Raw genomic sequence first — 115,343 nt, forward strand, 5'->3', positions numbered from 1 at the left:
TTCCACAAAAAAACGCCCCATCAATTCATGATCGCTTGAAAATATTTCAGAAGCGGTATTATTTTGAATTTTTGCTAGTTGTTCTTCTGAGGGTAAGCGTCCGAACAGTCCGAGGTATACGAATAAAACAAATATTGCTCCGACAGCAAAAGCCATTGCAGCTAATTTCAAACCCCAGATTATAATTTTCTTTTTACGGCTTGATTGTTTTGGTTTTCGGTTAGTACGCTTTGAAGGTGTCTTTTTCTTTGCCGGCATTGATTCTATTTTGAGTGCCGATAAAAATAGTAAAGAAATTGGGGATATAGAAAAATACCTATTGGAGTAGATACTAATTTATCGTTTTTTTCATCCTATCCTAGAACGATTCGCCTATCTCATTATAAAACTGCTTTAGAAACTCTAGCATGTACAGATGCCTTTGCTGAGCTAGTTCTTTACCTGTTTTAGTCTTCATCTGACTGTGTAACAGCAATAACTTTTCGTAAAAATGGTTGATGGTTGTACTTTTACTGTTCCTATACTCTTCGGCATTGCTATAATTCTGAGGTTTTACTTCCGGATTATAGAAATCCCTTCCTTTATATCCGCCATAACTAAAGGCTCTGGCTATTCCGATAGCTCCTATAGCATCTAAACGGTCAGCATCCTGCACAATTCTAAATTCGGGAGAGTCAAATTGCATATCCGACCAATTTTTGGAGAATGATAAATGTCGGATAATATCTAATACATGTTGAATGACAGAGTCTGGCAATTGTACATCAAGTAAAACCTGCTCAATCTCTATCATCATTTTTTCTTCATCAAAGAATTTTGGATCGGGCACATCGTGCAATAACACGGCCAATTCAATAACAGACCAATCACCGCCTTCTATCTCATGAATCTTTTTGGCATTAACCAATACACGTTTAATATGCCACCAATCATGTCCGGCATCAACTGCCTTCAGCTTTTCTTTTGCCCATTCCTCAATAACATCTCTCAAGTGCTCTTTCATATATACAAATATGGCACACCCAATAAAAAACTACTAACAATTAGACACAAAAAAAAACGGTGTTTCAAGAAATTTCTGAAACACCGCTTATTCGTTCTTTAAAAGTGATTACTTGGTCACTTTGGTCACATTCATCATTATTATTTGTTGAATTCATAGTAGTACTTTTGTTTTCCTGAAGTTAACATTACTTTATAACCACCTGCAGGTAGCTTACTAATATCGAACATTCCTGAGTATGATGTTTCGCGAGGTAAGCTTGAACTATAGATTTCATTACCTGAAATATCATCAATACTCATTGAGAAAGCAGATTTCGCGAAGTTAATGTGACTTACATACAAGTTATTTCCATCTTTTCTTACAAATGGCTTCACTGTATTTAAATCTGATTCACTTTTAGCTAATTTAGCCTTTGGTAAAACCAATTTACTGTTGCTCACATAAAAAACTTCTGAAACACGAGCATCATCACTTTCAAAAACTACTTTATATCTTCCATCAACAAAAGATTTCAAGTCAAATAATTTTTGGAAAGAAGAAGCATCTTTAACGTAAGGGCTGGTATATAATACATAACCTTCGTCGTCAAACACTTTAACTTTAAAACCATTGCTCATATCGCTCAACGCTGATACTACTGCATAATCTGTATCCAGATATTTGCTAATAACTAATTTGCCTTTTCCGAAGGCGCTGGTGGATAAAAACGCTATCGCTGCGATAGCAAAAACCCCTTTTAATACATTTACCTTTTTCATAGTAATAAATTTTTAAATAGTTAATAATTTTTAGGTGCCCCCTACTTTGAATAGGATCACGTTACAAAAGTAGAGGGTTTTTTAATACTGGCAAACACAAACAAGGGGGTTAAGTGTTAAAAAAACATTAAAGTTACTTTTCAGTGTTGTTTTTAGGGGGTGTCGTTAATAAATATTGTTTTTTAGATGGTTTTTGGTCATTTTTTAGGGGGTGAAGAATTTTTTTTTGATTTTTAGCCCCTTTAGAGAAGATAAATAAGACCTAAATGTCGTTTTAATAAAAAACAGTGTTTTGAAACCCTCATTTTAGATGTTAAAATACATTTAGAATGCAAAGCTTGTCTTAACAAATGTGAAGTTTTTCAAGAAATGTAAACTAATCTATAAGTAAATATTATCTGCGAAATGATAATTCGAAAGTCAAATTGTAAATACCAAAAGAAAAAACCAGAAGTTATTATTCCAGCATTTCTGAAATAGAATTTTCTATCCCTATTTTATCGAATCCACACAAACCATACAATTCTGTTTGTGTACCATGTTCAATAAACTCATCAGGCACTCCTAGGCGTTTCACCTTGGCCTGATAACCATTATCAACCATAAATTCAAGGATAGCACTACCCATTCCCCCCACAATAGTACCGTCTTCAATGGTTATAACTTTATTATGCTTCTCAAATACCTCATGCAATAATGTTTCATCCAATGGTTTTACAAATCGCATATCGTAATGAGCAATACTAACATTGTTCTTTTCAAACTTATCAATAACCTGACTCGCCTTTATTCCAACCGGCCCAATTGTTAATATCGCCAGATGATCACCATCTTTTAATTTACGTCCGGTACCAATTTTAATCTCCTCCATAGGTTGTTGCCAATCAATATTAGAACCAATACCACGAGGATATCTGATAGAAAACGGCCCCTGATTGGGCAATTGAGCAGTATACATTAAATTACGCAACTCAATTTCATCCATTGGCGACGACACTATTAAATTAGGAACTCCTCTGAAGAAAGATAAATCATAGACACCATGATGAGTTGCTCCATCAGCTCCTACCAGCCCTCCTCTATCAAGGCAAAATACGACATTAAGCTTTTGCAATGCAACATCATGAATTACCTGATCGAAAGATCTCTGCATAAAAGAAGAGTATATATTACAGAACGGAGTATAACCAGCTACAGCTAACCCGGCAGAGAAAGTAACAGCGTGTTGTTCAGCAATACCAACATCAAAAGCCCTGTCCGGCATCTTCTCCATCATAATATTTAAACTACAACCCGATGGCATAGCAGGTGTAATTCCAACAATCTTATCATTCTTTTCGGCAAGCTCAACAATAGTATTGCCAAATACATTCTGAAATTTTGGTGGCTTTGGCACAGATGAAGTAGCAGATTTCAACATCTCACCGGTAATCTTATCAAACTTATCGCCAACAGCATGCCAGGCTGTTTGATTTTCTTCTGCAAACCTAAAGCCTTTCCCTTTCTTAGTAATTACATGTAGTACTTTGGGGCCTTTGATATTTTTTAAATCACTCAGCACCTTTGTCAGATGCTGAACATCATGCCCATCAACCGGACCAAAGTACCTTATATTTAAACCTTCGAAAATATTGGTCTGCTTTGTCAATAAATTCTTGAGTGAATTATTGAGCTTTGTAATCATCTCTTTTGAACGTGGCCCGGCCAGCTTCATTTTTTCTAAAGCTTTAAAAGCCTCTGATCGTACTTTATTATAAGTATGAGAAGTGGCAATATCAACCAAATATTCGCTAAAGCCACCCACGTTGGGGTCGATAGCCATATTATTATCATTCAATATAACCGTCATATTCGATTTTAATGACGACATATTATTCAACCCTTCAAAAGCCATTCCGGCCGACATCGCACCATCTCCAATAACAGCCACCACCTGCTGATCATCATCTCCACGCAAAGCTGCTGCTGCGGCGATACCTAATCCTGCTGAAATAGAAGTTGAGGAATGACCAACCCCGAAAGCATCGTATTCACTTTCGAATATATTAGGAAAACCACTTATCCCTTTAAATTTTCTATTGGTATGAAATTGATCTCTGCGACCGGTAAGTATTTTATGACCATAGGCCTGATGCCCCACATCCCATATTAACTTATCGTTAGGAGTATTAAATACATAATGTAGAGCAACCGTTAGCTCAACCACACCTAAGCTAGCCCCAAAATGCCCGGGATTACACGAAAGAGCATCAATTATAAACTCTCTAAGTTCATCACAAACCTGAGGAAGAAGCTCTGGATCGATTTTCTTCAAATCATCGGGCGAATCAATTGTTTCCAGCAAACGGCTTGAGCCTTCGTTCATATTCTTATATCTATACTATAGTTGCGTTGACAAATGTCAAAAGTGCATTTTGCCCGACAAAGATAATTTATAATCTTTGAGTTGAAAAATTACATATTATGAAGAAGTGGATTTTAGCAGGTTTTATTGTAGTTGTTTATTCTACATCTTGTATTCCTTTGAAACAATATCAGGAAAGTACAGACAGAGCCAATCAATTAGAAGAAGAGGCAGCTATGCTTCGTTCGGAAAATGAAGAATTGAAAGTAGAACACAACGAACTTTCATCTGAAGTAGCTCGACTTAAAAAGCAAGTTGAACAGTTATTAAAAGACACTACCAGTTTAAGCAGACGCCTTCAGAAAGAGCAATATAAATACGCCGATTTAAACAAAAGCTATACGGACGCATTAAAGAAATTCAGAAATTCATCCGGCAACGACGTTGACAATAAAGAGTTATTATCTTTTTTACAAAAACTTCAGGAAGAGTTACAGGCCAGAGAAGATGCCTTACATCAGGCAGAAGACGAATTATTTAAGCAGCAAAAAGAATTGGCAGCATCTAAAGATAAAATGGATGCTCAGAATGCCAGACTACTGGAATTAGAAGAAGCATTGCAAAAAAAGGACAAAGCATTATTGGCTCTTCGCAAAAGCATCAATGACGCTCTTACAGGTTTTTCAAGTGATGAGTTAAGCGTACATATGAAAGACGGAAAAGTATATGTATCGCTTGAAGAAAAACTACTTTTTCGCTCTGGAAGTTATGAGGTCAATACCCAGGGTGCTGATGCACTAAAAAAGATAGCACGCGTATTAGAAGACAATAATAATATTGAAATAATTGTTGAAGGACATACTGATAAAATTCCTTTTAAAAGCGGAGTTTTACTAGATAATTGGGATCTGAGCGTCAAACGTGCCACTTCTGTAGTGCGTATAATGCTTGAGAATAGTCAAATTAATCCATCTTTAATATCTGCATCAGGCAGAAGCGACAATCTACCTTTAAAAGAAGGTTCAGATGCAGCTTCATTACAAGCAAACCGAAGAACCGAAATTATTTTGACTCCAAAAATAGATCAAATACTTAACTTACTCGAAAGCAACTAAAAATGCTTATGACCTTAACACTTGAGACATGGGCCATTCTGAGAGTTCTATCCTTTAATAGAATGGCCAATGCCTTTAAGGCTGTTTTCTTTTATACATTGTCGCGCATTTTAAAAAAAGCGATACTAAAACATCAACCATTTGCCATCTCCATTGAACCAACTAGTATATGCAACCTCAAATGTCCTGAATGCCCTACAGGAACAAATACATTAAAAAGGCCAAGAGGTAAAATTTCCTTGAGTGAATATCAAAACATTCTCAATCAGCTTCCAAAGGAACTTACCTATCTTAATTTATATATACAAGGCGAACCAACTATGCACCCCGACTTTCCGGAAATGATTAAATTGGCCAATCAAAAAAAGTTATATACATCCACCTCTACCAATGGGCACTTTATCACTCCTACTTTAGCACGTAAAATTGTGCAAGCAGGACTAACTCGAATTATTTTTTCCATTGATGGAACAACCCAGGATAGTTACGAAAAATATCGTTCCGGAGGTCAACTTTCAAAAGCCATTAGCGGACTCAAAAACATAACAGAAGCCAAGGCTGATTTACAAAATCATTATCCTATTGTAATTTTCCAATTTTTAGTTTTTAAACATAACGAACATCAAATAAAAGCGGCAAGAAAAATGGCCTCCGAACTGTCTGCTAACAAGATAGAATTTAAAACAGCCCAATTTAACAATTATACATACACAAACGTAGCAGCACCAACTTTAAACAAATACAAACGTTACGAAGACATTCATAAACTAAAGTTAAAAGGCAAACAACACAACGCTTGTTGGCGGCAATGGCATTCAACAGTTATTACATGGGACGGCAAAGTAGCTCCATGCTGTTTCGATAAAGATGCCGATTACGAATTAGGAAACATCCAATCAAAGACATTTTCTAAAATATGGAAATCAGATAACAACCAAAGATTTAAATCGACCATTTTCTCCCATAAAAAAACGATTGACATTTGCCAGAATTGCCCCGAAGGACGCAGATTTTGGTCATAATATTTAATGTAAAAACACAACATCATTTAACAATAACCTACACACCTAAATATGTTAATAAGTTGTTACCTACTTTTTCACTTTTAATTTTAGAATAACTATTAGAAATAACTATCTTTAGCAAAAGGTAAGATTAACTAACCAACTATGGTCACACACAAGTAAAGCCTTAATCAATTCATGGCAAAAACTAAAGGATCAAGGCTAGTAAGGGAAATTGATGTATTCATCCGTAGAAGATTAGGTCCGTCATCAGCACCAACTGGAGATGGTCTGCACTACTGGCGTGAGAGAATATTCCATTATTTCTCCATTGGCCTGCTATTTTTCGGTTTAGTTGTTTATCTGTATTTGGGACTTACCTTTATTCAGGAAGAAGCATACACCAATGCCATATTCACCACCTTTGTATTTTTATCAGCTGTTTTTGTGACCTCTGTTAGATCTTTACCTTTTAAATTCAGGGTTGGATGGATATTATTTTTGATTTACCTAATAGGCATTTACCAAGTATTGAAAGCCAATAATTCGGCTGTAGGATACATGTTTTTACTCTCCTACACCTTAATGTCTGGTATATTGGTGGGACAAAAAGGTGCCTGGTTTTCAATTTTGGTTTCTACTATTTCACTGGCTGCTTTATCAGCAATATTATACTTACCAACATTTTCAATTCCCTACACCCCAGCAATTCCATTTCTCGATTACCTGCAACTGTCCATTGTATTTACAATAGTTATTCTAATTACCTTATTACCTTTAAACAGTTTATTAAACGGAATGCTGTTCAGCTTAAAAAAAGAACAACGTTACCGCAGGTTATTACGTCGCGAGCATGAGAACCTGGTTCTGGCAAAGAGAAAAGCTGAGGAAAGTGATCGCCTCAAAACCTCTTTTCTTTCCAACATGTCTCATGAAATAAGAACCCCAATGAATGCCATATTGGGCTTCTCCAATCTTTTGTCACATCCAGAGATTGACACTTCTGAAAAAGAAGAGTTTGTTAACCTGATAAAAATAAATGGAAAGAACTTACTGACACTTGTGGAAGATATAATTGACATCTCTAAATTAGACAGCGGTCAGTTACAAGTCAAGAATGCTCCTTGTAAGCTTCACTCCATGATGTCTGAAATTTTTGATAGCTTTCACGAAGACATTAAACGAAGAGGTTTATTTAACCTGAAATTATATGTAAAAGAAGGTGTTAGTGACGAAAACATCTTAATTCTTACCGACGAGCACCGATTAAAACAAATTCTGGTTAACCTCATTGGAAACGCGGTTAAATTTACTGAACGTGGATTTATCGAATTTGGATATACCCAGATTGAAGATCAATTCTTGCAATTCTATGTAAAAGATACAGGTATAGGCCTACCTCATGGAAAAGAGAATGAAATTTTCGAACGATTCTCGAAATTTAATAATGACAAACAACGTCTTTATGGCGGAACCGGTATAGGCCTTTCAATTGCTAAACATTTGGTTAATCTTTTAGGTGGTGAAATATGGGTTGAATCAGAAGCCATGATTGGAACAACTTTCTTCTTCACCTTACCTTATCATCGCTTAATGAACCAAAAGCTTGATGAAGAAGCCAAAAGAGAATCTATTCAGGATTTCAATTGGGAAGGAAAAACATTCCTTGTTGCTGAAGACGAAGAAGACAACTTCCGATATATTGAAGTTGCACTTGCACTTTCCAATGCCAGCCTGATTTGGGCTAAAGATGGACAAGAAGCGGTTAACGTATTTCGCAAAGTAAATAATATTGATCTGGTTTTGATGGATATAAAAATGCCTTTAATGGATGGCTATACCGCCACCAGGGAAATTAAAACCATCAATAAAGACGTGCCTGTAATTGCACAAACAGCCTATGCTCTTTCTGAAGAAAAGGAAAAATCGAAAGAAGCAGGTTGCGACGACTACATAGCCAAACCCATCGGCTACGAAGATTTATTAACCACCATCAACAGATACGTTCCTGGTAACGGAAACTTAGTTAGTAAATTATGAACCTGATAAGACCTGACAAGATAATTGTCGGTATGATCCATGTTGATGCCCTACCAGGCACTCCAAACCACCAATTATCCGTATGTGAAATAGCCAGGAAAGCAGCTTTGGAAGCAAAACTTTATCATGACGAAGGCGTTGATGCCATCATGATTGAGAATATGCACGACACTCCCTATTTAAATAAAAATGCTGATCATGAAATAACAGCCGCCATGACTGTTATTGCCCATGAAGTGAAGAATGCCATTCGCCTTCCAGTAGGAATACAGATTTTGGCCGGTGCTAACAAACAAGCATTGGCTGTTGCTAATGCAGTCGACTTGGATTTTATAAGAGCTGAAGGATTTGTATTCTCACATATTGCTGACGAAGGAATGATGAACAGTTGCGCCGGAGAACTCTTACGTTATAGAAAAAACATAGGAGCAGACAAGGTTAAAATACTTACGGATATTAAGAAGAAACACTCTTCACACGCATTAACTGCAGATGTTTCTTTATTAGAGACTGCAAAAGCTGCGGAATTCTTTTTAAGTGATGGCGTTATAATTACAGGCAACAGTACTGGCGAAGCTGTTGAACCTTCAGATTTGGCAGGCTTAAAATCAGAAATTAAACTTCCTGTTATAATTGGGTCCGGTATAAGTAACGAGAATATTTATACGTACTGGAATCAAGCAGATGTTTTTGTTGTTGGTTCGCATTTTAAATTGGATGGACACTGGACTAAAGGGGTGGATCCAGGGAGAGTTCAAAAATTTATGCGAACAGTGCATTCATTACGGCAATAAAAAACCTCATTCAAAAGAATGAGGTTATACATATATAGTACAGTAAGATTTTACACAGTAAGAATATCTTTTTCTTTCACTTCAAACATATCATCAATCTTCTTAATGAATCCATCTGTCAGCTTCTGAACATCGGCTTCCGCATCCTTTTCAAGATCTTCTGACAAACCTTCTTTCTTCATTCTTTTCAACTCTTCATTGCTATCACGACGAGCATTACGCACACTCACCTTGGCATCTTCACATTCCTTTTTTGCTTGTTTAACCAAGTCACGACGACGCTCTTCCGTTAAAGGAGGAATATTGATACGAATAATTTCTCCGTTATTATCAGGATTCAATCCTAAGTTTGCTGTCAAAATAGCCTTTTCAATAGCTCCAATAATTTGCTTTTCCCATGGCTGGATAGCAATAGTTCGCGGATCAGGAGTACTCAAATTGGCAACCTGTGTTAATGGACTCATACTACCATAGTATTCAACTAATACCCCATCAAGCATTTTTGGATTAGCTTTTCCGGCACGTATTTTTCCTAATTCGTTATCAAGATGCTCCAAAGCTTTATCCATTCTTTCTTTAGCATCTTCCAGTATTAATTCAATTTCTTCTTGCATGGTCGTAAATGTATGATTGTTTTACTCAATGTAGCAAAAGTATAAAACTTTAACCTAATTTAAAAAGCATAAAATAAAAGCTCTACTAATCCAGTCAATAAGATCTATTTTTAAAACCCCCAATAACCATCATATTCATTACTGCTCTTAGGCCATATAAAAAACGTTATCATCTGACTTTCATTATTAAATCTACATTATTAGTCTGATATTTTTAAACTAATACTCAAGCAGCTCTCAGAACATTTTAGTAACTTTATTGCAACCTAATGAACTTGCCAAAACAATAAATTAAGCTTAAATATTTATTGCAAGTACCAATGGTAAATAAATGGTAATTTGTAATAATATTTGTTAATATTTAACCGGTTGGAAAGTGAAAAATAGAAGATTAATTAGAATTGTTATAAATAGAGAATTTTTTCTTTATTATTACTTGTCAAAAGACACTTTCACGGTTACATTTGCACACTTAATTTCAAAAATTATTTACACATAACAATAAATTTTAACTAGGATTCTTATGGGTACTTTTTTTGGTTCCTCGATTGGAAGAAAGTTCGTGATGGGTTTGTCAGGACTTTTCTTGATTATCTTCTTGATAGTCCATTTATCCGTCAACTTATGTTTGTTGGTCCCAGATGGAGGCGAAACATTTAACATTGCTGCTAACTTTATGGCTTTACCGCTAATCAAATTTGGGTTACAACCTGTTTTGGCATTAGGATTCATCATCCACATTGCCTTGGCTGCTCAGCTAACAGCTCAAAACAACAAGGCACGCGGTAACAACAAGTACGCTTCTGGTAACAACACTAAAGAAGTGATGTGGGCGTCAAAAAACATGGGCATTTTAGGGATTGTAGTCCTTGCCTTTTTGGTTGTACACGTTTATGATTATTTCGTGCCGCTGCAAATTACGCATAGTGCACAGGAAGTAACCATCAACGGAACTACCATGCATGATACTTACAGCTTGGTAAAAGCCAACTTGCAAAATCCTGTAAAAGCTATTTTGTACATTATCGGAGCTTTAGGATTGGCTTTACACTTAACTCATGGCTTTTGGTCAGCTTTCCAAACTGTTGGTTTAAACAACAGCATCTGGCGTAAGCGTTGGACTGTAATCGGTACTATTTTCGCTTGGGCTATTAGTCTCGGTTTCTGTGTTATTGTTGTTGCAATGTTGTTGTCATAATTTAATAAATTATTAAGATATGAAATTAGATTCTAAGATACCCGAAGGGCCATTGGCCGAAAAGTGGTCGAAATATAAAGCTAACCAGAAACTGGTTAACCCTGCCAACAAACGTAAATTAGATATTATTGTAGTCGGAACCGGATTAGCTGGTGCTTCAGCTGCAGCTTCGTTTGGTGAAATGGGATTCAATGTAAAGAACTTCACCATCCAGGATTCACCTCGTCGCGCGCACTCTATTGCTGCTCAGGGAGGTATCAATGCTGCTAAAAACTACCCTAACGATGGTGACTCAGTGCACCGTTTATTCTACGATACAGTAAAAGGTGGTGACTACCGTGCTCGCGAAGCTAACGTTCATCGTTTAGCTGAAGTAAGTAACGACATCATCGACCAATGTGTTGCTCAAGGTGTACCATTTGCACGTGAGTACGGAGGTTTACTTGACAACCGTTCATTCGGTGGAGCTCAGGTTAGCCGTACTTTTTATGCAAAAGGACAAACTGGTCAGCAGTTATTAATTGGTGCTTACCAGGCTTTAATGCGTCAGGTAAATGCTGGTACTGTTGATTTATATACCCGTACCGAAATTGTTGACATTGTAATGGTTGACGGTAAAGCTCGCGGTGTTATTGCACGAGACTTGGTAACCGGAGAATTCCAACGTCACTTCGGACACGCAGTTGTGTTAGCAACAGGTGGATACGGAAACACTTTCTTCCTTTCTACTAATGCAATGGGATCAAACGGTTCGGCTGCTATCAAAGCTTACCAAAAAGGTGCTGCTTTTGCCAACCCATGTTTCGCTCAGATTCACCCAACTTGTATTCCTGTTCACGGCGAGTTCCAGTCGAAACTAACTTTGATGTCAGAATCATTGCGTAACGATGGCCGTATCTGGGTTCCTAAAAAGAAAGAAGATGCTGAAGCAATCCGCGCTGGTAAATTAAAGCCAACACAAATTGCTGAAGAAAACAGAGATTACTATTTGGAGCGTCGTTACCCTGCTTTCGGTAACCTGGTGCCTCGCGACGTTGCTTCTCGTGCTGCTAAAGAGCGTTGTGACGCAGGTTTTGGTGTAGGTTCTACAGGTTTAGCTGTTTACCTTGACTTTAAATCAGCTATTGAGCGTTTAGGTGAAGATGCAATCCGTGCTCGCTACGGTAACTTATTCCAGATGTACGAAAAGATTGTTGATGACAATCCATATGATACACCAATGATGATCTATCCTGCTATCCACTACACAATGGGTGGTATTTGGGTTGATTACGAATTACAAACAACTGTACCAGGATTATTTGCAGCTGGTGAGGCTAACTTCTCAGACCACGGAGCTAACCGTTTAGGTGCTTCTGCTTTGATGCAAGGTTTGGCTGATGGTTATTTTGTACTTCCTTACACTATTCAAAACTATTTGGCTGATGATATTTCAACACCTCGTATGACAGGTGATGAAAAAGAATTTGTTGAAGCTGAAAAAGAAGCTAAAGATAAATTTGAGAAATTATTAGCTATTAAAGGAGAACGTTCTGTAGACAGTATCCACAAAGAACTAGGTTTAGTAATGTGGGATTTTGTTGGAATGGCTCGTACCAAAGAAGGATTAGAAGAGGCTATTGAGAAAATTGCTGCTATCAAAAAAGAATTCTGGTCAAATGTTCGTATTCCTGGTTCAGGAGAGGGCATGAACGTAGAATTAGAGAAAGCATCACGTTTAGCCGACTTTATTTCAATTGGCGATTTGATGGCTCGCGACGCGCTTAACCGTGAAGAGTCTTGTGGTGGTCACTTCCGTGAGGAGTACCAAACAGAAGAAGGTGAAGCATTACGTCAGGACGACAAATTTGCTTACGCAGCATGTTGGGAATACCAAGGAGACGATAAAGCTCCTGTAATGCACAAAGAAGACCTTACTTTTGATGTGGTTAAAGTTGCTCAACGTAATTATAAATAATCTCATAGGTCAATAGTTTCAATAGTTAAACAGAGAAAAATGGAAAATAATATAAGTTTGACTCTAAAGGTTTGGCGTCAGAACGGACCTACAGAGAAAGGTCGTTTTGAAACATACAAATTAGAGAAAGTATCAACTGACAGCTCATTCCTTGAAATGATGGATATTTTAAATGAGCAGTTAGTAAATAGTGGTCAGGAGCCAATTGCTTTCGATCACGACTGTCGCGAAGGTATTTGCGGTATGTGTTCACTTTACATCAATGGTCGTCCTCATGGACCAGACGATGATGTAACTACTTGTCAGTTGCACATGCGTAAATTTAAAGATGGTGAAACAATCACTATCGAACCATGGCGTTCAGCTGGTTTCCCTGTAATCAAAGATTTGATTGTAAACCGTAATGCTTTCGATCAGATTATTGCAGCAGGAGGATATACTTCTGTAAGTACAGGTGGTGTACCAGACGCAAACGCTTTACCTATTCCTAAGGATGATGCAGATGAAGCTATGGATGCTGCTTCTTGTATTGGTTGTGGTGCATGCGTTGCAGCTTGTAAAAATGGTTCAGCTATGTTATTCGTTTCAGCTAAAGTTAGCCATTTAGCATTGTTGCCTCAAGGTAAAGTTGAAGCTGCTCGTCGTGCTAAAAGCATGGTTGCCAAAATGGACGAATTGGGCTTTGGTAACTGTACCAACACAGGTGCCTGTGAGGTAGAATGTCCTAAGAGCGTTTCTATCTCAAACATTGCTCGTTTGAACCGCGAATTTTTAAAAGCTAAATTTCAAGACTAAAAAGACTTGAAGCTTTTTATACTCCTCCAACCACCTTTCGTTTGAAAGGTGGTTTTTTTTACGTCATTTTCAAGCAAACGTTATTTCCTTATTAATTAGTTTGTTAATCCATAGTATTTTTTTTACTTTAGGTGCGAATAGGTTTCATTTAAATAGTCTGTATGCCATATCGTCGTCTACCAAACACTGATCAAGCCAGATTAAGAGCCCTGAAAGCCATGCAAAGCAAGGGAATGTTAGTGAATCCATTTGAGCTTGCTTTCTCTCAAAAGCTGTTTCTAGAGCTGCAATCTTTTCTGCCCCACTACGAACAAGCCATCAATCAGTATAACTTTAGTAAGGAAAGACAAGCAAAGTATGGTAAACTTTTAAATGATCAATTTAAGTCGGCCAGATTATATATTTCACATTTTATTCAGGTATTTAATTTTTGCATTGCTCGTAAGGAAATAAAACCTGAAGCAAGAAAACTAATGGGCTTAAACGAAAACGACAAGTCTGTGCCAGAGATGGGCACCGAACAGCAATTACTGAATATAGGTCAGAACCTTATTAGAGGAGAAGAACAACGAATGTCGCAAGGTGCCGGAACACGAATTTACAATCCTTCCATCGCGGTGGTTAAAGTTCAGTTTGAGAAATTTAAAGATTACTACAACAACCATAAAAATTTGTTGGTTACCACTCAAAAAATGCACGAAAAGGTAGTTCTGTTGCGTGAAAATGCTGATAAATTAATTGTAGCTGCCTGGAATGAGATCGAAGCTAAATTTGATGATCTTGAACCACAGGAAAAAAGAAAAAAAGCATCGGATTACGGCATTGTTTATTTTCTGCGCAAACACGAAAAAGAGCAACAAACCGATTAATTATTCAACACTATTTCAATTTTCACACGACACAGTCCTTCATTAATAAAATCGAGATGTTTAGCAGCTTCTTGAGTCAAATCAATAACTCTGTTCTTTACAAATGGCCCTCTGTCATTTATTCGGACAATTACCACTTTTCCATTATCCAAATTAGTAATTTTTACACTGGTATCGAAAGGTAGATTAGGGTGAGCAGCAGTTAAGGAGTCGTTGGAAAATATCTCACCAGAAGCCGTTGTCTTTCCATCAAACACCGAAGAATAATAAGAGGCATATCCTTCCGCTTTAAATGTCTGAGCTAGCAGTTCTACGACAAAAGCAGCAATTAACAGGCTCTTCATATCAGCAAACTATCAGTGTACTTTTGTTACACCACCCGAAACAATAAACTTCATTACATCGGCCGAATTGGCATCCAGCAACTTAATATTCTCTGATGGCACTATATACAACTCCCCCAAAACACCATATGAACTAGGCAGATAAACAGCAATTTTATCTTTAATACCAATATCATTTAAGTCCGTTGCCGTTATAAATCCTAAGCGATGTAATATTCCTTCCTTATCTAAAGTAACAATTACCGGCTTTTCAAACTTCCTCTCTTTTCCAACAAAGGCTGATAACAAATCCTTAACCGAGCTATAAATCATCTTAATTAAAGGAGCTTTCTTTAGTAAAGCATCAAAAGCACTAGAGATGGGTGTTGTAATCAGCTTCTGCCCAATGAAACCAACCAGTGTTATGGTAAGAAGAATAATAACAAGACCGATTCCGGGGAAACTAAATTTGGAAAATATACCATGTTGGAAAATTTCAAGGTCAAGCAATAAACCATCCAACCATATAAATGCAACAATTAAAACATATAATGTAACACCAATGGGTGCTATATAAAGTATTCCTTGCAGAAAATAACCGATTAGTTTTTTCATTTCTGATGTATTGGGTGTAATTAATTGTGATTTGTACGTTTCATCTATCTATTTGGTTGCCTGACTTCTGAAAAAAGCTGAACTATCCGTTTAATTGATCTCGAACTTTTTTAGGCAAACCTTTAACAACCAAACTATAGGAATCGTTTATCCACTCGCAAAGTATTTCATCTTTTACCGAACCATCAACCCGCACCGTATTCCAGTGTTTTTTACTCATATGATAACCCGGTAAAACGCTGCTATATTGTTCCCTTAATTCTATAGCCTTTTCAGGATCGCATTTAAGATTGATATAGAAATCATCTTCAACATCAGTCAAGGCAAACATTTTACCGGCAACTTTAAACACCAAAGTTGTTTCATCAAAAGGAAACTCTTCTGTCACCATTGCTTTCTGCAGGCAAAATTCTCTAAATTCTTCAATATTCATACCAATCAACAATTATAATGTTGGATGAAAAGCTTCTTTTATATGCTCCACTTTCCATTCTCCATCAACCGGCATTACCGTTACCACATCAAAACGGACCTCGTTATTAATATCCTTTTCGATGACATACGCCTCGGTTGCTTCCACAATAAATCTAATTTTTGAGTTTGTAATAGCTTCTTTAGGGTGCTCCCATCCATCCGATGTTCGCGTTTTAACTTCTATCACAACCAAATTATCGTTATCAAAAGCGATTATATCCAGTTCCTTTTTATTGTAACGCCAATTACGATCAATTATTTGAAATCCATGCTTGGCCAGGTAATTCGAAGCAACCTCCTCTCCTTCTTTTCCTAATTCGTTATGATCAGCCATCAGAAAACAATTTTAGAATGGCAATTACAGGATGATATGGTAATTCTTTTTCCAAAAACCAAAGGCATATTAATATTACCGTGTCCAGCTGGAAAACCAAATATTACCGGATAATCGTATTCACTTACCGCTTCATTTATTATTTCGTAAGCCGACATTCCAAACTTCTCATTATTATCTTTCATTTCGGTGAATTGCCCTACAATCAAGCCACTTAATTGCTTCAAAAAGCCGCTCAGTTTCAAATTCTGCATCATTCTATCCAAACTATATAGGTACTCACCCACATCTTCTATAAATAATATTTTCCCATGTGGCTCAGCATCATAAGGCGTAGCTCTCAGAGTTTGAATCAATGAAAGATTGCCTCCTATCAGCAGGCCTTCTGCTTCCCCATTTCTATTGAGCAAATGCGGCTTAAACTTATAGGTAGGCAAATCACCATGTAACACTTTAAAAAGCTGCATCATATCTTCATCGTCTTTCGACTTATCCGGAAAATTCTTTGGCATCGGCCCGTGTATGGAAGCCACCTTCAATTCATTCTGTAAACGCGCATGCAGAACTGTAATATCACTGTAACCAATTATCCATTTCGGATCCTCCAGGAATTGACTAAAATCAAGCTTGTCAATAATACGAGCCGTACCATATCCACCCCGCGAGCAAAATATGGCTTCCACATCCTTACGATTTAACATTAATTGCAAATCGGATGTTCGATGCTCATCGTTTCCTGCAAACTGATGATAAGCATTGTCCGCATGTTGTCCAACCACAACCGAATATCCTAAACTCCTTAAGAGCTTTTCGGCAAAATGAATGGTTTCTGAATCAATTTTACCAGCAGGTGAGACAATTCCTACGGTTGATCCTTTCGATAAAGACTTTGGAAAAATCATAATTTAAGTACTTATTGATAGACTTGTATCATCAAAACGAATTATCAATTGATTACTGCCAGTTGATGCTACAATCTTATTACTAATTTTAAATACTTTGCATATCTTTGTGAAGTTAATAAAATGCCCCGAATGATGCGGGGTTTTGTTTTGATTTATATTACCCAACCATAAAACATATTCATACAGAATGAAGACGGGAAATTTTAAGAGGACACTGGTAACCACAGCATTGCCTTACGCCAATGGCCCTGTCCATATCGGACATTTGGCTGGTGTATACGTACCTGCTGATATTTATGTACGTTACCTGCGATTGAAGAAGGAAGATGTTATTTTGATAGGCGGATCGGATGAGCACGGTGTTCCCATCACGCTAAAAGCTAAAAACGAAGGTGTTACTCCTCAGGATATAGTTGATAAATTTCACGGAATCATCAAAGATTCATTTGAGAAGTTTGGCATTTCATTTGATATCTATTCCCGCACCACGTCAAAAACTCATTACGAAACAGCTTCTGAATTCTTTAAAACACTGTATGATAAAGGTGAATTTATTGAAAAAGAATCGGAACAATACTACGATGAAGAAGCTAAACAGTTTTTAGCTGACCGATACATAACCGGAACTTGTCCACAATGTAAAAGTGAAGGCGCTTATGGCGACCAATGCGAGAGCTGCGGAACATCGTTGAATGCAACTGACCTGATTAACCCACGTTCTGTTGTTTCGGGTAGCACTCCGGTTATCCGTACTACCAAACATTGGTATTTACCTTTAGATAAGCACGAACCATTTTTAAAGGAATGGATTTTAGAAGGCCATAAAGAATGGAAATCCAATGTGTATGGTCAATGTAAATCATGGATTGATTTAGGCTTACAGCCACGTGCGGTAAGTCGTGATTTAGATTGGGGAGTACCTGTTCCTGTGGAAGGAGCTGATGGGAAAGTGCTATATGTTTGGTTTGATGCTCCTATTGGATATATCTCTGCTACAAAAGACCTGACTCCTGAATGGGAAAAATACTGGAAAGATCCGGAATCACGCATGCTCCATTTCATTGGAAAAGACAATATTGTGTTTCACTGTATTGTGTTCCCTTCGATGTTAAAGGCTGAAGGAAGTTATGTTTTACCAGAGAATGTTCCAGCCAACGAGTTCCTAAATTTAGAAGGTGATAAAATTTCAACTTCACGTAACTGGGCCGTTTGGTTGCATGAATATCTGGTTGATTTCAAAGACAAGCAAGATGTATTAAGATACACGCTTACAGCTAATGCACCTGAAACAAAAGACAACGATTTTACCTGGAAAGATTTTCAAGCACGTAATAACAATGAGTTAGTTGCTATATTAGGTAACTTTGTAAACCGTGCTGTTGTTTTAACTCACAAATATTACAATGGATTAGTTCCGGCAGCTGGTGAAATGAATGATTTCGATAAAGAAACATTAAATGAAATACCAGCCATTGTTAAGAGAGTAGAAGAAGCGTTAGATAATTTCCGCTTCCGCGAAGCTGTTAAAGAAGCGATTAATCTAGCTCGTTTAGGAAACAAATATCTGGCTGACACTGAGCCTTGGAAATTGATCAAAACAGATGCTGAGCGTGTAAAAACCATCATGAATATAGCATTACAGATTACTGCAAACACAGCTATATTAATTGAGCCATTTTTACCTTTTACTGCCAAAAAGATGCAAAAGATGCTAAATCTTGAAAATCTTGATTGGTCGGCCTGTGGCAATCTAGAACTACTTGAGGTTGGTAAAGAGATTAACAAACCTGAGTTGTTGTTCGAAAAGATAGAAGACGAAACCATCCAGGCTCAACTTGACAAATTGCAGCAAACTAAAGTTGATAACGAAGCTGCCAATAAAACAGCCGCTCCTGCTAAAGCCAACATTGAGTTTGACGACTTTACCAAGATGGATATCCGTGTTGGAACTATAGTTGAAGCTGAAAAAGTTGCTAAAACAAAAAAGCTACTTCAACTGAAAGTTGATACCGGCATCGATCAAAGAACGGTTGTTTCAGGTATTGCTGAATTCTTTAAACCCGAAGAAATAATTGGTAAGCAAGTGAGTATATTAGTTAACCTGGCTCCTCGAAAAATAAGGGGTATTGAATCTCAAGGTATGATTCTAATGGCTGAAGATGCTACCGGTAAATTAGAATTTATCTCCCCGGCTAACGCTGTTAAACCAGGTTCTGAAATAAGATAAAATACAAAAGGTTATATACACAAAAAGGTCGGCATTGCCGACCTTTTTTGCTTCATGTGCTTCAATATTTCAAGCTAAAAACTTGACATGAACTATTGCTTTAAAACCCAAACAGTTTTAAAGTTTTCTTTTAAACGGTAGTTATTCATTGAATTTACTGCTTCTGGCTTATTTGCATATCCATCTAAAGCAATTCTATATCTATTATTCGGACTTTTCAAAACAAATGCCTGTTCCTCACCCGTATTATGAATTTGTTTTAAAAATGCATTTGCCTGACTTTCTTTCTTGAAACTACCTGCAATTATAAAGAAATGATTTTCTTCAACCACTTGTTCTTCCACTGTTAAATCTTCCTCATCAGCCGTTTGTGTAAACACCTCAGCATCTACTTTAATTGCATCCTGCTTTAATTGTGGAGTAGTAAACAAATCAATGGTACTAGCCGCATTGTTTTGCATACCAACATCATTCATTTTTGGTGAAATAGCGAACAGACCTATCATCAACGTAACTGCAGCTGCAATCTTTCTTTGAGATAAAGGTTTCAACAAGCGCTTAACCTGAATATTCTCATTAACTGGTTTAACATGAACATCAGGCGTAAAATGAAACGATGTCAACCCAAATGAATCAGGTAAATAATTTTCGGATGCAAATGATGTAAACTGCACATTACCCATTGCATCACGCTTTAATGTTCCAATCTTATCGAGTTTTATTTCATTACCCGATTCCAATTGATCAACAATTCTTATTCGCAACTGCTCAACCTCAATTTTTGCTAAACTATAGGTTATGCCTTTTACCTGAGCATAGGTACTAATTAATAAACCATCGTTATGCGATAAGCTTCTGTTAAAGCCAATTTCTTTTGATGGTGGCAATAATATATTTTTATCGGTATCAATGCGAGCACTTATCGTACTGGCAACAAAAGCACCAAAATCAGGAATAATTACACATTCATGTGTGTAAAGCAGATTTGAAATATGTTGTTCAATCGTTGTCATATTTGCAAATTTACAAAATTTAGTACTTAAAGCTTCATCTTTCTATCAACACCTGTTGGTAAGGTGTTAATAACCGCACTCAAAACACCTCTAACATCTATCTTACAGGTATTTACAAACTAAGTTACCAAATTAACAGGAAAAGTCAATAAATATTAAAAGTATTTATTACTTTTATCCCACATTTGAATACAAAATATCATTACAAAATACGATAAAAATACTTAAGCCATGCAAATTCTGGTTACCGGAGGAACAGGTTACATAGGTTCACACACTGTAGTTGAACTTCAAAACCAAGGTTATGAGGTTGTAATTGTTGATAACCTATCCAATTCCAACATTGAAGTTCTGGATAACATTGAAAAAATCACAGGCATACGTCCTGCTTTTGAGAAGTTTGATTTATCAGAAAGAGATAAGACAGATGCATTCTTTCAAAAGTACACCGATATATCCGCTATTATACACTTTGCGGCATTTAAAGCTGTTGGCGAATCAGTTCAAAAACCACTGGAGTATTACCGAAACAACTTAGTGTCGTTAATGAATTTACTGGAGTGCATGAATAAATATAAGGTACCACACATGGTATTTTCATCATCATGTACTGTATATGGACAACCAGATATATTACCGGTTACAGAGCAAACTCCTCGCAAAGAAGCTGAATCTCCATACGGTAATACAAAAGCCATTTGTGAAGATATCATGCGCGATTATTGCAAGACCAATGAAAGTATTAATTGTATAGCATTGCGTTATTTCAATCCAATTGGAGCACACGAAAGCGGATTAATTGGAGAATTACCTGTTGGTGTACCAAATAATCTTGTACCATTTATTACTCAAACAGCAGCTGGTCTGCGTGAAGAGCTAAGCATATTTGGTGATGATTACGATACCCCGGATGGAACTGCCATACGAGATTATATTAATGTTGTTGACTTAGCCAAAGCTCATGTTGTTGCTATCGATCGCATGTTAAAAGAAAAGCAAAAAGCAAACTACGAATATTTTAATGTGGGTACAGGAGAAGGATATTCTGTAATGCAGTTGGTAAAAGCTTTTATTGAAGTCAACAAGGTTGATTTAAAATATAAAGTGGTAGGAAGACGCTCCGGCGACATTGAAAAAATTTGGGCAGATACTTCCTACGGTAATAATGAATTAGGCTGGAAAGCCGAAAAATCATTGGAAGAAACACTAGCCTCTGCCTGGAAATGGGAAAAGAATGTAAGAGGTTTATAAACTAGTTTTTATAATAGAATTTAAAAGCTGACTTCATGTCGGCTTTTTTTGTTTTAAATATTTTGATTAATATTGATAACAATTATTACTAACTTAAATTCAAAACTATGAGTACTGCAACTCGTCCCTGGCAAGGAACCGTATTAGGAATCTTAAACGCAATTGGCGTATTTTTTGGTTTACTTGCTGCTTTAGGGTTTTTCTTTGCTGGTGCTGCTATTGCACCATACCTTGAACAATATGGATTGGCTATGTTAGCCGGCGCTGGCACAGCTGCAATTGGAGGTATTATCCTGGCCTTCGTGATTCTTGGTTTGTTTATAACTATAGGTATATTTAAAGGTCAAAAATGGACCATCATATTATCGCTAATTTTTATTGGCTTAAGCCTGCTTGGCAACATTTTTTCATTTAACATTATAGGATTAATAATTAATGGATTTATGTTTTACCTGGCTTTTATTTGTTTAAAAGACGCCTACTATAATTAGTATCTAAAATACAGACTAAAGTATAAAGGCTGCAGATTGCAGCCTTTTTTTTATGTAGTTATCTTTCTTATAAATTTATGTGAATTGCAATAATGGATAGAGTGTATTATTCAAGAACACATTAAAAATTTCTTCATTTAACCCATATATTTTCAGGTGTTCTTCTATGGCCGATGCCCATGCCGTTTTACTATTTCTATTCCTATTAAATTCGTCGAAAGCATTATAACCAATCCCAACAGTCGCTTCTCCAAACCAGTAAAACAATTGTTGATAAGCTACCGGATGTATATGAGTAATTTTGATTTCATCATAAAACTTATCTACTAAGTCTATAATATTCAACATGGGTTGATCAACCAGAGTATAAAAAGTTGGAAGATTAGCTTCCTCTAAATAATCTATGAGTTTATTCCAGTTCAGACCATACTCATTCGAGGATTCTTGTTCTTTTTCTGTGCAAAATATATTCAGTAACTCAGTAAAAGATATAGATGGCTGAATCCTGATCATAGCTAAAAACAAGGAAACAATATTCAAAGAATAATCCTCCCATTGAACATTGCCCTCTATGCCTTTTCTAAATGAATAATCACCACCCTTTAAAAGACTATTCCATTTAGATAATTTAAAATCATTGCTGACTCTTTTTTCTTTCTGAATAATATATGGAAAGGCATCAATTATCTTTTTGAGCAGGCGCCTGCGTATTGCATCTTCATTTTTTGAAGGCAGTTGTTCATCATCCTTTCTTAGCAGAATAAAGATTCTACTTTCTATTAATTCTCTAATTTCAGTCTCATTCATAACAAAAATTGAACTTATAAAAGTAATTCATGTTCATAAATTATTGCTATTTTCATCATCTATAATAACCAATTTATCATGAAAAAAACATTTTGGATAATTAATCTCCTCCTTATAATTTCAATTGCATTCACGTCTTGTGAAGATGATGGTCCATCAATTAGCAAAGAAACCCTGAAGACGAATAAATATGTGGTTGATGCAATGTCATCAGTTTATTATTGGAACAAAACATTACCAACCATTGATTACAAAAAAGAAGATGACACATATGAGCTTTTTGACTCGCTTTTATATGCAAGTTTCGATACAGAATTAAACCGTAATATAGACCAATGGTCTTTTATAACCGACGACTACCAGGGTTTACTTGATTATTTTTCGGGAGTACGAAAATCAATGGGCCACTCTATCCGCCTATTTAGGCTTGATGATACTCATTTAATCGGTTTTATAGAATATGTTGAACCCAATTCACCTGCTTCAGAGGCTGGTTTGGAACGTGGAGATATGTTTTATAAAATTAATAGTCAGGAACTAACTATTAGTAACTATTCATCCCTACTAAATCAGGATACGTATACTATGACTTTTGGTCAGCTCAATAACGACCTAAGTATAAGCCCCATTTCTCCTTCCGTAAGCCTCACTTCAACAGTATTGCAGACTAACCCTATACATCTAAGCAAGGTTATTGAGCATGAAGGCAAGAAAATTGGATATCTCATGTACAAATCATTCATTGATGATTACGACAATGAATTAGAAGCTGTATTTGCTGACTTTAAAAGTCAGGGAGTTACTGATTTAGTGTTAGATTTAAGATATAATGGAGGTGGAGCTGTTTCTACAGCCATATTATTAAGCAGTATGATTGCTCCAAGTAGCGCTATTGGGGATGTTTTTATAAATACGGTTTATAATGATGATTTAGATGCCTATTACAGATCGCAGTACCCAAATGAGGAAGATTTATTTACTTCTCGCTTACAAGAAAACAGTAATAATCTAAATCTTGACCGTTTAGTTGTATTAACCACCTACAAAACAGCATCGGCCAGTGAGATGATCATGTATGGTTTAAGCCCACATATGACTGTTTACCATATTGGTGAACAAACGCACGGTAAATATTATGCATCGGCAACTATTTCTGATGAAGATGAATTTGGCAATTGGGCCATGCAACCTATTATTGTTAGGGAGGAAAATAAAGATAATTCCATTGATTACCGTCAAGGTTTGCTACCTGACTATCCTCGTACTGATTTTGTTGAGGCTTCAGATTATTATGCTTTGGGAGATCCAAGAGAAGATTTTCTTGCATTGGCACTTGAATATTTAACTGGCGTTAAGCCAACCGGAGCATCATTAAAAACTAGCTCCAAGCCATTAATACCAACCAATACGGAAGCCAAATTCAATCATCCGTTGGAATTCGATATGTATATCAATTATAAATAATAAAAAGCTGCTCTAAGCAGCTTTTTATTTATGTACTTCTTTAATTTGTCTAAACATCTTTGAGGCAAAAATAAAATCTTCTAATTGCTTATTTTGCACATGAAATATATCATCTTTAGTTCCTTCCCAATATTTTTCACCTTGATAAATGAAGATAATTTTATCCCCAATCCCCATCACTGAATTCATATCATGTGTATTTACAATAGTAGTCATTCCGTACTCCTCAGTAATTTCATGAATTAATTCATCAATCACAATGGAGGTACGCGGATCCAATCCTGAATTGGGTTCGTCACAAAATAAATATTTTGGATTTAAAGCAATTGCTCTTGCAATAGCAACTCTTTTTTGCATTCCTCCACTAATCTCAGATGGTAACCTATTGTTCGCATTCTCAAGCCTTACCCTATCCAAACAAAAGTTAGCTCTATCCCGCTTTTCTTCTTCTGTCATATGGGTAAACATATCTAAGGGGAAGCGAACATTCTCCTCAACGGTCATAGAATCAAATAGAGCAGAACCTTGAAATAACATTCCTATTTCCTGTCTCAAAGCTTTCTTCTGCTTGGAGTTAAGTCCAACAAGGCTTCTTCCATCAAATAAAATTTCACCTTTCGTTACTTCATGCAATCCAACCAACGACTTTAACAGAACTGTCTTACCAGAACCACTTTGCCCAATAATTAAATTAGTTTGTCCTTTTTCAAAAACAGCTGAAATATCTTTTAATACTTCTTTGTCCTCAAATGATTTAAACACATTAACAGCTTCGATCATGCCAAGAGTAACTGAGTTAATAATAAATTAAATAATAAGATCTGCACACTACTTGTTACTACTGCTGTAGTACTTGCCTTACCAACTTCCAATGCTCCTCCTTCAGCATAATACCCCCAATATGCCGATACTGTTGTGATAACAAACGCAAAAACCACTCCTTTAATTAACGAATAGACTACATAAAAAGGAATAAAAGCATATTGAATGCCATAGATATAATCAGGTGCCGGAACCTCTCCACTTAATGACCCAGCCAGAAATCCACCGGTAATACCCACTCCCATACTTATAATAACCAAAAATGGAATTATAAAAATAAATGCCACTACTTTTGGTAAAACAAGATATCCTGCCGGATTAATACCCATAATCTCTAAAGCATCAATCTGTTCAGTTACACGCATCGTTCCAATTTCTGAAGCAATGTTGGACCCCACTTTACCTGCTAAAATCAAACCAACAATAGTAGAAGAAAATTCAAGTAACATTGAATCTCGCGCGGCCAAACCAATTGTATATCTAGGTATCAAAGGCGATTCGAGATTATATGCCGTTTGTAATGTAATAACAGCCCCCATAAAAATGGAGATAATAAAAACGATACCCAGTGAGTCTATTCCTAGTTTATCAATTTCTTTAATTACCTGTTTTACAAATATGCTATGCTTTTCAGGTCGTCCGAACACCTTTTTAACAAATAGCGTATAACGACCAATATGATAGAAAATTCTCATTCGCTTTTAAAAAAATAGTCCTAATTTTACAGATAAAAGTAATAATATTCCTCAACTTAGATGAGGAATTGAATAAATTACCAATATCCATGAGCTGATTATCGCAAAAGCCTTACTCCAATAATATTCAAATGCGATAACAAAGCTATTGAGAATAATAGAAAATGAAAAAGGATACTTTTTGTGTAATCATGGCAGGTGGTGTAGGAAGCCGCTTTTGGCCATTAAGCACTTCAGAAACGCCCAAACAGTTTTTAGACATATTTGGTACCGGCAAATCGCTTCTTCAGCAAACATTCGATCGTTTTGAGGCAATTTGCCCTCTAGAGAATTTTATTGTTGTTACCAGTTCATCTTATAAACAACTCGTACTAGAGCAACTACCAAAACTTCTTCCAGATCAGGTACTAGAAGAACCTCTACGAAGAAATACTGCTCCCTGCATTGCTTATGCCAATGCTGTAATAAAGTCAAAAAATCCGGAAGCTACAGTGATTGTAACACCTGCCGATCACCTTATTCTTGATAAAGAACGATTTGTTAAAAGTATTGATATGGGCATTGACTTCGTTGAAGAAAGAGAAGCACTCTTAACGCTAGCTATCAAACCTACGCATCCGGAAACCGGGTATGGATATTTACAAATAGGAGAAGAAGTTACCAATCAAAACCTCTTTAACAAAGTAAAAACCTTTACCGAAAAGCCTAATATTGAAATGGCTACTATATTATTTGAAAGTGGTGAATTCTATTGGAACTCAGGAATATTTCTGTGGACAATAAACAGTATTGAGAAAGCCTTCCAAAATAACCTGAAAGAAGTAGCCACACCATTTGAATACTATTTTAATCATATTGGTACTGAATTCGAAGAGAAATCTTTAAACGATGCTTATCTCGACTGTAAAAACATTTCTATTGATTACGGTATTATGGAGAAAGCCGATAATGTTTTTGCAAAAAAAGTCGATTTCGGATGGTCTGACCTGGGTACCTGGTCGTCGTTACATGAACATGCTAAAAAGAATGATAAAAACAATGCCATTATCAAAGGTGATGTAATCTTATACGACACAAAAAATAGTGTAGTTCATTTACCAGAAGGAAAAAAGGGAGTAATACAAGGTTTAGACGGCTATATTGTGGTCCAATCCGACAATGCTCTCTTAGTTTGTCCGCGCACCAACGAACAACAAATAAGGCAGTTTACGACCGACTTAAACACTGAATTTGGAGATAAATAAAAAAGGGGCTGATCAGCCCCTTTTTTATTTATCTATTTTATCTTAATCCTCTTTCTTAGAATTCCCACATATCATGTTCCATATTGAACATTTCTTCTTTAATACGCTCTGATTCCATCATTGCTTCCATACCAGCGGTATATTCCTCAATAGTACGGTTATTATAAACATTGGCTTCACGGTAAATATAACTTCCGAAATATCTCTTAATAAATACATCATCAAAAGATCTTCTTTGCGCATCATTTCGTGGGTTAAATACCTCGTGACTTGCTAACAATGGTCTTGCCTCAGGAAAATAAATCCAGAATGCCTGTGACCTTCTTACTTGAGCCTCTTCTCCAGCACCTTGTGGAACAAACTCTCTAATAGGACAAAGACCAACAATTCTTACATCCATTCTTGAGTAGTTTCTGTCGAAGAACCATATCTCTTTTAACATTACTTGCTTAAACTCTGTAGAGTTTACACTACCACCTAGAATTTTTTCCTCCACCTGACCGGTTTCTGGATTTGTTATATAGCTTGTATCAGCAATCGCTCCCATTTGACGCGCTACCTGTTCTTGTGTCAACGGCATTTCAAACTCATCTTCTGTAATAGTTGAATAAGCTGTTAAACCCTCATATGTAATTCCATAGTAAAGAAGATCGATCAAACTCATTCGATCATCCATCGGACGCGTTGGGTAGAACATAGGTAAATTGATTTTCTCTCTTAAATCAATTACTCTCCAAACTTTTTTAGCCCAAAGTACATCTGCTTCACGGATATGCGCATATGGGATAGGCTTGCGATTTGGCACATGATCTTTGGCGTATACTTCTTTACTAACTTGTTGTGCTCCGGCAAAATTCATTGAGCCCATTCCAACAAGAACAACGAGGATTAAGATAATTCGTTTCATATGCTAATAATTTATTTTCTTTTAATCTAACGTAAAATTAATAGATCCTAATTTACGAGGTCTACCGTCAGGACCAACTGCTCTGATATCTTCAATCAACACCTTACTACCTCTGCTTAAGCTTTCAATTAAAGCTATTTGTTCATCTGTAAATTTGTTGCTTTTTGATGTCAAACCACTGTAAAATCCTTTACGAGTTGCCCCCACTACAAACTGAGTAACTTTAAACTTTAAGTCAAAATCAAAATCTTCACCCATTTCAGCAACCACATAACCAGCAGCTAATAATAAGTTCTTTCTTATTTTGTCACCGTCTCCTAAGTTAGCTACCGTAGCTGTTGGATTAGGCACCTGTTTAATTCTAAATTCCTGACTACCCAATCTACGGGTTTGCCCATTTATCTCAGCAGAGACAGTAATGATAGATTTTTTACCAACACTACCAGGTTTTGGTGTAACAATATATTCTCCTCCTCGTGGTCTGTAATTGGCATTAGTCATTGATACTCTTAACTGACTACTGGCCACTCCAGGAACTGAAATTTCTACAGGATTTTCTAAAGCCTCATAGAATACATTCATCTTTGTTGGAGAAATCACCACGTTTGGTTGAATGACTTCGTATTCATGTGAAATAGGATAATACTTTTCAACTCCATTAGGATCTTTAAAAACAATATTTCCCTTCCATTTTTTATTTCCTAAAGAATTAGCCGGTATTCGTAAAACACCTCTACCATTCTCTAACACTTCTGCTGTATAACCCTCCAGAGAATAAGTTGGTGGTTGCAACGTATCAGTTGCTGCAATCAACATCTCTGCATAATATTCTCCACCTTTAATAACAACGTCCGATCGTGGAATAACAATTGGCTCTACCTTGTTAAATTTATATGAACCTTCATCTACTTTACTTAAAAGGTAACTAACTACATCTGCCTGAGTTGAGCGAACATTACTCTGAATACTACTTAACAAGGCAAATGAGGCAGACAATGGTAAATGCTCAAATAATTGACTTTCCCAAGGCTTTTTTGTTACCTCACCTTTTTTCTTTTCCTCAACATCATCAGTAGATAAACTATTACTTAACGTTCTTAACAGAACAGTATCTTTTGAATCTACAAAAGATAATAGTAGCTTCTCGTACTCTGTTATTTCTTCCTTCAACTTCTTACTTCGCTCTCCACCTTTCTCTGTAATCATGATCTGAGCTGCAATATCCTGATTTTCGATACCCTTGTAATTTTCAAGAGTAGCCTCCGGATTCTTATCAGCCGTATGCATCATTAATAACTTAAGCTCATGAATACGATTATATAAGCTATCTGCCGCAGTTTTTACCTGTTTAGCTTTTTCATGACTTTCCTTTACTTTAGCAGGATTAGCAAATTCTGCGGCTTCAAAGGCTGCATATAATTGATTATTTTTATTATCAACAGCCTTTGTTGATTGCTGAATACTTTCATCAACTAATTGAAATGCCTGAAGTAACTCACCCGATACGTTCAATGCTAGCATTGCCGTAAGGAACAAGTACATCATTCCAATCATTTTTTGTCTGGGCGTTTCGGGACAGTTTCCACCACTCATATCTGTGTAATTTTAGTAGTTAATACTGTTCCTTACTTATTTCCAACATTCATAGCACTTAGCATATTGCCATAAATGGTATTTAGTTCTGTAACGGTTTTACTAAGCTGAGCTACTTGATCTTTATAAATCTGAGCATCAGCTGCAGATTGTTCGAACTGAGCTTTTATCTCACCCATTCCTTTTGTCAAGGCCTGAGATGCTTCTGCCTGAGAATTTAATCCTTGCAACTGCAATTCATAAGCTGAATTTATAGCTGATAAATTTTTAGTAACATCACCTAATTTTTGGCTGTATTCTTTGTTATTGGCACTTAGTTGATCAAAGTGCTGTTGTATATTGCTACCTGAATTATTTATTGCCTTAGCACTGTTTTTATATGATTCTGATAATTGTCCTACAGATTCTTCTAAAGCATTTGCTGTTTTTGCCTGCACATTAGCCAACTGGCCAACTGATTCTCCAGCTTGCTTCATGTTTTGCAGATACGATTCTGTAGCTAAACTAGCTGTACTTAAATCTGATAGCTGCGATGAAGTCATTGAAAGTTTTTTAATTCCGTCAGAAAGCTTTTCTACAACTGCTGGTTCCAGGTGTCCACTCTCAACTAAAGCAGCTAAATCACTTCCTCCACTTCCTCCTTTAACAACACCTTTTGATGCTGAAGGTTCCAATCCAACCAACTCGGGATATACCAAGCTCCAATCTGGCATTTCATGAGGTGGCTCAAATGCAGATAAGGTAAAAATAATAATCTCAGTTCCCATACCTAATAAAAGCATAAGCTCAGCACCAGGATAGTGCATTATTTTGAAAAGTGCACCTGCAAGAACAACTGCTGCTCCAAGACCATATACTTTAGCCATTACCTTTTTATAGCCTGGGCTTTCAAGAAATTCCGTTAAACTCATAATAACCTTTTTTTCAATTTACCGTCCAAAGTAATAATGTGAGATTACTCACCAATATAATCGCGAACACATCTAAAACCAATATAAGATTTTGTAGAATCCTGATATTCATATGTGCGTGTTCCATTCTGTAAAAAGTAACCAACGTCTTTCCACGAACCACCTCTAATAACTTTACGTTTCATTACATGAGGATCATCAGGTAAGGCATTATACTTATAGGTTGGGTTAAAATCATGTGTGAAAGTATATGAAGATTCATCAAAAGCACTTGATGTCCATTCTGCAACATTACCTGCCATATCAAATAATCCATAATCGTTTGGAGAATAAGATCCAACAGTTATAGCTTGCATACCACCATCATCGCCATAGCGACCACGTAATGGCTTAAAGTTAGCTAAGAAACAACCTTTATCATTACGGGTATACATTCCGCCCCAAGGATAGATTGCATGTTCCAGACCACCTCGGGCTGCATACTCCCATTCAGCTTCAGTTGGAAGACGGTAATTCATTACAACAGGCTCACCTTTTTCAGCTAAATAGTTATTCAGCAACTGAGTTCTCCAGATACAGAAAGCTGTAGCTTGTTTCCAGTTTACTCCAACAATAGGATATTCGTCAAATCCAGGGTGCCAGAAATACTTTTCAGTCCAAGGCTCGTTGAAAGAATAGGTAAAATCAGATATCCAACAAAGTGTATCTGGATAGACATTTACAGCGTCCTTCATGATAAAGGCTGAACGATCATTAATTTCACGCTCTTTTCCTTCCTGATCATAAACAACTCCTTCGTAAGATTTGGTTTCGAAGTTGTATCGATTGCTTTTCTTTGCAGCTTGAAGAAGATCAACCCATTCATATTCGTAAGTTAATTTACGGGTATCAATTTCTTTTCTGCGGAAGAATCTTTCGTTTTCTGGTAAGAACATTTCATCCAGAATTTCAGCATATTCTTCATTATCCCATTCAACTGGTTCATCCCAGTTCAAATAAGGAGGATCGATTTCATTGCCTAAATAATCCTCTGCAATCAAGAATTCCTCAAACTGCTCGCCCAATAAACGACGTGCAATTGAATCCTTCACCCAGTATACAAACTGACGGTATTCAGTATTGGTAATCTCTGTCTCGTCCATCCAAAATGAACGAATTGAAACTGTCTTTGATTGAGTAGTCATCGTAAAAGCGACGTCCTGATCGTTAGGTCCCATGGTAAAACTTCCTTGAGGGATAAACAACATACCAAATGGATCTGGTTCGTAAAAGGAACCTCCTCGGGATACTCCTACCAATTCTCCATTTCCGGATTGTCCACATCCTGACAGGATGGTAATGACAATGACACTTAGGGCAAGTACTTTCTTCATAATAGCCTTATATATCTGAATTACTTTCTTATATTCTATAAATATCTAACACTTTTGTATTGCTTCTTTCTTTTTTCCAGGCTCATATCGAAACTATATCCAAACATAATCTCGTGTGAACCATTACGTGCTGAAGTCATTTGGGTTACATTTATATCGTAACTATAACCAATTCTTAACCCATTGTTAAGTTCAACTCCACCAAGTAATACGATAGCATCTTGAAAACGATACGTTAATCCTCCCCAATATTTATCTTTTAATACTCCGTTTACATTTAAATCTACCTGATAACTGGATGTATTTGATTTAATAAATATTGATGGTATTAATACAATTGGCCTACTTTTAAGAGGATACTTATAACCACCTGTAATAAAAATAGTAGGTAGTAAATACGATTCATAAGTATCTTTAAATTTAGGTACTGGTCTATTTAGATGTCTTACTGATAATCCTAAATAGTAAGCTTTATTCTCCAAATATGCCCCCAAACCTAAATCGAAAGCTGTCCCCTGATCGTCGGTAAGAGTTTCATCATCATGATAATCACCATTACCAAAATCATCTTCACCACTTCCCTGAGGTATTGTATTTAAGCCGCTTCCTTTTAACGATTGGTTAATCATACCTAATGATAAGCCAACTCCTAACTTACCAAAATCGGTTTGCCATCGTCTTGAATAAACTGCTGACATGTACAAATTTGTCCATTCACCAATTTCATCATTCATTATCGACAGCCCCAATCCGCTATCCCATCCCAAAATGTTTAAGTTTGCATCTGCTCCAAAAACCGTTGTTTTCGGGGCCATTCCGTCAAATCCACCCATCCATTGCTGCCTGTTTCCAAGAGCCAAATTAATCACTTCACTGTTTCCAGCAAAACCAGGATTGGTAGCCAGTTGATTAAACATATTCTGGCTAAACTGCGGAAATTGCTGTCCTAACGCATTTGTTGTGACGCAAAATAACAGAAAAATTACTATTCTCCTAGTTATGCCTTTAAAAAGCCGGCAATTAATAATCCGATTTGATTCGGATTGATTTATTTTCTCTTTAATATAGAGCAAGTCAAACTTATTAAATCCAGCTAACAAAATGCTGGGAATATATACTCTTAATTTCATTGAAAGGTTTCATTTTTGATATGATTATTCAAAAATACCCCCTTTACATTGTGTATTACAATACTTTTTTATTTATGAATCTATACCAACGTTCTGGTAATTCATTTTTAGATGCTTCTTCAAACTCATCTTTTGAACAAGCAACTATTTGCTTTCCTTCTGCCGATGGGACTTCAACCCACCATCTTCCATTGGTTGGATTGTTATAAAATCGGATATCAATCTCATAATCATCCAGATGAACAATATACTGAGAGTAACCATCTAAATCTTTAACAGGAAAATCGTTATATCTATTACAAAACCCTTCCAACACATGCCATACTCCCTGAGCTCCAAGCATAGAACCTTGGGAATTTACATCAGCATTAACATCTAGCTCAAAAAAACCAACTACTTTAAGCTGATCACTTACCCCTGCGTACCAACATAATTGACAAAACTCGTTACCTGAGAAACCATTTGGCATGGGCATTGAATGTGCAGGTTGATCTGGTTGTTTTACACTTTTTAGATCAAAACTAACAACATCAGCATCTCTAAGCCATGGTTCAGCAATAGGTAATCCTTTTTGCCTAATTTCCCCCAATCGCAAAAAATCAAATGAAGCTTTCTTCATTTTTTGTTCCTGATATCGGCTATACAAATATTTTTGCACTCCAATAACAGATAAATCATATGGTTTTCTGTTTTTATCTGAACTTAGTAATCCCAGATAACCATGGGATGAAAAATCTTTCTCGGGTATCACCCAATCAATCTTAGCATCCACAACTGATAAACGAAACGTATCTTTAATATTTTTTATTGCCCCTGATAAAGGAATTGTATAATCCTGACTTCCTCCGATTATAACAGGCAATACATTTTTTTGAGCCAAAATTGTGATAATATCTTCCAATGCCCGATACCTGTCATCAACAGTTTTTCCGAGCAAATTACCTAAATCTAAAATTTTAATTGATTTAACTAATGACCTAAGACCAAAAAGATAAGACCTGCAAACATTCGGATAATCAGCAACTCCTTTATTGGCAGAATACCTTCCGTCAGCCACACCAATTATGGCAACATCGAATTCTTCGAGTTGCAATTTTTCTATCTGATGTAAAAAAGATATCTGCGAAAGTATAAAGTCACTTTCTTCTCCTTCAAAGGAAAAATATGTTTTAGTTAAGCTTTGTTCAAAATAATGCTTCCAGTCTTCACTCACTTATTTGGGCGTTTGGTTCTATTTTTTTGTAGTTTTCTTTTTTGTTGCTGTTGCTTTTTTTGTTGTCGTCTTTTTAGCTGTTGTTTTTTTTGTTGTGGTCTTCTTTTTTGCGGTAGTTTTTTTACCTCCACCTTTATCCTGATCAGCTATCAACTGTTTACAATCATCATAAGATAATTCTTCAGCAACCTTATCTTTTGGTATTTTGTAGTTTTTCTTCTGGTACTTGATGTATGGTCCCCAACGACCATTCAGAACCTGCAAATCCGGCTCTTCATCAAATACTTTGATCATCTTTTTAGCATCCTCTTCTCTTTTTGTTTTAATTCGAAGAATGGCTGTATCCAAATCAATTTCCATCGGATCATCTTCGCCCTTTTTCAACGAAACAAACTTACCATCATGACGAATATATGGTCCGAAACGACCAATACCAATAACCACTACTTTATCCTCAAACTCACCTAAAGTCCTTGGTAATTTAAATAAATCAAGAGCTTCTTCCAGCGTTATGGTTTCAATATGCTGTCCTTTTCGAAGAGAGGCAAACTTTGGTTTTTCTTCTGACTCTTCCGATGACTCTCCTATTTGCGCCATTGGACCAAATCGCCCAATACGAACCAAAACAGGTTTACCAGTTGCCGGATCTTCACCCAGAATTCTCTCTCCTGTACTTTTTTCAGAAGTTTCTAATGTTTCCTCTACTTTATCGTGAAATGGTTTATAGAATTCGTCAATTGACTTATTCCAGGTAACATTACCCATTGCAATCTCATCAAATTCCTTTTCAACCTGAGCAGTAAAATCAAACGATACAATATTCTCGAAATATTTAACAAGAAAATCGTTCACCACCATACCAATGTCGGTCGGGAATAATTTTGCTCTTTCAGCACCGGTAATCTCTGTTTTATCACTAACTTCTACCTTAGCTCCCGATGTTACATGCAAATATTTATAAACCCTTTCTGTTCCTTCGCGATCTTCTTTTTCAACATACCCTCTGTTTTGAATCGTTGAAATAGTTGGTGCATATGTTGACGGACGACCGATTCCTAATTCTTCCAGTTTGCGAACAAGACTTGCCTCAGTAAAACGTGGTGGCTTCTGACTCCAGCGCTGACGTGCTTCTACATTAAGCATTCCAAGAATATCACCTTCGCTCATTGGTGGCAACAACACATCTTTATCGTCTTCTTGTTCTCCTTCGGTATCGGTTGATTCGATATAAACCTTCAGGAATCCATCAAACTTAATGATCTCTCCGGTGGCAACAAACTTCTCACCTGTTGATCCCGCATCAATCGATATAACCGTTTTTTCTAATTGCGCATCTGCCATCTGTGAGGCAATGGTACGCTTCCAGATCAATTCGTATAATTTTTTCTCTTGATTTGTTCCACTTACGGTTTCTTTATCAAGATAAGTTGGTCGAATGGCTTCGTGAGCCTCTTGAGCTCCTTTTGCCTTGGTTTTGTAATTTCGGATCTGCACATATTGGTCACCCATTTTATCACTAATCATGCTGGATGCCATATTTAATGCCAATTCTGAAAGATTCACCGAATCCGTTCTCATGTAGGTAATCTTACCCGCCTCGTATAACTTTTGAGCTACCGACATGGTTTGTGAAACAGAGAAACCTAATTTGCGAGATGCCTCTTGTTGCAAAGTAGATGTGGTAAACGGAGCAGCCGGAGACTTTTTGAGTGGTTTCTTTTCAACTTTGGAAACTTTAAACTGAGCATCCGCACATTCCTGCAAGAAAGCTTGTGTTTCTTCTAAAGTTTTGAATCTTTTATTTAACTCTGCCTTAAGCTGAGTAACCTTCCCTTTATCGTCTTTAACTTCAAATAAAGCAGTTACACGATATGATGAAACAGGTTTAAAGTTGAAAATTTCTCTTTCACGATCGACCAGTAAGCGCACGGCAACTGACTGCACACGCCCTGCAGATAAAGACGGCTTAACCTTTCTCCACAATACCGGAGATAATTCAAATCCAACCAGACGATCTAAAACCCTACGTGCCTGTTGCGCATTAACAAGATTAAAATCAATCCCTCGCGGATTTTTAACAGCTTTTTGAATGGCCTCTTTTGTAATCTCATGAAAAACAATCCGTTTAGTATTATCATCCTTTAGACCAAGAACCTCATATAAGTGCCATGCAATAGCCTCTCCTTCGCGGTCCTCATCGGAAGCGAGCCATACAGTCTCTGATTTAGCAGCCAGATCCTTTAATTCTTTAACAACCTCTTTTTTATCATTTGAGACAATATAATCTGGTTGATAATTATTTTTAAGATCTACCCCAAAATCACTCTTTGATAAATCACGAATATGTCCGTAACTGGACTTCACCACATAATCTTTACCCAAAAACTTTTCAATAGTTTTGGCCTTTGCTGGTGACTCCACAATTACCAAATTACCTTCTTTAACCGTCGTTTTTTTACCCATCTCCTTGTTCTTATCAATAACCGCTCGTTAGTTCGAATGGCCGCAAAAATAGAAAATCTAGCTGCAATGTTAAAAAATGAAAATGCTTTACGCAAACGAAATTACCCCTCATGTCAGTTAAAATTTACTATTTTTGCCACAAATATTCAAACAACCGTATGAATTCAAATACTTCGACATATAAAAAACTGCTTCGTTGGTTTTGGGGAATATTCTTTATTGGAATAGCATTTGTTTCATTATTATTTATCTTAATCTCTAGTGGATTAATGGGTTTTATGCCTTCATTTGAAGAACTAGAAAATCCAAAAACCAATTTAGCAACCGAAATTCTATCAAGCGATCAAGAGCTGTTAGGAACTTTTTACAAAGAAAACAGAAGCTTTGTTAATTACGAAGATCTTTCGCCTAATATTATCAATGCTCTGATTGCAACTGAAGATGTTCGCTTTAAAGATCACTCGGGAATTGATCCTCGTGGTTTAGCTCGTGTGGCCTTCAGAACGGTTTTATTGCAAGATCAAAGTTCCGGCGGAGGTAGTACCATTACACAACAGCTTGCTAAATTACTTTTTCACGATCCGGCACCTAATATTTTTGACCGAATCATGCAAAAACTTAAAGAATGGGTTATTGCCGTGAAACTGGAACGCAGTTATACAAAAGAAGAAATTCTTACCATGTATCTGAATAAAGCAGAATTTATTTATGATGCCTACGGAATTAAATCAGCTGCTAAAACATTCTTTAACGCTACTACCGATTCAATAAAAGTAGAACAAGCTGCCGTAATTATTGGAATGCTTCAGAATCCGTCGTATTACAACCCATTACGCCGTCCTGAATTAGTTCAGAAGAGGCGAAATGTGGTATTAAACCAAATGCGAAAAGCGAAATTTCTATCTCAAGAGCAATATGATTCCATATCTGTAATGCCCTTGGAACTCGACTTTAAGCGTGCAGACCATAAAGAAGGACCAGCTCCATATTTTCGTGAATATCTACGCATGACCATGTCTGCTTCCGAACCGAACAGAAAGAATTACGCTTCGTGGCAAAATCAAAAATTTATTGAAGATAGCATAGCCTGGCTTAATGATCCGTTATATGGTTGGATTAATAAAAACCTTCGACCTGATGGCACTAAGTATGATCTCTATCGCGACGGCATAAAAATTTATACTACTATTGATTCAAGGATGCAGACCTATGCTGAGAATGCTGTTAAAACGCATTTGAGTGAAGATCTTCAACCCAAATTTTTTAGAGAAAAGAAAGGCAGGACCCGAGCCCCTTTTACGAATAAAATAAGTCAGGATCAATACGAGAGCATCATTAATCGTGCTATGCGTAATTCAGACAGATACCGAAATCTACGCAGACAAGGCAAAAACCAGGATACGATTGATATTGTATTCAATACCAAATACCCAATGACTGTATTTTCATGGGAAGGTGATAGAGATACTTTAATGACTCCTTTGGACTCGATTAAGTATTACAAACACTTCTTGCGAGCAGGAATGTTATCAATTGATCCGCATACGGGTCATGTAAAAGCCTATGTTGGTGGACCTAATTATAAACACTTTATGTATGATATGGCGGGCATTGGTAAACGCCAAGTAGGGTCAACCATTAAACCATTTGTATACACACTTGCCATGCAGGAAGGTCATACTCCTTGTGATCTAGTTCCTAATATTGCACAAACTTTTTATTTACCAACAGGTAAAACATGGACTCCGCGAAATAGTGGAAGCAAAAGAGCTGGAGAAATGGTTTCCCTTAAATGGGGATTGGCCAATTCTAACAATAACATTACTGCCTGGGTGATGAAGCAATATAATCCTGAAGCGGTAGCCTCAACTATTCATGAAATTGGTATTAAAAGCCCGATGGATCCGGTTCCTGCATTGTGTTTGGGAACACCCGATTTCGGTTTGATGGAGATGGTCGGATCATATTCTACCTTTGCCAACAAAGGAGTTCATACAGAGCCAATAATTGTCACCCGCATAGAAGACAGATATGGTAATGTCATCAGCGATTTCCATCCTCAAAAACGGGAAGCAATTAGTGAAGCAACTGCATATCTGATGCTAAACTTACTACAAGGAGTTGTTAATCAAGGAACCGCGGTAAGACTAAGGTACAAATACCAGCTTTTTAATCAGATAGGTGGTAAAACCGGAACTTCGCAAAACCATTCTGATGGTTGGTTTATGGGAGTAACACCCAATTTGGTTACCGGAGTTTGGGTAGGCGGTGAAGACAGAGATATTCACTTTGATAATATCACACTAGGACAAGGAGCCAATATGGCACTACCTATATTTGCCCTATACATGTTGGATGTTTATGCCAATGAAGACCTGAACATAACTACCGAAGACGAATTTGAAAAACCTCTAAACTTCAATATAGATCTTAATTGTATTGATGAACATATTTCAGCAGACAGAAATACTGAAGGTTCTGAAGAGGAAGAAGAGTCAGTTGGTACGTCAAACGAATTTTTCTAAAACATAAAAAGAAAGGTTCAAAGAAATAGCAGATCTTGTTATTTCTTTGAACCTTTCTTTTCTCAGTTAAGAGATTTATTTCAGTCTATTAGGCAAACAAATTTTTGAAAGCCTCTTCAATTTTATTTGCCTTAATAATATTAATATCAAATTTCGAAAAATCCACTCCTTTAGCATAGGCTGGAATTATTATGGATTTAAAGCCCAGCTTAGCTGCCTCACTAATTCGTTGTTCTAAACGTGTCACTGGTCGAATTTCACCAGACAATCCCACTTCACCTGTCATGCAAATATCCGGAGAAATTACCATGTCCATATTGGATGATAAAACAGCCGTAATTACAGCTAAGTCAATGGCAGGATCATTAACCCTTAATCCTCCAGCTATATTTAGGAAGACATCTTTAGCCGCTAATTTAAACCCCGCTCGTTTCTCTAAAACAGCCAATAACATATTTAATCTACGTAGATCAAATCCGGTAACTGAACGTTGTGGGTTACCATAGGCCGCTGTACTTGCCAAGGCCTGCACCTCAATTAAAAAAGGCCGAACACCTTCCAATGCAGCAGAAATAGCAACGCCGCTCATTTGTTTGTGCTGAGCAGCTAACAATAATTCTGATGGATTACTAACTTCACGTAATCCGCTACCCAACATTTCAAAAATTCCAATCTCATTGGTTGATCCAAAACGATTCTTGATTGATCTCAGTATTCGATACATATGATGACGATCGCCCTCAAATTGTAATACCACATCAACCATATGCTCTAAAACTTTTGGTCCGGCAAGACTACCTTCTTTATTTATATGACCAATAAGAAAAACTGGTAAATTCTTTTCTTTACAAACACGCAAAATAGTAGCTGTGCATTCTCTGATTTGAGAAACACTTCCGGGTGCAGATTCAATGCGTTCGGTTTCTAATGTTTGAACACTATCAACCACCAGAACATCAGGTTGTGTATTTTCAATGTGATTTAAAATATGCTCTACCGACACCTCGCTAACTACATGGCAACTCTCCGCCGATGATGCTGACACCCGGTCGGCTCTTAGTTTTATCTGTTGAGGACTTTCTTCTCCTGATACATATAAAACCTTAACGTTTGGTAAATTTAAAGCTGTTTGCAGCACCAAAGTTGATTTTCCAATACCAGGTTCTCCTCCAATTAAAACCATGGCCCCAGGCACCATACCTCCACCCAACACACGGTTTAATTCTTCGTTTCCGGTATCTAATCGGGGCAATTCCTCAACTGATACTTCTGACACAGGCATTGGTTTGGTCCGCTCAGACAAGACAGTTCCCGGTCTGCTATTTTTTTTACTTGCTCCTGTAATTTTGGTCTCCTCAACAAAGGTATTCCATTCGTTACACGAATAGCATTTACCCACCCACTTCGGAGATTCGGAGCCACAATTCTGACAGACAAAAACCGATTTCGTTTTAGCCATTACATGGAAGTTTTAATTTTTTCAACAATTGTGGTCGTTGAGAATCCTTCAACAAAATCAATAGTCTCCACTTTCCCTCCTTTGGCAGTCACTACATCATACCCAACAATATCTTCAGCCTTATAATCGCTGCCTTTTACCAAAATATCAGGTTGTAAAGCTTTAATTAATTCATAGGGTGTATCTTCATCAAAAAACACTACTAAATCAATAAACTGAAGTGCTGCCAATAAAATAGCCCTTGAATACTCATCCACAACAGGTCGGCTTTCCCCTTTTAATCTGCGAACAGATGCATCTGTATTCAGCCCCAATACTAATTTTGTACCTAAATCTTTCGCTTTGGATAAATATTCAACATGGCCTCGATGTACAATATCGAAACACCCATTCGTAAAAGCTACTTTTTCGCCTTTATGAATCCATTTTTGAACAATACTTTTTGCTTCGTCCTGTTTCTTTATTTTATCCTCGATACGTTGAAGTTCGCTCATCTACAATATTAATTTTGATATAGTTTAAGGCAGCTTGCCAAAACCAAAGGTATAAAAATAGTAATACCCCGGTTATCACCGAGGTATTACAATATCTTAAAAAAGTATATTTCTATACAAGCATATTAGTTGCAGTATCGGGGAATATAAATGTAGGTTTGAAAGCCTTCGCTTCTTCAAGCTCCATACTGCAATAGGTAATAATAATTACCACATCGCCCACAGCAACTTTACGTGCTGCTGCTCCATTCAAGCAAATAACTCCTGAGCCTCTCTCACCCTTAATTACGTATGTTTCAATTCGCTCACCATTGTTATTATTAACTACCTGAACCTTCTCGTTTTCAATAATATTGGCTGCATCCATTAAATCTTCATCAATGGTAATGCTACCAACATAATTCAAGTTAGCCTCGGTAACTGAAACATTATGCAACTTAGATTTTACTAACTCAATATTCATGATCAGTATTTTTGTATGTCACGTTATCAATTAATCGAACTTCTCCCGCAAACACAGCAATACAACCTACAATGTAATCACTATCACTCCAATTGTCAATTGCCTGCAGGGTATTTCCATCCACTATTTCAAAGTATTCAACTTCCAGCTCATCTGATTGATTAATCTGGGTTACAACCTTTGATTTTAGTTCATTAATTCTTAATTCCGGTGCAAATTTACAAGATTCAAATAAAGTATGAGCAATCAGCGGTGCATTTTTTCGCTGATTAACATTTAATAAGGTATTGCGCGAACTCATTGCCAAACCATCCTCTTCCCTAATAATTTCACACGGAATGATTTCAACACTCAGGTTCAATTGCTTAACCATAGCCCTTATTATCGCCAGTTGCTGAAAATCTTTCAATCCAAAGAAGGCTTTTTGTGGCTTTACCATATCAAACAAACGGCTAACCACCTGTGCAACTCCATTAAAATGCCCAGGTCTGAAACGTCCCTCCATTACTGATTCTAAATCACCAAAATTAAATTGTCTTGTATCCTCTTCAGGATATACTTCTTTAACATCTGGCGAAAAAAGAAGTTCACAATTTGCAGATTGAAGCATCTCAGCATCTCTGTCTAAATTGCGAGGATAACTTTCCAGATCTTTGGAATTGTTGAATTGATTGGGATTAACAAATACACTTGCTACAACATAATCGGTTGCTTCAACCGCTTGTTTCACCAAAGAGAGATGTCCTTTGTGCAATGCTCCCATAGTCGGTACAAAACCAACCTGTTTTCCTGCTTGCTTTGCTGCCTCAACATGCTTTTGCAGGTCGGCAACGGTTCTAACTATCTTCATCGTATGTAATACTGCCCCTAAATGAGGTTTAAATTTTCGAGCGCAAAGTAACAAAATAAGAATCACTAATTTGAGAAACTTATCTCAAAAAAACATACTAATTCTCATACAACCCATCCAATTTTATCAATTGAAACAATGATTCAGAGTAATCTATAGTTTGTCTACTAGCATATTTTTAGTACTTTTGCATTTGCAAATTATACTTCTACCAATTATAAGAAATGGAAAAAGCCAAAGTCTTATTCATCTCACAGGAAATAACACCGTATCTGCCGGAAAGCGAAATGTCGAAAATTGGCAGATATTTACCTCAAGGCATTCAGGAATTAGGTAAGGAAATCAGAACATTCATGCCCCGTTTTGGATGCATCAATGAGCGCAGAAACCAATTACATGAAGTCATTCGTTTATCAGGTATGAACCTGATTATTGATGATACTGATCATCCATTGATCATTAAGGTAGCATCAATTCAGGCGGCACGTATGCAGGTTTACTTTATTGATAACGAAGATTATTTTCAAAGAAAAGCCACTCTCACAGACAAGAATGGTGAAGAATTTGAAGATAACGACGAAAGAACTATTTTCTTTGCCCGTGGCGCTTTAGAGACCACCAAGAAATTAAGATGGGCTCCGGACATTGTTCATTGTAACGGCTGGTTTACAGCTCTTGCTCCTTTGTATATTAAAAAGGCAATGAATGAAGACCCACACTTTGCAAACTCAAAAGTAGTTTACACTATTTATGATGATGAGTTTAAGAGTAACTGGGCTGATAACTTTAAAGAAAAGTTAAAAATTGAAGGTGTTGAAGACGCTGACTTGGAAGTACTCGAAAAAAGTGATTACATTCACCTCTCGAAATTAGCTATTGCAATGTCAGATGGCGTTATTCAGGGAAGCGAAAACATTAATCCTGAATTAGTTGACTTCATCAAACAAACAGGCAAACCATTTTTAGGTTATCATGATGAAGAAAGCTACACTGAAGCATACAATGGTTTTTATGATTCATTGTTAGATTAACATCACATTTTATGTACAAAAGATTTTTGAAAAATATATTTTCATTGAACCTGGGCCAATTATTTTTTATTGGCCTTCTTTCTTTAACCGCTTGTAAAGATGAGCCTGCTCGTTTATCAGGTGGCGTATTACCAGATGGTGAGGTAATTCGTGGTCTAAACGAATACATTGAATTAGGTTCCAGAAATGTTATGCGCGAAGCCGTCCGCACAAATGATGCAGATTACGGTTTACTTGGTATTTTTAACGACTCTGTATTTGGCCGTACCGAAGCTGACTTTGTTACTGACTTCTCAACTGGAGATCTTGCAAATTATTCGGTGATCATTGTAACCGGTGATTCAATACATGAAGTTGACACTGTTCAATTCTATAAATTCAATAATAACAAACCCGAATACGATGATATTTGGAAAGTTGATAGCGTTGTTTTAAAACTTCAATATCAGTTTAACGATTGGTATGGTGACATGTTAGAAAGACAACATTTAATGGTTTACGAATTAAATGCCCCATTGGGATCTAACTACACGCCTCGATACAGCAACGAAGAAGTTGATTATAATCCTAACTTCATTGGGGACAAAATTGTTTATCCTAACGATGATGTGCCCGACTCCATGAGGGTTGCATCCAAATGGACTCCAGGTGGATTGTGGGAATACCCTGATAGTTTATTGAATTATCCCCAATATTTATGGGACATGGATAAATATCAGGCAAGCCGGGACAGTAATTGGATTGATTCAGACTTTACGGATCATACTACTAAAACCAAATACTGGAATATAAAATTAAATGATGAAGTAGCTGATCGTATCTTCAATATTGACAGTGCTTCAATAATGAGCACAGCAGACTTTTTAAATATCTTCCCTGGTGTTTATGTAACAACAGATAAAACTATTCAGAGCGAAGGTAATTTAACCCGCATCAATTTATTGGGAACCAGTTCGTCGTTAGCTTCTCATTTAGCCATCCACTTCTCGCGGGAATATAAATACTTTAACCGTGATACAGTTTTAACTGACACCCTGGTTAATTACACTTACGAGTTCCCTGTTAATGTTGAGAATGTTAGATTTAACAGATTCAAACATGAAATAGATGACCGTATTGATACGGCTTCTACATCTCAAGGAAATATGTATGTTCAAGGTATGGCAGGGTTGTATTCTAAATTTATCATTCCTGATGAAATAAGTGCTTGGGCCGATTCATTAACATTAAATGAAGATTACAAGTTAGAAGGTGAACCATACAGAACAACTGCTAATATTGAATTCTTCCTTGAGGTTGACACAATCAGCAATGTGCCTTGGAATAGTGGTGGCATACAGCGATACCAATTACCAACGAGCCTTGAAATAATGATGAAGGATAAAGACGGTGAATTTGTGACACCAACCTATTCACTCGAGGTGAACAACACTACTGTTTCCGGATTTATCTTTGGAGTTACCGGCTCAACCGGATCACGCACAGGAAATGGTGAAAGGGTATCCAGACAAGTTGATGATGGCAATGGAGGTTATCGCACAGAGTACTTGTACCGCTTTATTATGAATGCCGATTACTTTAATTATCTAATGCGAGAATTAGACGAAAGACGGTTTGAAAATGATTGGGATTTAGATGATGAAGAATTCATTAATGAATTCCATAAATTATTCAACACGGAGTATTTCATTGGTCCTAATTCATCAACCTATAATTTCAGAAGAGTGAAATTATTCAGTGGTGCTCATTCTGAGAAACCTTTTAGAATGAACATTAAATATTATCATTACGTACCAAGATAAAACCAAACTGAATATATATTTTCAGGAAGGATGCCAGTAGGCATCCTTTTTTTGTATCCTTACAATCAAATTCTTTTCCAACCTTTCTTTTATACCGCAGCAACAACTATATCCTTGCAAAACTCTTTCTTTTTATTCTGAAGTTACATAATAGTCGCCAACTTTTATACTTTCGCTTTCGAACGAAAATGGAAGAAAAACCTACATGAAGGACTACCGCTTATTAAGCAAAGAAGAAATCATTGATTTAGAAGCCAAAAATTGCTTTTGCTCTGATTGGAGCAAGGTAGAAGTTCATAAAGACTTTTCTTCTCAAAGTATTCGAAATACAATCTTTTCTGGTGAAATCAAGCTAGGTTCATTTAATAAAGTGTTTACTTTCTCTGGTGGAGTTCAAAAAAAAGCAGGCATATCTAATGCCACCATTCATAATTGCACTATTGAGTCAGACACCTACATAAATCAGGTTAAAAACCACATTGCAAATTACCATATTCAGTCAGAAGTAATTATTGAAAATGTTGATTCCATTATTACGGAGAACGAATCTTGCTTCGGAAATGGAGTAAAAGTATCAGCACTGAATGAAGCAGGTGGTAGAGAAATATCTATCTACAACGAGCTTTCAGCGCATACAGGTTACATTTTAGCACTGTATCGTCATCGACCTGCACTCATTAAGAAGATTCAAAATTTAATAGATCAATACTGTGATAAAATTTGCAGCAATCGAGGCACCATATCTCATGGAGCCCGACTGATTAACTGTCGCACTATTATTGATACTAATATTGGCGAATACGCTTTAATAGAAGGTATTTACCGGCTGGAAAACGGAAGCATTAATAGCTCAATAGAGGCTCCTAGTTATTTTGGACCTGGTATAATTGCCGAAAACTTTATATCAGGATCAGGTTCTAAAGTTAGTGATGGTGCATTGGTAAGCAATTGCTTCATTGGCCAAGGATGTGAGTTAGGCAAGCAGTATTCAGCAGAGAATTCAGTTTTCTTCGCTAATAGTCAGGGATTTCATGGCGAGGCTTGCTCCATTTTTGCGGGCCCTTACACCGTAACTCATCATAAATCGACTTTGCTAATTGCAGGTTATTTCTCATTTATGAATGCTGGCAGTGGGTCTAACCAAAGCAACCACATGTACAAGTTGGGCCCGATCCATCAAGGTGTTTTAGAAAGAGGATCAAAAACCACCAGTGATTCATATATACTGTGGCCAGCCCGTATTGGTGCTTTTTCATTGGTTATGGGACGCCATTATCGCAATCCGGATACATCTAATCTTCCTTTCTCCTATTTAATCGAGAATCAGGATGAAAGTCTATTGGCACCGGGTGTAAATCTACGTAGTGTAGGCACCATTCGCGATGCCAGAAAATGGCCAAAAAGGGATAAACGTAAGGATTCTAAACTTTTAGACTTTATTAACTTTAATTTACTTAGCCCTTTTACCATCCAAAAAATGCTGAAAGGAAGGGACATTTTAAGAGAATTAAAATCATCAAGTGGCCCTACATCAGACTATTACATGTTTAATAGTGTAAAAATAACAAATACCTCATTAGAACGAGGTATTGATTTATATACCCTGGGCATCATCAAATTCTTAGGCAATGCACTGATAAAAAAGCTAGAAGACATTACCTTTGTTAATTCGGAAGAATTAAGGACAAGCCTGGCTCCCCAATCGTCATATGGAAACGGCGAATGGATTGACATGGCTGGTTTGCTCGTTCCGAACGAAAGGGTAATGACCCTGCTTGATGATCTTGAAAACGATGTCATATCTGATTTAGATGAATTAAATAGCAGATATGAATCGTTGCATATGAACTATTTTGATTATGCCTGGAATTGGTGTGTCAATATTTTCGAACAAGAGTTTGGTCTAAATCTACAAAAAGTAGAAATAGATCAATTACTTACGTTTATTGACCAATGGAAAAAAAGTGTAATCGACTTAGATAATATGCTTTATGCCGATGCCCGTAAGGAGTTTACTTTAAACACCCAAACGGGATTTGGTATTGACGGTAGCGAAGAAACACGCTCTCTTGATTTTGAACAAGTGAGGGGCGAGTTTGAGAGCCATCCGTCTGTTCAGGATATTCGTAATCATATTCGTGAAAAGAGCAGACTGGCTGAAGAGCTGAAGGAAAGGCTTATCCTTTGTAAGAAGAGATAAACCTTAAAATAGATTACAAATGAGATTAATTATTGAGCCGGATTATAAAGTACTGTCGAAATGGGCAGCCACTTATATAGCCCAGAGAATTAACAAACACAATGGAGAACGTCCATTTGTATTAGGACTTCCTACTGGTTCATCCCCATTAGGCACATACAAAGAGTTAATTCGATTACATAAAGAAGGGAAAGTTTCTTTTCAGAATGTAATCACTTTTAACATGGATGAGTATAGAGAAATTCCAAGAGAGCATCCGCAAAGCTATTACACGTTTATGTGGGAAAACTTTTTTGGACATATCGACATCAAGCCTGAGAATACCAATATTTTAAATGGTCAGGCAGAAGATCCGGAAGCGGAATGCGAACGATATGAAAATAAAATAAAAGAAGTTGGAGGTATTGATTTGTTTATGGGTGGAATTGGCCCCGATGGACATTTGGCTTTCAACGAACCGGGATCATCATTACAATCCCGTACCAGAGTTAAAACGTTAACTTACGACACCATTTTAGCGAATTCACGATTTTTTAATCACGATCCTGATCAGGTACCCAAAACAGCCTTAACCGTTGGAGTAGGAACTGTATTGGATTCAAAAGAAGTTTTGATTATCGTTAATGGTTTTAATAAAGCGAGAGCTTTGCAACATGCTGTGGAAGAAGGAATCAATCACATGTGGACTATCAGCGCATTACAAATGCATGCTAAAGGTATAATTGTTTGTGACGAAGCTGCCACTTATGAATTAAAGGTGGGAACGTACCGATATTTTAAAGATATCGAAAAAGACAATTTATCACCCAATAGTCAGTGGTAATCAAAAAAGGCTAACATTTTAGCCTTTAAAACATTATATTTCATAATGTAAAGAGGAATTCTTTCGCAAGGGTTCCTCTTTCGTTTTATTATGAAATAATTTTAATACAATACTAAAAGTAAAAATATATGTGCGGAATAGTAGCTTATGTTGGAGACCGAACCGCTTACCCAATTATAATAAAAGGTCTGCAACGACTAGAATACAGAGGGTACGACTCAGCGGGGTTAGCATTGGTTAACGATGGTGTACACGTTTACAAATGCAAAGGAAAGGTTAAGGATTTGGAAGAGCACGCGAAAGGAAAGTCTATATCCGGATCGATTGGAATTGGTCATACCAGATGGGCTACTCATGGTGAGCCTAGCGATAACAATGCGCACCCACATGTTTCCCAAAACGGAAAATTTATTGTGGTACACAATGGTATCATCGAAAACTATTCGCATTTAAAGAAAGAACTAATCAACAGAGGTTATAGTTTCAAAAGCGATACTGATACCGAAGTATTAGCCAATTTAATAGAAAACATCTATCTGGAAGAGAAAGTAGATGCTGAAATTGCCGTTCGCTATGCTTTAACCAAAGTGGTTGGAGCCTACGGCTTGGTTATTACATGTACAGATGAAGAAGACAAACTTATTGCTGCCCGTAAAGGAAGTCCATTAGTTATTGGTGTTGGCGAAAAAGAATATTTTCTGGCTTCTGATGCTACCCCAATTGTTGAATATACCGATCAGGTTATATACATGAATGACGAAGAAGTGGCGGTTATTAATAAAGATAACCTAACGCTTAAAAGCATTCAAAACGACTCTAAGAAACCTAAAATACAAAAAGTCAGTCTTAGTATTGATGAAATAGATAAAGGCCCATATGAGCACTTTATGTTGAAAGAAATTTATGAACAACCTCTTTCAATCGAAGATACTTTCCGAGGGCGTATATCCATGGATCATTCAAAAATATTTCTTGGAGGTATAATTGATGTACTTCCACAAATTACGCAAGCTAATCGCATTATTATTCTAGCTTGTGGAACATCATGGCATGCGGGTTTAGTAGGTGAATATCTTTTTGAAGAGTTTGCACGCATTCCGGTTGAAGTCGAGTACGCCAGTGAATTTCGCTACCGAAATCCGGTTATCAATAAAGATGATGTTATTATAGCCATATCGCAAAGTGGAGAAACTGCAGATACATTGGCTGCCATAAAAATGGCAAAAGAACAGGGTGCAACCATATTGGGTATTTGTAATGTAGCAGGTTCATCAATCCCTCGCGAAACTCATGCCGGGGTATATACACATGCGGGACCTGAAATCGGTGTTGCTTCAACCAAAGCATTTACTTCTCAGGTAACGGTTCTTACCATGATGTCAATGCTACTGGGTAAAACCAGAGGATTTTTATCAAAAGAAGAATACACTCATTTGGTAGGTGAATTAACTCAGATACCTGATAAAATTAGAACTATACTTCAGGCTGATGATGAAATCAAAAAGATTTCGGAAACCTATCAACATGCAACAAATGCCTTGTATTTAGGCAGAGGATATTTATTCCCGGTTGCCCTTGAGGGAGCTCTTAAGTTGAAAGAAATCTCCTATATCCATGCCGAAGGATATCCTGCTGCAGAAATGAAACACGGCCCTATTGCATTAATTGATGAAAACATGCCGGTTTTTGTTTTAGCAACCAAGGACAAATCGTATGAAAAAATTGTAAGCAACATACAAGAAGTAAAAGCACGTAATGGTAAAGTAATTGCTATCGTCACAAAAGGTGATGAAGTGATTAAGAAAATGGCTGATCATGTTATTGAAGTACCTGATTGCCACGAAGCTGTTGCGCCATTACTAACTGTTATTCCGTTGCAATTTATATCGTATCACATTGCGGTCATGCGTGGCTGTAATGTTGATCAACCGCGCAATCTGGCTAAGTCAGTAACGGTTGAATAAGCATTGATTCCTGCTTGGAATTAGTGTATGTAATACTTTTAAGGTTTATCTCTCAGTAAAAGCCCGATTGAAACGTCAACCGGGCTTTACTATTTTTTATTTCTACTCAAGTAGGATTATCTTTTCTCGTACTGGTCTTGATAGTATTTTTCGTAGTCACCTGAAAGAATGTTATTCAACCACTCCTCATTGTCCAAGTACCACTCAACTGTTTTTACAATCCCTTCTTCAAACTGAAGTGATGGTTTCCAATCTAATTCTTTCATTAATTTAGACGAATCAATGGCATATCGCATATCATGACTAGCTCTATCCTTAACGAAAGTGATTAACTTGGCTGACTCTCCTTTTTCTCTCCCTAATTTTTCATCCATCACCTCGCATAGTTTATGAATCAAATCAATATTGGTCCATTCATTGATACCACCAATATTATAAGTTTCGCCTAACCCTCCGTTGTGATAAATCACATCAATAGCACGGGCATGGTCAATCACATATAACCAGTCTCTTATATTCTCACCTTTCCCGTAAATTGGAATAGGCTTGCTGTTTTTTATATTATTGATTGAAAGTGGAATCAGCTTTTCTGGGAACTGGTTGGGGCCATAATTGTTTGAACAGTTTGAAATAACAATCGGCAAACCATAAGTATGATAATACGCGCGTGCTAAATGGTCGGAACTGGCTTTTGATGATGAATAAGGACTTCGAGGATCATAAGAAGTGGTTTCAGTAAATAACCCTTCTTTACCCAACGAGCCATACACTTCATCAGTTGAAATGTGATAGAAAAGCTTGCCATCCATATTATCTTTCCAGATGTCTTTAGCAGCGTTCAGCAAATTAACTGTGCCTAGTATATTGGTCTTGATAAATGCTACCGGATCGGAAATAGAACGATCAACATGAGATTCAGCAGCCAGGTGAATCACTCCATCAAATTGATATTCATTAAAAAACTGATTCATCAAATCAGCATCAGTAATATCACCTTTCAAGAATGTATAATTGCTCTTTTCTTCAATATCCTTTAGATTCTCCAGGTTACCTGCGTAGGTTAATACATCCAGATTATAGATATGATATTCGGGATAGGTATTTACAAATAAACGAACAACATGAGAGCCTATAAAACCGGCTCCTCCGGTGATTAGTATTTTTTTCATTTTACTATTAATTCAAAGGTCTTATTCAAATATAAAACACATTATCGACTAATGCTGACTATTTTTATATTATTACATATTTTCAAGGAATTCCTTTGTCAAAAAGTCTCTCTTGAGTATAAAAAAAGCCTTGATTAACAACCAAGGCTTTTTTTTCAATGTATATCTTTAATTTTGAAGCGACATAATTCGGCTAATATATTTTCCTAAAATATCGAACTCCAAATTAACCGTACTTCCTTCTTTTATTTGATGGAAGTTGGTGAATTCATAGGTATATGGAATAATAGCTACTGAAAAACGATCATCTTTGCTATTAACCACTGTTAAGCTAACACCATTTACTGTTACCGATCCTTTTTCAACGGTCATATAGCCTTGAGAAGCCTTTTCTTTATCTATTACATACTGAAAAGTAAAATACCAACTACCGTCAGCTTCTTTTACCTCCAAGCATTTTGCTGTTTGATCAACATGCCCTTGAACAATATGACCATCTAAACGACCGTTCATCAGCATACTTCTTTCCAGATTAACTTTATCACCAATTTGAAGCAATCCCAGATTTGATTTTTCCAAGGTTTCTTTAATGGCAGTAACCGTATATGATTTACCTTCTTTTTTTACCACCGTTAAACATACTCCGTTGTGAGCAATACTCTGATCAATTTTAAGTTCATCAGTAAATGAGCATTCTAATGTAAGATGAAGATTACCCTGGTCCTGCTCTAAACCAACTACTGTTGCAGCTTCTTCTACTATACCTGAAAACATATTAAAGTTCTTTACGTTATTATCAAAAATATATCGAACGGCTAAAATAGCCCAAAAAAAGCATTTAATAAATGACAAATCGTTTTTTTAGCCCTTGATATTATTTTGTAATTTTCGACAATCTAAAAAAAGCTGGTTATGACCACCATTAAAACAAAGTACTTAGGTGATTTAAGAACAGAAAACACTCACCTTCAATCAGGTTCAAAAATAATCACCGATGCACCAACAGATAATCGTGGTAAAGGAGAGGCTTTTTCTCCTACCGATATGTTGGCTACTGCCTTGGGTAATTGCATTATGACCATTATGGGTATTAAAGCCATGGATAATGGAATTGATTTAGTTGGAACAGAACTTGATATTACTAAAATAATGGCAAATGATCCACGACGAGTCGACGAAGTAATAATTGCATTTAATTTTCCACAAAAAGGATATACCGAAGAAGAAAAGAAGTTAATTGAAAGTGTTGCTGGAATAAGTCCGGTTCCATTAAGTGTACATCCCGATTTAAAACAAACCATTATTTTTAATTGGTAGATTATAATTCATGATTTTCATTACCGGAGGTACAGGTCTTGTTGGTTCACATCTTTTGTATAATCTCACCAAAGAGGGTAAAAAAGTAAGAGCTTTATGCCGAGACACCAGTTCAAAAGAATATGTGGAAAAAGTGTTTCGCTTTTACTCAGATGAGGCTACAAAATTATTCTCTAATATTGAATGGTTCGAAGGCGATCTACATGATTACTTTTCATTATTAGATGCTTTGAACGAAGTTGACCATGTTTATCATTGTGCAGCCATGGTATCTTTTAAACCAAGTGATGCCAAAGAAATGTTCAGCAATAATGTTGATGGCACTGCCAATCTGGTTAATGCATGCATAGAAAAGAAAGTCAACCGCTTTTGTTTTGTTAGCTCTATTGCCACTTTGGGTGGATCAATTAATGGCACACCTATTGACGAAACCACTTTTTGGCAAAATGATGATAACCATTCTGTTTATTCCCAAAGTAAGTTTCAATCCGAAATGGAAGTATGGAGAGGAACCAAAGAAGGGTTAAATGCAATTATTGTTAATCCATCTGTTATTATTGGCCCCGTTGAGCTGGATAGAAGTACCGGTCAGCTTTTTAAAACCATGATGAAAGGCACTCCCTTTTTCACTAACGGATCTACAGGCTTTGTTGATGTTAGGGATGTAGCCGCAGCAATGATAAATCTTTGCAATAGCAATATTGCAAATGAAAGGTTTATTATTAACGGAGAGAATTTGTTATACAAAGATTTCTTTACCCTAGGTGCGAAAGAATTTAAAGTTAAACCACCCCGATTCAGAGCCGGGAGGATCTTAACCGGAATAGCCTGGCGAATGGAAAGATTAAAATATTATCTTTTTAGAACCGAACCGCACTTTACCAAAGAAACAGCCCGTACATCTCAGCATAGGTCGGTTTATTCTGATGAAAAATATCAAAAGCTATTCCCTACATCACGCATTAGTATTGGAGAAGCAATATTAAATACTGCCAACTATTTAAGAAAATAAAAAAGGATCCGAAAGGATCCTTTTACCGTATTATTATATTTCCGAAACTAATTCTTTAATTACTTTAGTCATATGAGGTTCTGCAGCAGCAGCAACCTTTTGTACTTCTTCGTGAGAAACCTCTACTATCTCGCCCGGAACACCCGAATCTGTAATAATAGAAATTCCGAAGGTCGTCATATCCATATGTCGGGCAACAATAATCTCAGGAACAGTAGACATACCAACAGCATCGCCACCTAACACACGAAACATTTTATATTCAGCAGGGGTTTCAAAAGTTGGTCCTGTTGTACCGGCATATACTCCTTGCTTTAAGTCAATATTATTAGCCGCTCCTATTTCAAGTGCCTTAGCAATTAGATGCTTGCTGTAAGGCTCACTCATATCAGGAAATCGAGGTCCTAGTTCACTTTGATTTTTGCCAATCAGTGGATTATCTCCAAACATATTAATCTGATCAGTAATCACCATAATATCCCCCACTTTAAAAGCAGGATTTAAACCTCCACTAGCATTAGAAACAATCAATGTTTCAATTCCAATTGCTTTCATTACTCGCACCGGAAAAGTTACTTCCTTCATGCTATAACCTTCGTAGTAATGAAAACGGCCTTGCATGGCAAGCACTGGCACCCCATTAATAGTACCAAATATCAATCGTCCGCTATGACCTTCAACCGTTGACACAGGAAATTCAGGAATCTCCTCATAAGGTATAGACTTTTCAATTTCAATCTCCTCAACCAAACCACCCAAACCGGTTCCTAAAATAATTCCGATTTTAGGATTTAAACCACTCTGATGTGACAAAAAATCAGCTGTCTTTCTGATAGTCTCTAACATAGTTGCGTATAATTAATTCTAATGTTTTTTCTTCTTCAAATAAAATTTGTAGTTGAATAGGAACATAAACAAGTTTCTCATCAATTTCCTTATCCAATCCATACAAACGTGTACAATCCTTCTCTGTAGAAACAATAAATCCATCAGGAATTATTTTCCTTATATCTTCTTTAATCTTCTCAACATCCTTTGTTGTAAATGAATGATGATCGGGATAAATCAATTCCTTAGATATAGAATATCTCAATTTCAAGTAATTTAAAAAAGGCTCTGGCTTTGCAATTCCAGCCAAAGCTAAAACCGTTTTATCATCAATCTCAACCACCTGCCCCTCTTTATCAACAATTGAGCCATAAGTAATGGTCGAAAAGAAAACCTTTTGTTCTGTATGAACCTTTAACTTTTTTATCCACTTTTTTCTTTCTTCGTCACTTAGGGTAGCCGGGCATTTATTCACTAAAATAATATCTGCCCTTTTTTGCCCTCCCTTTGTTTCTCTTAGATTACCTGCCGGAAAAGGCAAATCATTCCATAACGGACGGTTATAATCAATTACCAAAACAGATAATCCTGGTTTCACATATCGATGCTGATAGGCATCATCCATTAAAACTACTTCCGTTGCTGTCTGATTCTTAATGATATCAATCCCTTCAAGTCGCTTCTCAGCAACAACAATCTCCACATCTGAAAATTTCTTTTTGATCTGAAAGGGCTCATCTCCTATATCACTCGCCGTACTTTTATTACTTGATAAAAAAGCACCCTTTGTTTGTCTTTTATATCCTCGACTTAGCAAAGCCAATTGATATTCTTTATGCAGAAGCCGAATTAAATATTCGGTAAATGGTGTTTTACCCGTTCCTCCAACAGTAATATTCCCAACCGAAATAATAGGAATATCAAAGCTCTCAGAAGATAAGATCCCCCAATCGAAAAATTTATTTCTTACAGATGTTACTGCTCCATAAAGTAGACTGAATGGATAAAGAACTCTTCTGATTTGCATTATTGTTATGAAAAGATAAACAGGCCGTAGTGCAACAGACCTGTTATTTTTATTTATCGAACTGTAATATGGTAAGGTAAACGGGCTTGTATTTGGGCACCACTTTTAAGGCTTTCCAATACTTCAAGATGCTTATATTCATCGCCCATTATTGATTTACCAATAAACATTTTAGCTTCTCCGCTTAAACCTTTAATAAAAGCTTGTACCGGATCTTCTATTTCTGGTAATTCCAAAATACGGTATTTCTCCAATCCTGCAGCTTCTTTAGCAGCTTCAATAGCTTTATTTAACCCTCCGAATTCATCAACCAGGTTAATTTCTTTTGCATTGGCACCACTCCAAACACGTCCCTGACCAACTTCATCAATGGCATCTTTTGAAGTGTCGCGACCATCAGCACATCGGCCAATAAAAATATCATAACCATGTTCGATATAAGCTTGCATTATATCTTTTTCGTCTTTAGTAAATGGCCTGGTTAAGCTAGGCATATCAGAGAATTTATTGGTCTTTACACCATCAAAACTCAAACCTATCTTATCTGTAAGTCCTTCCACATTTGGAATCATACCGAAAATACCTATGGATCCGGTTAAAGTAGTTGGACCTGCTAATATCTTATCAGCAGCACACGAAATATAATATCCTCCTGAGGCAGCGACATCACCCATTGAAACAATTAATGGTTTAACTTCACTAGCCAACTGAACTTCTCGCCAGATAATTTCCGATCCCAGAGCTGAACCTCCCGGTGAATTAACCCTTAGAACGATTGCCTTAACAGAGCTATCGCGACGAGCCTTACGTATGGTTTTCGATAAATCCTCCGATACAATTCCTTTGCCCGATCCATCATCAATTCCACCTTGAGCATAAACGACAGCAATCTTTTCTCGTGTAAAACCCTTGGTTTCTTTAGGAACATAAACCTTAGCGTACTTACTGCTTTTTACTGCACTTAGATCATCATCAGAATCAGTATCGGTTAATTCTTTCAACTCTTCAAGAAATTCATCTTTATATTTTAGTCCATCTATTAATTGATTCTCCAACAATAATTGAGGATCTCGCAACATAGGCATCTGATCAGCCACTTCATCAACCAATGCTACTTCCACACCGCGTGATTCAGCAATTTTTTCTTTAACATGATCCCACATCGAGTTCAAATAAACTTCGGTTTGTAGTCGTGCTGGCTCACTCATTTCATCCAACATAAAAGGCTCAACAGCTGATTTGAACTTACCGTGTTTCACAATTTGCATTTCAACACCCAACTTATCCAAAGTTCCTTTATAAAAAGTGCGCTCGGCATACAACCCGTTCAATTCGACCATGCCCCCAGGATTCAAATATAGTTTATCACAAACTGATGCGAGGTAATAACCTTTCTGCGTATAAATTGGAGCAAAACTATATACAAATTTACCGGTTGATTTAAAATCAATTAATGCATCCCTAATTTCCTCAATGGTAGCATAGCCCGTTGTCAACAATCCGGTTTCTAAAACTATACCTGAAATATTTTCATCACGTTTGGCTTTTTCAATATTAGCCAAAATTCGATTTAATCCTTCAGGTGAAGGTGATCCTGATAGTTCAGCTAGTGCATCTTCAAACGGATTTTCAACAATCCGGTCAAAAATTGGTCCTTCCAGATTAAGGACTAATAAAGTATTTTCTTCTATTTTTGTCTCCTTATCGGATGACGATGCAATAACAGATAAAATACCAATAAAAATAAGTACCAGAAAAAATGCAGCTACAAGACCGCCTGCAAATGTGGCTAATAGATATTTGAAAAATTTTACCATAGTCTGAAATTTGAGTTGGTAGGTATTAATAATAAATGATTGCAAACAAAAGTATTAAAAATAAGCTTCAATGTACAATTTTAATTTAGGATATTTAACTATACTATACGGTCGGTTTTGCAAGCAATCATTCATTCCAAACATTTGTTAAACAACAAAATGAAAACAACAAATAAAGTAATATTACTGTTAGGTGGCAACATTGGCAACACTCAAAAGTTTTTATTTCAGGCTATCAGGTTATTATCTATTAAATTAGGCACACCCACAAAGCAATCACATTTATACGAAAGTGAACCCTGGGGCTTTGATGCTTCTCAAAACTTCATCAATCAGGTAGTTGAATTTCAAACAGAAGTAAAACCATTAACCTTACTTGACTTTACGCAAAAAACAGAATTAGAGCTTGGACGACAAAAAAAAGCCGGAACTCTTTATGAATCCCGACCAATAGATATTGATATTTTATTTATTGATGACCTTTGTTTTGAATCGGAGCGACTCACCATTCCACACAAATTATTGCACGAAAGAATGTTTACTCTTTGTCCTCTTTCTGATTATTGGGGAGATTTTATTCATCCCAAACTAAACAAGTCTATTCACCAACTTATAACTGATTGCACCGACCAATCAGTTGTTCGACGGGTTGATTAAATCTTGCTTCCGTAGGCCAAATCACCCGCATCGCCTAATCCGGGTACAATATATGATTTTGCATTAAGCTCTTCATCTACCGCTCCTAACCAAAGTGTGGCTGGCTCATCATTAAACATATTTTGCACATACTGCACTCCTGCCTGACTGGCAATTAGTGAGATAATATGCACATGCTTAGGCTTGCCTCTATGTAATAAAGCTTTGTATGCCAACTCAATTGATGTACCCGTTGCCAACATTGGATCACACAGCAAAACGGTTTTACCATCTAATGAAGGAGATGAAATGTACTCGATATGAATATCGAAATCACCTTTCTCATTGTATTTTCTGTAAGCTGAAACAAAAGCATTTTCAGATCGGTCGAAATAATTCAACACTCCCTGATGTAATGGAAGACCAGCTCTTAGTATAGAGGCAACTACTACCTCTTCACTCGGCACTATCTCTGTTGCTTGACCAAGCGGAGTCACAACGTTTTTTTCAGTATAAGCAAGTTCTTTACTCACCTCGTAAGCTAAAATTTCACCCATTCGCTCAATATTACGACGAAACCGCATTGGATCAGTCTGAATGGAAGTGTCACGAATTTCGGCAATGTACCGATTAAAAATACTTTGTTGTTGATTAAATATTGTTGTTTGCATTGAGGAATTTATTTGCAAAGTAAAGAAAAATAACCTGTTTGAAAAAAGAACTTATTCAGTCTCTAAACTCATTTAATTGTTCGATAATGTAGTTTACTTCATCATTTTGCAAGCATTGATGAAGTGGAATACTTACTACTTCTTCATGAATTCTTTCTGTAATGGGCAAACTAATATTGGAGAAATTCTTTAAAGCCGTCTGTTTATGGGGAGGTATTGGATAATGGATCATTGCCGATATTCCTTTTTGCTTTAAAAATGATATCAATTCGTCTCTTTTTATTGTTCTCACAACAAATAAATGCCACACATGCTCATTGACATTAACAGGAACTTCAGGAAGTTTTATGATTGGATTCTTTATGTCATTAACATATTTCATAGCAATTTCCTGTCTTTTCTTGATCACATTATCCAAGTCCTTAAGCTTAGCGCTTAATATAGCTGCTTGTATTTCATCCATTCGTGAATTAACTCCTAGATAATCATTTACGTATTTTTCTGAAGATCCGTAATTTGATATTGCTCGAACAACATCAGCCAATTCTTTATCGTTTGTTGCAATAGCTCCTGCATCACTCAAAGCTCCAAGATTTTTACCCGGATAAAAACTAAAAGCCGAGGCATCACCCAAACAACCTGTTTTTGTACCCTTCCATGAAGCTCCAATAGCCTGAGCATTATCTTCAATCAAAAGTAGATTATTAGCTTCTGCTATTTCCTTTAATTCATCTACCTGACTCACTCGTCCGTATAAATGAACAACCATTATTGCTTTGGTTTTATTTGTGATAGATTCATTAACAAACGATGGATCTATATTAAAGGTAACTTCATTAGGCTCCACAAAAACAGGTATTAATCCATTGTGGATGATCGACAGAATAGTAGCAATATATGTATTGGCAGGTACAATTACTTCATCGCCTTTTTTAAGCTTTCCCAATTCAATATATCCTCTAAAAATCATGGTCAGAGAATCTAAACCATTTGCTGTACCGATTACATGTTTAGAGCCATTATATGCAGCAAGTTGCTCTTCAAACAATTGTTTTTGCTTTCCAAATAAGTACCAACCCGAATCTAAAACGGTATTTAATGCGGCCTTTATATCTGTCTCGTATTCTTCATTAACCTTTCTCAGGTCTAGAAAAGGAATTGTTTTCATGCAATAAAAATATTCAAATCTTGTTGATAATATTGCATAAACAGTAATTTTACAGCATGAGCGATGATTCAATTAAACTTATTTCCCTTCCGAAGATTGTAGATTTACGAGGCAATCTATCTTTTTTAGAAGATAACAATCAGATACCGTTTAAAATAGCCCGGTCATATTGGATATACGATGTACCCGGTGGTGAGGAAAGAGGTGGACATGCTTATACAAACTCAGCGGAATTCGTTATTCCTTTGATTGGTTCATTACAGGTTGAATTATACCAAGGTGATAAAAAACAAACTTATACCCTAAATACACCCAACAAAGGTTTATACCTTCCTAAACTTACCTGGCGAAAAGTATGTAATTTTTTATCTGGCAGTATTTGCTTAATTATATCAGACACTTATTATAATGATTGCGAATACATCAGAGACTTTAATACTTATATAAACAGATGGAAAAAAGAGTATGATGATATCAATTGATGACTGTTTAATAGTAGAGTTGAATAAAATACCTTCAGATAAAGGCAATATATCGGTTGCAGAATCCAATATTAATGTCCCATTTGATATTAAACGAATTTATTATACTTATGACATCCCCTCTGAAGCAGAAAGAGGTGGACATGCGCATAAGGAGCAACACGAATTAGTAATTGCTGCAAGTGGTAGTTTTAATGTTGTTATTGATGATGGGAAAAGAAAAAAAACATTTTTTTTAAATAACCCGAATAAAGGTTTATGGCTAAAACCCGGCATTTGGCGTGAACTAAATAATTTTAGTAGTGGAGGCGTTGTTTTAGTTATGAATTCAGGTTTATATCTTGAATCGGACTACATTAGAGACTACAACAAATTTAAAAGCAAGTAATGATTGAAGTAATAAATTACAGTCCGGAGTATAAAGATGAATGGGACAAATTTGTAAAAAGTGCCGACAACTTTTCATTCCTTTTTTTGAGAGATTACATAGAATATCACTCCGATAGGTTTGAAGATTATTCATTACTTCTTATCGAAAATAGAAATATAAAAGCACTCCTGCCAGGTAATATTTATAACGATGATTTTATCAGCCATCAAGGATTAACCTATGGAGGAATTATCCTACCGAAAAATACAAGCTTTGAAAAGCATTTGCTTTACCTCAATTCTTTTATAGATTACCTGAAACATAAAAATATTAAGCATTTCATTCTCAAATCACAGAATTACTTCTACTCGCAAACCCAACAAAATGCTTATGAATACATTTTTGCTTCAAATACCTTAATTGATAAACAGTACGATTTGGGCACACATATTAAATGCACCTCGCATGAGTTCCCTAAAAAATGTGTAAGAAAAGGGAAATTAGCACTATACGAAACTCATAGTGCATCGGATGCATCACTTTTTTGGCCATTATTAGAAAAAAGTTTGGACTCTATCTATGATTCAAAGCCTGTGCATACATTAGAAGAAATTGAAAAGCTCAAAAGCAACTTTCCTGAAAACATTCAATTTATACATCTGATCAATATTGAAACTGGTGAATTGGATGCTGGAGCAGTATTATTTGCTATTAACGAAGTAGTAAAAGTTCAATATTTAGCCGTTAATGAAAATGGTCGCAAAAACAGAGCTTCAGATGTGCTTTATTACAATTTAATAGCTCATCTAAAAGAAAAGTATCAATACATTGATTTTGGAACCAATATGAAATATGATAATTCAATTAATTCTTCTCTTTTATCAACCAAAGAAAAATTCGGAACCTCTATCCACCCTGTTATCAAATATAAAATAGATATCACGTCGACATTAAAGTTTTAGACTTTTACGACGCTTTCACCTTTTGAAAAATGAATAAAAGTCAAACAGTTCAGTCTGCTAAACAGATATTAATTCCTCTTATATCTTTACGTTTCTTCTTTGCTTTAAGAGTTTTTGGAAACCATCTGGCTCCATTACTTAATGGCAAATCCGAAATCTACGAGTCATTATCAAAATATATTTTTGAAGTACCTTTTGGTGTAAGTTTTTTTTACATTTTAAGTGGTTTTATTTTATCATATGTGTATCAAGATAAAATCGTAACCCAATCAATATCAATTAAGGATTTTTATATCTCGCGATTTGCCAGAATATACCCATTACACATCATAACTTTTCTTTTAATTCTTCCAATTGCTCCTGAATTTTACAATCCAACAAACTACTATGGTTGGTTGATTAAAATAGCCACTCAGCTTACCTTAACACAATCTTTTATTCCCAAAGAAAGTATTTACTTCAGTTTTAATGCCCCTTCATGGAGTTTATCAAATGCCCTATTCTTTTACTTGATATTCCCTTTTGCTATACGTTCTTTTTATCGGCTCAAGCAAAATAAAGTATTTAGAGCTGCAGTAATTTGCATGTTTATTCTACTACCTTTTGTAATGATCAACACTAATCAATCGTTGCAACATTGGTTATATTACATCAATCCAGTTATACGATCATTTGATTTCATAATTGGCATTCTATTATTCCATTTTCATCAAATAATAATTGGAAGAGTACGATTAACTAAATTGAGCTTAACTGTTCTGGAGATCAGTACTATTTTTGTTTTTGCATTATTTCTGTACTATCATAATTTAGTTCCAGAAGTAATTAAATACTCATATTACACATGGCTGCCTTTAAGTTTAATTATTTTAGTGTTTTCCTTTCAAAAAGGCTACCTATCAGACATCCTGAACAACCGACTATTAATTACACTTGGGAAAAGCAGTTTCGGTATATACTTATTCCATAGAGTTGTAATAAAATACTTCACAATCTGTAATGATAAATACCTATTTATTGAAAATGGATTTGCAATAGTAGCCATAACCCTAACTTTAACTATATTGGTAAGCTACTTATCATCTGAATACATTGAGAAATACTGGTCAAAAAGAATTAAAACCATGTATTATGGACTTAAAAGGAAATTTTAGGTAATAAATTCTAGATTTTTTGCTCCCAAAATCTCACATATTCTTTCGCCACATATAAATAATCATGGTGTTCTTCTGCAAATTTTCGGGAAGCCTTGGCTAATTTTGGCAGACTCTTTTTCTGCTTTATTAGATTCTCAAAAACAACGTACATGTCTTCTTCATCAATTGGTAAGTTAATTAATGGAAAATTCTTGTGCTCTTCCATCAATTTATACATATGCTCATCTGCTCCTCCTGCAACTACCATTCCTTTTGACATACCTAGCACTCCATTTAATCCACATCCATACGAATAGAGTTGATCAACCAAAATATGTGAGTTGTTAAATAGCTTTTGATAAACTTCAAAAGGAACGGAGTCTACAATATTCAACATAACATCATTAGGATAGTCTCTTTCTATTTTCTTTAAAACTCGGTGAATTACATCGGTGCCTTTTAACACTTGCCTATCTTTATAATGTCCCATAAAGAAAGAAATCTTCTTAGTGTCTTCCTTTACTTCATTACAAAACATGAACTTTTGCGTTTGAATCGGCAAAGGAATAAATGTAAGCTTTTGACCAAACTGTTCTCTATATGCTAATTCATATTCGGCACAACACGCTGTAATGCCCTTCGCAACCTTTGCTATTTTGTGATTATATTTCTTATATATGTTACTTAATGGAACTTTTACGTATTGTCGCACATAATCATCCTTCAACAAGCTGGCATCATTAAAAACAGATTTAGAATACTTCCCGCTTAATCCATACGACACATAATAATAATCATTGCCATTGGCCCCAAGAAAGATTGATTTATTAAACAGATTAACAAATTCAAAAACCAATCTGTTTATCATTGGCTTGGCATCTAAGAAATTAGGATTTACTAATTGAACCACATCATAACCAATTAGTTTAGGTGTATTTTTAAGAATAGCCCACAATAACTTTATTTTGCGATTTTTACCTTTATAGTTGAAATCTATATCTCTTGGATAATTCTTCCAACCATCACCTGCTGATGCTACAGTAACATCATGCCCCAACTCTTTTAAACCAGCTGCTAAATTAGCATGCAAACCACTAAACTCGCCTAATAATAGTATTTTCATTAAATCTAATTAGAAGCCCTTAATCTAATACCGTATTTATATAGCTTACTCTTAAAATCATATATTGCTCTTAAAATTCGTCCAGGAATTTTTAATAAAAACCTTTGTTTTCTATTAAGCATCTGAGCATCTAAATTAACTAAGTAAACTTGAGCATTTTCTTCAAATCCTGCCATTTTAAATTTGAGGTAATGATTATAGCGATAGAAATTCATAAATTTTCGAAAAGGAAGTCTATCTTCCTCCACATTCAAATGATCATCAAATTGAAGATGCCTTTTGGATAAAATGGGCATATCGGTTATTCTATTACTTCCTTGTAAATTAACAACAACCGTTATTCTATTTATATAAGCTAATTGAGATACTAAACCAGCTCTTATCCACAAGTCTGTATCTTGTCCTGTATCATACTTAGGATTAAACCCTCCAAGCATCATAAAAAATTCCTTTTTTAAACAAACAGATGAAGTACTAACAAGCGAATCAGACAAACTATTTTCGAAGTAATCACATACACCGTAACTGTTTTTTGAATCCAACATTAATGATACATTCATTGGGTATGTACTCTTACCTTCTAACATATATTCATAACCTGTACAATACCATGATACTTCATATTTATTGTTAATTAATTGCTTTAATTTCTTTAGATGTTGGGGATACCAAATATCATCAGCATCAAGAAAAACAATATATTCACTTTTAGCCTTCTCTACCCCAAAATTTCTTGCTATAGAGGGGCCAGAATTTTTAATAGTATAACAAAACAACCGATCGTCTACAATTGAATTAACTACCTCAAGCCCTGAATCAGTGCTCCCATCGTTAACTATAATTAATTCGAAACTTGTAAACTCCTGTTTTAATACTGATTGTATTGTATGTTCTATGTCTCTCTCTTTATTATAAAGAGGAATAACAACTGAAAAAAAAGGCTCTTGAACCATTAACAATTATAGAAAGTATTTGAATATATTAGCAAAAATAATAAAACAGAAAAGTCTTGCCAATTAAAAACACATTTGCTTTTATAAAGAATAACTTACTCTTGAGAACATCTATAAAAAACGCATCTCAAGTAATAGTACGTTTTATTTTAGCATTTTTAAATATCAAAATCCTGGCTTATTTTATTGGTCCGTCAGGATTAGCAATAATTGGACAATTTCAGAACTATCTTCAACTAGGTGCAAATATAGGTAGCGGTGGAATAAATAAAGGGATCATTAAATTACTTGCCGATGATAAAGAACATAAATCCGAGGTTATATCGACAGGAATAATCATTACAGGTTTCATAACCTTAATTGTAAGCATTATTACTTTTATCTTTTCTAACTCAATATCAGTCCTTTTATTTGACAAACTCGATTACACAGTCCTCATAAAATCCTCATCTATATATTTATTTAGTACATCGCTATTAAATTTATATCTCGCTATTTTTAATGGGCTGCAAAAACTGAACTTATTCATAAAAACAAATCTAATAACGTTTATTAGTGCTTTCCTCAGCACCTCTTTATCTGTTTATTTCTGGGGACTGCATGGTGTAATATGGGGAGTTTTACTCTCAAATATTTTTGCTGCTACATGGGCTACTTTCCTAATTAAAAAACACTACCCTATTAATGAAATGACTGCTTCAAAAATCACTGTTCTTAAACTTACCAAATTTAGTTTAATGACACTTGTTTCAGGCATTATCTCACCACTCCTAATCATCATCATCAGAAAACTAATAATTGCTAACACATCAATGGACGCCGCTGGAATTTGGGAAGGTATTAATAGAATTAGTTCAAACTATATCTCATTAATAACTATGTCATTTAGCTATTATTTCCTTCCTCGTTTTTCTTCATTAAAGAATAATTCTCAGATAAAAAAGGAACTAAAACAAACCTACTTAATATTTATTCCCATATTGGTAGCTGGTGCAATAGCTTTATACCTTTTAAGAGATATAATTATAAGTTTATTATTTACCGAAGCCTTTCAACCCATATCCCAAATAATTCACTGGCAACTACTTGGTGATATCTTTAAAATACTCGCCTGGATATTTGCCATATTACTAATTGCAAAAGAAAAGGTAAAAACATATATTTTTACAGAATTACTTTCTTTTGGAACTCAAATAGTACTAGCTTTTTATATGCTCCCTAGATTTGGGATTGAAGGCTCCACATTATATTACTTCTTATCTAACCTTATTTATTTTCTAATTCTCCTCTTAATCATTTACTATAAACTACTCAGACCAGATAATAAAAAAGCGTTATAAATTCCTTTACTTCTTACATCTCCCCTTCATCGGCAAAACTATAATAGGCTGATTCAGTAATAATAACATGGTCTAAAACAGGAATATCCATAATCTTACCTGCTTCCTTCATTTTTTGAGTTATTTGCCTGTCCATGTCACTGGGTTGTATATTTCCACTAGGATGGTTATGACATAAGATTATTGATGATGCCAGATTATCAATAGCTGATTTCAGTATCAAGCGAACATCAATAACGGTTCCGGCAATTCCTCCTTGACTGATTTTATAGCGGGTAATAACTTTATTGGATCTATTCAATAATAAAACCCAGAATTCTTCATGAGGAAGATCACCCAAAACAGGCTGAAAAATATCGTATACATCTTTACTTTGGGTAATCTTTATCCGCTGTCTGGGATCTTGTAGTTTTCTACGTCTCCCCAATTCTAAACAAGCAACCACATTTATTGCTTTAGCATCTCCAACACCATGGTAACTCCCTTTTAAATCGGAAACTGTTTTTTTACCCAAATCATTTAAATTGTTATTGCAATCTTTTAGTATTTCCTTAGCAAGATCAACAGCACTTTGCTTAGAACTTCCTGATCCTAATATTATTGCTAAAAGCTCAGCATCCGATAGTGAAGACAATCCCTTTTCGAGCAGTTTTTCACGCGGCCGGTCTTCTAAGGCCCATTCCTTTATACTAAGGTGTTGGTATGGTTTCATCAGAATCTTTTTATCAAGATAATGATGTATTATGAAAATGAAAAATTTGACATAAAAAAAGCCTTCCATTACAATGGAAGGCATTAGCAGTCCCTAGGAGAATCGAACTCCTGTTTCAAGGATGAAAACCTTGCGTCCTAACCACTAGACGAAGGGACCTTAGAAGCTTTGATTAAAGCTTGTTCACATGGCTAGCTAATTTTGACTTTAAATTAGCAGCTTTATTTTTGTGAATAATGTTTCTTTTCGCCAATTTGTCTAGCATAGAGGTTACTTTAGGAAGCAAGTCCTGAGCAGCTTCTTTCTCAGATGTTCCTCTCAACTCTTTCACTGCATTACGAGTTGTTTTAGCGTAATATCTGTTGTGAAGTCTTCTCTTCTCTATCTGACGTATTCTCTTTTTTGCTGATTGATGATTTGCCATCTTACTACAAATAATATTGTTAAATCTTTTACTTTTGCAGTCCCTAGGAGAATCGAACTCCTGTTTCAAGGATGAAAACCTTGCGTCCTAACCACTAGACGAAGGGACCTTATTGCGTTTGGACTATCATATCTGTCTCAAATGCGGATGCAAAGATATAGCAAATTCAATTCCCTCCAAATATTTTTTCAAAAAAAAATACAAAAAATTTACTCCAAAATGTTAACATCATTGGTAAATAGCTCAATTACAAATAAAAATATCCGATACAAGACAAATTACTCTTATTTCACTTGCGCATCATTTTAGAAATTTATTACTTTGTCACTCGTGAAAAGTGGAAGGATTTGGCTGATTGCAACCACTCAAAAAAAGTGCTAAAACGCATACATTCGTTTTAAACTTCCTTTTTCACATATCATTTTTAAGTAATAACAATATGCAACTCATAGAAGTTGTTGTAATAGTGTATTTGATATGGGATATTTATTTACATCCGAATCGGTTTCGGAAGGTCATCCGGACAAAGTAGCTGATCAGATTTCTGATGCAATTCTTGATGAATTGCTTCGACAGGATCCTGAATCCAAAGTTGCTTGTGAAACATTAGTTACCACGGGTCTTGTTGTACTTAGTGGTGAAGTAAAAACACAAGGTTTTGTTCCTACTCAAAATGTAGCTCGCCGTGTTATTGAAAGAATTGGCTATACAGATGCTGCTTATATGTTTGATTCAGGATCGTGTGGTGTTATCTCGGCTATACATGAGCAATCACCAGATATTAACAGAGGGGTGGAACGAGAAAGTGAAGATGAACAAGGTGCCGGCGATCAGGGAATGATGTTTGGTTATGCCTGTAAAGATACCGAAGACTACCTTCCACTTCCTTTATATTTATCTCATATATTATTAAAGGAGTTGGCAGCTATTCGTCGCGAAGAAAAAGAAATGACTTATTTGCGTCCAGACTCAAAAAGTCAGGTAACCATTGAGTATGATTCGAATAACAAGCCTTTAAAAGTACATACTATTGTTGTTTCAACGCAGCATGATGAGTTTGATGAAGATGAGGCTATGCTTTCTAAAATTAAGGAAGACGTTCAAAATATATTAATAACCAGAGTTAAAGCCATCTTACCTGAAGATCAACAACACCTGTTTAATGATTATATTTTACATGTTAATCCTACAGGTAAGTTCGTAATTGGAGGTCCTCATGGAGATACTGGTCTTACTGGACGTAAAATAATTGTTGATACATACGGTGGTAAAGGAGCTCATGGTGGAGGTGCCTTTAGTGGTAAAGACAGTTCTAAGGTTGACCGCTCAGCCGCATATGCAACCCGTCATATTGCCAAGAACCTTGTGGCTGCGGGTGTAGCTGATGAGATTTTAGTACAAGTAGCATACGCTATTGGTGTAGCTAAGCCTGTTGGTTTATACATTAATACATATAGAACAGCTAAGGTAAACCTAACAGATGGACAGATTGCTGAAAAAGTGGAGGGTATTTTTGACATGCGTCCAAGCGCCATTGTAAAACGTTTTGGTTTGAAGAATCCAATTTTTGAACCAACAGCAGCTTATGGTCATGTAGGTCGTACACCATATAAAGATGAAGTAGAATTTATCGAAAATGGTCAGAAACTAATGAAGGAAGTAGAATTCTTTACTTGGGAAAAACTTGACTATGTCAATAAAGTAAAAGAGGTATTTAGCCTTTAAAATTAATAAGCAACATTATACAAAGGGGACTATTAGGTCCCCTTTTCTTTTGCATACATCACCACAAACACACCTCTTATCAAGTTCAATTTGAAGACATTCTGCCTTTTATTACCTTCGAATCCAACCAGAATGTCAAATAATGAGAAAGTCCATTTTAGCCATATTCCTTTCATTATCGATTACATTAATAAAGAGTCAGGATATCCCATATCATATAAGTAATGAAACCGTTTACGATTTCATTGATGAATTAGCCAACAAAGGACTAATCGATATTAATTCATGCATCAAACCTTACAATCGCCAACAAATTGCTAATTGGCTTGTAAGTTGCGACCAGAACACAGCTTTAACACCGAGGCAACAAAAAGAACTTACATTTTATCTAAAAGACTTTAATAAGGAGCTACAAACTGGAAAATCATTTGATAAGCGTTGGGATCTTTTCTATCATAGCGACTCTCTCTTTAAACTTACAATCAATCCTATTATTGGCGGGCAATTTTTTAACAATAGCAATAAAACGGTGTACCACAGATGGGGAGGTGCTGAATTTTATGGCTCCATTGGTGACCATGTTGCAATTTATGGTAGCCTTAGAGACAATTATGAATCACAATTTTTAGGCGGTCCTGGATACATTACCCAAAGGCCTGGTGCAGTATACAAGGGAGACAATGACGATAAAGACTACTCCGAGACCCGGGGTGGCATTGTTTATTCTTGGAAATGGGGAAGTGTTGGCTTACACAAAGATCATTTTCAATGGGGAAATAACTATAGTCAATCAACCATCTTTTCTGGTAGAACACCTTCTTACGGATACATTTCATTTAAAATGTCACCTACAAAATGGTTTGACTTTAATTACATACATGGCTGGTTGATAAGTGAGGTAATTGATAGTTCAAGAACGTACCCAGTTTTCAATGGGGAACGAGAAGCCTTTACAAATAAATTTATTGCGGCCAACATGTTTACTGTTCGCCCCTGGAAAAAGTTCAATATCTCATTTGGTAATTCAATAGTCTACAGCGATGTAAATTTCAACCCCACTTTTGCTGTACCCTTTCTTTTCTATAAATCGGCCGACCATACATATAACTCGTGGGATAATTGGGTTGGACAAAATGCACAAATGTTTATCGACATCAATAGTCGGCAGATAAAAAAACTTCATTTATACACCAGTCTTTTTATTGACGAGATCAGCATAAATAACATGTTTAAAAAAGATGAGCAATCGAACGATATAGCTTGGAAAATTGGAACCAGAGTAACAGATCTGTTTCCCAACACTTCCATTACTGCAGAATATACTATTACCAGGCCATTAGTTTATCAACACTTTGTACCTTCCCTAACATACATGAGCAATCAATATTCATTAGGAAGTTATACTCTTGATAATTCAGATGAACTCTTCTTGATGATCAAATTTAAGCCAATGAGAGGTTTGGATCTTACGGCCAACTATACCTATATCAGAAAAGGGAAAGATTATCAACATATTTTTGATGACAATGAAATGGACTTACATCCTGAGATTAATCAGGATCAGGAAGAAATTAGAAGAGGATTACCTTTCATGAATGAAGTACGATATAAAAATACTAATTTTACCCTCAAAGGCCGTTATCAGATTATAAATGATGGATATGTTTTTGTTGAATATCAACAAAATTCATACAGTGGACCTGACAAAGAAAAGTACATTAACCCCTATTTCTTAGCAGGTAATCAAATCGTTTCAATAGGTATGAACTTCGGCTTTTAAAATATTTAAACCGCACCAAAGGAAGACAGAATGAAACAACATAGAATGGTAGACCTGCAAAGTCAATATAAAAGACTAAAAAGCGAAATTGACGATGCTATGGCCAATGTATTAGAACAAACTAATTTTATCAATGGTCCTGCCGTAAAATCATTTCAATCAAATCTTGAAGAATACCTGAATGTAAAACATGTAATACCTTGCGGCAACGGAACAGACGCCTTGCAAATTGCTTTAATGGCTTTGGACCTTCAGCCTGGCGATGAAGTAATAACATCAACATTTACATTTATTGCCACCGTTGAAGTGATTGCATTATTAAAATTAAAACCTGTTTTGGTTGATGTTGATCCCGATACATTCACCTTGATTCCTGAAGAGATTGAAAAGTCCATCACCTCCAAAACACAAGCTATCATTCCAGTACATCTGTTCGGACAAGGAGCCGAGATGAATGCCATCATGCCAATTGCCCAAAAATATAACCTTAGTGTGGTGGAAGATACTGCTCAAGCTATTGGTTGCGATTATAAGTTCAATTCCACGATAACAAAACTAGGTACCATTGGTGATATTGGTTGTACATCGTTTTTCCCATCAAAAAACCTTGGCTGTTTTGGTGATGGCGGAGCATGCTTTACCAACAATGATGCATTGGCTGAGAAAATGCGCATGATTGTTAATCATGGCTCTAAGAAAAAATACTATCATCAGATTATAGGTATTAACTCAAGACTCGACACTTTGCAGGCTGCTATATTAGATACCAAGCTAAAGCATCTGGATAACTTTAACCAAAGAAGACAAAAAGCTGCAAGTTGGTATGATCAGGAACTAAAAAACATTGAAGATTTACAAATACCATCCAAATCTTCTAAATCAGATCATATCTTTCATCAATACACTTTAAAAGTAAAAGATGGGAAAAGAGATGAATTACAAAGCTATCTGAAAGAAAATAATATTCCATCAATGGTATATTATCCGGTGCCATTGCACGAGCAAGAGGCTTTTACTGAGTATCAGGATAAAGATATCAGCTTAGCTAATTCCGAAACATTAAGCTCTGAAGTACTATCTTTACCCATGCACACCGAGCTAACAGAAGAACAATTAAAGGATATCACCACTACCATTAAACGCTTTTTTAATCATGAATAGCAAGAGTTATTTCGCCCACGAAACAGCCGTAATTGACGATCCATGTATTATTGGTGATGGAGTTAAAATATGGCACTTCTCACACATCATGCCTTACTGCATTATTGGTGATAACTGCAACATTGGCCAAAATGTAGTCATCTCACCCGATGTGGAACTGGGCAAAAATGTTAAAGTGCAAAACAATGTTTCTATTTATACCGGCGTTATATGTGAAGATGATGTATTTTTGGGTCCGTCAATGGTGTTTACCAATGTCATCAATCCACGAAGTGCCATTAACAGAAGAGGCGATTATCAAAAAACAACTGTTAAAAAAGGAGCTACCATAGGCGCCAATGCTACTGTGGTTTGTGGTCACGACATTGGCGAATATGCTTTTATTGGCGCTGGAGCTGTGGTAACTAAAAACATTCCGGCTTATGCTTTGGTTGTGGGTAATCCATCAAAACAGATTGGCTGGATGAGTGAGTATGGACATCAACTCGAATTTAATGATGAAAATATAGCCATTTGCCCCGAAAGTAATGAGAAATATTTACTGGAGCATAACAACGTAAGAAAGTTAACTAAATAGATGAGTACAAATCAAAAGATAAAATTTGCTGTAATTGGCCTTGGACATATTGGCAAGCGTCATTGCGAAATGATAAAACGTAATAGCGGAGCCGAATTAGTAGCTATTTGCGACATTAAAAAACAAGAAGAACTAAATTGGGATAGCGATTTACCATATTATCATTCAGTCAATGATTTATTAACCAATCACCCAGAAGTAGATGTTGTTAATATATGCACACCCAATGGATTACATGCCAAACAAGCCATCGAAGCTTTAGAAGCAAAAAAACACATAGTGGTAGAAAAACCAATGGCATTGAATAAGACAGATGCTGAAAAAGTAATTTTTAAAGCTTTGCAAATGTCAAAGCAGGTATTTGCCGTAATGCAAAACCGTTACTCGCCACCAAGTGTTTGGTTGAAAGAAATGGTAGAAGAAAAACGCTTGGGAGATATCTTTATGGTTCAGCTCAATTGTTACTGGAACCGCGATGATCGCTATTACAGTAACGGTAATTGGCATGGCAATAAAGAGCTTGATGGAGGAACTTTATTCACCCAGTTCTCTCACTTCATTGATATTATGTACTGGCTATTTGGCGATATAACCAATATCAATGGCAACTTTAAAGATTTTGCTCATCAACACTCCACCGATTTCGAAGACAGCGGCTTTGTAACCTTTGATTTTATTAATGGTGGCACTGGAAGCCTTAATTACAGCACTGCTGTATGGGATAAAAACCTGGAAAGCAGCATTACCATTATCGGAAACCAGGGTACTGTTAAAGTTTCGGGTCAGTATATGAACGAGGTAGTTGAATGTCATGTCAAAGATTATGAAATGCCGGTTTTGGCTGAATCCAATCCTCCAAACGACTACGGACCTTATAAAGGATCGGCCGCCAACCATCATTATATTATTGATAATGTTGTAGAAGTGTTAAAAGGAAATACAACCATTACTACTAATGCCTTAGAAGGGCTAAAAGTAGTTGAAATGATTGAAAGAATTTACCAAAATAAACCTAGTAACTTATAAATCATGTTAGAAAAATTACTCAAAAAGGAAATCAAATTATCCGTTGTGGGACTTGGCTACGTAGGCTTACCAATTGCTTTAGAATTTGCAAGAAAAATGTCAGTTATTGGATTTGACATCAAAGAAGAACGAGTTGATTTGATGCGCAAAAACATTGATCCAAGTGATGAATTGGAAAGTTCAGCTTTTGATGGATGCGATATTACTTTCACCAGTAAGCCTGAAGATTTAAAGCAAGCCAACTTCCATGTGGTAGCAGTACCTACTCCTATCAACCAACATAACCTACCTGACCTGAAGCCACTTTTAGGAGCTACCAAAACAGTAGGTAAAGCATTAAAAAAAGGTGACTATGTTGTGTTTGAGTCAACTGTCTATCCAGGTTGTACCGAAGACGATTGTGTTCCTATACTGGAAGCGGAATCAGGACTTAAGTTTAACGAAGACTTTAAGGTTGGTTACAGTCCCGAACGTATTAATCCGGGAGATAAAGAACATACCCTAACAAAGATATTAAAGATCGTTTCGGGTAGTGATACTGAGTCGGCAGAGGTTATTGAAGCAGTTTATGCCAGCATTATTAAAGCAGGAATCCATAAAGCTAGTTCAATAAAAGTAGCAGAAGCAGCCAAAATTATCGAAAACACTCAGCGAGATGTAAACATCGCTTTAATGAATGAACTTTCGTTGATTTTCGACCGAATGAATATCAATACTTTTGAAGTATTGGAAGCTGCCGGAACGAAATGGAATTTCCTGAAATTCTTCCCTGGTCTGGTTGGAGGTCATTGTATTGGAGTTGATCCATACTACCTAACCTATAAAGCCAACGAACTGGGTTATCACTCAAAAATAATTACCGGAGGAAGAACCATTAATGACTCAATGGGTGGTTATGTTGCCAAAACCATTGTAAAAAAGATGATTTCCAACGGCAATAAAATCAACGGAGCCAAAGTTCTGGTAATGGGTGCTACCTTTAAAGAGAATGTAAGTGATATAAGAAATTCGAAGGTGGCTGATGTTGTTAATGAACTAAAGTCATTTAGTGTACATGTGGATGTGATTGACCCACATGCTTCTTCTGATGAGTTGATGCATGAATATGGTTATGGATTAATTGATGAAATTAAGGAAAAATACAATGGTATTATTGTAGCTGTTAACCATACTGAATATGTAAAACTTGATGAAGCCTATTTTAAATCTATTATGGTTGATGAAGGTGTTTTTGTTGACATTAAAGGTATTTATAGAGGAAAAATAAATAACCTTACATACTGGAGTTTGTAATATACAATATTTAAAAATAAAAGCCGGATAGTTAAAAAGATTATCCGGCTTTCTTATAATAATTATTTCACTTTAATTTTCTTAGCAATACTCTTTGGCAACGCATCTTTATGAATCATCACCGAAACCGTATGCAAACGCACATAACTCTCCGACATATTTAAATATCCACCAAAGGCATTACTTTTTTCGCCCCAACTATTTTTTGTTTTGTAATAGACTGTTCCATTCTGATCTTTAACCATTCCGGTTATATGCATTAAATGATCATCGGTGGACTGCCATGACAGAAAAGCCTCCTGACGAATTGCTGGTGTAATACTTTTCTCAGCCTGAGGTTCAAATCCCTTGCTTTCATCAGCAGGAACCAAAGCAACACCTTCCTTATGTGAAAAGAACTTCTCGCTTACATCGCCATCCCACACCATTGAATAACCATTAGCCAATGCATTATTAATAACCTCCATTAATTCATCCAGTGGCAGATTATAAAATCGGTCGTGCGACCAGTTATCAGGAATTTCCAGATCAACTAGCTTATAATATGGGTAGTTTGTGTAAGAAGTCAATTCAATATAATCATCAGGATTAATCTTCATCTTTGCAGCAAATTCCTGAGGTGTCTTTCCATCTACTTTTTCAGGAATTTCTCCTAAATAATTATCCAGCACACTGCCTAACACTTCATACCAAACAGGATTTGGGGAAGCCGAACGTTGACTGATAAAATTATCCAACAATACTTTTTGTGATAACTCCAACTCGGTATGATTGTGTGGTTTGCTTACTTCTCTGCGACCCGGATACGCCTCTTCTGTTGCCATACCATATGCACGGATACTATTCATCACATCATGAGCCAAACCTCCCTGACTAAAATTACCCTTTCCGTGCAACATCACATATTTTTGAGCTTTTTTAGGATATACATAGCGAACAAAATACATCTCCGACAAGTCCAGTTCTGGCCCTCCAAGGCGTATAACTTCCGTTTCAACAAACGAAGTGGTACTAAAAGCCCAACATGTACCTGTTCTATCCTGACTTTTTACAGGTGTTGTTTTGATGTTGTAAACATCAGTAAATTCAAATTTTGATTCGTTCTGGGCATTGACATTTGCAATCAACACCAACCCCAGCAACAGGTTAATAATTCGTTTCATTCTTTAATGATTTTGGTTTATCAGATAAAAAAATGAGCTCCGGGAAGAGCTCATCCAAATATAGTCTTTTTTTAATTTCTCCTTCAACAAGCGTAGGCAGCACTATTTACTTTCAACCTTTTACAGTAGCTTCCACCTCATCGATGGTAATTGGAATTCTTTCTCCTAAAATACGACAACCATTTTCTGTTATCAGTATATCATCTTCCAGGCGAATGCCTCCAAAATCCTTATAGGTTTCCACTTTATCGTAATTGATAAAATTGGTGAATTTACCTTCAGCCTTCCAGGTATCAATTAAAGCAGGAATAAAATAGATACCAGGCTCGTTGGTTACCACCCAATTTTTCTCTAAAGTACGACCCAAACGCAAGGCTGACAACCCAAACTGAGAGCTGCGTTCCATCTCATCCATATATCCCACCAAAGTATCGTTATAATCTTCCATATCATGCACATCCAAGCCAAGCATATGGCCTAAACCATGCGGAAAGAACATAGCATGTGCTCCTTGGGCGACCGCTTCATCTACATCACCTTTCATCAATCCCAAATCCTTCAATCCCGAAGCAATTGTTCGTGCTGCCACCAAATGGCATTCTTTATAAGTAATTCCTGGCTTAGTGGCTTCGCGAGCTGTATCATTGGCAGCCAACACTATTTCGTATATCTCTTTCTGACGCTGCGAGAACTTACCTCCAACAGCAGTGGTTCTGGTATGATCGGTTGCATAATGCAAAGGCGATTCACTTCCAGCATCCACCAAAAGAAGATCACCATTTCGCAAGATATTTCCGTGATTGTGATTATGAAGTGTTTCTCCTCTTTTGCTGCAGATAATAGGAAAAGAAACCATTCCACCGCCCGACATTGATACACCTTCTAACACTCCGGTAATCTCTTGTTCACTTACTCCATCGTGTGCCATCATCATGGCTGTAGTATGCATTTTATAGGCAGTAGCCATGTGACGCTCCATCTCCTCTATTTCACAAGGTTCTTTGACTGAACGAATAGCAATGCAAGCTTTAGTTAACTCTAACGAAGCCATCTCTTTTACCTTTGAGTGATGAACATCGAGCAAATCACTCAACAGCATTATATTTTCACCTCGGTATGGCGGATTGAAATGGATTTTTCGTCCTTGTTTAACAGCATCTCCGATGACTTTAGTCAAATCAGTCATTGGCTTAACATTCTCAACTCCTACCTGAGCGGCTTTCTCAACCATTGTTGGCTGAGGTCCCATCCATATTATGTGACCCAATGAAATATCATCACCAAACAGATATTCCTTATTATTATCAATGTCGATAATGGCTGCATGGTTCTGCAAATCAATTCCAAAAAAATATAAGAATGTACTATCCTGACGGAAATGATAAACATTATCAGCATAGTTCATGGGAGAATCGTTGTTACCCAACATCAGTATGATACCAGATTCAACTCTAGATTGCAGCTTTTTTCTGCGATTTATATATACGTCTTTTGAAAACATGCGAACTGTATTTTGAATTAGGATTTCAAGATACCGCTTTTCTCAGAGCTTGAATATGACAATTGTTTGATTATCTGATTTCCGATTAATTGGCTAATTGTTTAATTAGCAAATCGTCTATCTGCCACAATCATAAGAGCTTCTTCGCGGATAATTTCAGGTGGGTTAATACTGCGAGCTTGTAAACTTTTTAACCAGGCTGCCACCTCACGTTCTCTAAGAGTGTATAATACTTCTCTGAATTCTTCTATTTGCTCATCGGAGTAGCTATCCGGCTTTTTACTTTTGTAGTTATCCAACTCCTCATCTTCAAAGTATTCTGCTTTCCCATCTGCACTTAGCAGACTATCAGACTCACAAACCTCGTGAGCACCGCAACAGTCATCAGGCACTTCAACCTTACTTTCTTCCTCTTCGCCTGGTTTTGATTTGCGTGAAAAAATCACTGCCACAATCAAGGCCAAAACGATTCCTAACACTAAATAAATCATGCTGCAAAAATAATCATTTGACAAGACATAAAAGACAGAAAGCAGAAGATTGTTCATATATCTCCTGCTTTCTTTTTATTTGATTCTTCTGATTAGTACTTCCAGCGATTAGCCAAAGCCACCAACGAAAGCATTACCGGTACCTCAACCAAAACTCCAACAACCGTTACCAAGGCTGCAGGTGAATGTAACCCAAACAGAGCAATAGCAACTGCCACTGCCAACTCAAAAAAGTTACTGGCCCCAATCATAGCTGCTGGCGAACAAACAGCATGGGGCAATTTTAGTTTTCGTCCTCCAAACCATGCCACAAAAAAGATAAAATACGTTTGTAATGTAAGCGGAATAGCTACCAAAAGAATGATTAATGGCTGACTAGTAATATTATGCCCTTGAAAAGCAAACAGCAGAACCAAAGTTGCCAATAGTGCAATAATACTTACAGGTTTAAACTTAGGAAGAAAGGTTTGGGTAAACCACTTTTCTCCTTTTCTCTTAATTAACATTCTATTGGTGATAGTTCCGGCCAACAATGGAACAACAACAAATACCACCACACTTACCACCAATGTATCATATGGAATAGTTATATTGGTTATTCCCAATAAAAGTCCGACAATAGGCACAAAGGCTACTAAAATAATCAAATCGTTTACCGATACCTGAACCAAGGTATAATTTGGATCTCCATCTGTAAGATAAGACCACACAAAAACCATTGCGGTGCATGGCGCTGCTCCCAATAAAATAGCACCTGCAATGTATTCGCCGGCCTGCGACGGATCGATAAAAGCAGCATATAGCTTATCGAAGAAGATCCATGCAAAAAAGGCCATAGTGAAAGGTTTGATTACCCAGTTAACTACCAAAGTAAGAATTAAACCTTTCGGTCGTTTACCTACATTTTTAATACTGGTAAAATCCACTTGAAGCATCATTGGGTAAATCATCAACCATACCAAAACTGCCACCAATACATTTACACCTGAAACTTCCAACCCACTTATTACATTAACTGCATCTCCAAAAAAATGTCCGATGATAATTCCTGCAGCAATGCACAAGGCTACCCATATGGTGAGATACTTCTCAAAGAATCCAATTTGTTTTTTCTGTTCCATACTTTATTTCGTCCCCACAACAGTAATACTAAAAATACCCGCTCCGTTTGTTTTGAATTGATTAAGTTCTTCTTTAGAGATATATTTCAGAAGAATATCATCGGGCACTATTATTACTTTCTCTTTTTTAATTTCTATATTTTTAAATCCAATTTCACTAACCACATTCAGATAATCGTCTTTTTGAATTGCCCCGGAAACACATCCGGCATACATCTCGGCTGCACTCTGCAATTCTGACGGCAATTCACCTATTAAAACCACATCTGAAATAGAAAAATGACCTCCATCCTTTAAAACCCTGAAGATTTCTGAAAAAGCTTTTTCTTTATTGGGAACCAAATTTAAAACACAATTACTCACCACCACGTCATATTCGTTTTCAGGCAAAGGCATATCTTCAATATCACCTTTCACAAATTTAACATTGGTATAATTGAGCTTTAAAGCATTTGCTTTGGCTTTTTCCAACATTTCATCAGTAAAGTCAATGCCAGTAACCTTGCCTTCTGCACCCACTAACTGACGTGCAACGAAACAATCATTGCCCGCTCCACTTCCTAAATCAAGAACTGAGTCACCTTGATTAATACCCGCATATTCCGTTGGCAAACCACAACCCAATCCTAAATCAGCTTCCGGGTTATAGCCTTTCAGCTCATCATAACTATCAGCAAAATTGCTATAATCAACCTCTCCGCAACAATTGGTACTGCCACAACACGAAGTAGTGTTATTGCCTTTGTTGGCAATTTGGCCGTACTTTTCTTTTACAATTAATTTTAAATCTTCAGGTTTCATAGTTTGGCTTTTAGGTTATTTACCTTTCATATTTTCAAGGTAGTATTGATAAAATTGCTCTTTAATTTCATCACGTACCCGGTGAAATTCACTCATAATAAATTCATCAGTTCCCACAGCATGCGATGGATCATCAAAACCAATATGAACCCTGTTTTTTACATTCCCAACAAAGGCAGGGCAGCTCTCGTTAGCACCTCCACAAACTGTAATTACAAAATCCCATTTTTCATCCAGATACTTCGATACAGAATCGCTGGTGTGACCACTAATATCGATTCCGATTTCACTCATTACCTGAACTGCTTTGGCATTTAATTTACCTGAGGCTTCTGTTCCAGCAGAAAAAACCTGCAAATCTTTGTCGAACGATTGCAAAAACCCATGAGCCATTTGGCTTCTACAGCTATTACCGGTGCATAAAATCAATACTTTCATTACTTAAATTTTTTGTATCAAGATATGATTATCAATACTAATTGATATAACTCTTTATCCTGATAAGTTTTTATTATTTCTATTTTACTCTTTATTACTTTCTAATTTACTATTGCCATAAAATTGTTGACTAGCCATAACTATTGACTGGACTCAACAATCTGTGCATTCGATGATGCTCAAGCCATCAAAAAAGTCTTTACCCATTTCTTCAAGATGCTTAACCACACTAGGGTTTATACAATAATTTGTTTTTACACCTTGTACCGTACCTTGTATTAAACCTGCTTTTCTTAATTCCGCCAAATGCTGGTTAACAGTTGTTCTTCCCAACGGAACCTCATCTGAAATGTCACCTGTAAAACAGGCATTTTTTGAAGCCAGAAATTTAAGAATCTGCAAACGAGCAGGATGCCCCAAAGCCTTAAAAAGCTGAGCTAACTCCTGAAGATCGGAATCGAATAATTGATTTTTTGCTTCTGCCATAATTCTTAATTTTGACGTAAACATACGTCATTTATATTTGACGTACAAATACGTCATGTTAAAAAATTATTAATTGAGAATTTTATGACATAAAAAAAGGGAAGCTAATGCTTCCCTCTATATCATTGAATGAATTAATCTATATTAAATATCCATATTCATTGCAGAGCGAACTTCTTCTAAAGTAGTTTGTGCCACTCCTCTGGCCTCCGCAATTCCTTCACGCAAAATATTTTTTACGAAGTCAATATCATTTTCTAATTGAGAACGACGTTGACGAATCTCGCGGAAGTGCTCGTTAATAGATTCTGTAACTACTTGTTTTAGTTTACCAGCACCCTGATCTCCAATTTCTTCAGCTAACTTCTCAGGAGTTCCTCCCGATGCCAATGCAGCAATACGCAGCAAGTTTGCAACTTCAGGACGATTATCAGGATCGTAAGTAATCATACGCTCCGAATCAGTCTTAGCCGATTTCACGGCTTTTAAAGTTTCGTCTTCGGTAGCCTTAATCATGATGGTATTGTTTCTACTCTTACTCATCTTCTGACCACCATCCAATCCAAGAATCATTGGCGTCTCACTCAATAATCCTGTTGGCTCACGGAACACACGCGACTTAAATTTCTTATTGAATCGCTTAGCAATCGTACGCGTCAACTCTATGTGTGGTAACTGATCTTTTCCAACAGGAACCACATCACTCTTACAGAAAAGAATATCAGCAGCCTGATGCACTGGATAAGTGTACATACCTGCATTAATCACATTTTGCCCTGAAGCCTGAATTTCTTCTTTGATAGTTGGGTTCTTACTTAATTCTGAATTTGATACCAACGAAAGAAAAGGAACTAACAACTGATTCAACTCAGGAATATGACTATGAGGGAAAATATGTGTTTTAAACTTGTGAGGATCTAAACCACAAGCTATATAGTCAATAGTCAACTCCAACACAAACTTCGAAATATCTTTAAAAACGTCACGATCGGTTAAAACCTGGTAATCTGCAATAACAATAAAAGTTTCAACACCCAAATTCTGTAATCTCACACGATTTTGCAACGATCCAAAATAATGCCCTATATGAAGATTTCCGGTTGGACGGTCACCTGTAAGCACTCGGTGTTTATGAGGATTAATTTGCAAATCAGCTTCTAAAGCCTGACTCTTTTTAACAGCAATATCAAACGATGAATTACTGATTCCTTCAGTCTTTTCTGTTGTCATAACATTCAATCAATTAAAGTCAACAACAAAAATTCACAAATCAAATCTTCTGTTGTTGATATATTATTTATGATTCGGATAGCTCCGAAAACTCTTAATCTTTTTTTTAAGCAGGCACAAAAATGATAAAAATATAGAAGACTTCCTCAAAAAGCCCTTTAAGAATTCATATACCATTGTGATTTTTAGGAAATCAGAATAAATCAATAACTTTTAAAGTTAGTAAGGCCCAAACCACATAGCGCACCATTTTTCCCAGCAACATACCAATTGCTGCATTCCAGACATTCACTTTTAACAGACCCAAAAGCACTGCAATTACATCACCCACCCCAGGCAGCCAACAGAAAAAGGAAATCCACAATTCCTTAGCAGCAATTCTATTTTGAGTTTTTACAATCTGTTCATGTTTAATTCTCAGGTATTTTTCAATCCATTCTGTTTTACCCAACCAACCTATGTAATACGAACTCAATCCACCTAACCAATTTCCTAATGTTGCCAAAGCTAGGCTCCAATATAAATCATAACCTGTTGCCAACATACCCGACAATATAGCTTCGGAGCTAAAAGGAACCACTGTTGCTGCTAAAAATGAAGCCAAAAAAAGTGCTAAATATCCCGATTCAAACATCTAAACGATCTCAATTTGGGGCAAATGTAAAAAAATTAATCACCCTAAGTAAAAAATATTTTCATCACAAAAGCCTTGCCACAAAAGAGATTCATAGAAACAATTAAAATTGACTTATAAAAAATATGGTACTTTGTATTGCATAGTACCTTCTTTTGTATATATATTTGTATTACCGATATCATTGTTTAAAATAGTATTCTGTCATGAGATCAATACATCAAAAACACCTGAAAAGATTTTTGTTAGCGCTAACAATTCTCTCTATTGTCCCATTGAATTACGCTCAAATCTCAAAAGCAGATTCACTAACAAAGAATAAACCAATGAACAACACAAACAAAGTGGAGTCAGCAAAAACCTCCACCGGGACTATGAAAAAGCCCACCGATTCTTTAAAAACAAAGAAAGATAGTGTGGATATAAGCCGATGTTTCGAAAACGGATTTTTGTTTAAACAAAAACCCCTTTCCAACATTTAAAAACAAACCTTTAAAAAAGCTCTTATGAATGTAGAAAATATAAAAGCACAGATGAGAAAGGGCGTATTAGAATATTGCATCCTTTCTATACTGGCTAACAACGACGCTTATGCATCCGACATCATCAACACTTTAAAAGAAGCTAAGATGATTGTGGTTGAAGGAACTTTATACCCGTTGTTGACCCGCCTAAAAAATGCAAAACTATTGAGCTATCGCTGGGAAGAATCAACACAGGGACCACCTCGAAAATATTACGCTTTAACAGATGAAGGAAAATCATTTTTAAACGAAATGGATACATCCTGGAAAGAATTAGTTAATGCTGTTGAATTAATCCACCAACCCAAATAATATTTGCCATGAATAAAACAGTTACAATAAATATAAGTGGAAGGCAGTTCTTTATCGACGAAGACGCTTACACACGGCTAAATACCTATCAAAAAAAAGTAGAACAAAGCTTTCTAAATCAAGACGGAGGCGATGAAATTATTAAAGATATTGAAGCTCGAATTGCCGAACTCTTTGAAGAAAAAATCAATCGCGAGACTGATGTCGTTACTCTGGACATGATAGAAGAAATGATATCAATTATGGGCGAACCCGAAGAAATGACTGACGAAGAAGATGAAAAGCAATCGAAAAGCCGTCCAACATCAACAGCTTTGATTAAACCCAGCAAACGCTTTTACCGCGATATTGACAATAGGATATTAGGCGGTGTTTGTGCTGGTTTAGCAGCTTATTTCGGGATTGACAGCATTATAGTTCGTATCATCGCTTTAGTTCTGATACCTTTTACATCAGGCGCTATCATTTTAATATATCTGGTATTATGGATGGCCCTACCTCCTGCTATTACTACAGCTCAAAAGTTGGAGATGCGCGGAAAACACATTACCATAAACACCATCGAAGAATCAATAAAAAATGAATACGACGAAGTAAAAAAGAACTTCAAAAACTTTAAACAGTCTGATACTTATAAAAAAAGTGAGAGTTTTTTTAGTCGTTTCTCAAAGTCAGATAAAACAGTTCTGATAATTGTGGCTGTAATATTAGGTCTATTAGTTTTTAGCAATTTTATTCATATCGGACCTCATATTTTTCATGCGCCTTTTGCTGCTTTTTCATCAATCACTCATGGCATCGCTCCTACTTTTAATCACATCTTTTTTCCAGGAGCTCTTCCCATAGTGTTAGTCCTATTAGTACTTGGATTGATTTTTAAAACCATCTTCAAAGTAATTCTTTACATCATAGCTTTTCTGCTTTTGGGAGCTTTATTCCTTAAAGTTATTTTCTGGATGTTTGGAGGATTTTTATTAATGGCATAAATATTAACTGACTAATTACCGAAAACCATGAATAAAACAATCAATATAAATCTCGACGGGCGTGTTTTTCAAATCGAAGAAGACGCATATGAGAAACTGAAAACCTATCTCGATACGATAAAATCCCGCCTGGGTAAGAACGATGAGGCCAAAGAAATACTAGATGATATTGAAGCTCGAATTGCTGAGTTATTTATTTACAAAAGTGGTCAGGATATAATTCGCCTTGCCTTGGTCGAAGAAATCATCGAAACCATTGGAGAACCGTCCGATATTGTTGATGAGGACGAAGCTGAAGAAACAAAAAAGGAATCGGAACAATACTATTCCGCTCCGCCACCTTATTACACCAGAAAAGCACTATACAGAAGTCGTGAAGACAGAGTTTTCGGTGGTGTCTGCGGCGGCTTGGGAGCTTACTTTGATGTTGACCCTGTAGTATTCAGAATAATTGCCGTGGTTACTACCCTACTATCAGTAGGTGCTGTTCCTTTAGTATATATAGTATTGTGGATTGCGATGCCTGAAGCTCGTACTATTGAACAACGCCTTCGCATGCGTGGCGGAGTAACCTTTAAAGATATGGGTGACAATATTAAAAATGAATACAATGCCGTATCCAATAAATTTAGAACGTACACTAAATCTCAATCATACAAAAACATGCAGCACAACATGAACAGAACTGGAGATGTTATGTCGAAAGGCCTTAATGCTGTAGTAAGAGTTATTGGTGTAATACTTGGAATTATTATCATTTTATTCAGCGTGCTTGTAATTATGTCTTTAGCCGGAGTATTGGTTTTAAAAGATGCTATGCCAGGATTAGCCAATTCAGTAGGCAATTTTTACATCACCCAAGTTCCCAACTATTTCTTGTCGCACCTCGACCAAACACTTTTCAGTATAGCAGCCGGATTGCTGTTAATAATTCCATTCTTGGTTATTCTCTACCTGGGCTTAAAACTGATTTTTCAGTTTAAAACCAATGGTAAGGTAATTGGCATGACTGCACTGGGCTTATGGTTAGTTGGATTGGTTCTTCTATTCTTTACAAGCCTAAGGGTAGTAAAAGGATTTGAGGATGAAGGCATTGTTACAGAAACCCATCAGCTAACAGATACACAAGCCGAGACTATTTACTTGAAAGTCGGCAATGAAAGCAAATACATGGGCGATAAAGAGTATTTATTCGAAATGAATAATCTGGAATTATCAGCTTTAAATGGCAAGCTAATTATTGAAGGTGACCCGAGAATAAATCTCACCCGAGGTGACAAATTTGAGGTATCCATCACAAAAAAAGCTCGCGGTATTAATGATGAAGAAGCTGAGTTCAATGCCAAATCAACTGATTATTATTGGGCTCAAAGTGATTCTATCATTTACCTTGACAGAACATATTTAATTGGAGATGAAGCTTTAGCTCGCAAACAAGAAGTTTACATTAACATTGAGATACCTGAAAACAAAAGATTAGAAGTAAGTCCTTATTTAGATAGACTTATTAATTACCGTCATCAATCTGACAATTATTAATCCTGATCAAAACTTATAATCATGAAAAAAATATCATTTATAACCATAGCACTTATTGCATTTTGTTTTATCACGCACGCCCAGAGTCGTCCTTCTGATAGATTATTTGAAAAAATGTCGCTTAAGAAAGGCATTACCATGCTTTCATTTTCTCAAGAGATGTTGGATGCAATTGACATGAATATAGATAATGACAAAGGTGACAAAGAAAATAAAGTAACAGGCGACCTTCACGAAGTCAAAGTTGTAATCTACAAAGCACCTGATACTGGCGAAACCATGGATTTCAGAGGTGAGGCATTACGATATCTACCTTTAAGTAAATTCAGAAAAATTGATACTGATGAATATGATATAGATACTGAAAATGGAACTGTTGATATACGTGTAAATGGATCGGGGCGCAAAATTAAAGAATGCCACATTTTGTTTCAGGGTGAAACCAACGGAGTACTATTATCGTTTTTCGGCAACTTTAAAGTGGAAGACGTAAAAGACATGGCCGATAAACTGGATGATTATAAGTAGCAAATAGTTTATAGTCTGTAGTCAGTATATATTTATCAATAAAATTTAATGAGTCGATGAGTTATTTTCGAACTTCGGAGTTAGCTCTTCCAACTAAATATTTTAATAATGTCATTTTTAGGAAATATTATTTGGCTGATTTTTGGTGGCTTTATGATTGCCATTGAATACTTTATCAGCAGTTTAATTCTAATGCTAACTATTGTTGGAATTCCCTTTGGCCTTCAAACTATGAAGTTGGGAGTATTAGCTCTCTGGCCATTTGGAACACAAACAGGTTACAACCCACAGGCATCGGGATGCTTAAATACAATAATGAACGTGATTTGGCTGATATTCGGAGGTTTTATTATTGCCCTTACACATGTTTTCTGGGGAATAATATTGGCAATCACCATTATTGGAATTCCTTTTGCCCGTCAGCATTTTAAATTGGCCGGAATAGCTCTGACTCCTTTTGGCCGTACAATCGGATAGCTTTAGTTACATTTAAGTGATAAATTGATAATGGGTCAATCAGCAATGATTGGCCTATTATTTTTTAGCAAAATATCTCCAGTTTTTTAGCCGCCATTCATCAGGTGCGTAATCTATACCTATCCTTGGTGAAGTCTCATATAATACTTCGTCTTGTCCATTTTCAATCCACATTCGTAAAGAAGTGGTTAGATCCTCGCCATAAAAAGTTTTATTCAGTTGCAAAGCCTTACCTACTCTGCCCGGCCCATCAATATTCTCTAATCCTCTTATCAAAACAGCTTGAGGATCATCTTTGGGACCTGTAACAACATTCAACAACCAATACATTCCGTATATAAGATAGACATATATTAGTCCACCTTCTTCATACATCACTTCTGTTCGGGGCGTTTTGCCCTTTCGGGCATGACAGGCCTCATCTTCCTCGCCCCTATAAGCTTCGGTTTCGGTAATTCTCCATCGTTCAACTGATCCATCATTAAACTGACGAAACAATATTTTTCCTATTAAATCAGGAGCTACGTCCAGTACATCTTTCATAAAATAAGATTGCCCGAGCTTCATTTATCTTGCTTAATATTTTATTGATGAGAAAAACCTTTATCAATCAACACATCGAAAATTGAATAATTTAAAATCTTTACTTCTGCCTATTACCTATTCAATTAAAATTTAATATTCAATCTTATCTTCCTTTTCATCCCATAACTTAAAAGCCTCAATAGCTTTTTCAGGCATAAACTGTTTGGTAGGAATACTCCTATCATCAATTTGCTTATCTAATTCATCGTAAATAAACTGATCATCGAAACCTATTTTGGCAGCATCCACTTTTGTATTTCCATAGTAAATGGTTTTCAGGCGAGCCCAATAAATGGCACCCAAACACATCGGGCAAGGTTCGCAGGAAGTATATATTTCGCAATCAGACAAATCAAAGGTTCCTAAATTTTTTGAGGCTTCTCTAATAGCACTTACTTCAGCATGTGCAGTTGGATCACAATTGGCCGTAACTCGGTTCACTCCTTTGCCCACTATTTCATTATCTCTCACAATTACAGCACCAAACGGACCTCCACCGTTTAAAACATTACTTTTTGACAACTCGATCGCCTCAGTCATCCACTTTGTCTTTTCCATATCAAAATAAAATTTGGCCAAACAAGATGGCGCTTTTTTCTTCAATCAACAAAATCTTAACCATTTTTTTATATTAACATTAGTATATAACAAATAATTAGAGTACTTTTGCGGCCGATTATTATCCGATCTGAAAAGTTGAATCATTCTTTTTACTGATTTTGGGGTGGGACCTGAAATTGGTCAGGGGGATTATTCGCTTTTGCAATTTGTTATAAATAATAAAGTTAAGAAATGGATACTTTAAGTTACAAAACGGTTTCAGCCACAAAAGCTACTATCAACAAAGAGTGGGTAGTTGTTGATGCTACTGACATGGTGGTTGGTCGTTTGGCATCGAAAGTTGCTAAATTATTAAGAGGTAAGTATAAGCCAAATTATACTCCTCATATGGACTGCGGAGATAACGTGATTATCTTAAACGCAGATAAAATTAAATTGACTGGTAACAAATGGGACCAACGTCAATTCTACTACCATAGTGGTTACCCAGGTGGACGTACAGATGTTACTCCAGCGGAATTATTCGCTAAAAAACCTGAAAGATTGTTCGAAAGAGCGGTAAAAGGTATGTTACCTAAAAGTCGCCTTGGACGTCAGTTATTCAGAAATCTGTATGTATATGTTGGAAATGAGCACAAGCACGAAGCTCAACAACCTAAAGTAATCGATATTAACACTCTTAAATAAGTAGTATGGAAGTGATTAATGCTATTGGTAGAAGAAAAGAGGCAGTTGCTCGTATTTATTTGAGCGAAGGTAAAGGTCAGATCACCATTAACAAGCGTGAGTTGGCTAACTATTTCCCGGATGCCACATTACAATACATTGTAAAACAACCTTTGAATGTTATTGGTGTTGCTGATAACTACGATATCAAAATCAACCTTTACGGTGGTGGTATCAAAGGACAAGCTGAGGCGGTGCGTTTAGCTATTGCCCGCGCACTTGTAAAAATTGACGCAGAAAATAAACCTGCTTTGAAAGCTGAAGGTTTCATGACTCGCGACTCTCGTGTTGTTGAGCGTAAGAAACCAGGTCAACCTAAAGCACGTAAGAGATTCCAGTTCTCTAAACGTTAATATTTATCAGGTGTGTTTAGTATCTAAACTTTTAAGACTTCTCATTTTTACATGGGGGAACTACTTAAAAGTTGATTTAAACAGAAAGTAAACAACTTTAAAAAAATTAAAATGCCTAGAGTTAATTTCGAGGAATTATTGAATGCCGGAGTACACTTCGGTCACTTAAAAAGAAAGTGGAACCCAGCCATGGCTCCTTACATTTTTATGGAGCGTAATGGAATTCACATTCTTGACTTACACAAAACAGCGGTAAAAATCGACGAAGCTGCCGATGCACTTAAACAGATTGCAAAATCAGGTCGGAAAGTGTTATTCGTAGCTACAAAGAAACAAGCGAAAGAAATCATTGCTGATAAAGTTGGCGGTGTAAACATGCCTTACGTGGTTGAAAGATGGCCAGGTGGTATGTTAACCAACTTCCCCACTATCCGTAAAGCAGTGAAAAAAATGACTTCTATTGACAAATTGATGGCTGATAAGTCATGGAACAACTTGTCAAAACGTGAAAGACTTCAAATTACCCGTCAGCGTGCTAAATTGGACAAAACTTTAGGTTCAATCGCTGATTTGACTCGTCTTCCAGCTGCTATGTTCGTTATTGACGTAATGAAAGAACACATTGCAGTTAAAGAAGCTATTCGTTTGAATATCCCTGTTTTTGGAATGGTTGATACCAACTCAGATCCATCAAATATCGACTTTGTCATTCCTGCTAACGATGATGCTACAAAGTCAATCGAGTTAATTACTGATGTAATGACTAAAGCTATCCAGGAAGGATTAAGCGAGCGCAAAGCAGAGAAAGATAGCGAAGGTTCAAAAGAAAAAAGAACTCGTAGCAAAAAAGCTGAACCTGCAAAGGCAAAAGCTAAAAAAGAAGACGACGTAGTTGAAGAAGCTCCTAAAGCTTCTGAAGAAGGAACTACAAAAGAGTAATTTGATTTTTAACTTTTTAAAAAGAAAATATCATGGCTATTACTGCTGCTGACGTAAGCAAACTAAGAAAGACTACCGGTGCCGGTATGATGGATTGTAAAAAAGCGTTAACCGAAGCTGAAGGAGATTTCGAAAAAGCTGTTGAGATCATCCGTAAAAAAGGTCAGGCTATTGCTAGTAAACGTGCCGACAGAGAAGCTACTGAAGGTGCTGTTTTGGCAAAAACTACTGCTGACGGTAAAAAAGGAGCTATTCTTGTATTGAACTGCGAAACAGACTTCGTTGCTAAAAACGAAAGCTTTGTTGCATTTGCTGCTTCAATTTTGGATGTTGCTTTAGCTTCTGATGCCACTGATGTGGAAGCTGTTAAAGCTTTGGATTTGAACGGTCGTACTGTTCAGGAACAAATCACAGAACAAACTGGTGTAATCGGTGAAAAACTAGATCTTTCTGCTTTTGATACTATTACTGCTGAATCAGTTGTAGCATATATTCACCTAGGTAACAAACTAGCTACTTTAGTTGGTTTTAACCAGGAAGTAGATGCTCAGGTTGGTAAAGACGTTGCTATGCAAGCTGCTGCTATGGCTCCTGTTGCTTTGGATGCTGATAGCGTACCTGCTGAAGTAAAAGAAAAAGAGTTAGAAATTGGTAAAGAACTAGCTCGCAACGAAGGTAAACCAGAAGCTATGTTGGAAAAAATTGCAATGGGTCGTTTAAATAAGTTCTTCAAAGAAAGTACTTTATTGAACCAGGCTTTTGTAAAAGACAACAAAGTATCTATCAAACAATATCTTGATAGCTCAAGCAAAGGTTTAACTGCAGTAGATTTCAAACGTTTAGCTTTAGAAGCTTAAGAAATTTTAGCATATTATTAAAAAGGGGCTCAAAAGAGCCCCTTTTTTTATGCTCGATAAATAAAAGTAGTGTTGCGTTTGTAGCTTGGTATTGGACTTACTACTTTTGTCCTGTTTTAAGAGAATGTTGATATTTACTTCTTGATACAATAAAATGAAATACAAAAGAATACTACTTAAACTCAGCGGCGAATCATTAATGGGAGAACAAGGCTATGGAATTGATCCGGATCGATTAAATGACTATGCCGAGCAGATTAAAGAAGCCGTTGCAATGGGCGTTCAAGTGGGCATCGTAATTGGTGGTGGAAATATCTTCCGCGGATTAGCAGGTGCGTCCAAAGGTTTTGATCGTTACAAAGGCGACCAAATGGGTATGCTGGCCACCGCTATTAATGGATTAGCTTTGCAATCAGCCTTGCTGGCTATGGATGTTAAAGCTCGCGTTTTATCAGCCATACGCATGGAACCTGTTGGCGAATATTACGACAAACCCAAAGCCGTTGCAGCCCTTGAAAAGGGTGAAGTAGTTATTTTAGTTGGAGGTACCGGCAATCCTTATTTTACAACAGACACCGGCTCTTCTCTAAGAGGAATTGAGATTGAAGCAGATGTAATGCTTAAAGGAACACGAGTTGATGGCATTTATACTGCCGATCCGGAAAAAGATCCTACGGCAACTAAATTTGACGAAATCACTTTTGATGAAATCTATAATCGAGGCTTAAAAATTATGGACTTAACAGCTACTACAATGTGTAAAGAAAACAACCTGGCCATTGTAGTTTTTGATATGGATACCAAAGGTAATCTTGTAAAAGTTTTAAAAGGCGAAAATATTGGAACTGTAGTTCACTCATAAGATATTAAATCAGACCAGGCTCGTTGGCCGGTCTGATTTTTGGAACTAACTCAAAACTGTTCATACTCATCCTTATTAAAATTAGCATCATAACTTCCTCCTGTATACAAAGGATCGTTTGAAACAATATGCTTTTCGGTTTTACCATTACTTCCAACTCGCTCTTCAACCGAAAAAAATCCTACTAGTTTATCCAGATGATGTGCCTGAGAATTTAATTCTTTTGAACTACCTGCTAACTCTTCGCTACCAGCTGCGCTTTGCTGAGTAACCACATTCAACTGTTGCAGAGCCGAACTTATTTGATTACTCCCTTCCCGCTGCTCTTTCGAACTGGTTGCTATATCTTTCATCAGTAAATTGGATTCATTAATAGCAGGTTGTATTTCCTCTAATTTGGCATTAGCATCCAAAGCAAATTCATGACTCTCCTGGGCCAGTTTCACTATTTCATTAGCCACGCGCTGACATAATTCTGACAGCCGTTTTACCTCAGCTGCAACAACTGAAAACCCTCTACCATGTTCACCTGCACGTGCAGCTACAACGGCAGCATTCAATGCCAAAATATTGGTTTGAGTAGCTATTTCGTTTATTACTCCTATTTTTTCCACAATAATTTTATTGGCTTCTAATGCTTTACCTGAACCATTTACTGCTAACTGTATACCTTGATGAACTTCGTCCGATTTAGCAGCACATTTTATGGCATTATTAAGGCTTTGTTCTACAGTTGCCATCATCTCCTCCATGGTGGTTGATACTTCCTCCAGAGCTGCCGCCTGCTCAGAAGCACCTTGTGAAAAATCCTGCGATGTTGAATTAACCTGATCACTTGAAGAAGCTAATTGCTCAGATCCTACTTTAATATCTCGCACAACCTCTTTTAGCTTCTCATTCATCTTAAACATAGCATTATTTAAACGGGTTAGTTCATCATTTCCGTCAATCAATACTTTATGATACAATTCTCCTTTGGCTAAGTTTTCAGCTAATATTACCCCACTATCTAACGGCTTGGTAATACTTCTTGATGTAATGCGCGAAACAACAGTTCCCAGAACAACACCCACCACTAAAAAAATGAATATTACAATATCTGCCCTGTTTATTATATGGCTTTCCTCTTCCAGCATGTATGCTACTGAAGTGGCCGTATAATGGGCAACTTCAGCTCCACATTTTTGCATATTCCTAAGCTCCACTCCTTGATCGATTAATGACTGTTTAAATCCATTAAAAGCTTGCTGATAGTTCTGATAACCAACTACAGCTTTCTGAATTGAAGCTTTTTGAGAACGGCTTGCTCCTTTGCTAATTGACTTAAGAACAGTAAAACAAGCCTGCATTTTATTTTCTAATTGTTCAACAGATGATTCTATTAAATTTCCATTTTTATCTGATGGATTTGAAATAAACATCCAGGCAACTATACGTAATTGATGATGAGCGCTAAACAATTTCATTGAATTGTTACCCATTTGAGTTAGATCCCTATCTTCAGTTACAATAGAACCAATCTCTTCGCCATATTTCGACCAACTAGCCCGGGTTTGTTGTTTCTGCTTCTCAAGCAACATGTATTTCTTGAAGGCAACCATGTAGTTCGAAATCTCTTCATACAACCCTTCTGTAGCCGTTAAATTCTCTTTATCTGATTCGAGAATAATGGCAACTTCATCGTGTGCCAATTCCAGATATCGAATTGCCTCATCTCCCGCATCAAAATCAATAAATTTTATAAAATACATTACTTTCAGGCGGGCTGAAAGTAGATAGGTCTCAGCTTGCTTTATATGATTTGTTGATTCAACAATGGTTCCTGTTTTGGAAAGTGAATACCAACCAACCAATCCTACAATAGCAATAAATAAAACCAGAATAACAGATCCAACTAACAAACGAACACGAATAGATAAATGTCTAATTTTCATAATCCAAGTACTTTAGGTTTAAGCATTACTTGCCTATTATTAATAAGCAAAAAACTAAAACTTTCCTTGAGGTTATTTATCTATCCGACCGGTTGAATTGTAGCAATATTTATTAAATATATTGATTATTAATACAAAAGCAAAACATAAAGTAAGAATTAATACATTTCAAATTTCCTATATAATCTTACAAAACTTATAACTTGCTATTATTATACAATAGCTTCGTAAGCCTCTTCTTCGTACACCTCCGTTTGTGATTGTTGATAACCAGCTTTTTTATCTATTTCATCGTTTCCAATAGATTTATTACTGTTATAAGTATATTTTGAGTTTTCATCAACCTTAAAGAAGCTGATTAATCCGTTAAGCTGTAACGCTTGAGAACTGAGCTCTTCTGCACTGCCTGCCAACTCTTCACTTCCTGCTGCATTTTGCTGTGTTACAGTATTCAGTTGATGCAAAGCACTGCTGATTTGGTTAGCTCCGTCTCGTTGCTCCAAAGATGCCGCTGCAATTTCCTTCATCATTGAGTTTGAATCTTCAATAATGGGCAATACACTACTTAATTTTTCACTGGCAATAAGTGACGATTGTCGACTACTCTCAACCAGCTTGACTATTTCAGCAGCAGCTTGTTGACTCCTTTCAGCCAGATTACGTACTTCGCTGGCTACAACAGTAAAGCCTCGTCCATGCTCTCCGGCTCTGGCAGCGACCACAGCAGCATTCAATGCCAAAATATTGGTTTGCATAGCAATATCATTAATAACTGCAACCTTACTTGAGATAGTCTTATTATCTTCCATTGCTATTTTAGATTTCTCATTAGCGTCAGTTAGATTATTATAGGCTTGTTGTGACTTCTCAGCGGTAATTTTAGCATTATTATTACTTTGCTCAATGTTTGCCAACATTTCTTCCATTGTGGTTGAAACTTCTTCTAATGAAGCTGCTTGCTCACTTGAACCTTGAGACAATTCCTGAGATGTGGTATTTACCTGTTCGCTGGCTACAGATAATTGATCTGATCCTCCTTTTATTTCGCTCACCACTTCTTTCAACTTATGATTCATCACAAACATAGCATCATTTAGCTTTGATAATTCATCTTTACCTTCCACCTTTACACTATGATACAGTTCTCCCTCTGAAAGACTGTTGGCCAGATTTAAACTATCTTTTAAAGGCTTGGTAATACTAAGTGAAACATACCATGCCACAATTAACCCCACAATCATTGCCACAACCAGTATAATAAGAGATCTGGCTTTAGATCGCTTCATAACAGTTTCTTCCTTTTCAGTTTGAACCTTTACTAATTTATCTGTTAAAGTTGCAACTTTAGTACCACTTAACTGCATTCCTCTCATCATCTCTCCCTGTTGAAGAATGGCTCCTTTAAATTTCACAAAAGCTTCTTGATAGTTAAGGTATCCATCTGCAGCTTCTTTTATAGCCAATTGAAATGTTGATTGGGGAAATTTTACCTTTGCACGCTCAAGAATTCTTTGGCAATTAATTATACTTTCCTCCAAATTATTTATTGCTTCAGTATTTATAACACCATCGCTATCACTTTGATTAGCCACAAACTGCCAGGCATTTACCCTTAATATACTATGAGCATTTAATAACTGTATAGTAATATAGCCCATTTTGTTGAGATGCTTATTACTGGTAAGAACATCGCCAAGATCCGTTCCGACTTTTGACCAATACAATCGGGTTTCCTGTTTCTGTTTTTCCAAATCAACAAAACCAGAAAAACCTGATTTATAATCCTTAATAGCATTACCAAGCTGATTTAGCTCTTCAATATCATCATCAACAATACTTAATTGGTAATCAATATTGTTAATAGCGTTATCCATAAAGTCAACTGCCTCATCAGCAGCAACAATGTCACTGAATTTAATAAAGTACATCACCTTTAACCTTGCCTTTTGCAAGTTCATTTCAGCAGTTGCCAGGTTTTTGACTTCATTCACTATTGTAGTGGTTTGGTTTAATGAATAATGGTTTACAACCCCTACCAATGCAACAAAAAACACTAATATTACAAAAGCAATAGTTAACCGAATCCGAATAGAAAGATTTCTAATTTTCATTTTTGATTGTGAATTTTGATATAATGAATTATTCAATATGAATACATACAGTCAATTCATTATATAATTTTACCAGGTTAATGTCGATTCCAACCCCCAATTATATCGGTCTCGACAGATGCAAATATAATCTTAGTGTTGAAACAACACAAAACAACAAATACTCCTTTAGAGTTTGATTATATGGTATTTAAGACATTTTAACAAAGTGAATATTCACTTTTCCTACATTAAACAACCGAATTATTTGATTAAATATTCGGTAATTTATTACTTTAATTTTTATTCTTAGAACAACTATTTACATGTCAACCATTACTGTCAACACCAATCACACAAACCAATTTATCTTTTATAACTGTACCTGAAGCAGAAACTCGTTGACACCAAAGAATATAAATACCTGGAGATAAACGCTGTCCTTCTCCATCCAATCCATCCCATATATAATAGCCTTCTCTTTCCATTATACTATTATTTATCAAGTAACGTACCTCACGACCTGTGCTATCAAAAATTCGAATATTAGCAGCTACATCAGAATCATCATTATTATACCTGATAATAAGCTGATCCTTATCCCCATCTCCATTAGGAGTGAAAACATCATAATCTAATGCAATGGATTTATCAGTCTCAGAATTAGAAATAATCTGCGAATTTATATATCCAGGTGTTGCCATTACAGAAGACGCAGCAGAATGCCAATTTTGCCTATCTCGTGTTAGCTTATCTGTCGCCAATCGCTCTAAAGAAACACCTTCTGTATCGCGAATCAGGTCAAAGTGCATATCATTGGAGTATTCTAAAAAATCAATAATTCTTCCACCCTGATTACAAATAACAACCGCCCCTTCCTTATCGGGCATTGTAGGCATTTGTGTATTTAAAAAGGCATATTTATTCTCACACTTATATTGATCGTATAACGTTAGACTATCCTCACTTAATGTCAAATATTCACCCGGAAACAATAACCTTTGCAGGTTAGAGAATGGATAGAGCTTTTGAATAATCTTCTCATCATTCCATAACCCAAAATACAGTTCATTTAAGTTGAGCACCTTGTCTGAAACGTTTACCACTTCAACAAAATCAACCCCATCGGGGTATGGATTGAATAATATTTCATTGATTACAACATCTCCTGAGACTAAAGAATCAGGAATTGCTATCTGAATAGGATGATCATCAATCAACTCATTTCCTGCCCAATCCCGAAGATTATTAAAATTTACTGAATATTGTTTGTTGGTAACCAACTGCTCCCCAATCTCAAGATCGATGAACTGAAGAAATAAGGAATCATAAACCCAATTAAAGGATTGTAATTGGGGATGAACTGTAAAACTCCACTCTTCGTCGATACAATTCATAACTTCACTAAAATGGAATCGAAAAACGGAATCACTTATAACCTCTGTATAGACATGCCGCGGCTGAATTTCATCTTTATATTCCTGCTGAACCGAATTTTCTATTGAAGGTGTTCCTCCATTTAAATCAACACTCCATTGCCAGTTATCAGGTCGCCCCGACATATTATCCACATCCAGTCTTTCTACTGACCACCCTCCATCAGCCTTAAACTCCTCGCCGGAAACATCATCAGGGTAATACTTAAATGACTCTATTACATTGGAAGAATCATCTAACAAAACCAAATTAAAGCCACTATTAGTTAGCCCTGGCCACTTTTCTACCTCTATTATATTATTACCCCAGAACTCTGCATCTCGTGATGCAACTAATAAAGCGTGGGAATTTCCTTTAATTACTGAATCAGGCAAGACCGCATTTTTACCATTCACTTGTAAAACCCAATTCTTTAAAGAAAGATCAAACTCGGTTCTATTATATATTTCAACGTATTCACTCTCCGGTAATTCAACAACCGGATTTGGATCTGCCATTAATTCGTTAACTACCACATCAAATCTCTCTGGCTGAAAGAACCAAACCTCTGCATTAAAAGCTCGAATGGTATCTCCACTTACATCCTTCAATCCCATTAATTGCAAATCATATTTATGAGCTTCTTCCAATGAATGATACAATTGAATCCTTTGAGAATGTAGATCATCTGAAGCATCAATAGTAAAATCGACTACTTCTTCAAAATCCAAAGTCAATCTTGCGTCATCCCAACTATTAATATCAATTGCTTTCGAAAACTGAAACAATAAGCTATTAAGCGACTCCATTTCACCTTTGATTATCTTTACGCGATGATAACTTACAGGCAATTCAGCCGAAAGTATATTTCCGGAGCGATCAGCTATACCAGAAAGCAGTAGTGTATCATTTTCAACATCATCTAAAGCTGGATTAAAATATAACTCTAGTCTATTTAAATCCTCATTATAAAAAAAATCTGAAGCAACTCGTTTTAACTTAGAGAGGTAGAAATTATTAGGATCTATTGAGGATTGATCGATAGCTTCATCACAAATTAAACGAATGGTTTGGCCATTAAATACTTCATAACTCAAAATTTGCGGAGGATATTTATCTTGAAAACCAGCTCCTTCTACGCTAATATTATCGAAAAAGAACTTATCTTTTCTGGTTTTGGTGTACTTACAATAAATTCCAAACCAAAAGGATGAAAAACCTATTTCTTTCTCTGTTTTACCAACTAGAATTTCTCCTTCGCCTATATTATAATTTAAAGTCCAATTATTATCTGTTCGGTTAACTTTAATATGAAATAAATTTGAATTGGCACCCAATAAACCTTCGTCACTTTGAATGATAATCTCTTCTTCACCGTTTTCTATAATTCCAAGTTCCAATCGGTCGCTGTTTCTTCCAACATCGCAGAATATTGCCTTTGTTACATTAATTGGATCAGGATTATCCATCACCAGAAAGATTCTCGAATAATTGGAGGTTGAGGGACTAAAATCATATTTAATGTCAAAACTCCAAAGGGCATTTTCTATCACCTCCGATTTTGTATAGATAAATGACTCACCTGCAACAGAAGCATTTAATTGTAACTGATTTTCAACATTAACAATAAAGCTATCAACCTGTCCGAACCAGGTGGGATTGTTAAGTATTTCACCATCTGAAAAGGATTCGTTTAATTGTGCTAATACAACAGTGGGACAAAGCGTTAAAAGCAATAAAAAGCGTTTCATAGGGTGAGGGTTTATAACAAATATTTCTATTTTTGCACTAATGTGTAAGCTATTTAGTATCCACCAACAATACACTAAATACTAAACAAATGCTTGCCAACTAAATATAATTAAAATTTTACAACAATGAAAGTTGCAATCGTTGGTGCCAGTGGCGCAGTAGGACAAGAATTTTTAAAAGTACTGGAAGAAAGAAATTTTCCAATGGATGAACTGATCCTTTTCGGATCTTCAAGAAGTGCAGGTAAAACCTATACCTTTAAAGGTAAAACACTTACTGTGAAAGAACTGAAACATAACGATGATTTTAAAGATATTGACATTGCTTTGACTTCTGCTGGTGGAGGAACGTCGAAGGATTTTGCCGAAACCATTACTAAGCACGGAACAATCATGATTGATAATTCAAGTGCCTTCCGTATGGATGAGGATGTACCTCTGGTTGTACCTGAGGTAAATGCTGAGGATTGTAAAAATGCTCCACGAAACATTATTGCCAACCCTAATTGTACTACAATCCAGATGGTAGTGGCATTAAAACCTATTAATGACATTTCACACATTAAGCAGGTTCATGTTTCAACATACCAGGCATCTAGTGGAGCTGGTGCAAGTGGTATGGCCGAATTAGAAAATCAGACAAAAGCCATTGTTGAGGGCAAAGATATTGATGTATCGGCTTTTCAGTATCAGTTAGCAATGAACCTGATTCCTCAGGTTGATGTTTTTACTGACAACAGCTATACAAAAGAAGAAATGAAGATGTTTAACGAAACACGTAAGATTATGCACAGCGACATTAGAGTTAGCGCTACTTGTGTTCGTGTTCCTATTCTTCGTGCACATTCAGAATCAATATGGCTTGAAACGGAGAATGCTATTGCTCCGGAAGAAGCTAAAGAAGCATTTAGAAAAGCAGAAGGAGTAGTACTTATGGATAATCCTGAAAACAAAGAATATCCGATGCCACTATTCTTAGCCGGTAAAGATGAAGTATTTGTAGGAAGAATCCGCTCAGATCTGGCCAATCCCAATGGATTAGCATTCTGGTGTGTATCTGATCAGATTAAAAAAGGAGCAGCTCTTAACGCTGTTCAAATTGCAGAATATATGATTAAAGAAGGTTTGATTAAATAACCATCTTACTATAATTTAAAAAGGCTTGATCTGATCAGGCCTTTTTTCTTTTCTTCTTACTTTTCTGTTTTTGTTTAACACCGTAGATCTGAACGGCCTGGCGTTTACCTTTAAGTTTTACTTTCTGACCATCAATCTCTTTAAAAGTAAACCTTTCCTTATCCTTTAAGGATTCATATAAAACACCTGAAATCAAAAGATTTTCCTTACACACATTACACATCGATTCAATTCGGGCAGTAGTATTAAGTGTATCTCCATTAAAGGAAATATCTCTTTTATATCGCCCCACCTGAAGAACCATAATTTCTCCAATATGAATTCCTGCTTTAAATTCAGGCATCATACCATATCTGAAATCATAAAAAATACTTTTGCGCTGAATTACTTTTTGGAAAGCATAAAAGGCTTTTATACAATTATTATTTCTAAGCCCTTTTTTTAAACTCCAAGAAATAATCGCCCCATCTCCCAGATATTGATATATCTCTCCATGATAATTTTCCACAATAGCCAGATCGCTAAAAACATCTTGCACCAAAAAACTGAAATTTTTATGCCCAAGCTGCTCCGCAATGGTAACAGACGATTTCATATCAATAAACATGAAAATACGCTTTTCAGCACGAGGTTTATTGAGCATGCCCAGTATCCAATACACAAAATTATCCATGCCAATCTTATGCAAGGCACCTCTAAGTAGGTTATTTAAAATACACGAAATATAAAACCAACTAAGAAAACGAATGTGAGTTAATGATAATTCAGGCATTCGATTGACCAAACCTTTATAATCTAATAGTTCGTCCCAAGTCAGGCTTTTATTTTCAGAAAAGAAAACTACCAGGTAACCCAAAATGAAATAAAGTATAAAGCGCAGAAAAACAACAAAGCGAATGGGCGAGTGCCTCATTATTTTATCTGAGAACAGCGCATCTAAACTGCTAAATAATAGTGCTAGAAAAAAACTTAGTAGAAAAGTGTTTCCATATACATCATCTTTAAGCAAAAGATTAAAAAAATTCGTAAATATGGAATCAATCCCGGAAATAAAAACAAATAAGGATAAGGATGCTAACCAAAAAAACAAATGGTAAAAAAAGGCCCTGTATAATAGATGAATCTTAATTTTAAACTTATCTCTGGAAAACATACTTAATCCGTCCGCTTGTTAGTATATCACCTTTGTTGTACCTATTCGCAACTGTTTTGTTACGCAATACTATAAAAAAAGAGCGTCAAAAAACGCTCTTTTTCTTAACTATCTATTCGTCACTATTTTCATCATCGTAGGTTTGATACAAATAATCATTAAAAGGAAATCGTTTGGTATGTATTTCCTTTACTGCATCATATAATACCTGCTTAAATTCAATAAAGTTAACCTTGTTTTTGGCTGAAATAAATATGCAATTATCCTGCTTACCCATCCAGGTCTCCTTCATTTCTTCCAACGAAAAGTTATCTCTGGTTTTTGGTGTCAAATCATCCTCCTCTTTAGGAGTATATGAATAGGCATCCACCTTATTGAAAACAAGAATGGTGGGCTTCTCTCTTTTATCTATTTCAGTAAGTGTTTCGGTAACTACCTCTATTTGTTGTTCAAATCCCGGATGTGAAACATCAACTACATGCAAAAGCACATCAGCTTCACGCACCTCATCCAGAGTAGATTTAAACGATTCAACCAAATGGTGAGGTAATTTTCGAATAAAACCAACGGTGTCAGCTAACAAAAAAGGAATATTATCTATAACCACTTTTCGTACAGTCGTATCTAAGGTCGCGAACAATTTATTTTCGGCAAACACCTCAGATTTACTCATCACATTCATCAGAGTACTTTTGCCAACATTTGTATACCCAACCAATGCCACACGTACCAACTTACCTCTATTCTGACGTTGGGTGGTCATTTGCTTATCAATCTTTTTAAGATCGGTTTTCAGTTTAGCGATTTTATCCCTGATAATACGACGGTCGGTCTCAATTTCTTTCTCACCGGGACCACGCATACCAATACCTCCTCTTTGACGCTCCAGGTGAGTCCACATTCGAGTTAACCGAGGCAATAAATATTGGTATTGAGCAAGCTCAACCTGTGTTTTTGCATGAGCTGTTCGCGCTCGACGGGCAAAAATATCTAATATTAGATTAGTACGATCAAGTACCAAAACTTTTAAATTATTCTCGAGGTTACGCAATTGCGAAGGAGACAATTCATCATCAAAAATAATGGTCTTTACCTCATGTACTTTCATGTAATCAACTATCTCCTGAAGTTTTCCACTTCCCACAAATGTTTTGGGATCGGGCATTGCTAAATTCTGTGTAAAACGCTTCACAGGTTCAGCTCCTGCTGTTTCAGCTAAAAAAGCTAATTCATCCAGATACTCCTCTACTTGCTGCTCTGTAACTTCGGGTGTTTTCACACTTACCAGTACAACCTTCTCTAATTCCTGTTGAGTCGACAGATTTTCAATCATTCACACTAGTGTTTTAAGGCCACAAATATACTCATTTATAAGCAACAAAAAACCCTCGCTTGCGGCGAGGGTTTTTTATTTTAGACTTATAAAATAATCTACTGCAATACAAAGTTAATAGGTACAGTATAAGATACTTTTACTGCTTTACCCCTTTGCTTACCAGGCGTCCAGGCCGGCATTGATTTCACCACGCGAATCGCTTCTTTGTCCAAGTTTGGATCCACTCCACGTGCAATTTTAACATCAGTTACTGCACCTTTTGTGTTCACAACAAAAGAAACATAAACACGGCCTTGAATACCGTTCTCCTGTGCAATTACAGGATACTTTACTGATTGAGCAATAAACTTACGTAATGCTTCTTCACCTCCTGGGAATTCAGGCATCTCTTCTACAATAAAGAATACAGGAGCATCTTCAGCCTCCTCTTCATCCATTGCCAGATCAGAGAAGTCAACCTCAGTATCTTCCTCCATTTCTGTATCTTCGATGTCCAACTCCTCATCCAACTCCACATCATCCTCAACGATGTTTAATACATCGGCTACTTTTGGTGGTGGTGGTGGTGGTGGTGGTTTCACTTCCTCCTGCCTTGTAATAGGCATAATTTCCTCCTCAGCCTCGAGATCTTCGACCATCTCAAACTGAGATACGTCTACATCGGTTGTTGTCCATTCAAAAGCAATTAAAACAACTGCCAGAGTGACCACCAACCCGATCTGCATAAAGACACTCTTTTTGTTCTCAAGATCTGCCTTCGGCGACTTTTTTACTTCCATAATAGATCAAAGTTTTGGTGCCTAAAGATAGCTATAAATAATAGTTTTATTCATGTTACATAGGGCACATTGCCCCATTCCCAAATTTTTGAGTGCATAAAAATAGAATTTTAAAATCAATTTCCATGCTATTTTAGTCGTTTTTCTCTGAATATTCCAGATTCATTATTGTTTTAAAAAGTAAATCAGGCAACAATCAGTTTAATTCTTTTTCTATACCACTCTGCTTTTACAATAGAAACCTTCGTTTCTTCTTAAGTAACTGCAACAATAAATGCACCAAAAGCATCTATTTAGAAACTTTTTTTGGTGCCTAAGTCAACTTTATTGAAAAAACATCTATATTTGCATCGCAAAAAACAGAAACGGCTGTTTACTTGAATTTAATGGGGGATTAGCTCAGTTGGCTAGAGCGTTTGACTGGCAGTCAAGAGGTCATCGGTTCGATTCCGATATTCTCCACATTGAAAATAAAGCGTTTGCAGGCTTCCACTGTGGGCGCTTTTTTTTGTTTTCACTAACCAAATGACTAACATTCCGATTAGTTAAATCCAATCTTGTCATATACCTTAATAAGGAAATTCTTTTATTGCTTACATGAAAAAACTCATAAACGAATTTAAGCTATTTCATTCAAAGGTTAAGTTTAATCCTATTAAGACCTTTAAAAGGTCTGATGTAAAAGTCAAAATCTTTCTAATAGTCATCCTATAAGAATAAATAAATTCAATCACTTTTAATTCCTCAAAGGTGCTTTATCGTAACGAAGTTAAAGTAGATTAATCTCTCATTCTGACATTAAAAAATACAAGAAGAATATAAATAAGCTTTAAAGAACTTATTTATATTAACATGCATCAACGCACTATCTCTTAGAACCGTATTACATATACCTTCTATGAGCCAACCATCTTAAATTATCAATTTTGCCTTAATTTTTAAGATCTAAATCTCAACATCTGATTCTAAAGCAATTCATTTTAATTGTTAAAACCAGCAAAGAATCTATTTTAAATTGTTCATCTTCCCTTTAAGCATATTGACATTCTAAGTACATGTTTTAAAGATAATTGAAACCTTCTAAGTTCTTCAATCGAGGCATGACCAATTACAGAAAAGATTTTAAGTAACTGAATAAAAAAAGCCGGTACTGTACGCCGGCTTTAATAATGCAACTAATATTTTACTCCTTAATTATTTTTTTAACGATCGGCGCAGCCTCACTTTGTTGAATATAGACAATATAAACACCCTTAGCTAAATAACTTAAATTAATTCTGGCCGCACCATCTTGTGGCACATCAATCATTTGTACTAACCGTCCGTTTGTGTTATAAATATTTATACCAAACGCCTTTATATTTTCAGGAATTTGAATAGTAAGTGTATTTGTAAACGGATTAGGATAACATTTTACAGATTGAGAAGGTACTTTACTCAAAATAGTTGCTACTTCCCACTTGGGCCATAACTGAATATCTCCTGTACTACCCTGAGAAATTTCAGTTATAGGATCACCTGTAAGTTGTTCATTATCATACCAACCAAGAAAATTGTAACCTTCTTTAGTTGCATCTAATAAATTAATTGTAGCGGTCTCAATCGTATATTGTTGTGGGTTTGTATGCGATGCTTCATTTACATTATATACAATGTTATATATGACGGCATTAAAGACTGCGGTAAATGCGTAATAAAGAGGTGTTGCAATATTATCTGATAATTTTTTACCATACTGATTTTTCCAATATTCAAGCTCATATCCATATCGCTCTGGTGTAGGTAAAACAATTTTTTCCATCCTGTTATTATAAAATGCATATTCTCCAACCTCTACAAGACAGTCAGGCAAATGTACATCGCTTAAACGGTTATCATAAAAACAATATTCATAAATTTTTTCAACAGAGTTTGGAATGTCTACAGACAGCAACCATCTTCTCTCAAATGTTCGGTCAATATCTGAACCTAATTCTTTAATATTGATTCCATTAATCGATTCCGGAATTATAATATCTTTATAAATTTCATCAAAATTTACTGTTTTAAGTTGACCTTCATCGTTTAATTCAACGTCATCTGGTTGGAGAGTGTAGATACAACGGACCGCAATTCCTAAATGAAATTCAGAATAAAATGCTTGTTGATCAATTGGCTGATAGTTTGAATTATACCATCCAATGCACGTTGGATAAATACTGGATGGCATCATTATATGAGTCAAAAGCTCATTGTTTTCAAATGCTTTTAATTCTATCCTTTTTAAATAACTATTTTCATTAAAACTTACTTGGCTCAGATTGTTATTACTAAAAGCGTATGATCTAACACATGTAATACTGGCAGGTATTTGAATCTCCTCTAATTGATTATCCATAAACATTCCTGTAGTAATTTCCTCAAAGTCTTGAGGGAAAACTATTGTATGTAATTTATTCTTCTCAAAAACATAGTTTCCATATTTCGTAGGAGAATTAGGGAGTTCTAAATTAGTCAGTTGATTTTCACTAAAAGCTCTTATCCCAATAGATGTCAAACTCTCTGGAAGTACTAAAGATTCTATATAATTGTTCTGAAATGCGTTATCTCCAATGACTTTTAAATCATTTGGTAAGTTAATATACGTAAGGTTGTTTTTGTAAAATGCTTTATTTCCAATATATTGTAAATTTGCAGGTAATTCAATTGATTGAATAACATTATCTGCAAAACTATTTTCATGAATATGTGTTAGTGTTTTTGGTAAGTTGACCGAAAGAACTCCTTTGGAACGAAAAAGATTAGAGTTACTTGAATTTTCCTGTCCTATAGCTTTCACAGTAATTCCATTAATTGTTTCAGGAATGGTAATATCAGCATGATAAGATAAAGGGGTGTAAGTAATAATCTCACCAGATTCGTTTATTTCAAGTTCTTCTTCATTCAATGTGGCAAGGTAACTTATTTCATATGTTGCATTGAAATCAATTATGGCCATATCTGGTCTAAATATGGTACTATATCGGCTTGTACCTACCCACCCTACAAAGTTAGGTGTGTTATTCTCCGGCAGCATCAATTTGGTCATTAAAGTTTGATCAAAAGGGTAATAACTCCCTATCTTTCCAATACTTTTTATTCCAGCAGGTAAGATAGTTTGTAATATTTTTTTATACCTAAATCCTCCATTTATAGCTTTGACCTCAATATTGTTTAGGCGCTCAGGAATAATAATGTAGTTATACTTTGCATCAAATGTTACATCTGTAATTACACCATCTTGATCAATAGTTACATCTTGATCTTTTAAAGTGTAAGGAACAGCTAATCCATAAGTTGTTTCAAAGAATGTCATCAGTTCGCCTTGCTCGAAACTTTCAGAATGTCCATTAATCCATTGCCCGAATTCTCCTATTCCTGCCTTTAATAAGCTTGGTACAGTAATTCCTTCAAGATGATCGTTTTGAGAAAAAGCATTAAGCTCAATGATTTCAAGATTTGAATTCCCTTCAATGACTACTTCCTTCAAAAGATTATGATCAAATGCATATTTACCAATTCGTCTCACAGAAGAGGGAATGGTTACTTGGCCAAGTTTGCAATTTTGAAATGCATAGCTTCCAATTATCTCAAATGTGGAGGGTAGTTGAATACGGTTAATAGATTTATTGCTAAAAATCTTACCATCGATTATACCCCTAACAGTAATACCATCCACTTACTCTGGTATAATAATAGAACGAATTAGTTTAAAATCAAGACTACACCCAGTAATCAAACCTTCGGCATTTAAAGTAAAATCACTACTTTGCAAAGTATATGGCTTAGCCATAGAATAAGATGCTTCAAAATCATTGATTATTTCACCAATTGCATATTCTTGATTATTTGAACCTAACCATCCTTCGAAATCCGAGACTGTCGTCTCTGGTAACTTTATGCCTACTAGCTGTTCGTTGCCAGAAAAGGCCATCTCATCTATTAATATCAGATTCGAAGGTTCTCTAACTATTATGTTGGTTAAATCGTTATTAGCAAAAGCATATGTTCCAATTTGCTTGACAGTTGCCGGAATTGTTAACTCCTTTAATACATTGTCTTTGAAGGCTTCATCACCAATTTCTTCAAGTTTGGCTGGTAATTGAAGACTTTCAAGATGTTCTCCCTTTAAATAAGCTTTATTATTAAGTATCTTTACTGTTTTACCACCTATAGTTTCAGGTATAATTAAGTTAAGAGAGGGGCTTGGAGAGCCATATTTGCGGCTTAACACACCATTTTCGTCAACTGTGACATCTTCTTCTGTTAATGTATGTATATAACGCAGATAATAGGGACCACTTGATTCAACAACATCACCTGCTTCTAAATATTTATATTGTCTATCTCGCCAACCAAGATATGTACTATATGCAGAAGTTGGCAGTATTATGCTTATTCCTTGAAATGCATTAGCACCAATTTTCTTGAGTTTACAATTCTCTTCAAACGTTACCTTTTGTATTGAATTACTAGAAAAAGCACGATCTTGTATTGTTTCCACAGAGGCTGGAATGTTTATTTCCTTAATTTTATTGTCGATAAAAGCATCATTGCCAATATACTCAATCCCCTCAGAAAGGTGAACCATACGTAATCCCCTTAGTCTGAAAACTTGTGAATAAATTCCTTTAATAGTGACATCATTTACCACAGAAGGAATAATAATATGCTGATATGTACTATAATCGAAAATCGCATTTGTTATGTAGCCATCTTCATTTAATTTTAATTCTTCAAAACTTAATTCATGCATAATTACCCAACTAAGTTCTTCTGTAAATTTGTCAACTTGTTCACCAGGGAAAAACGTTTCTGAAGCACAAGTCCATCCATAAAAATCAGGATTATCAACAATTGGAAGTTCCATACTAATCAATGGATTGTCTGAAAAAGCATTCTTCTCCACCAATTTTAGTGCACTTCCAATTTCATAGTTTACTGTCTCAAGCTTATTATTTGTAAAAGCACCTTCGCGTATAGTTTCAATTCCTGCAGGTATGTCAACAGCACTTAAATTGTTATAATTGAAAATGTTGAAAGGTAGTTCATTTAGTCCTTTAGAGAGTTGCACAATTAAAAGCTCATTAGAAGAAAACGCACTGGATCCTATGCTGGTAATTCCATCTGGTAGAATCAATTTAGTCAATTGATTATCTCTAAAAGCACGGATTCCTATTGTAGTGAGTGTAGATGGTAATAATAATGTTTCTAAGCTGTTGCTTTCAAAAGCTTGTGATCCTATATTTTGCAAACCTTCGGGAAACGAAACATTGGTTAACAGGTTATATGAAAATGCTGATTCTTCAATATTAATTATAGAAGCAGGTATGGTAAGATTTTTTATTTTATTACTTGCAAAAACACCTTTGTTTAAATTTGTGAGCGAAATGTTATCATCAAAACTTATTTGAGTTATCATATTGTTTGCAAAAGCTTCTTCACCTAGACTTTTCAAGGTAGTTGGGATATGAATTTCAACAATATCATTTTTAAAAAACGCTTTTTTCTCTATTGATTCCAATGCAGGTGAAATAATTAACTCAGTGATATTTGATGACTCAAAAGCACTTATACCTACCTTTTTAACTCCTTCCGGTAAATCTAGCATATTCAATCGGTTATTAGTAAAAGCATAATCACCGATATACTCCATTGTGGACGGAAAGAAAATCCGCTTAATGCCTTTCTGATAAAATACCCCTGACTCGTAATCTAACGCATCTGCAATACCTGTTACAGTTTGTCCATCAAGTAACTCGGGAATATAGAGATATCCGGTAGGTGAAGAAGCTGTGCAGCTTAGTATTTTACCTTCCCCATCCATTATTACATCTGCATCCGTTACTTCCGTGGCAAAGCGAGCTGTATATGGCGATTCAAAATCAGTTATATAATCTCCTGGCATTAAATTTTCTGAGCCGCTCCAGTCGACTAGTAATTTCCTGCCACTGGAGGGAAGCTGAATCTGCGTCAGGTAAGTATTGTAGAAAGCACCACTGTTAATTGACAACAACATGCTGTTTGCCTCAAACTTAACCTCCTTTAAAGGATTGGAATAAAAAGCTTTTTCACCAATGCTTTCCACACTTGAAGGAATCTCCAGTGTTTGTAGATTGTTATTGTAAAAAGCAAATTTTCCAATATCTTTCAGGTTACTAGGTAGAATTAGAGTTTTAATTGGATTTTGCCAAAAAGCATTCTCTCCAATATATTCAATGGAAGATGGTAATTCAAGATTTTCAATTCCTTTAGATGCAAAAACACCAAGAATGTCATCTGCAATTCCTTTTACAATAGTACCATTAACTTCTTCAGGAATAATAACAATTGTTAGATCCTTACGATGGTATGCTGTTATGATTCCACTTGAACTAATTGTTAGGTCTTCAGGATTCAGAATTCCTGGTGATTGTAAGGTATAAGATCTTGTGAAATCATTGAAAGCCTCTCCAGCGGCATAAAGGTAACCATTGCTACTTTTCCAGTCGTAGGAACCGTATGATGATGTAGGCATTACTATCTGTGTCAGATTATTAAAACCAAATGCATATTTACCAATATATCGAAGATTACTGTTACTCTTAAGATCAACCATTGTTAATTCGTTACTTCTGAAAGCATCTTCACTGATGGTTTCAACATTTTGTGGAATGCTGAGGTTTTGAATTTTGTTTTCGGCAAAAGCACTTGTCCCGATACTTGTCACATTAGAAGGAATGCTCAAGCTGGCAAGTGCATTGTTGTAAAACGCTTTAGTTCCAATCTTTTTTAGTTCAGATGGCAAGGTAATCTCTACTAGCCCCTTACTCTCAAATACTCCTGTTGTACTACTGTTTGCAATACCAGTTACTTGAATACCATCAATTTCATTAGGTATAATAATACTTGAAATACCTGTGCGTTTATATCTAATTATGGTCCCCCCATCCATTTCTACATCGCTACTCGTTAATTGATACTGTGCAAAAAGACCCGGAACGGCCAGATTAAATAAGAGAAGGATTGCAAAGATCCTGCATTCCAACTTTCTCAATAGTGTATTGATCATGAGGTTTTGTTAAAAAGTTAAGACAATTTCGGATTTGTATTTAAAATCCAGTAATTTTATACTAAAATAATATATTTTTTTAATTGTTCACTATTGGGAATATAGACATTAGAGTTTTTCTTTAGTATAATAGCTTTCTTCCCAACCATCAAAACTACATTTCACAAGGTAATTTTCATGAAACATTTTAATAAAAAAGATGAGCAATAAATTTATTCATACTATAGGAACCACCCAATGAAAACAATAAGAAGGGCCTTTTCTGACCGTTTTCACATATTAATTATGGTTAATCAACATTCCATTATATACCTAAAGTCAATACTTCTCTAGATTAGAGAAATAATCCCCATATGTTCATAAAATCACATTACCTTCATCTTCGATTGGCACCATTACACCTATTATTGACCTACGATTTATTAGTGGTAGATATTCAGCTATATCAAAACCTTGATTTAAGTTAAATACTAGATTATTATTCTTCATGTAAGGTAGAAACATTAAATACCGTTTCATGTAATAAGGAGTTAAGCGTTTGTGGTTTTCTCTTTAATCTGTCAACAACTCCAAGTCCGGAAATAAATAGCAAATATGTCCTTTTTAGACTCTACTCTTCTCAACGCTAATACCCGTTTAGGTTTTCTGAAATCAACCTAATAAACCCAAATAAATAAACACTTGTTATTATGGCAGTTTTTTCACTTTTAACAATTGCGTTATCCCTTGGAGCTTTTTCCAATATCAAGTGCTCTCCAAAATAACATTATTTAAGGTTATAATCTTTAAGTCCCATCATTATGTCAGCCTATGTAAAAAATAGGAATGGCTTCTTTATTCTTTTTGCTATCCTCTTCATTTAAAAGTAAATTTGTTACTCCGAATCATTCCCCTTTAATCCATTACCCAAAACACTGGTGATCCTTTCCAATACTTAAAACTACCTATTTGGTAATTTTGAAAGACATTTTTTACATCTTCAGTCAATAACGTTTTAACCATTTAGATACATAAATTGCTTTATATCACAATAGACCATGCACATAACCTTCCATCAACATAGGAAAGAGTTTTTCAATTACCTCAGTAGGATTAAATAACTTTCCTTTATATTACTCAATTTGCTCTTTATTTAAAATATCACCATAAGGACTTAGGTGATCTGCACACTTAACCTCCACATCGCATCTCCAATATTCTGATGATAATAGCTTTGCTATTTCAAGATCTTTGTATCGAACAAAACTCTTTGACCTTCCAAGACTAAAATGTTTCCTTTCTGCTATTCTTTAATAATCTTCATATTACTGCTTAATCATATTCTTAAATCAGAAGAGAGGCAGCAGTATGGTAACAACATCCTTATTATGCATATAATTTATTGTGTATTGACACATTTAAAAAGCAATAAACTATCAAAAACAAATGTAATATTTTAACTTGCAGTCAAAAGGTCAGCGGTTCGATTCCGCTATTCTCCACATTGAAAATAAAGCGTTTGCAGGCTTCCACTGTGGGCGCTTTTTTTGTCTTACTAGCAAAATGGCTAACTTTTCATGAAATAAGTTGCGTCTTAAATTTCTTCAGTCTCTCAAATCCGTCATCAATCGATATTTTTGGTTTATATCCTAAAACTTTTACGGCTTTTGATATATCAAACCAATGTGCCTGACAAAGCTCTTTTATAACCATTCGCGTTGTTTGAATATTTTGATTAGGTAGAAAATACTTATAAAACATTTCTTGCAGACCAACCACACCTAATGCTAATGATCGGGGAACAGATTTTGTAATAGAAGCATATCCGTACACATCAAGAATTCTATTTATAAAATCCCATATTTTTATAGGTTCTCCATTGGTTATAAAATAACAGTTTCCGGCGACCATAGGATTATTCATCAATCCCAACAATGACAGCTTAAGTGCATCAATAAAATTATCTATATAGGTTGTATCCACCAATTTATTATAATAGCTAATCCTAACGAGCTTTCCTGTTTGGGCATTTTTCAATATGCCGGGAATAATATGCCTGTCAGTTGGTCCCCAGATCAGATGCGGTCTAAGACTAATTGTTTTTATATTATTCCCATTCGACTGAATAATGTACTTTTCAGCCAACGCCTTTGTTATAGTATAATTAGAAAGTTGATGTGCCGGATAAAGAATTGATTCATTCCCATTTTCAATATCTTCACCACCAAAAACAACACTTGCAGAACTAGCATAGATAAAGTAGCTAACATTATTTCCATTACATGCATCAATTAACAATTTTGTTGCATCAACATTAGTACTGTAAAAATCGGAATATTTGCCCCACACTCCTACTTTGGAAGCCAAATGAAATACAGCCTCACAACCTTTACAACAATGATTCAAAAACGCCAAATCTCTGATATCACCTATCATAAGCTCAGCTATTGCAGAAAGATCATCGGGCTGCCGTGAAGTACACCTAACATCGTAGCCTTCTGACACCAGCATCTTAACCAGCTCCCGACCAACAAATCCCGTTCCTCCTGTTACTAGCACTTTCATGGTTGATACGATTGATATTTTCGGGCAAGTTTCTCGCGCTGAATTTTAGCCTGATGCCTCGCATCCATTGGCATGTATTTGACCTGTTCAAAACAACGAACCTTCAACTTAGAGTGTTTAGCTATTTTTTTAAGCTCTTCTTTGAAAAACTCAAACTGTTTTGCTGACAACTCCTTTCTACATTCAACGCACAATAATGGCATATTATTTCCCTCCTTAGATCTAGCCTGAATTAAAGCTGTTCGATTGACAACCGGATGTCGGTTAAATACTCTTTCAATGGGTATTGGAAACAACATCGCATTTTGATCATAAACGATATGAGACTTTCGTCCAAACATCCATAAATAACCATTCTCATCCACTAAACCTACATCACCCATTCGATGCCAATACAATTTCTTTTCTTCATCCCATACTTTTGAAGTCAAATATTCATCGGCGGATAAATATTGCTGGGACACAACTTCTCCTCGTACGACAATTTCACCTATCTCATTAATACCCTTTAAATCTACATTGTGCCAACTATTGAATTTCTCATCAGAAATAGCAATTATTTGCACCTCTACACCTTGCAATACTTTTCCAACACAAACACCTTTTAATGCATTAACCTCATCAATTAATTCTATCATTTTTTGATCATCAATCTCAGTTAAAGGCAATGCTTCCGTAGCACCATATACTGCATGCACAGAACAATCATTAGATAATCGCTTACAGAACTTTTCAATTAAAACAGGTTCAACAAAAGCACCCGCTGTAATAACTCTTTTTAGTGAAGGCAACTCAAATTGTTTTATCTCTGCAAAATCAACCAACTTTTTTATAATTAATGGCGAGCAAAACAAATGGGTACATTTATTCTCATTGATAGTTTTAATCAAATTCTGTGATTTTAATGATCCGGGTCTGGTCATATCCATTTTAGTAAAAGATAAGGTCAATCCTATTGACATCTCCAGAAGCCCTACCAATGCAAATGTACAGCAGTCAATATCCCGGGAGTTATATTTAAAGTGAGATATTAAAATATTAACCTGAGCTTCCAACATTTTATTCGTATAACAAACAGCTTTTGGAGGCCCGGTACTTCCACTTGTAAATACGATGGATGCCAAATCGGTAGGCTTTGACTTAATGATAGGTAATGATGAATTTAGATCTGTATTTTTGCGCCTCGGTATACCCAAATGGAATTTACCTTTAGACAAAACAATTGATTGACACCCTTTAAACAATTGTGGATTTATCAGTCTAATAAGATGACTGATGGGAATACCGATAAAGTAATCCAACTTTATACTACGAAGTGATTGAAGCATATTGCTAATTCCCATTCCTGTATCTATAAATACGGGGACAGCAGCTAACCTTAACAATGCATATACAATAGCAAACAGATCTGCTCCGGGTTTTATCAGTACAAGTACTTTGGAATGTTGCTTCACCCCAATATTTTGAAAATTGACAGCATAAGCATCTATTCGTTTTACAAAATCATGGTAAGTAATGCTTTTCCGTCCAATGAAAGCTATTTTATCCGGTCTCTCACTGGCAACCTGATAAATTCTGGTTATGATGTTATTTCCATTGGGCTTATTCATTTTTTCGATTGATAAACAGCTAATGAAGTACAAATCCCCGCACCAACTGAAATAAATAATATGGAGTCAGAATTCAAAAAATCATCAAACCTCATTGGGTTATGAAACTGATCTTTTGACAGTAGCATTAAATCCTCTTCATCTCTCTTAATAAACAATCGAACATCTCTCCAATTAAATGATTGAAGCACCTCACAAACCACATTTGATTGCACATTGATAAAAACAAGAGCATCAAAATTCAGCAATAAAATATCTTGCTTTTCAACCCATTCATTTAAGGTTTGACATAAACAATAAGCACATAATTCGTCAAAATCCTTTTCCGCATTAATCTTCAG

103 protein-coding genes, 3 tRNA genes and 1 pseudogene (2 of these 107 cut by a window edge) are annotated in these 115,343 nt (G+C 36.0%); 45 read left to right on the forward strand and 62 right to left on the reverse strand.

Going from position 1 to position 115,343, the window contains the following annotated elements; translation table 11 throughout:
• The 4 genes from KEM10_RS07760 to dxs all read right to left on the reverse strand — a co-directional run.
• Positions 1-258, reverse strand: partial view of a penicillin-binding protein 1A gene (locus tag KEM10_RS07760; protein ID WP_212215419.1) — the beginning only. Its footprint begins 2,121 nt before the window's first position; only the first 258 of its 2,379 coding nucleotides appear in the window; the start codon lies at positions 256-258; its stop codon lies off the left edge, out of view.
• 100 nt (positions 259-358) lie between these two features.
• Positions 359-1,003, reverse strand: a complete 645-nt coding sequence (locus tag KEM10_RS07765; RefSeq protein WP_212215420.1) for an HD domain-containing protein — start codon at positions 1,001-1,003, stop codon at positions 359-361.
• Between the two features lie 140 nt (positions 1,004-1,143).
• Positions 1,144-1,764, reverse strand: a complete 621-nt coding sequence (locus KEM10_RS07770) for a DUF3244 domain-containing protein (RefSeq protein ID WP_212215421.1) — start codon at positions 1,762-1,764, stop codon at positions 1,144-1,146.
• A 457-nt stretch (positions 1,765-2,221) separates the two neighbouring features.
• The gene (dxs, locus tag KEM10_RS07775; protein ID WP_212215422.1) at positions 2,222-4,129 is read right to left on the reverse strand and encodes a 1-deoxy-D-xylulose-5-phosphate synthase; all 1,908 of its coding nucleotides are present in this window, start codon (positions 4,127-4,129) and stop codon (positions 2,222-2,224) included.
• Between the two features lie 98 nt (positions 4,130-4,227).
• Between dxs and KEM10_RS07780 the strand changes: the two genes are divergently transcribed.
• From KEM10_RS07780 to KEM10_RS07795, 4 genes are all read left to right on the forward strand, one after another.
• Positions 4,228-5,223 (forward strand): OmpA family protein, encoded by a 996-nt coding sequence (locus tag KEM10_RS07780; RefSeq protein WP_212215423.1) that lies wholly within the window; start codon positions 4,228-4,230, stop codon positions 5,221-5,223.
• A gap of 8 nt (positions 5,224-5,231) precedes the next feature.
• On the forward strand, positions 5,232-6,245 hold the full coding sequence (locus tag KEM10_RS07785; protein ID WP_212215424.1) for a radical SAM/SPASM domain-containing protein: 1,014 nt from the start codon (positions 5,232-5,234) through the stop codon (positions 6,243-6,245).
• Positions 6,246-6,425: 180 nt separating this feature from the next.
• Positions 6,426-8,267 carry an ATP-binding protein gene (locus tag KEM10_RS07790; RefSeq protein ID WP_212215425.1) on the forward strand — a complete coding sequence of 614 codons (1,842 nt, stop codon included), beginning with the start codon at positions 6,426-6,428 and terminating at the stop codon, positions 8,265-8,267.
• The gene (locus tag KEM10_RS07795) at positions 8,264-9,061 is read left to right on the forward strand and encodes a BtpA/SgcQ family protein (RefSeq protein WP_212215426.1); all 798 of its coding nucleotides are present in this window, start codon (positions 8,264-8,266) and stop codon (positions 9,059-9,061) included. The genes KEM10_RS07790 and KEM10_RS07795 overlap by 4 nt, the downstream gene beginning before the upstream one ends.
• 50 nt (positions 9,062-9,111) lie before the next feature.
• Here the strand turns inward: KEM10_RS07795 and frr are convergent, their stop codons facing one another.
• On the reverse strand, positions 9,112-9,675 hold the full coding sequence (gene frr / locus KEM10_RS07800) for a ribosome recycling factor (RefSeq protein WP_212215427.1): 564 nt from the start codon (positions 9,673-9,675) through the stop codon (positions 9,112-9,114).
• Positions 9,676-10,198: 523 nt separating this feature from the next.
• Here frr and KEM10_RS07805 point away from each other — a divergent pair.
• The 4 genes from KEM10_RS07805 (at position 10,199) to KEM10_RS07820 (ending at position 14,494) form a co-directional block, all read left to right on the forward strand.
• A complete protein-coding gene (locus KEM10_RS07805; RefSeq protein ID WP_212215428.1) occupies positions 10,199-10,873 on the forward strand; it encodes a succinate dehydrogenase cytochrome b subunit in 675 nt (224 codons plus the stop codon).
• Positions 10,874-10,892: 19 nt separating this feature from the next.
• Positions 10,893-12,830: a fumarate reductase/succinate dehydrogenase flavoprotein subunit gene (locus KEM10_RS07810; protein ID WP_212215429.1), complete on the forward strand. Its 1,938-nt coding sequence runs from the start codon at positions 10,893-10,895 to the stop codon at positions 12,828-12,830.
• Between the two features lie 39 nt (positions 12,831-12,869).
• Positions 12,870-13,625, forward strand: a complete 756-nt coding sequence (locus tag KEM10_RS07815; RefSeq protein ID WP_212215430.1) for a succinate dehydrogenase/fumarate reductase iron-sulfur subunit — start codon at positions 12,870-12,872, stop codon at positions 13,623-13,625.
• A gap of 161 nt (positions 13,626-13,786) precedes the next feature.
• Positions 13,787-14,494: a hypothetical protein gene (locus KEM10_RS07820; RefSeq protein WP_212215431.1), complete on the forward strand. Its 708-nt coding sequence runs from the start codon at positions 13,787-13,789 to the stop codon at positions 14,492-14,494.
• On the opposite strand, the gene KEM10_RS07825 is transcribed toward KEM10_RS07820, so the two are convergent.
• From KEM10_RS07825 to KEM10_RS07845, 5 genes are all read right to left on the reverse strand, one after another.
• Positions 14,491-14,838 (reverse strand): septal ring lytic transglycosylase RlpA family protein, encoded by a 348-nt coding sequence (locus tag KEM10_RS07825; protein WP_212215432.1) that lies wholly within the window; start codon positions 14,836-14,838, stop codon positions 14,491-14,493. The genes KEM10_RS07820 and KEM10_RS07825 overlap by 4 nt on opposite strands.
• A gap of 12 nt (positions 14,839-14,850) precedes the next feature.
• The gene (locus KEM10_RS07830; protein WP_212215433.1) at positions 14,851-15,432 is read right to left on the reverse strand and encodes a DUF502 domain-containing protein; all 582 of its coding nucleotides are present in this window, start codon (positions 15,430-15,432) and stop codon (positions 14,851-14,853) included.
• An 82-nt stretch (positions 15,433-15,514) separates the two neighbouring features.
• Positions 15,515-15,865, reverse strand: coding sequence for an MmcQ/YjbR family DNA-binding protein (locus tag KEM10_RS07835; protein WP_212215434.1), 351 nt, complete (start codon positions 15,863-15,865; stop codon positions 15,515-15,517).
• A gap of 12 nt (positions 15,866-15,877) precedes the next feature.
• The gene (locus KEM10_RS07840) at positions 15,878-16,240 is read right to left on the reverse strand and encodes a YraN family protein (protein ID WP_212215435.1); all 363 of its coding nucleotides are present in this window, start codon (positions 16,238-16,240) and stop codon (positions 15,878-15,880) included.
• Positions 16,240-17,142, reverse strand: a complete 903-nt coding sequence (locus KEM10_RS07845) for a S66 peptidase family protein (RefSeq protein WP_212215436.1) — start codon at positions 17,140-17,142, stop codon at positions 16,240-16,242. The genes KEM10_RS07840 and KEM10_RS07845 overlap by 1 nt, the downstream gene beginning before the upstream one ends.
• A gap of 190 nt (positions 17,143-17,332) precedes the next feature.
• Between KEM10_RS07845 and metG the strand changes: the two genes are divergently transcribed.
• Positions 17,333-19,372, forward strand: a complete 2,040-nt coding sequence (gene metG / locus KEM10_RS07850; protein WP_212215437.1) for a methionine--tRNA ligase — start codon at positions 17,333-17,335, stop codon at positions 19,370-19,372.
• A gap of 92 nt (positions 19,373-19,464) precedes the next feature.
• Here the strand turns inward: metG and KEM10_RS07855 are convergent, their stop codons facing one another.
• Positions 19,465-20,385, reverse strand: a complete 921-nt coding sequence (locus KEM10_RS07855; RefSeq protein ID WP_212215438.1) for an HU domain-containing protein — start codon at positions 20,383-20,385, stop codon at positions 19,465-19,467.
• Between the two features lie 231 nt (positions 20,386-20,616).
• Here KEM10_RS07855 and galE point away from each other — a divergent pair, with 231 nt between their 5' ends.
• Both galE and KEM10_RS07865 read left to right on the forward strand, forming a co-directional pair.
• Positions 20,617-21,636, forward strand: coding sequence for a UDP-glucose 4-epimerase GalE (galE, locus tag KEM10_RS07860; protein ID WP_212215439.1), 1,020 nt, complete (start codon positions 20,617-20,619; stop codon positions 21,634-21,636).
• A gap of 107 nt (positions 21,637-21,743) precedes the next feature.
• Positions 21,744-22,127 (forward strand): hypothetical protein, encoded by a 384-nt coding sequence (locus KEM10_RS07865; RefSeq protein ID WP_212215440.1) that lies wholly within the window; start codon positions 21,744-21,746, stop codon positions 22,125-22,127.
• A 75-nt stretch (positions 22,128-22,202) separates the two neighbouring features.
• Here the strand turns inward: KEM10_RS07865 and KEM10_RS07870 are convergent, their stop codons facing one another.
• On the reverse strand, positions 22,203-22,934 hold the full coding sequence (locus tag KEM10_RS07870; RefSeq protein ID WP_212215441.1) for a hypothetical protein: 732 nt from the start codon (positions 22,932-22,934) through the stop codon (positions 22,203-22,205).
• Positions 22,935-23,012: 78 nt separating this feature from the next.
• Between KEM10_RS07870 and KEM10_RS07875 the strand changes: the two genes are divergently transcribed.
• On the forward strand, positions 23,013-24,398 hold the full coding sequence (locus KEM10_RS07875) for a S41 family peptidase (RefSeq protein ID WP_212215442.1): 1,386 nt from the start codon (positions 23,013-23,015) through the stop codon (positions 24,396-24,398).
• A gap of 24 nt (positions 24,399-24,422) precedes the next feature.
• Here KEM10_RS07875 and KEM10_RS07880 read toward each other — a convergent pair whose 3' ends face one another.
• On the reverse strand, positions 24,423-25,178 hold the full coding sequence (locus KEM10_RS07880) for an ABC transporter ATP-binding protein (protein WP_212215443.1): 756 nt from the start codon (positions 25,176-25,178) through the stop codon (positions 24,423-24,425).
• Complete coding sequence (locus tag KEM10_RS07885; RefSeq protein ID WP_212215444.1) at positions 25,175-25,915, reverse strand: MlaE family ABC transporter permease; 741 nt, start codon at positions 25,913-25,915, stop codon at positions 25,175-25,177. Before KEM10_RS07885 ends, KEM10_RS07880 begins: the two co-directional genes overlap by 4 nt.
• Before the next feature lie 164 nt (positions 25,916-26,079).
• Here KEM10_RS07885 and KEM10_RS07890 point away from each other — a divergent pair, with 164 nt between their 5' ends.
• On the forward strand, positions 26,080-27,159 hold the full coding sequence (locus KEM10_RS07890) for a mannose-1-phosphate guanylyltransferase (protein WP_212215445.1): 1,080 nt from the start codon (positions 26,080-26,082) through the stop codon (positions 27,157-27,159).
• A gap of 55 nt (positions 27,160-27,214) precedes the next feature.
• Here the strand turns inward: KEM10_RS07890 and porN are convergent, their stop codons facing one another.
• The 7 genes from porN to topA are packed head-to-tail and all read right to left on the reverse strand — an operon-like array spanning position 27,215 to position 36,749.
• Positions 27,215-28,066, reverse strand: a complete 852-nt coding sequence (gene porN, locus KEM10_RS07895) for a type IX secretion system ring subunit PorN/GldN (RefSeq protein ID WP_212215446.1) — start codon at positions 28,064-28,066, stop codon at positions 27,215-27,217.
• Between the two features lie 21 nt (positions 28,067-28,087).
• Entirely contained in the window at positions 28,088-29,659 is a 1,572-nt protein-coding gene (gene porM / locus KEM10_RS07900) for a type IX secretion system motor protein PorM/GldM (RefSeq protein ID WP_212215447.1), read from the reverse strand.
• Between the two features lie 32 nt (positions 29,660-29,691).
• On the reverse strand, positions 29,692-30,570 hold the full coding sequence (gene porL, locus KEM10_RS07905; protein WP_212215448.1) for a type IX secretion system motor protein PorL/GldL: 879 nt from the start codon (positions 30,568-30,570) through the stop codon (positions 29,692-29,694).
• A 44-nt stretch (positions 30,571-30,614) separates the two neighbouring features.
• Positions 30,615-31,943 (reverse strand): T9SS ring complex lipoprotein PorK/GldK, encoded by a 1,329-nt coding sequence (gene porK, locus KEM10_RS07910; RefSeq protein ID WP_212215449.1) that lies wholly within the window; start codon positions 31,941-31,943, stop codon positions 30,615-30,617.
• 35 nt (positions 31,944-31,978) lie between these two features.
• Positions 31,979-33,073 carry a PorP/SprF family type IX secretion system membrane protein gene (locus KEM10_RS07915; RefSeq protein ID WP_212215450.1) on the reverse strand — a complete coding sequence of 365 codons (1,095 nt, stop codon included), beginning with the start codon at positions 33,071-33,073 and terminating at the stop codon, positions 31,979-31,981.
• A gap of 55 nt (positions 33,074-33,128) precedes the next feature.
• Positions 33,129-34,286 (reverse strand): arginase family protein, encoded by a 1,158-nt coding sequence (locus tag KEM10_RS07920; protein ID WP_212215451.1) that lies wholly within the window; start codon positions 34,284-34,286, stop codon positions 33,129-33,131.
• Between the two features lie 18 nt (positions 34,287-34,304).
• Entirely contained in the window at positions 34,305-36,749 is a 2,445-nt protein-coding gene (topA, locus tag KEM10_RS07925) for a type I DNA topoisomerase (protein ID WP_212215452.1), read from the reverse strand.
• Positions 36,750-36,907: 158 nt separating this feature from the next.
• Between topA and KEM10_RS07930 the strand changes: the two genes are divergently transcribed.
• Complete coding sequence (locus KEM10_RS07930; protein ID WP_212215453.1) at positions 36,908-39,274, forward strand: transglycosylase domain-containing protein; 2,367 nt, start codon at positions 36,908-36,910, stop codon at positions 39,272-39,274.
• Positions 39,275-39,362: 88 nt separating this feature from the next.
• Here the strand turns inward: KEM10_RS07930 and radA are convergent, their stop codons facing one another.
• From radA to panC, 4 genes are all read right to left on the reverse strand, one after another.
• Entirely contained in the window at positions 39,363-40,733 is a 1,371-nt protein-coding gene (radA, locus tag KEM10_RS07935) for a DNA repair protein RadA (protein WP_212215454.1), read from the reverse strand.
• Positions 40,733-41,227 (reverse strand): D-glycero-beta-D-manno-heptose 1-phosphate adenylyltransferase, encoded by a 495-nt coding sequence (gene rfaE2 / locus KEM10_RS07940; protein WP_212215455.1) that lies wholly within the window; start codon positions 41,225-41,227, stop codon positions 40,733-40,735. Before rfaE2 ends, radA begins: the two co-directional genes overlap by 1 nt.
• Before the next feature lie 112 nt (positions 41,228-41,339).
• Positions 41,340-41,690: an aspartate 1-decarboxylase gene (gene panD, locus KEM10_RS07945; protein WP_212215456.1), complete on the reverse strand. Its 351-nt coding sequence runs from the start codon at positions 41,688-41,690 to the stop codon at positions 41,340-41,342.
• Positions 41,680-42,540 carry a pantoate--beta-alanine ligase gene (gene panC / locus KEM10_RS07950; RefSeq protein WP_212215457.1) on the reverse strand — a complete coding sequence of 287 codons (861 nt, stop codon included), beginning with the start codon at positions 42,538-42,540 and terminating at the stop codon, positions 41,680-41,682. Before panC ends, panD begins: the two co-directional genes overlap by 11 nt.
• Positions 42,541-42,764: 224 nt before the next feature.
• Between panC and KEM10_RS07955 the strand changes: the two genes are divergently transcribed.
• The 5 genes from KEM10_RS07955 to glmS all read left to right on the forward strand — a co-directional run bounded on the left by KEM10_RS07955 (position 42,765) and on the right by glmS (position 50,360).
• The gene (locus tag KEM10_RS07955) at positions 42,765-43,571 is read left to right on the forward strand and encodes a glycogen/starch synthase (RefSeq protein WP_212215458.1); all 807 of its coding nucleotides are present in this window, start codon (positions 42,765-42,767) and stop codon (positions 43,569-43,571) included.
• An 11-nt stretch (positions 43,572-43,582) separates the two neighbouring features.
• Complete coding sequence (locus tag KEM10_RS07960) at positions 43,583-45,373, forward strand: DUF4270 family protein (protein WP_212215459.1); 1,791 nt, start codon at positions 43,583-43,585, stop codon at positions 45,371-45,373.
• 205 nt (positions 45,374-45,578) lie between these two features.
• On the forward strand, positions 45,579-47,573 hold the full coding sequence (locus KEM10_RS07965) for a DUF4954 family protein (protein ID WP_212215460.1): 1,995 nt from the start codon (positions 45,579-45,581) through the stop codon (positions 47,571-47,573).
• Between the two features lie 19 nt (positions 47,574-47,592).
• Entirely contained in the window at positions 47,593-48,396 is an 804-nt protein-coding gene (nagB, locus tag KEM10_RS07970) for a glucosamine-6-phosphate deaminase (RefSeq protein ID WP_212215461.1), read from the forward strand.
• Between the two features lie 128 nt (positions 48,397-48,524).
• The gene (gene glmS, locus KEM10_RS07975; protein WP_212215462.1) at positions 48,525-50,360 is read left to right on the forward strand and encodes a glutamine--fructose-6-phosphate transaminase (isomerizing); all 1,836 of its coding nucleotides are present in this window, start codon (positions 48,525-48,527) and stop codon (positions 50,358-50,360) included.
• A gap of 116 nt (positions 50,361-50,476) precedes the next feature.
• Here glmS and rfbB read toward each other — a convergent pair whose 3' ends face one another.
• Both rfbB and KEM10_RS07985 read right to left on the reverse strand, forming a co-directional pair.
• On the reverse strand, positions 50,477-51,529 hold the full coding sequence (gene rfbB, locus KEM10_RS07980; RefSeq protein WP_212215463.1) for a dTDP-glucose 4,6-dehydratase: 1,053 nt from the start codon (positions 51,527-51,529) through the stop codon (positions 50,477-50,479).
• Positions 51,530-51,697: 168 nt separating this feature from the next.
• On the reverse strand, positions 51,698-52,303 hold the full coding sequence (locus KEM10_RS07985; RefSeq protein WP_212215464.1) for a riboflavin synthase: 606 nt from the start codon (positions 52,301-52,303) through the stop codon (positions 51,698-51,700).
• A gap of 138 nt (positions 52,304-52,441) precedes the next feature.
• On the opposite strand from KEM10_RS07985, the gene KEM10_RS07990 reads away from it, so the two are divergent.
• Both KEM10_RS07990 and KEM10_RS07995 read left to right on the forward strand, forming a co-directional pair.
• Positions 52,442-52,846 (forward strand): OsmC family protein, encoded by a 405-nt coding sequence (locus KEM10_RS07990; RefSeq protein ID WP_212215465.1) that lies wholly within the window; start codon positions 52,442-52,444, stop codon positions 52,844-52,846.
• 10 nt (positions 52,847-52,856) lie between these two features.
• Positions 52,857-53,858, forward strand: a complete 1,002-nt coding sequence (locus KEM10_RS07995; RefSeq protein WP_212215466.1) for an NAD-dependent epimerase/dehydratase family protein — start codon at positions 52,857-52,859, stop codon at positions 53,856-53,858.
• Positions 53,859-53,891: 33 nt separating this feature from the next.
• On the opposite strand, the gene KEM10_RS08000 is transcribed toward KEM10_RS07995, so the two are convergent.
• Genes KEM10_RS08000 through sppA form a run of 3 tightly spaced genes read right to left on the reverse strand, consistent with a single transcriptional unit; the run spans position 53,892 to position 57,530 of the window.
• A complete protein-coding gene (locus tag KEM10_RS08000) occupies positions 53,892-54,704 on the reverse strand; it encodes a purine-nucleoside phosphorylase (protein WP_212215467.1) in 813 nt (270 codons plus the stop codon).
• A complete protein-coding gene (gene lpxK, locus KEM10_RS08005; protein WP_212215468.1) occupies positions 54,676-55,713 on the reverse strand; it encodes a tetraacyldisaccharide 4'-kinase in 1,038 nt (345 codons plus the stop codon). Before lpxK ends, KEM10_RS08000 begins: the two co-directional genes overlap by 29 nt.
• Positions 55,714-55,766: 53 nt before the next feature.
• Complete coding sequence (gene sppA, locus KEM10_RS08010; protein ID WP_212215469.1) at positions 55,767-57,530, reverse strand: signal peptide peptidase SppA; 1,764 nt, start codon at positions 57,528-57,530, stop codon at positions 55,767-55,769.
• Between the two features lie 159 nt (positions 57,531-57,689).
• On the opposite strand from sppA, the gene folK reads away from it, so the two are divergent.
• Positions 57,690-58,187: a 2-amino-4-hydroxy-6-hydroxymethyldihydropteridine diphosphokinase gene (gene folK / locus KEM10_RS08015; RefSeq protein WP_212215470.1), complete on the forward strand. Its 498-nt coding sequence runs from the start codon at positions 57,690-57,692 to the stop codon at positions 58,185-58,187.
• On the opposite strand, the gene upp is transcribed toward folK, so the two are convergent.
• Positions 58,184-58,837 (reverse strand): uracil phosphoribosyltransferase, encoded by a 654-nt coding sequence (upp, locus tag KEM10_RS08020; protein ID WP_212215471.1) that lies wholly within the window; start codon positions 58,835-58,837, stop codon positions 58,184-58,186. The genes folK and upp overlap by 4 nt on opposite strands.
• A 55-nt stretch (positions 58,838-58,892) precedes the next feature.
• The gene (locus KEM10_RS08025) at positions 58,893-60,005 is read right to left on the reverse strand and encodes a DegT/DnrJ/EryC1/StrS family aminotransferase (RefSeq protein WP_212215472.1); all 1,113 of its coding nucleotides are present in this window, start codon (positions 60,003-60,005) and stop codon (positions 58,893-58,895) included.
• Between the two features lie 56 nt (positions 60,006-60,061).
• Here KEM10_RS08025 and KEM10_RS08030 point away from each other — a divergent pair, with 56 nt between their 5' ends.
• The 4 genes from KEM10_RS08030 to KEM10_RS08045 are packed head-to-tail and all read left to right on the forward strand — an operon-like array spanning position 60,062 to position 62,973.
• A complete protein-coding gene (locus tag KEM10_RS08030; protein ID WP_212215473.1) occupies positions 60,062-60,487 on the forward strand; it encodes a sugar 3,4-ketoisomerase in 426 nt (141 codons plus the stop codon).
• Positions 60,471-60,875 (forward strand): sugar 3,4-ketoisomerase, encoded by a 405-nt coding sequence (locus KEM10_RS08035; protein ID WP_212215474.1) that lies wholly within the window; start codon positions 60,471-60,473, stop codon positions 60,873-60,875. Before KEM10_RS08030 ends, KEM10_RS08035 begins: the two co-directional genes overlap by 17 nt.
• Positions 60,875-61,819, forward strand: coding sequence for a hypothetical protein (locus KEM10_RS08040; RefSeq protein WP_212215475.1), 945 nt, complete (start codon positions 60,875-60,877; stop codon positions 61,817-61,819). The genes KEM10_RS08035 and KEM10_RS08040 overlap by 1 nt, the downstream gene beginning before the upstream one ends.
• A 29-nt stretch (positions 61,820-61,848) precedes the next feature.
• On the forward strand, positions 61,849-62,973 hold the full coding sequence (locus tag KEM10_RS08045) for an acyltransferase family protein (protein WP_212215476.1): 1,125 nt from the start codon (positions 61,849-61,851) through the stop codon (positions 62,971-62,973).
• 10 nt (positions 62,974-62,983) lie between these two features.
• On the opposite strand, the gene KEM10_RS08050 is transcribed toward KEM10_RS08045, so the two are convergent.
• Both KEM10_RS08050 and KEM10_RS08055 read right to left on the reverse strand, forming a co-directional pair.
• Positions 62,984-64,078 (reverse strand): glycosyltransferase, encoded by a 1,095-nt coding sequence (locus KEM10_RS08050; RefSeq protein ID WP_212215477.1) that lies wholly within the window; start codon positions 64,076-64,078, stop codon positions 62,984-62,986.
• 5 nt (positions 64,079-64,083) lie between these two features.
• Positions 64,084-65,031, reverse strand: a complete 948-nt coding sequence (locus KEM10_RS08055) for a glycosyltransferase family 2 protein (protein WP_212215478.1) — start codon at positions 65,029-65,031, stop codon at positions 64,084-64,086.
• Positions 65,032-65,087: 56 nt separating this feature from the next.
• Here KEM10_RS08055 and KEM10_RS08060 point away from each other — a divergent pair, with 56 nt between their 5' ends.
• Positions 65,088-66,371 (forward strand): O-antigen translocase, encoded by a 1,284-nt coding sequence (locus tag KEM10_RS08060; protein ID WP_212215479.1) that lies wholly within the window; start codon positions 65,088-65,090, stop codon positions 66,369-66,371.
• 13 nt (positions 66,372-66,384) lie between these two features.
• Here KEM10_RS08060 and radC read toward each other — a convergent pair whose 3' ends face one another.
• The 4 genes from radC to KEM10_RS08080 form a co-directional block, all read right to left on the reverse strand.
• Positions 66,385-67,083, reverse strand: coding sequence for a RadC family protein (gene radC / locus KEM10_RS08065; RefSeq protein ID WP_212215480.1), 699 nt, complete (start codon positions 67,081-67,083; stop codon positions 66,385-66,387).
• Positions 67,084-67,170: 87 nt separating this feature from the next.
• Positions 67,171-67,242 (reverse strand) — tRNA-Glu (locus tag KEM10_RS08070).
• Between the two features lie 13 nt (positions 67,243-67,255).
• Positions 67,256-67,507, reverse strand: coding sequence for a 30S ribosomal protein S20 (gene rpsT, locus KEM10_RS08075; protein ID WP_212215481.1), 252 nt, complete (start codon positions 67,505-67,507; stop codon positions 67,256-67,258).
• A gap of 37 nt (positions 67,508-67,544) precedes the next feature.
• Positions 67,545-67,616: transfer RNA gene (locus KEM10_RS08080), tRNA-Glu, on the reverse strand.
• Positions 67,617-67,984: 368 nt separating this feature from the next.
• Here KEM10_RS08080 and metK point away from each other — a divergent pair.
• The 6 genes from metK (at position 67,985) to KEM10_RS08110 (ending at position 75,069) form a co-directional block, all read left to right on the forward strand.
• Positions 67,985-69,232 carry a methionine adenosyltransferase gene (metK, locus tag KEM10_RS08085; protein ID WP_212215482.1) on the forward strand — a complete coding sequence of 416 codons (1,248 nt, stop codon included), beginning with the start codon at positions 67,985-67,987 and terminating at the stop codon, positions 69,230-69,232.
• 142 nt (positions 69,233-69,374) lie between these two features.
• The gene (locus KEM10_RS08090) at positions 69,375-71,012 is read left to right on the forward strand and encodes a hypothetical protein (RefSeq protein WP_212215483.1); all 1,638 of its coding nucleotides are present in this window, start codon (positions 69,375-69,377) and stop codon (positions 71,010-71,012) included.
• A 30-nt stretch (positions 71,013-71,042) separates the two neighbouring features.
• Entirely contained in the window at positions 71,043-72,173 is a 1,131-nt protein-coding gene (locus tag KEM10_RS08095; RefSeq protein WP_244825641.1) for a DegT/DnrJ/EryC1/StrS family aminotransferase, read from the forward strand.
• Complete coding sequence (locus KEM10_RS08100; RefSeq protein WP_212215484.1) at positions 72,166-72,750, forward strand: acyltransferase; 585 nt, start codon at positions 72,166-72,168, stop codon at positions 72,748-72,750. Before KEM10_RS08095 ends, KEM10_RS08100 begins: the two co-directional genes overlap by 8 nt.
• Positions 72,751-73,776, forward strand: coding sequence for a Gfo/Idh/MocA family protein (locus KEM10_RS08105; protein WP_212215485.1), 1,026 nt, complete (start codon positions 72,751-72,753; stop codon positions 73,774-73,776).
• A 3-nt stretch (positions 73,777-73,779) separates the two neighbouring features.
• Positions 73,780-75,069, forward strand: coding sequence for a nucleotide sugar dehydrogenase (locus tag KEM10_RS08110; protein WP_212215486.1), 1,290 nt, complete (start codon positions 73,780-73,782; stop codon positions 75,067-75,069).
• 62 nt (positions 75,070-75,131) lie between these two features.
• On the opposite strand, the gene KEM10_RS08115 is transcribed toward KEM10_RS08110, so the two are convergent.
• The 9 genes from KEM10_RS08115 to KEM10_RS08155 form a co-directional block, all read right to left on the reverse strand.
• Positions 75,132-76,232: a C1 family peptidase gene (locus tag KEM10_RS08115; RefSeq protein ID WP_212215487.1), complete on the reverse strand. Its 1,101-nt coding sequence runs from the start codon at positions 76,230-76,232 to the stop codon at positions 75,132-75,134.
• Positions 76,233-76,344: 112 nt separating this feature from the next.
• Complete coding sequence (locus tag KEM10_RS08120; RefSeq protein ID WP_212215488.1) at positions 76,345-77,733, reverse strand: aminopeptidase P family protein; 1,389 nt, start codon at positions 77,731-77,733, stop codon at positions 76,345-76,347.
• Positions 77,734-77,834: 101 nt separating this feature from the next.
• Complete coding sequence (locus KEM10_RS08125; RefSeq protein WP_244825643.1) at positions 77,835-78,281, reverse strand: hypothetical protein; 447 nt, start codon at positions 78,279-78,281, stop codon at positions 77,835-77,837.
• A 35-nt stretch (positions 78,282-78,316) separates the two neighbouring features.
• Positions 78,317-79,345 carry an ACR3 family arsenite efflux transporter gene (gene arsB / locus KEM10_RS08130; RefSeq protein ID WP_212215489.1) on the reverse strand — a complete coding sequence of 343 codons (1,029 nt, stop codon included), beginning with the start codon at positions 79,343-79,345 and terminating at the stop codon, positions 78,317-78,319.
• A gap of 3 nt (positions 79,346-79,348) precedes the next feature.
• Entirely contained in the window at positions 79,349-80,146 is a 798-nt protein-coding gene (locus KEM10_RS08135) for an arsenite methyltransferase (protein ID WP_212215490.1), read from the reverse strand.
• Positions 80,147-80,161: 15 nt separating this feature from the next.
• Positions 80,162-80,584: an arsenate reductase ArsC gene (locus tag KEM10_RS08140; protein ID WP_212215491.1), complete on the reverse strand. Its 423-nt coding sequence runs from the start codon at positions 80,582-80,584 to the stop codon at positions 80,162-80,164.
• A 153-nt stretch (positions 80,585-80,737) separates the two neighbouring features.
• The gene (locus KEM10_RS08145; RefSeq protein ID WP_212215492.1) at positions 80,738-81,070 is read right to left on the reverse strand and encodes an ArsR/SmtB family transcription factor; all 333 of its coding nucleotides are present in this window, start codon (positions 81,068-81,070) and stop codon (positions 80,738-80,740) included.
• Positions 81,071-81,214: 144 nt separating this feature from the next.
• The gene (gene trpS, locus KEM10_RS08150) at positions 81,215-82,300 is read right to left on the reverse strand and encodes a tryptophan--tRNA ligase (RefSeq protein ID WP_212215493.1); all 1,086 of its coding nucleotides are present in this window, start codon (positions 82,298-82,300) and stop codon (positions 81,215-81,217) included.
• Between the two features lie 193 nt (positions 82,301-82,493).
• Complete coding sequence (locus KEM10_RS08155) at positions 82,494-82,934, reverse strand: YqaA family protein (protein WP_212215494.1); 441 nt, start codon at positions 82,932-82,934, stop codon at positions 82,494-82,496.
• A gap of 506 nt (positions 82,935-83,440) precedes the next feature.
• Between KEM10_RS08155 and KEM10_RS08160 the strand changes: the two genes are divergently transcribed.
• From KEM10_RS08160 to KEM10_RS08180, 5 genes are all read left to right on the forward strand, one after another.
• On the forward strand, positions 83,441-83,770 hold the full coding sequence (locus KEM10_RS08160; RefSeq protein ID WP_212215495.1) for a PadR family transcriptional regulator: 330 nt from the start codon (positions 83,441-83,443) through the stop codon (positions 83,768-83,770).
• Between the two features lie 8 nt (positions 83,771-83,778).
• Positions 83,779-84,756 (forward strand): PspC domain-containing protein, encoded by a 978-nt coding sequence (locus tag KEM10_RS08165; RefSeq protein WP_212215496.1) that lies wholly within the window; start codon positions 83,779-83,781, stop codon positions 84,754-84,756.
• A gap of 27 nt (positions 84,757-84,783) precedes the next feature.
• Positions 84,784-86,295, forward strand: a complete 1,512-nt coding sequence (locus KEM10_RS08170; RefSeq protein WP_212215497.1) for a PspC domain-containing protein — start codon at positions 84,784-84,786, stop codon at positions 86,293-86,295.
• Between the two features lie 21 nt (positions 86,296-86,316).
• Positions 86,317-86,823 (forward strand): DUF4252 domain-containing protein, encoded by a 507-nt coding sequence (locus KEM10_RS08175; RefSeq protein ID WP_212215498.1) that lies wholly within the window; start codon positions 86,317-86,319, stop codon positions 86,821-86,823.
• Positions 86,824-86,931: 108 nt separating this feature from the next.
• Positions 86,932-87,300 carry a YccF domain-containing protein gene (locus tag KEM10_RS08180; protein WP_212215499.1) on the forward strand — a complete coding sequence of 123 codons (369 nt, stop codon included), beginning with the start codon at positions 86,932-86,934 and terminating at the stop codon, positions 87,298-87,300.
• Between the two features lie 57 nt (positions 87,301-87,357).
• Here the strand turns inward: KEM10_RS08180 and KEM10_RS08185 are convergent, their stop codons facing one another.
• Entirely contained in the window at positions 87,358-87,867 is a 510-nt protein-coding gene (locus KEM10_RS08185) for a DNA-3-methyladenine glycosylase (protein WP_212215500.1), read from the reverse strand.
• 108 nt (positions 87,868-87,975) lie between these two features.
• The gene (locus tag KEM10_RS08190) at positions 87,976-88,443 is read right to left on the reverse strand and encodes a nucleoside deaminase (protein WP_212215501.1); all 468 of its coding nucleotides are present in this window, start codon (positions 88,441-88,443) and stop codon (positions 87,976-87,978) included.
• Between the two features lie 234 nt (positions 88,444-88,677).
• Here KEM10_RS08190 and rplM point away from each other — a divergent pair, with 234 nt between their 5' ends.
• The 5 genes from rplM (at position 88,678) to pyrH (ending at position 92,183) form a co-directional block, all read left to right on the forward strand.
• On the forward strand, positions 88,678-89,133 hold the full coding sequence (gene rplM / locus KEM10_RS08195; protein ID WP_212215502.1) for a 50S ribosomal protein L13: 456 nt from the start codon (positions 88,678-88,680) through the stop codon (positions 89,131-89,133).
• A 5-nt stretch (positions 89,134-89,138) separates the two neighbouring features.
• Complete coding sequence (rpsI, locus tag KEM10_RS08200; protein WP_212215503.1) at positions 89,139-89,525, forward strand: 30S ribosomal protein S9; 387 nt, start codon at positions 89,139-89,141, stop codon at positions 89,523-89,525.
• A gap of 111 nt (positions 89,526-89,636) precedes the next feature.
• Positions 89,637-90,464, forward strand: coding sequence for a 30S ribosomal protein S2 (rpsB, locus tag KEM10_RS08205; RefSeq protein ID WP_212215504.1), 828 nt, complete (start codon positions 89,637-89,639; stop codon positions 90,462-90,464).
• A gap of 32 nt (positions 90,465-90,496) precedes the next feature.
• On the forward strand, positions 90,497-91,321 hold the full coding sequence (gene tsf / locus KEM10_RS08210) for a translation elongation factor Ts (RefSeq protein WP_212215505.1): 825 nt from the start codon (positions 90,497-90,499) through the stop codon (positions 91,319-91,321).
• A gap of 154 nt (positions 91,322-91,475) precedes the next feature.
• The gene (gene pyrH / locus KEM10_RS08215) at positions 91,476-92,183 is read left to right on the forward strand and encodes a UMP kinase (RefSeq protein WP_212215506.1); all 708 of its coding nucleotides are present in this window, start codon (positions 91,476-91,478) and stop codon (positions 92,181-92,183) included.
• Positions 92,184-92,233: 50 nt separating this feature from the next.
• Here the strand turns inward: pyrH and KEM10_RS08220 are convergent, their stop codons facing one another.
• From KEM10_RS08220 to KEM10_RS08230, 3 genes are all read right to left on the reverse strand, one after another.
• Positions 92,234-94,117: a HAMP domain-containing methyl-accepting chemotaxis protein gene (locus tag KEM10_RS08220; RefSeq protein WP_212215507.1), complete on the reverse strand. Its 1,884-nt coding sequence runs from the start codon at positions 94,115-94,117 to the stop codon at positions 92,234-92,236.
• Between the two features lie 212 nt (positions 94,118-94,329).
• Positions 94,330-96,228: a methyl-accepting chemotaxis protein gene (locus tag KEM10_RS08225; protein WP_212215508.1), complete on the reverse strand. Its 1,899-nt coding sequence runs from the start codon at positions 96,226-96,228 to the stop codon at positions 94,330-94,332.
• 308 nt (positions 96,229-96,536) lie between these two features.
• The gene (locus KEM10_RS08230; protein WP_212215509.1) at positions 96,537-99,374 is read right to left on the reverse strand and encodes a lamin tail domain-containing protein; all 2,838 of its coding nucleotides are present in this window, start codon (positions 99,372-99,374) and stop codon (positions 96,537-96,539) included.
• 126 nt (positions 99,375-99,500) lie between these two features.
• Between KEM10_RS08230 and KEM10_RS08235 the strand changes: the two genes are divergently transcribed.
• Complete coding sequence (locus KEM10_RS08235) at positions 99,501-100,511, forward strand: aspartate-semialdehyde dehydrogenase (protein WP_212215510.1); 1,011 nt, start codon at positions 99,501-99,503, stop codon at positions 100,509-100,511.
• A 34-nt stretch (positions 100,512-100,545) separates the two neighbouring features.
• Here the strand turns inward: KEM10_RS08235 and KEM10_RS08240 are convergent, their stop codons facing one another.
• From KEM10_RS08240 to KEM10_RS08250, 3 genes are all read right to left on the reverse strand, one after another.
• Positions 100,546-101,424, reverse strand: coding sequence for an adenylate/guanylate cyclase domain-containing protein (locus tag KEM10_RS08240; RefSeq protein ID WP_212215511.1), 879 nt, complete (start codon positions 101,422-101,424; stop codon positions 100,546-100,548).
• 352 nt (positions 101,425-101,776) lie between these two features.
• On the reverse strand, positions 101,777-102,997 hold the full coding sequence (gene hflX / locus KEM10_RS08245) for a GTPase HflX (protein WP_212215512.1): 1,221 nt from the start codon (positions 102,995-102,997) through the stop codon (positions 101,777-101,779).
• 98 nt (positions 102,998-103,095) lie between these two features.
• Entirely contained in the window at positions 103,096-103,779 is a 684-nt protein-coding gene (locus KEM10_RS08250) for an energy transducer TonB (protein ID WP_212215513.1), read from the reverse strand.
• Positions 103,780-104,167: 388 nt separating this feature from the next.
• Here KEM10_RS08250 and KEM10_RS08255 point away from each other — a divergent pair.
• Positions 104,168-104,241, forward strand: a tRNA-Ala gene (locus KEM10_RS08255).
• Positions 104,242-104,962: 721 nt separating this feature from the next.
• On the opposite strand, the gene KEM10_RS08260 is transcribed toward KEM10_RS08255, so the two are convergent.
• The 7 genes and pseudogenes from KEM10_RS08260 to KEM10_RS08280 all read right to left on the reverse strand — a co-directional run.
• A complete protein-coding gene (locus tag KEM10_RS08260; RefSeq protein WP_212215514.1) occupies positions 104,963-107,476 on the reverse strand; it encodes a leucine-rich repeat protein in 2,514 nt (837 codons plus the stop codon).
• Entirely contained in the window at positions 107,477-110,848 is a 3,372-nt protein-coding gene (locus KEM10_RS08265; RefSeq protein ID WP_212215515.1) for a leucine-rich repeat domain-containing protein, read from the reverse strand.
• A gap of 625 nt (positions 110,849-111,473) precedes the next feature.
• A pseudogene (locus KEM10_RS24965) lies at positions 111,474-111,602 on the reverse strand (hypothetical protein); the annotation flags it as partial.
• Between the two features lie 358 nt (positions 111,603-111,960).
• Positions 111,961-112,134 (reverse strand): hypothetical protein, encoded by a 174-nt coding sequence (locus tag KEM10_RS24970; RefSeq protein ID WP_394369435.1) that lies wholly within the window; start codon positions 112,132-112,134, stop codon positions 111,961-111,963.
• 268 nt (positions 112,135-112,402) lie between these two features.
• On the reverse strand, positions 112,403-113,392 hold the full coding sequence (locus KEM10_RS08270; protein WP_212215516.1) for an NAD-dependent epimerase/dehydratase family protein: 990 nt from the start codon (positions 113,390-113,392) through the stop codon (positions 112,403-112,405).
• Positions 113,389-115,002, reverse strand: a complete 1,614-nt coding sequence (locus tag KEM10_RS08275; RefSeq protein WP_212215517.1) for an AMP-binding protein — start codon at positions 115,000-115,002, stop codon at positions 113,389-113,391. The genes KEM10_RS08270 and KEM10_RS08275 overlap by 4 nt, the downstream gene beginning before the upstream one ends.
• On the reverse strand, positions 114,999-115,343 hold the final stretch of the coding sequence (locus KEM10_RS08280; RefSeq protein WP_212215518.1) for a beta-ketoacyl-[acyl-carrier-protein] synthase family protein. Its footprint extends 516 nt past the window's final position; the window shows 345 of its 861 coding nt (coding positions 517-861); the start codon falls outside the window, past its right edge; it ends in the stop codon at positions 114,999-115,001. Before KEM10_RS08280 ends, KEM10_RS08275 begins: the two co-directional genes overlap by 4 nt.

The sequence above is a fragment of the Carboxylicivirga linearis genome, from assembly GCF_018271995.1.
GTDB classification, from domain to species: Bacteria; Bacteroidota; Bacteroidia; order Bacteroidales; family Marinilabiliaceae; genus Carboxylicivirga; species Carboxylicivirga linearis.

What these genes read in the sequence shown, in the direction of transcription:
- KEM10_RS08235 (WP_212215510.1), top strand. Translation starts at nt 99,501, where the DNA reads ATGAAAGTTGCAATCGTTGGTGCCAGTGGCGCAGTAGGACAAGAATTT.
- KEM10_RS08110 (WP_212215486.1), top strand. Translation starts at nt 73,780, where the DNA reads ATGTTAGAAAAATTACTCAAAAAGGAAATCAAATTATCCGTTGTGGGA.
- KEM10_RS08250 (WP_212215513.1), bottom strand. Translation starts at nt 103,779, where the DNA reads ATGGAAGTAAAAAAGTCGCCGAAGGCAGATCTTGAGAACAAAAAGAGT.
- KEM10_RS08090 (WP_212215483.1), top strand. Translation starts at nt 69,375, where the DNA reads ATGAGAAAGTCCATTTTAGCCATATTCCTTTCATTATCGATTACATTA.
- galE (WP_212215439.1), top strand. Translation starts at nt 20,617, where the DNA reads ATGCAAATTCTGGTTACCGGAGGAACAGGTTACATAGGTTCACACACT.
- KEM10_RS08230 (WP_212215509.1), bottom strand. Translation starts at nt 99,374, where the DNA reads ATGAAACGCTTTTTATTGCTTTTAACGCTTTGTCCCACTGTTGTATTA.
- metG (WP_212215437.1), top strand. Translation starts at nt 17,333, where the DNA reads ATGAAGACGGGAAATTTTAAGAGGACACTGGTAACCACAGCATTGCCT.
- KEM10_RS08095 (WP_244825641.1), top strand. Translation starts at nt 71,043, where the DNA reads ATGAAACAACATAGAATGGTAGACCTGCAAAGTCAATATAAAAGACTA.
- KEM10_RS07885 (WP_212215444.1), bottom strand. Translation starts at nt 25,915, where the DNA reads ATGAGAATTTTCTATCATATTGGTCGTTATACGCTATTTGTTAAAAAG.
- KEM10_RS07865 (WP_212215440.1), top strand. Translation starts at nt 21,744, where the DNA reads ATGAGTACTGCAACTCGTCCCTGGCAAGGAACCGTATTAGGAATCTTA.
- KEM10_RS07990 (WP_212215465.1), top strand. Translation starts at nt 52,442, where the DNA reads ATGACCACCATTAAAACAAAGTACTTAGGTGATTTAAGAACAGAAAAC.
- tsf (WP_212215505.1), top strand. Translation starts at nt 90,497, where the DNA reads ATGGCTATTACTGCTGCTGACGTAAGCAAACTAAGAAAGACTACCGGT.
- KEM10_RS08240 (WP_212215511.1), bottom strand. Translation starts at nt 101,424, where the DNA reads ATGAGGCACTCGCCCATTCGCTTTGTTGTTTTTCTGCGCTTTATACTT.
- KEM10_RS07965 (WP_212215460.1), top strand. Translation starts at nt 45,579, where the DNA reads ATGAAGGACTACCGCTTATTAAGCAAAGAAGAAATCATTGATTTAGAA.
- KEM10_RS07765 (WP_212215420.1), bottom strand. Translation starts at nt 1,003, where the DNA reads ATGAAAGAGCACTTGAGAGATGTTATTGAGGAATGGGCAAAAGAAAAG.
- KEM10_RS08040 (WP_212215475.1), top strand. Translation starts at nt 60,875, where the DNA reads ATGATTGAAGTAATAAATTACAGTCCGGAGTATAAAGATGAATGGGAC.
- KEM10_RS08120 (WP_212215488.1), bottom strand. Translation starts at nt 77,733, where the DNA reads ATGTTTTCAAAAGACGTATATATAAATCGCAGAAAAAAGCTGCAATCT.
- rfaE2 (WP_212215455.1), bottom strand. Translation starts at nt 41,227, where the DNA reads ATGAGCGAACTTCAACGTATCGAGGATAAAATAAAGAAACAGGACGAA.
- porM (WP_212215447.1), bottom strand. Translation starts at nt 29,659, where the DNA reads ATGAGTGGTGGAAACTGTCCCGAAACGCCCAGACAAAAAATGATTGGA.
- KEM10_RS07875 (WP_212215442.1), top strand. Translation starts at nt 23,013, where the DNA reads ATGAAAAAAACATTTTGGATAATTAATCTCCTCCTTATAATTTCAATT.
- KEM10_RS08180 (WP_212215499.1), top strand. Translation starts at nt 86,932, where the DNA reads ATGTCATTTTTAGGAAATATTATTTGGCTGATTTTTGGTGGCTTTATG.
- KEM10_RS08165 (WP_212215496.1), top strand. Translation starts at nt 83,779, where the DNA reads ATGAATAAAACAGTTACAATAAATATAAGTGGAAGGCAGTTCTTTATC.
- KEM10_RS08050 (WP_212215477.1), bottom strand. Translation starts at nt 64,078, where the DNA reads ATGAAAATACTATTATTAGGCGAGTTTAGTGGTTTGCATGCTAATTTA.
- trpS (WP_212215493.1), bottom strand. Translation starts at nt 82,300, where the DNA reads ATGACAACAGAAAAGACTGAAGGAATCAGTAATTCATCGTTTGATATT.
- arsB (WP_212215489.1), bottom strand. Translation starts at nt 79,345, where the DNA reads ATGGAACAGAAAAAACAAATTGGATTCTTTGAGAAGTATCTCACCATA.
- KEM10_RS08275 (WP_212215517.1), bottom strand. Translation starts at nt 115,002, where the DNA reads ATGAATAAGCCCAATGGAAATAACATCATAACCAGAATTTATCAGGTT.
- KEM10_RS08175 (WP_212215498.1), top strand. Translation starts at nt 86,317, where the DNA reads ATGAAAAAAATATCATTTATAACCATAGCACTTATTGCATTTTGTTTT.
- KEM10_RS07835 (WP_212215434.1), bottom strand. Translation starts at nt 15,865, where the DNA reads ATGAATATTGAAGAATTTAGAGAATTTTGCCTGCAGAAAGCAATGGTG.
- KEM10_RS07810 (WP_212215429.1), top strand. Translation starts at nt 10,893, where the DNA reads ATGAAATTAGATTCTAAGATACCCGAAGGGCCATTGGCCGAAAAGTGG.
- KEM10_RS08125 (WP_244825643.1), bottom strand. Translation starts at nt 78,281, where the DNA reads ATGAACAATCTTCTGCTTTCTGTCTTTTATGTCTTGTCAAATGATTAT.
- KEM10_RS08225 (WP_212215508.1), bottom strand. Translation starts at nt 96,228, where the DNA reads ATGAAAATTAGAAATCTTTCTATTCGGATTCGGTTAACTATTGCTTTT.
- KEM10_RS07790 (WP_212215425.1), top strand. Translation starts at nt 6,426, where the DNA reads ATGGCAAAAACTAAAGGATCAAGGCTAGTAAGGGAAATTGATGTATTC.
- rpsT (WP_212215481.1), bottom strand. Translation starts at nt 67,507, where the DNA reads ATGGCAAATCATCAATCAGCAAAAAAGAGAATACGTCAGATAGAGAAG.
- KEM10_RS07805 (WP_212215428.1), top strand. Translation starts at nt 10,199, where the DNA reads ATGGGTACTTTTTTTGGTTCCTCGATTGGAAGAAAGTTCGTGATGGGT.
- KEM10_RS08025 (WP_212215472.1), bottom strand. Translation starts at nt 60,005, where the DNA reads ATGAAAACAATTCCTTTTCTAGACCTGAGAAAGGTTAATGAAGAATAC.
- KEM10_RS08170 (WP_212215497.1), top strand. Translation starts at nt 84,784, where the DNA reads ATGAATAAAACAATCAATATAAATCTCGACGGGCGTGTTTTTCAAATC.
- KEM10_RS07845 (WP_212215436.1), bottom strand. Translation starts at nt 17,142, where the DNA reads ATGATTTTTCCAAAGTCTTTATCGAAAGGATCAACCGTAGGAATTGTC.
- KEM10_RS08045 (WP_212215476.1), top strand. Translation starts at nt 61,849, where the DNA reads ATGAATAAAAGTCAAACAGTTCAGTCTGCTAAACAGATATTAATTCCT.
- KEM10_RS08140 (WP_212215491.1), bottom strand. Translation starts at nt 80,584, where the DNA reads ATGAAAGTATTGATTTTATGCACCGGTAATAGCTGTAGAAGCCAAATG.
- KEM10_RS08160 (WP_212215495.1), top strand. Translation starts at nt 83,441, where the DNA reads ATGAATGTAGAAAATATAAAAGCACAGATGAGAAAGGGCGTATTAGAA.
- rpsB (WP_212215504.1), top strand. Translation starts at nt 89,637, where the DNA reads ATGCCTAGAGTTAATTTCGAGGAATTATTGAATGCCGGAGTACACTTC.
- KEM10_RS07795 (WP_212215426.1), top strand. Translation starts at nt 8,264, where the DNA reads ATGAACCTGATAAGACCTGACAAGATAATTGTCGGTATGATCCATGTT.
- sppA (WP_212215469.1), bottom strand. Translation starts at nt 57,530, where the DNA reads ATGGTAAAATTTTTCAAATATCTATTAGCCACATTTGCAGGCGGTCTT.
- lpxK (WP_212215468.1), bottom strand. Translation starts at nt 55,713, where the DNA reads ATGCAAATCAGAAGAGTTCTTTATCCATTCAGTCTACTTTATGGAGCA.
- KEM10_RS08265 (WP_212215515.1), bottom strand. Translation starts at nt 110,848, where the DNA reads ATGATCAATACACTATTGAGAAAGTTGGAATGCAGGATCTTTGCAATC.
- KEM10_RS08270 (WP_212215516.1), bottom strand. Translation starts at nt 113,392, where the DNA reads ATGAAAGTGCTAGTAACAGGAGGAACGGGATTTGTTGGTCGGGAGCTG.
- KEM10_RS08145 (WP_212215492.1), bottom strand. Translation starts at nt 81,070, where the DNA reads ATGGCAGAAGCAAAAAATCAATTATTCGATTCCGATCTTCAGGAGTTA.
- rplM (WP_212215502.1), top strand. Translation starts at nt 88,678, where the DNA reads ATGGATACTTTAAGTTACAAAACGGTTTCAGCCACAAAAGCTACTATC.
- KEM10_RS08105 (WP_212215485.1), top strand. Translation starts at nt 72,751, where the DNA reads ATGAGTACAAATCAAAAGATAAAATTTGCTGTAATTGGCCTTGGACAT.
- rfbB (WP_212215463.1), bottom strand. Translation starts at nt 51,529, where the DNA reads ATGAAAAAAATACTAATCACCGGAGGAGCCGGTTTTATAGGCTCTCAT.
- radA (WP_212215454.1), bottom strand. Translation starts at nt 40,733, where the DNA reads ATGGCTAAAACGAAATCGGTTTTTGTCTGTCAGAATTGTGGCTCCGAA.
- KEM10_RS08000 (WP_212215467.1), bottom strand. Translation starts at nt 54,704, where the DNA reads ATGTTAGAGACTATCAGAAAGACAGCTGATTTTTTGTCACATCAGAGT.
- upp (WP_212215471.1), bottom strand. Translation starts at nt 58,837, where the DNA reads ATGCAAACAACAATATTTAATCAACAACAAAGTATTTTTAATCGGTAC.
- KEM10_RS07785 (WP_212215424.1), top strand. Translation starts at nt 5,232, where the DNA reads ATGACCTTAACACTTGAGACATGGGCCATTCTGAGAGTTCTATCCTTT.
- rpsI (WP_212215503.1), top strand. Translation starts at nt 89,139, where the DNA reads ATGGAAGTGATTAATGCTATTGGTAGAAGAAAAGAGGCAGTTGCTCGT.
- panD (WP_212215456.1), bottom strand. Translation starts at nt 41,690, where the DNA reads ATGAATATTGAGTTAGTAAAATCTAAGTTGCATAATGTTTCAGTTACC.
- panC (WP_212215457.1), bottom strand. Translation starts at nt 42,540, where the DNA reads ATGAAGATAGTTAGAACCGTTGCCGACCTGCAAAAGCATGTTGAGGCA.
- KEM10_RS08055 (WP_212215478.1), bottom strand. Translation starts at nt 65,031, where the DNA reads ATGGTTCAAGAGCCTTTTTTTTCAGTTGTTATTCCTCTTTATAATAAA.
- frr (WP_212215427.1), bottom strand. Translation starts at nt 9,675, where the DNA reads ATGCAAGAAGAAATTGAATTAATACTGGAAGATGCTAAAGAAAGAATG.
- KEM10_RS07960 (WP_212215459.1), top strand. Translation starts at nt 43,583, where the DNA reads ATGTACAAAAGATTTTTGAAAAATATATTTTCATTGAACCTGGGCCAA.
- KEM10_RS07955 (WP_212215458.1), top strand. Translation starts at nt 42,765, where the DNA reads ATGGAAAAAGCCAAAGTCTTATTCATCTCACAGGAAATAACACCGTAT.
- KEM10_RS07915 (WP_212215450.1), bottom strand. Translation starts at nt 33,073, where the DNA reads ATGAAATTAAGAGTATATATTCCCAGCATTTTGTTAGCTGGATTTAAT.
- KEM10_RS07930 (WP_212215453.1), top strand. Translation starts at nt 36,908, where the DNA reads ATGAATTCAAATACTTCGACATATAAAAAACTGCTTCGTTGGTTTTGG.
- KEM10_RS08185 (WP_212215500.1), bottom strand. Translation starts at nt 87,867, where the DNA reads ATGAAGCTCGGGCAATCTTATTTTATGAAAGATGTACTGGACGTAGCT.
- pyrH (WP_212215506.1), top strand. Translation starts at nt 91,476, where the DNA reads ATGAAATACAAAAGAATACTACTTAAACTCAGCGGCGAATCATTAATG.
- KEM10_RS07830 (WP_212215433.1), bottom strand. Translation starts at nt 15,432, where the DNA reads ATGAAAAAACTAATCGGTTATTTTCTGCAAGGAATACTTTATATAGCA.
- hflX (WP_212215512.1), bottom strand. Translation starts at nt 102,997, where the DNA reads ATGATTGAAAATCTGTCGACTCAACAGGAATTAGAGAAGGTTGTACTG.
- nagB (WP_212215461.1), top strand. Translation starts at nt 47,593, where the DNA reads ATGAGATTAATTATTGAGCCGGATTATAAAGTACTGTCGAAATGGGCA.
- KEM10_RS07870 (WP_212215441.1), bottom strand. Translation starts at nt 22,934, where the DNA reads ATGAATGAGACTGAAATTAGAGAATTAATAGAAAGTAGAATCTTTATT.
- KEM10_RS08135 (WP_212215490.1), bottom strand. Translation starts at nt 80,146, where the DNA reads ATGAAACCTGAAGATTTAAAATTAATTGTAAAAGAAAAGTACGGCCAA.
- KEM10_RS08035 (WP_212215474.1), top strand. Translation starts at nt 60,471, where the DNA reads ATGATGATATCAATTGATGACTGTTTAATAGTAGAGTTGAATAAAATA.
- glmS (WP_212215462.1), top strand. Translation starts at nt 48,525, where the DNA reads ATGTGCGGAATAGTAGCTTATGTTGGAGACCGAACCGCTTACCCAATT.
- KEM10_RS08115 (WP_212215487.1), bottom strand. Translation starts at nt 76,232, where the DNA reads ATGAAACGAATTATTAACCTGTTGCTGGGGTTGGTGTTGATTGCAAAT.
- KEM10_RS08220 (WP_212215507.1), bottom strand. Translation starts at nt 94,117, where the DNA reads ATGAAAATTAGACATTTATCTATTCGTGTTCGTTTGTTAGTTGGATCT.
- KEM10_RS07820 (WP_212215431.1), top strand. Translation starts at nt 13,787, where the DNA reads ATGCCATATCGTCGTCTACCAAACACTGATCAAGCCAGATTAAGAGCC.
- KEM10_RS07985 (WP_212215464.1), bottom strand. Translation starts at nt 52,303, where the DNA reads ATGTTTTCAGGTATAGTAGAAGAAGCTGCAACAGTAGTTGGTTTAGAG.
- folK (WP_212215470.1), top strand. Translation starts at nt 57,690, where the DNA reads ATGAAAACAACAAATAAAGTAATATTACTGTTAGGTGGCAACATTGGC.
- porL (WP_212215448.1), bottom strand. Translation starts at nt 30,570, where the DNA reads ATGAGTTTAACGGAATTTCTTGAAAGCCCAGGCTATAAAAAGGTAATG.
- porK (WP_212215449.1), bottom strand. Translation starts at nt 31,943, where the DNA reads ATGAAGAAAGTACTTGCCCTAAGTGTCATTGTCATTACCATCCTGTCA.
- KEM10_RS08100 (WP_212215484.1), top strand. Translation starts at nt 72,166, where the DNA reads ATGAATAGCAAGAGTTATTTCGCCCACGAAACAGCCGTAATTGACGAT.
- radC (WP_212215480.1), bottom strand. Translation starts at nt 67,083, where the DNA reads ATGAAACCATACCAACACCTTAGTATAAAGGAATGGGCCTTAGAAGAC.
- topA (WP_212215452.1), bottom strand. Translation starts at nt 36,749, where the DNA reads ATGGGTAAAAAAACGACGGTTAAAGAAGGTAATTTGGTAATTGTGGAG.
- KEM10_RS08155 (WP_212215494.1), bottom strand. Translation starts at nt 82,934, where the DNA reads ATGTTTGAATCGGGATATTTAGCACTTTTTTTGGCTTCATTTTTAGCA.
- KEM10_RS07880 (WP_212215443.1), bottom strand. Translation starts at nt 25,178, where the DNA reads ATGATCGAAGCTGTTAATGTGTTTAAATCATTTGAGGACAAAGAAGTA.
- KEM10_RS07855 (WP_212215438.1), bottom strand. Translation starts at nt 20,385, where the DNA reads ATGACAACGATTGAACAACATATTTCAAATCTGCTTTACACACATGAA.
- porN (WP_212215446.1), bottom strand. Translation starts at nt 28,066, where the DNA reads ATGAAACGAATTATCTTAATCCTCGTTGTTCTTGTTGGAATGGGCTCA.
- KEM10_RS07995 (WP_212215466.1), top strand. Translation starts at nt 52,857, where the DNA reads ATGATTTTCATTACCGGAGGTACAGGTCTTGTTGGTTCACATCTTTTG.
- KEM10_RS08030 (WP_212215473.1), top strand. Translation starts at nt 60,062, where the DNA reads ATGAGCGATGATTCAATTAAACTTATTTCCCTTCCGAAGATTGTAGAT.
- KEM10_RS07780 (WP_212215423.1), top strand. Translation starts at nt 4,228, where the DNA reads ATGAAGAAGTGGATTTTAGCAGGTTTTATTGTAGTTGTTTATTCTACA.
- KEM10_RS07770 (WP_212215421.1), bottom strand. Translation starts at nt 1,764, where the DNA reads ATGAAAAAGGTAAATGTATTAAAAGGGGTTTTTGCTATCGCAGCGATA.
- KEM10_RS08190 (WP_212215501.1), bottom strand. Translation starts at nt 88,443, where the DNA reads ATGGAAAAGACAAAGTGGATGACTGAGGCGATCGAGTTGTCAAAAAGT.
- KEM10_RS07825 (WP_212215432.1), bottom strand. Translation starts at nt 14,838, where the DNA reads ATGAAGAGCCTGTTAATTGCTGCTTTTGTCGTAGAACTGCTAGCTCAG.
- KEM10_RS07840 (WP_212215435.1), bottom strand. Translation starts at nt 16,240, where the DNA reads ATGGCTGATCATAACGAATTAGGAAAAGAAGGAGAGGAGGTTGCTTCG.
- KEM10_RS07815 (WP_212215430.1), top strand. Translation starts at nt 12,870, where the DNA reads ATGGAAAATAATATAAGTTTGACTCTAAAGGTTTGGCGTCAGAACGGA.
- KEM10_RS07890 (WP_212215445.1), top strand. Translation starts at nt 26,080, where the DNA reads ATGAAAAAGGATACTTTTTGTGTAATCATGGCAGGTGGTGTAGGAAGC.
- metK (WP_212215482.1), top strand. Translation starts at nt 67,985, where the DNA reads ATGGGATATTTATTTACATCCGAATCGGTTTCGGAAGGTCATCCGGAC.
- dxs (WP_212215422.1), bottom strand. Translation starts at nt 4,129, where the DNA reads ATGAACGAAGGCTCAAGCCGTTTGCTGGAAACAATTGATTCGCCCGAT.